The sequence below is a fragment of the Kitasatospora sp. NPDC036934 genome (assembly GCF_055608425.1).
In genome coordinates this window covers 279,866-393,826 of record NZ_JBVJQR010000002.1, presented here as the reverse complement: position 1 = coordinate 393,826, position 113,961 = coordinate 279,866, and the positions used below count along the sequence as shown (strand labels likewise).

The window sequence follows — 113,961 nt, the reverse complement described above, 5'->3', positions numbered from 1 at the left end:
GCCCGCCAACTCCCTTACCTGTTCGGCGGCGACGGTGAGCGCGCCCTCGGCCTGCTCGGTGGAGAGCAGCGCGGTGGTGACGGCGGCGGCGCCGGCGATCCAGCGTTCGCGGCGGCGCCCCTCCTCGTACAGCCGGGAGTTCTCGATGGCCACGCCGGCGGCCGCGGCGAGCGCGTGCACCACCTGTTCGTCCTCGGGTGTGAAGGCGCCGCCGCCCTTCTTCTCGGTGAGGTAGAGGTTGCCGAAGACCTCTTCGCGGACCCGGATCGGCACGCCCAGGAAGGTCCTCATCTGCGGGTGGTGCGGCGGGAACCCGGAGGAGCGCGGGTCGGCCCCGAGGTCGGTCAGCCGCAGCGGTTCGGGGCGGTCGATGAGCGCGCCGAGGATGCCGCGGCCGTCGGGCAGGTCGCCGATCTCGGCGGCGGTGCCGTCGTCGATGCCGACGTGGATGAAGTCGGCCAGGCCGTGCCCGCCGGGGGCGATCACGCCGAGGGCGGCGTACCGGGCGTCGACCAGTTCGGCGGCGCCGGTGGCGATCCGGTGCAGGGTGGCGTGCAGGTCGAGCCCGGCACCGATGGCGACCACCGCCTCCAGCAGCCGCTGCATCCGGTCGGTGACCGCGGCGGCGGACTGCAGGCGTTCCGCGACCTCGGTGACCAGGGTGTCCAGCCCGAGCGAGGCGATCTCGGGCACCCGATGGGGTGTCTGCTCGGGGGCGGCTTCGGGGAGGCCTGGCGTGGGGTCCATGGAGAAAGCCTAGTTTGTACGGTTTTCAGCCGAAGGAGCGATGCCGCCATCAGGGCCCGCCCGCAGCGCCCTCCCGTAGCGCCCGGCATCAGCGCCCGGCGGGCGCCGGGACGGCGTCCGCGAGTCCGTCCGCCTCCCGCTCCCGGCGCCACAGCGCGTGCAGCCGCCCGTCCGGGTCGGCGACCAGCTCGGACCAGCGGCCCCGCTCGGCGACCCGGCCGGCGTCCAGCACCAGCACCTCGTCCACGGTGGTGTCGTCCAGCCCGGCGAGCCGGTGGGTGATCAGCACGGTGGTGCGGCCCGCCGTGGCGGCCAGCAGGTCGGCGGTGAGGGCGTCAGCGGTGGGCAGGTCGAGGTGCTCGGCGGGCTCGTCCAGGACCAGCACCGGGAAGTCGGCGAGCAGCGCCCGGGCCAGGGCGAGCCGCTGGCGCTGGCCGCCGGAGAGCCGGGCACCGTGCTCGCCGACCATGGTGTCCAGGCCCTCGGGCAGGGTGTCCGTCCAGTCCAGCAGGCGGGCGGCGGCGAGGGCGGCGCGCAGGCCGTCCTCGTCGGCGTCGGGGCGGGCGAGGCGCAGGTTCTCCCGCAGCGAGCTGTCGAAGACGTGGGCGTCCTGGGCACAGAGGCCGATCACCCGGCGGACGTCCTCGCCCGCCAGCGCCCGACTGTCCACAGCCTGTGGACGACCGGCGGCGAAGGTGACGGACCCCGCGCCGGGCTCCAGGAAGCGCAGCAGGGCCTGGGCGAGGGTGGTCTTGCCGGAGCCGGAGGGGCCGACCACGGCGATCCGGCGGCCGGGCGCGAGGTCGAGGTCGACCCCGTCGAGCGCGTCCGCGGCCTGCCCGGGGTGCCGTACGGTCAGCCCGCGCACCGCGACGGGCAGCGGCTGCACGGGCAGCTCGGCCGGCTCGGCGGGCTCCGCCACCGGGGCGGGGGCGGTCAGCACCTCGTCCAGCCGGGCCCGGGCGGCGCGGCTGCGCTGGCGGGCCTGGACGGCGAGCGGCATCCCGGTGACGGCCTCGAAGGCGGCCAGCGGGGTCAGCACCACGACGGCCAGGCAGACCGGGGCGAGCGCGCCGTCGCGCACCCCCTGGATGCCGACGGCGGCCGCGCCGGCCACGGTCAGCCCGGTGAGCAGCGCGATCAGCCCGGTGCCGAGCGCGGTGGTGGCGGCCGAGCGGGCGGCCAGGCCGGTGAGCGCGGCGTCGGCGCTGCGGACGGCGGCCAGTCGGCCGGGCAGCGCGCCGGCCACGGTGAGCTCGGCGGTGCCGCTGAGGGCGTCCACCACGGAGGTGGCGAGGCGTCCCCGGGCGGGGGCCTGGCGTCGCTCGGCACCGGCCGACCAGCGGGCGGCGAGCGCGGGCACCAGCACCCCCGCGAGCAGCAGTCCGAGGCCGAGCACCAACCCGGCGGCGGGCAGGAAGACGGCCATCGCGACGGCCGAGGCGACGGAGACCACGGCGGCGACGGCGGCGGGCAGCCGCCAGCGCAGGTGGTGGTCCTGGATCGCGTCGACGTCGGCGACCAGCCGGGAGAGCAGGTCGCCGCGCCGGAAGGCGGGCAGCCCGGCCGGGGCGAGCACGGTCAGCCGACGGTACACGGCGGCCCGCAGGGTGCCGAGGGTGCGCAGCACCGCGTCGTGGGAGACCAGCCGCTCGGCGTAGCGGAAGACGCTGCGGCCGATGCCGAAGGCCCGGACGGAGGTGACGGCCATCATCAGGTAGAGCACCGGGGGCATCTGGGAGGCCCGGGAGATGAGGTAGCCGGAGGTGGCCATCAGGGCGACGGCACTGCCGAGGGCGAGCGCGCCGAGCAACACGGACAGGGCCAGCCGGGGGGTGGCGGCCTCGGCCTCCGGATCCTCGGGCACGGCGGGGGCGGCGGTGGGCTTGCCGCTGTGGGCGAGCGCCGCGACCGGGCCCGGCGTGCCGGCCCCGGCGGAGGCCCCCGCCAGCCTGACCCGTTGCTCCGCGACCGCCAGCAGCGCCGGCCGGTGGGCGACCACCAACACGGTGCGCGCCGGGTCCTCGGCGAGGGTGCGGACGGCGGCCACCACGGCCGCCTCGGAGTCTCCGTCCAGGTTGGCGGTGGGCTCGTCCAGCAGCACCAGCGGCCGGTCGTCGGCGAGCAGCACCCGGGCCAGGGCGAGCCGCTGGCGCTGGCCGGCGGAGAGCCCGGCACCGTCCTCGCCGAGTTCGGCGTCCAGGTCGGTGACGAAGTCGAGCGCGTGGGCGGCCCGGAGCGCCGTCCACAGCCGGTCGTCGGTGGCGTCCGGCCGGTGGAGCCGCAGGTTGTCGCGGATCGTCCCGGCGAACAGGTGGGGGTGCTGGGGCACCCAGGCGATCTGCCGCCGCCAGCTGTCCGGTTCGAGCTCGGCGAGGTCGTGGGTGCGCCCGTCGGCGGCGGTGATCCGCACGCTGCCCGCATCGGGGGCGGTGAGGCCGAGCAGGACGGACAGCAGGGTGGACTTGCCGGCCCCGCTCGGGCCGGTGAGGGCGGTGCTGGAGCCGGGGCGCAGGGTGAGCGCGGAGCCGTCCAGGGCGGGCCGGACGCGGCCGGGGTGGCGTACGGTCAGGCCCTCGGCGGTGATCACTGCGCCGGTGAGGTCGGGGGCCAGGAGCGTCCCCGCGGCGGGCAGCGGGGTCTCCAGCACCTGGAAGATCTCGTCGGCGGCGGTGAGGCCCTCGACGCTGGAGTGGTACAGCGCGCCGACCTGGCGGATCGGGAAGTACACCTCGGGGGCCAGGATCAGGATCAGCAGCCCGGTCTCCAGGTCGAGGGAGCCGTCGACCAGCCGGAAGCCGACGGTGACCGCGACCAGGGCGACGGACAGGGTGGAGAGCAGCTCCAGCGCGAAGGAGGAGATGAAGGCGATCCGCAGGGTGCGCAGGGTGGCCTTGCGGTAGTCGGCGGTGATCCGGGCGATGGTGGCGGCCTGGGTGCGGGCCCGGTTGAACACCTTGAGGGTGGGCAGGCCGGCGACGACGTCCAGGAAGTGGTGGGAGAGCCGGGAGAGGGTGTTCCACTGCCGGTCCATCCGGGCCTGGGTGGCCATCCCGATCAGCACCATGAACAGCGGGATGAGCGGCAGCGTCCCGGCGATGATCGCGGCGGAGGTGAAGTCGGCGCCGACGATCCGCAGCAGCACGATCACCGGGACGACCACGGCGAGGGCGAGTTGCGGCAGGTAGCGGGCGAAGTAGTCGTCGAGGGCGTCGATGCCGCGGGTGGCGAGGGTGGTGAGTTCGCCGGTGCGCCGGCCCGCCAGGTAGGACGGGCCGAGCGCGGTGGCGTGGTCGAGCAGCCGGCGCCGCAGGGTGGACTTCACCCGGGCGACGGACCGGTGCGCGGTGAGTTCGGTGAGCCAGCCGACCAGCCCGCGTCCGACGGCGGTCAGGGCGAGCAGCACCAGCGGGGTGGTCAGTTCGCCGAGTCCGGCGCCGCGCTGGAAGGCGCGGACCACGATCTCGGCGATCAGGCTCGCCTGGGCGACCACCAGGGCCGCGCCCGCCCCGCCGAGCAGGACGGATCCGGCGAGGAAGGCCCGGGTGGTCCGGGCGTGTCCGAGGAGTCGGGGGTCGACCGGCTTCACGGCGTCAGGCCTGGTCGACGGGCGCGGCGGGCTGGTGGCCGGCGGCGGGCCCGGGGATGTGCTGCACCCCGATCCGCTTGCGGAACACCCAGTACGTCCAGCCCTGGTAGAGCAGCACCAGCGGGGTGAACACGGCGGCCACGACGGTCATCAGCTTGAGCGTGTACGGCGAGGAGGCCGCGTTGGTGACGGTCAGGCTCCAGTCCGGGTTGAGCGTGGACGGCATGACGTTCGGGAAGAGCGCCAGGAAGAGCATCGCGACCGCGGCCACGATGGTCGCCCCGGAGAGGACGAACGCCCAGCCCTCGCGGCCGAGTTGGTTGGCCACCAGGGCGCCGGCCAGGGCCAGCACCGCGATCACCAGGGCGGCCAGGCTGCGGCCGTTGCCGCTGTCCGCCTGGGTCCAGACCAGGAAGACGAGGGCCAGGACGGCGGTGGCCAGACCGGCCTGGAGGGCGGCCCGGCGGGCCCGTTCGCGGATCTCGCCGACGGTCTTGAGCGCCGCGAACACCGCGCCGTGGAAGGTGAACAGGGTGAGCGTCACCAGGCCGCCGAGCAGCGCGTACGGGTTGAGCAGGTCGGCGAGGCCGCCGACGTAGTTCTTCCGGGCGTCGATGTCCACGCCGCGGACGATGTTGGCGAAGGCCACGCCCCACAGGAAGGCCGGCAGCAGGGAGGTCCAGAAGATGGCCTCCTCCCAGTTGCGCTGCCAGCGGGCGCCGTCCCGCTTGGCCCGGTACTCGAAGGCCACGCCGCGGACGATCAGGCAGACCAGGATGACCAGCAGCGGGATGTAGAAGCCGCTGAAGAGGGTCGCGTACCAGTCCGGGAAGGCGGCGAAGGTGGCGCCGCCGGCGGTGAGCAGCCAGACCTCGTTGCCGTCCCAGACCGGGCCGATGGTGTTGATCAGAACCCGGCGCTCGGCGGTGTTCCGGGCGAGCGGCTTGGTGAGGATGCCGATCCCGAAGTCGAAGCCCTCCAGGAAGAAGTAGCCGATCCACAGGACCGCGATCAGCACGAACCAGACGTCGTGGAGTTGCATGACCCTTGGTCTCCTTTCCGTGGGTCAGTACCGGTCAGTACTGGTCAGACTGGTCAGTACGCGAAGGCGAGCGGCTTGTCGGCGTCCTCGTCCGCGGACGGGCCGCGCAGCGAGGGGTCCTTGGCCGGGGGCCGCTCGGTCACCACCGGACCGGCCTTGGCGTACTTGACCAGCAGCCGGACCTCGACGACGGCGAGGATCGCGTACAGCGTGGTGAAGGTGGCCAGGGCGCCGATCTGGGTGCCGATGCCCACGTTCGGCGAGACGGCGCTGGCGGTGGTCATCAGGCCGAAGACGGCCCAGGGCTGGCGGCCCATCTCGGTGAAGATCCAGCCGAAGCTGTTGGCGATCAGCGGGAAGCCCATGGTGAGGATGCCGATCCGCCAGCTCCACTTGGTGAGCAGCGGGCCCATCTCCCGCTTCGGGGTGAGCATCAGCCGGGGCACCTCGGTCTCGCCGGTGCGGAAGTCTGGGTGCAGCAGGAACTTGCGGCGGGTGGTCCAGAGGCCGATCAGGGCGGCGACGAAGGAGGTCATCCCGAAGCCGATCATGAAGCGGAAGCCCCAATAGGTCACGAAGACGCTCGGGATGTAGTCCTTGGGGTTGCCGCCGTGGGCGGCGGCCTCGGCGGCCGCGGTGTCGTTGATGCCGGGGACGGACGAGCTGAAGTCGCTGTGGGCGAGGAAGGAGAGTATTCCGGGGATCTCCAGCTCGACCGAGTTGTGTCCCTTGCTGACGTCGCCGACCGCGAAGATCGAGAACGGCGCGGGGGCCTGGGTGTCCCACAGCGCCTCGGCGGCGGCCATCTTCATCGGCTGCTGCTCGAACATGACCTTGCCGAGGGTGTCGCCGCTGAGCGCGGTGCCAGCGCCGAAGATCACCGCGATCACCAGGCCGAGCCGCAGCGAGGTGCGCATCACGGCGGTCTTCTTGGGGTCGGCGGTCTCGGGCCTGCGCTTGGCCTTCCAGAGGTGGAAGGAGGCGATGCCGACCATGAAGGCGGCGCCGGTGAGGAAGGCCGCGGTCAGGGTGTGGAAGACCACGGTCAGGGTGGTGTTCTGGAACAGCACCTTGGCGATGTCGGTGAGCTGCGCCTTGCCGGTGGCCGGGTCGATCGAGTAGCCGACCGGGTGCTGCATCCAGGAGTTGGCGGCCAGGATGAAGTAGGCGGAGAGCACGGTGCCCAGCGAGACCATCCACATGCAGGCACAGTGGATCTTCTTCGGCAGCTTGTCCCAGCCGAAGATCCACAGGCCGATGAAGGTGGACTCGAAGAAGAAGGCGATCAGCGCCTCCATCGCGAGCGGGGCGCCGAAGACGTCACCGACGAAGCGGGAGTAGTCGGACCAGTTCATGCCGAACTGGAATTCCTGCACGATTCCGGTGACGACGCCCATCGCGATGTTGATGAGGAAGAGCTTTCCCCAGAACTTGGTCGCGTGGAAGTACTTCTCCTTGTTCGTACGCACCCAGGCGGTCTCCAGCCCGGCCACGACGGCGGCCAGGCTGATGGTGAGCGGCACGAAGAGGAAGTGGTAGACGGTGGTGACTCCGAATTGCCATCGCGCGATCGTCTCGTGAGCGATTGCCAGTTCCACGTCGCCCTCTCTCCCAACCGGCCCTTCTCAGGGCGTGTTCCGGACAAACTCCATCAATAGCCGTAGACCGTTGCACTACCGCGCAAGCTTGTCCGCTTGTGAACGTGAACACGTTCACAAGCACAGTATCCACCATCCTTACGGGGGAACCGCAGGTGGGGTGGGTTGACGTCCGTGTGCGGTGCGTCACGACGAGCGCGGGCGGTCCGCACAGTCTGCGGACCGGCCGGGGACGGGGCAACGAACGCGCGGGGCGCACGGACCGTCGCAGTTGGCCGAACCGGCGCTTGACAGCGGCACGCCCCGCTCGCGACGGCGAGCGGGGCGTGCTACCGGGGCGCCCGGCGCGGCCCTCGGCTACGGACGGCCGAGGAGCTGGGCGCCCGAGGTGGAGTCGGCCCGGGCGGTGAAGAACTCGGTGAAGCCACCGACGAACTCCTCCACCGTGATCCGTCCGTCCCCGTCCACGTCCAACTGGCGGAACCCGTGGGAAAGTTCGGCCGGATGCACCCGGGGGCCGCCGAACACCGCGCGGTACTCGTCGAACTCCAGGAAGCCACTGCCGTCGGCGTCCGCCGCGGCGAACACCGCCCGCAGCGCGGGCAGCAGCCCCTGCTCCAGGTACGCCTCGTCCCGGTCACAGCCCGCCAGCGTCGCCGCCACGAACTCCTCCCGGCTCACCTCGCCGTTCCCGTCGGCGTCCATCGCCGCGCGCAGCTGCTCCCACCAGCCGTCGAAGGCCTCGTACACCCGCGCCTCGGCGGCCTCGTCCAACTCCAGCTGCCAGCACACGTTGTGCGCCATCGCCCGCAGGTCGTGCACGGTGATGACGCCGTCCCCGGTCTGGTCCAGCACCTCCCGGAAGAACCGGTCCACCCGGGAGCCGCGGGCGTCCCGGCGCGCCGGCCGCAGCCGGCGCGGCGGGGTCCGCCCCTCCTCCGGGGAGCGGTAGCGCATCCGCTCCGGCAGGCGCGGGACCACGGCCCCCGCACCGCGGTGCAGCACCACGGACAGCAGCGCGCCCCGACGGGTACGGACCAGCCCGAGCCGCTCCCGCACCACCGGCGGCAGGTCCGCCACCGTCAGCTCGCGGATCGCCCTGGCGACCACCGCCCGGGTGATCCGCCAGCCGGCGTCCCCGAGGAACCACAACCGGCGGGGCCGGGGCGCCTCGCGCAGGATGTCGTCCAGCAGGTAGCGGGCCGCGTCGTTGAACTCCAGCTTCTCCCGGGCGTACCGGGCAAAGTAGGCCGGCAAGTCGGCCGCGGTCTCCGGCAGTTCCTCCTCCGGCAGCTCGAAAGCGGCGATCGCCTCCCTGAACTCCCGGTACGCCGACTCCAGTTGCACGGCGTCGTAGGCGTCCCCGCCGAGCCGCCGCATGGCGACCACGCACTCGAACAGCGTCAGCAGCACCCACACCCTGGTCGCCGCGGACCGCGCGTCGTACGGCTGCCCGTCCGGCATCGTGCCGCGGATCCGCTTGTGCGACCGGTTCAACCGCGCCACCTCACGGTGCAGCGCGTCCGCGTCCTGGTAGAACAGCCGCCGCCCGCTGCCGATGGTGTGCTCGATCCGCCGCCACGGATGCGCCCGGTACGTCGAGTGCTCGTGCATCCCGGCCCCCACCGCCGGATCCGCCGCCTGGATGATCAGCAGCCGCCAGGCCACCAGGGCGAGCCGCCGCTCGGAGAGGTCGCGCCTGAAGGACACGGCGGCCCGGTCAGCCACGGGGCTCGCCGGTGATCCCGGGGCCGATCACGAAGCCCTTGGCGGGACCCTCGGGGATCACGGCCTCCTTGCCGTACGGGAACCAGGCCGAAGAGGCGTAGGCACGTCGTTCGCGATCAGGGCGGGAGCAGACGGTCACGGTGCCGCCGTGGTCATCGTCGTCGATGAGCACGTACACCGGAATGCCCGCGGAGGCGTACGCACGCGGTTTGAGCTCCTGATCTCGACGGTCATCGGTCTTGGGCCACACAACCTCAGCAACCAGGGGATTCCCGGACGCCAACAGACCCACGCCCTCGGGGTGTTCGATCTTCTTGGTATCGTCCGGCACCGGAGCGAGGTCAGGCTTCATCGCCTTCAACCCGCCGATCACGTACTGGTCTTGCGTGGGCTTGTACCCCCTACCGCACAGGTGCTTCGTCAGCGCCTCACTAACGCCACCTGCGACCTCGGCATGACGGAGGCCCCCGGTGACCGAAACCGTGATGCAGTCCTCATCGATCTCTGCGCGTGCGTACTTCGGGATGGCCAAGGCCTTCCAGACCTCCCACAGGCTCTGATCAGAGTCCACGACGACGACCTCCCGCTGCCTCGGTAAGACCTGGACCATCGCACACGGCCGAGAGGCCGAGTGGGTGAACGGGAGCGGATTCACCCGAACGGGGAGTTTGAGGCCCGGGAACACGAGGACCGCAGGGCGGGCCGGGAGTGGCCTGCCCTGCGGTTCGGGGTACGGCGGATTCGCGGCCTCCTCCCGAGCGGGCGCGAACCGGGTGGGTCAGGAGGTGGGGCGGGCGCCCTTGCGGCGGGAGACGTAGAGGGCGGCGGCGCCGAGGCTGAGGGCGGTGGCGGAGCCGAGGGCGAGGTAGGGGGTGGCCGGGTCGGAGCCGGTCTCGGCGAGTTCGGTGGCCGAGCCGGTGGTGGCGGCGGTCGCGGTGGCGGCTGTCGCGGTGGTGGTCTTGGTGGTGGTCTTGGTGGCGACGGTCTGCTGTGCCGAAGTGGTCGGCGTCGTGGCCGACTTGTCGGTGGTCGAAGCGGTGTCCGTGACCGGGGTGACCGTGCCGGGCTCCTGGGCGCCCTGGTCGGCGGGCTTCTCGGCCGGCTTCTCGGCGGGCTTCTCGGCGGGCTTCTCCGCCCCCGCCTCGGCGTCGGCGAGGGCCTTGTCCGCGGTGTTCTTCGCTGCGAGGGCGGCGTCGACCGCCTTGTTGGCCGTGTTGATCTTCCGGAAGAGGTCGACCCTGGCGTCGTCCGCGGCCGTGCCCGCGGCGGCGGCGGCCTGCTTGGCCTGCTTCTCGGCGGCGATGGCTGCGTTGGCCCTGTCCATCGCCTTCAGCAGGTCCTGCCGGGCCTTCTCACGCTCGGCATCCGACGCCTTGTCGTAGACGGACATGGCCTTGTGGAGATCGTCCTCGGCGGCGGTCCGGGCCTCGGTGGCCTGCTTGGCGGCGGCTTGGGCCTCGCGGAGCTTGGTGAGGTAGGGCTCCGGGTCGAAGGCTTCGAGCTTGGCGGCGATGTCGGCCTGGTCGGCCTTGGCCTTCTGGTACGCCTTGGCCGCGTCGGCTGCGGCCTTCTCCAGGTCGGCGATCGAGCCGGTGTCGTTCCGGGTCTGCGCCGCCGGAGCCGACTCCGCGAAGGCGGGTGCCGCGGAGAGCACGGCTGCGGGCGGGATCACGGCGGCGACGAGGGCGGCCGAGACCAGCGTACGGCGGAGTTTCACAAGGACCCCTTTCGGGTCGAAAAGGAAGGCGGAGACCTTTGTGCGGGCATCTCCTGACGCGCCGACAGCGCTGATCATAGGCACACGGATTCTTGACGCTCCATGCCGACTTCCGGCAGTGAACGGGCCTTCGGAATTGCTTGGTTCGCAGCGGAATTGACGAGTCGACAAAGGTTCAGGAAACCCGGTTGCCAATCGTGGGCAGTTCGACCCGGAAGGTGGCACCGGCGCCGGGGGCGGTGTCCAGGGTGAGGGTGCCGCCGTGGGCGCGGGTGAGGGCGGTGGCGATGGCGAGGCCGAGTCCGCCACCGCCGCCGTTGTCGCGGCTGCGGGAGGCGTCGACCCGGTAGAAGCGGTCGAAGACCCGCTGGGCCTGGTCCCCGGTGAGGCCCGGGCCGGCGTCGGCGACCTCCAGCAGGCAGATGCCGCCGGGCCCGCCGCCGACGCCTATCCGGACCGGGGTGCCGGGCGGGGTGTGCTTGACGGCGTTGCCGACCAGGTTGGTGACCACCTGCCGCAGCCGCGCCTCGTCCCCGAGGACGGGTGCGGCGCCGGGGGCGCCGGTGCCCGCGGGGCCGGTGAGGGCGACCGGGCGGCTCGGGTCGAGCGCGGTGAGGTCGTGCAGGGCGTCGGCGGCGAGGGTGCGCAAGTCCATCGGGGCGAGGTCGAGCGGGCGTTCCTCGTCGAGCCGGGCGAGCACCAGGAGGTCCTCGACCAGGGTGCCCATCCGGACGGCTTCGCTCTCGATCCGGGTCATGGTCCGCTTGACGTCGCCCTCGGTGGGCAGCGCGCCCATCCGGTACAGCTCGGCGAAGCCGCGGATGCCGGCCAGCGGGGTGCGCAGTTCGTGCGAGGCGTCGGCGACGAAGCGCCGCATCCGGGCCTCGGATTCGGCACGGGCGGCGAAGGCCGCCTCGATCTGGGTGAGCATGCCGTTGAGCGCGACGGACAGCCGTCCGACCTCGGTGCCGGGGGAGAGTTCCGGCATCCGGTGCGACAGTTCGCCGGCGGCGATCCGGGCGGCGCCCTCCTCGATCCGCCGCAGCGGCCGCAGTCCGGCCCGGACGGCGAAGAAGCCGAGCGCGGCGATCAGCAGCAGGACGCCGCCGCCGATCGCCAGGAAGGAGGTGCCGAGCCGGCCGGTGGTGGTGTCGACGTCCTCGCGGGAGACGGCGACCATGACGTAGGTCGGGTTGGTGACGGGCGAGGTGAACGCGCCGAGTCCGGGGGTCGGCGTGCGCGGGGCCTGGATCGGCAGCACCAGGACCCGCCAGCTGTGGTGGCCGCGCTGGTCGGGCAGGTCGAAGGGGGTGTCGGGGGCGGTCTGGGTCGGGTCCAGGCCGCCCAGTTGGGGTGCCGGATCGCTGTCCGAGACGGGCTGGCGCAGCGACGTCTGGACCTTGCCGTCCGCGGACAGCCACTGCACCAGGTACTGGCTGGGCAGGCTGATCCGGCGCCCGGCGACGACCGGTTTGCCGGTGCCGGGCGGGTTCACCTGCATCGGCGCCTTGCGCGACAACGGCACGCCGTAGCGCTGGAGTTGCTCGTCCAGTTGCTCGACCAGCTGGGCCCGTACGGCGCCCAGCACGAAGGTGTCGCTGACCGCGAGCCCGGTGGTCACCAGCACGAGCGCCAGGACCAGGAGCCGGGCGCGCAGCGACAGCCGGGAGGTGAAGCGGGTGAACACGTGCCGGGCCGGTCCGGTCAGCCCTGCGGGGGGCGGCGCAGCGCGTAGCCGATGCCGCGCACGGTGTGGATCAGCTTCGGGCCGTGCGCGGGGCCGGAGTCGAGCTTGCGGCGCAGGTAGGAGATGTAGGACTCGACGATGGAGAGGTCGCCGCCGAAGTCGTAGGCCCAGACGTGGTCGAGGATCTGCGCCTTGGAGACCACCCGGCCGACGTTCGCCATCAGGTAGTGGAGCAGCTTGAACTCGGTCGGGGAGAGCGCGACGGGGGTCCCGGCCCGGGTGACCTCGTGGGCGATCGGGTCCAGGCTGAGGTCGGCCACCACCAGGCGGCCGTCCTCGGCGGGCCCGCCGGCCCGGCGCAGGATCGCCCGGATCCGGGCGATCAGCTCCTCCAGGCTGAACGGCTTGGTGACGTAGTCGTCCGCGCCCGCGGCCAGGCCCTGGACCTTGTCGCCGACGCCGTCCTTGGCGGTGAGGAACAGCACCGGCAGGTGGTCGCCGGGGTGTCCGTGCGCGGGGCCGGCGATCTGGCCCCGGCTGGTGCGCTCGCGCAGCTTCTCGACGACGGTGAAGCCGTCGAGGTCGGGCAGCATCACGTCGAGGACCACGAGGTCGGGCCGCTCGACGGCGATCAGGTCCAGCGCCTCGGTGCCGCTGGCGGCGGAGGCCACCCGGAAGCCGGAGAACCGCAGTGAGGCGGCGAGCAGTTCGCGGATGTTCGGCTCGTCGTCGACGACGAGGAGGAACGCCTCGCCCTGGCCCCCGGCCACGGCGGGGCCGCCCGGTGTGGTGACAGTGCCTTGCACGGGGGTTTCGCCTCCCGGTCGGACGATGACGTTCAGCATGAGGCTAGCCCCCGGAGGCTACGCGGCATGGATGAATGTTGGATTAACACCTTAACGGTCGGTTTTTTGCCGACAAGCCCCGAGGGGTGGGGCTCGGTGGTGTGCGCACCGGTGTGCGGGCGGGTGTGCGCCCGGGTGTGCGTTGCGGTGTACGTACGGGTGTGCGGGCCGACGGTACGGGAACGACCAGGCGGCCGGGGGCCACGCTCCCCGACCGCCTCGTCAGCCGTATCTCCCGCCGCTCCGTCGGTTCAGTGGGCGAACTGGCCCGGCCGGTAGTCACCGGCGGGCTGGCGGATCATGACGTTGCCGCGGTTGAACGCGTTGATCAGCGCGATCACGCAGACCAGCGCGGCGAGTTGCTCCTCGTCGTAGTACTTGGCCGCGTTCGCCCAGGCCTCGTCCGTCACCCCGCCCCCGTCGGCCAGCCGACTGCCCTGCTCGGCCAGCTCCAGGGCGGCCCGCTCGGCGTCGGTGAAGACGGTGGCCTCGCGCCAGGCGGCCACCAGGTTCAGCCGGGTCGCCTCCTCCCCGGCGTGCACGGCGTCCTTGAAGTGCATGTCGACGCAGAAGCCGCAACCGTTGATCTGGCTGGCCCGCAGCCGCACCAGCTCCTGGGTGGCGTAGGGCAGCGTCGAGTCCGCGATCGGCTGGTGCGCGGCGATGAGGTGCTTGAAGACCTTGCCCATGACGGGGCTGGCGAAGGCGTTCAGTCGGGCTTCCATCGGGTGCTCCTCCGTTGTCTCGGCTTGGTTCGGTGTCTCGGGTTCGTTCTCGGCTCCGGTCCGCCGTACTGCCCTCTGGGACAGGGCGGCCGGGCCGCCTGTGACAACCCCGGCCGTGACCTGCGTCACCCGCCGTTCCACGGGCGCAGCTTCTCCGGGTTGCGCACCACCCAGATGTGGGTGATCAGCCCCTCGACGATCCGGAAGGCGATCACCGTGTCGGTGACGCCGTCCTGCTCGACGACCAATCCGGGCAGGCCGCTGACGGTGCACTCCCGCAGCGTCCGGCCGGCCGTGAGCCGGGTGGAGCCGGCGTAGGCGCGGGCGATCCACTCACTGCCCGTGAGCGGCTCCAGCAGGGCTCCGGCCAGGCCGCCGCCGTCGGCGATCACGGTGGCGCCGGGGTCGAGGAGGTCCATCAGCGACCTGACGTCCTTCGCCTCCCAGGCCCGCTTGAACTCCCGGACGATCCCGGCCTGCACACCGGTCGGCGTCGCCGGGGCCTGGGCCGTGCGGATCCGGCGGCGGGCCGAGGAGGCCAGCTGGCGGCAGGCCGCCGCCGAACGGCCGACGACCGCGGCCACCTCGGCGAACGGGTACTGGAAGACGTCGTGGAGGATGAACGCCACGCGCTCGGCCGGCGTCATGGACTCCAGGACGACGAGGAAGGCCATGTTGACCGACTCGTCGAGGGTGATCCGGTCCGCCGGGTCCGCCGCCGCGCCGTCGGCCCCGTCCCGGTGCTCGGGCAGCGGCTCGGGGAGCCACTCGCCCACGTAGCGCTCCCGCCGGGCCCTGGCGGAGCCGAGCTGGTTGAGGCAGATCCGGCTGGCGACCGTGGTCAGCCAGCCGCCGGGCGAGGCCACGGCGTCCCGCTGCTCCGGGGGCATCGCGTACCAACGGGTGTAGGTCTCCTGCACGACGTCCTCGGCGTCGGCCAGTGAGCCGAGCATCCGGTAGGCCACATTGGTCAGTTGGCGCCGCTCGCTCATGATCACGCTCAGGTCGTCGTCGTCCATCGTCCGCCTCCCGGGGTCGCCTCCACCCCTTACGACCGGACAGCGGGCCGGAATGTGACATCCGCCCCCGCACCTCACATTCCGGCGGGCCGCGCTGTCGTACCCGGCAGACGGCACCGAACGGTACGGAGGACCCACCCGTGAACGACTTCCAGACCACCGCCGACCTGGTCGGGATCCAGGCCCTGCAGAGCGAGTTCACCGACGCGGTGATGATGCGCGACGGCGCCCGCCTCGCCGAACTGTTCACCCCGGACGGCGTGCTGCGGATGCCCGACGTCCCGATCGAACTGGTCGGCCCGGAGCAGATCCGCACCGGGCTCCAGGCGCTCCAGGACCGCTGGGACTTCTTCGTGCAGAACACCCACCCCGGCTCGATCCGGATCAACGGCGACACCGCGACCGGACGCGCCCACATGCACGAGCTGGTCCGGCTCCTGGACGGCCGCGAGGGCCTCAACTACGCCATCTACCATGACCGTTACCAGCGCACGACGGACGGCTGGCGGTTCGCCGAGCGGGTCTACGAGGTGCGGTACCTCGACACCAGCCCGCTGGGCGGCTCGGCCCCGCGCAGCGCCGGGAGCGCGGCCCCGGCCGACGCCGGGTTCGGCGCCCCGGCGGACGCGGAGCGCCTGGAACGGGCGGTCGCCGCGCTGGCGGCGCGCGGCTTCACCGTCGAACTCCTCGACACCGCCGCCGACGCGCGGGCCCGGGTCCGGGAGCTCGTCCCGGCCGGCGCCACGGTGTTCACCGCGGCCAGCGAGACCCTCCGGCTGTCCGGCATCGACGAGGACCTCAACGACGACGCCGACCACCGCTCCGTCAAGTCCCGGGTGATGGCGATGGACCGGACCACCGAGGCCGACGGCATCCGGCGCCTGCTCGCCGCCCCCGACGTGGCCGTGGGCAGCGTCGCCGCCGTCACCGAGACCGGCTCCCTGGTGATCGCCTCGGCCAGCGGCAGCCAGCTGCCGGGCAGCGCCGGCGGCGCCGGTACGGCGATCTGGGTCGTCGGCGCCCAGAAGGTGGTCCCCGACCTGCCCACCGCGCTGCGTCGGCTGGAGGAGTACGTGCTCCCGCTGGAGGACACCCGCTCCCGGGCCGCCTACGGCCAGCCCAGCGCCGTCAACCAGCTGCTGGTGCTCAACGCGCCGACCCGCTTCTCCCGGGGCGTCGTGCTGCTGCTGCGGGAGGCCGTCGGGTACTGAACGTCGTCCCCTGAGCGCCTGGTACTGAGCGACGGGCACTGACCGTCGGGTACTGAGCGACGGATCACCGAGCGACGGATCACCGAGCGACAGGTGCACGGGACGTCGGACCGGCCGACTTTCCGTGCACCGCGTCGCGCGTCAGTCGGTGCCCTCGGCCTCTTCCGCTTCCGGCTCCTCCGGCCTGGCGTGGAGCACCTCGCGGCCCTGTTCGGCGGCGCGGGCGATCGACTCGGAGACGAAGTCCAGGAAGCGGGCGATGTTCTCCAGCCGGTTGCCCGCCGGGGTGCCCGCGCCGAGGACGCCGACGCCCTGGCGGGTGGTGTCGACGAGCTGGGCGGTGACCTGGGCGCTGACCATCATCGACCGGTACCAGATGTCGTCGTCCACGAAGTAGCGCTCGCGGCGCCGTTCGTCGCGCTCCCGGGTCACCATGCCCTGGCTCTCCAGGAAGGCGATCGCCTTGGAGATGGTCGCCGGGCTGACCTGGAGGCGCTCGACGAGTTCGGCGGCGGTGAGGCTGCCCGCGTCGGTGAGGTAGAGGCAGGCCAGCACCCGGGACGCCATCCGGCCCATGCCGGACTGCATCAGGACGGTGGTGAACACCTCCTCGTACGCGCGCACCGCCTCGACGTCGCGGCCGTGCGGCAGCGGGGTGGGGCCCGACCCCGGCGGAACGGGCTGCCGGCGTCGCTGGGCGCGGTGTCCGGTGGCCCGGTGGGCGAGGTCGGCGCGGTAGGTGGCGGGGCCGCCGTTGCGCATCACCTCGCGGGTGACGGTCGAGGTCGGCCGGTCGAGCCGCCGGGCGATCTCGGCGTAGGCGAGGTCCTCGGCCAGCCCCAGCGCGATCTGCTGGCGTTCCTGCTGGGTGAGTCGTCCGCCCGGCATCGCGGCCTCCTTCGGGGTCCGTGGTCTGTGCGCCCACGATAGCGGCCACCTTCAGGCCATTGCAACGATCGGTCGTTCGGACCACTGCACTCCCGGCCAACTCGTTGCAATGGTTCACCACCACCCAACCGGCGATATGCGCTTATTACACGACCAAGCCACTGCCTAAACAGTGAACGCAACGTAGCTTTTCCTCCGTCAGAAACCAGAGAGGCGTGCTCGCTATGCGCCCGCCGTGACCAGCTTGCGGACCTCCCCGACCGCCTCCGCCAGCGGGACGGACCGGGTCTCGCCGGTGGCCCGGGTGGTGAGCTCCACCAGTCCGTCGGCCAGCCCGCGGGCGCCGACCGTCACCCGGTACGGGATGCCGATCAGCTCGACGTCGCGGAACTTCACACCGGGCCGTTCGTCCCGGTCGTCCAGCAGCACGTCGAGGCGCTCGGCCCGCAGCTGCCGGTAGAGCGTCTCGGCGGCCCCGGCCACGCGCTCGTCCTTCGTCCCGAGGACGACCACCGCCACCTCGAAGGGGGCCACCGCGACGGGCCAGACGATGCCCTTGTCGTCGTGGTGGGTCTCCACGACGGCGGCCAACGCCCGCTCCACGCCGATCCCGTAGCTGCCCATGACCGGGACGACCCGCTCGCCGTCCTGTCCGGACACGGCGACGCCGAGGGTCTCGGTGTACTTGCGGCCCAGCTTGAAGATGTGGCCCACCTCGATGGTGACCGCCACGTCCAGCGGCGCCCCGCAGCGCGGGCAGGGCTCCCCCGCGGCGACCTCCCGCAGGTCGGCCCAGCGCCGCACGGCGACGTCCCGTTCGACGGACACCCCGCGCAGGTGCACCCCGTCCGTGTTGGCGCCGGTGGTCAGGTCGGTGCGGCCGCGCAGTGCCTCGTCGGCGAGCACCGGCAGGTCGGCGGGGACACCGACCGCGCCCAGGCTGCCGGGGGAGGCCCCGAGCGCCGCCCGGATCTCGTCGGTGGTGGCCGGGCGGACGGCGGTCGCGGCGAGGGTGTCGATCAACTTCTGCTCGACCAGACTGTGGTCACCGCGGACCAGGACCAGGGTCAGCTGCCCGTCCACCACGTACACCAGCGTCTTGACCTGCCGCTCGGCCGGCACCCCGTGCAGCCGCGCCAACTCCTCGATGGTGCGCGCCTCCGGGGTGTCGAACCGCTCGGGGGCCGCCGGGCCCGGGCCGTCCGCCACGGCGGGCAGCGCGGACGTCGCCTTCTCACTGTTCGCCGCGTAGTCGCAGCCGGGGCAGCGGACCACCAGGTCCTCGCCGGCCGCCGAGGCGGCCATGAACTCCACCGACTCGCTGCCGCCCATCGTCCCGCTGGAGGCCTGGACGGCGATGGCGGGCAGTCCCAGCCGGGCGAAGATCCGCTCGTACGCGGCCCGGTGCAGCCGGAAGGAACGGTCCAGGCCGGCCTCGTCCACGTCGAAGCTGTACGAGTCCTTCATGGTGAACTCGCGCACCCGCAGCAGCCCGCTCTTGGGGCGGGCCTCGTCCCGGAACTTGGTCTGGAACTGGTACCACATCTGCGGCAGGTCCCGGTACGAGCGCAGCTCCTGCGACAGCACGGTGAAGACCTCCTCGTGCGTCACCCCGAGCGCCAGGTCCGCGCCCTTGCGGTCCTTGAGCCGGAACATCTCCTCGCCGATGGACTCCCAGCGGCCGCTGCGCTGCCAGATCTCCGCCGGGTGCATGGCGGGCAGCAGGAACTCCTGGGAGCCGATCGCGGCCATCTCCTCGCGGATGATGGCCATGATCCTTGCGCGCACCCGCACCGCCAACGGCAGCAACGAGTAGTGCCCGGCCATCAGTTGCCGGATGAACCCCCCGCGCACCAGCAGCCGGTGGCTCACGGCCTCCGCGTCGGCCGGGTCCTCCCGAAGGGTGGGTACGTACAGCTGGGACCAACGCATGGGCCGGGCACCGTCCTCTCGGCGAAGCTGCGGAGCGTCGCGCGGGCCGGTCTCGCGACGGCCCTCGCGACGGGGGACCGCAGTTTAGCGGCGGGGCCGGCGCCGGATCGCCCCATTTTACCCCTGGCCGGGCCCGGCCAGGGAGACCGGGGAGACCGGGGCAGGATGGGCCGATGAGCCGGTAGTCGCCGTGCCCCGGGTGGTTGCGGAGCGGGAAGTCGGCCGGGCCGACTTCCCGCGCAGGGCCGGGCCGGGTCAGGGCAGGAGGTTGGCGGGGTCGTCCAACCACGGACGGTGTTCGCCGGACGCGGTCACGGTCATGCCGAGCCGGGTGAGTTCGGGCTTGCCGCTGCGGACCCACCAGTGGTGCGCCGCCGTCACCTCGTCCCACAGGTTGCGCGGGCCCGACTGCGACACGGCGTGCCGGCCGTCCCGGTCGGCGAAGCGGCAGTGGGCGTACGACTCCCCGTCCCAGATCTCGGCCCGGCCGGTGCCGAGCCGGTCGTAGGCGGCCCACACGCTCCGTCGGAACAGGTTCGGGATCCGCAGGCCGATGGCGAAGGCGGCGTGGGACTGCTCGGCCACATCGGCCGGGTCGATGCCCGAGGACCCGTACCGGACGTCCTCGATCCCGAACTCTCCGCTGTCGGGGCGCTGGTCGCGCACCCACATGAACGACACGTCCTCGACGAACGGGCCGCTCGCCGACTGCCCGTCCTCGGCCACGGTGAGCCGCAGCAACGCGCCGTTGCAGAACGCCGTGCCGTACGGCACCAGGACGATCCCGCCGGGGGCGGTCTGTTCGAGGATCGCCGACGGCAGCCGCTGGACGGCCGCGGTGAAGTGCACCCGGTCGAACGGGGCGCCCTCGGGGTGGCCGAGGGCACCGTCGCCGACCAGGACGGTGGGCCGCAGGCCCGCCGCGTGCAGCCGGTGCCGCGCCCGACTCGCCAGGTCCGGGTCCAGCTCGATGGTGGTCACGTTCTCCGCGCCGAGTCGGCTGGACAGCAACCCCGCCGTCCAGCCGGTGCCGGTGCCGGTGCCGAGTTCCAGGACCCGCATGCCCTCGGCCGCGTCCAGGTGCTGGAGCATCTGCGCGACCACGGTGGGCATGGAGCTGGACGACGACGGGGTGTCGGTCCCCTCGTAGACCTGCGTCACGGCATGGCTGGTAGGAAGTAGCGAATGTGCCCGGCGCTGCGTTCGAGGGTCGCCAATTCGCGTTGCCGAAGGTGAAGTCCACGTCGGACGGAGGCCCGGACATCCTCGTACTCGGCGTTTGCCACACTGGCCAACGCGAGCAGTTCCCCAGCCAGGTCCTCGTCCAAGCCCAGCGCGTTGACGATCTGCTGCACATCGACGACCGTCGGCAGGGCCTTGCCCGTCTCGATCCGAGAGACCTTGCTCTGGCTCATACCGCACCGAACGGCCAGCCGTTCACCGGAAAGACCGGAGGCGCGCCGTAGGTCCTTGAGCGCTGCTGCAAGGTCTCGGCGTTGCTCTCCGGCCCTACCAGGATCGAGGGTCAATCTGCGACGTACTCCGCGAAGGGGACCGAGAGGGACACCGCCAGATCACGCCAGCGCCGGTACTGCCCCAGGTCCGGATCATCCAGGAGTTCCCGCCCGATCTGCGATCCGTCCGGCCGGTATCTCATGTCGACCACCTTGATGTCGTCGAACATCCAGAAGTCCTGGTCCGGGAGACCAGGGTTGTCCCGACCGGTCAGGTCCAGGATCCGAATGTCCTCGCCGGCCTTCACGTTGTAGGCGTAGGCGGCGAACTCGTAGCGCAGGTAGTCGGAGAGCGGTCGGGTCAGGACGTGCACCCGGCCGATCCTTCGGCCGCTCGCACGATAGTTCCGCACGCGAGTGAGCCACGGGTCGTCCTCGGGGATGTGGAGTTCGCCCGTGTCCAGGAACTCCCGGAACTCCTCGTCCTCGCCGGGCATGGCGTAGGAACTCCGCGTCTCCAGGCGGAATGCCTCGTGTTCGAACGAGTTGAAGACGGCGCGCCAGGCGTCACCATCCAAGAGCACGGAAGGCCTCCCTCAACAATTCTTCGGGAATCTCCACCACTGCCTCGCCCGCGGGCGTCTGCCGCTCCACGATGTCACCCTGAACCGCGATCGACCCTCGGTCCGTGGCGTAGACGGTCGGGCAGTCGTCGTTGCGGCAGTCCGGGGAGCCGCCCGCGATCCTCGTAAGCCTCATCGTTTCCCCTCCACGTTTCATTGCGGACTGGTGACTAGGACCCTAGGCAGGCCGCACAAAGCGGCCAAGGATCATTCACGTTCCCGCATGAAGTCGATGCCTTCGGCACCGCATCGTTGACACTCCAGAAGTCGGCCTTTACGCCGGGTTCCGTCACCCGCGCACCCGCGCAGGGCGGCGACGACCGGTAACAGCAACAGTGCGGCGCAGGAAGTCGGCGAGGTCGGCTTCCTGCGCGGTCAGCCGATGGCGCGTTGCATCAGGACGGTGTCGATCCAGCGGCCGTGCTTGTGGCCAACGGCCGTCAGCCGGCCGGCCTCGGTGAAGCCGTAGCGGCGGTGGAGGGTGACCGAGGCGTCGGAGCCGGAGTCGGCGATGACGGCGATCAGTTGGCGAATATGGGTCTTGGTGCAGGCGTCCAGCAGGGCTTCGAGGAGGGCGGTACCGAGGCCTCGGCCGGTGTGGGTGGGGGCGAGGTAGATGGAGTTCTCGGCGGTGTGCCGGTAGGCGGGCTTGGGACGCCAGGGGGCCGCGTACGCGTAGCCGGCGACTTCGCCGTCCACCTCGGCGACCAGGAAGGGCAGGCCCTGGGCGGTGAGGTCGTCCAGCCGCTGTTGCCAGGTGGCCGGGGACGGAGAGGCCTCGTCGAAGGTGACCACGGTGTGACGGACGTAGTGGGTGTAGATCGAGGCGACTGCCCCGAGGTCGGCCGGGGCCGCCGTGCGGATCACTGACTCCATGGCTGTCATGGCGGGGAGTGTAGGCCGGGTTCCCGTACGGGACAGGGGGGTTACGACTTGGGGACGGCGGTGGTGACGGCCTTGGTGCGGGTGAGGATGGCGATGGGGAGGATGGCGAGGGCGGAGAGGCCCTGGAGGACGGCGTACCAGGTAGGGCAGATGCCGGGGATGAGGTCGACGCCGAGGACGGCGATCGGCATCACGGTGGAGAGGGTCCGGATGCGGTCGAGGGCCTTGTAGTCGCCGCCGGCGGCGCGGGCGGTGATGCGGAGGAGCACCGGGGCGAGGGCGGGGAAGAGGATGCCGCGGACCCACATGAACGGGGTGGTCGCGTGCCCGGTGAAGGCCATCACGGCGACGGTCGCGAGGGTGATCACGCCGATCGCGCCGAAGAGCGTGATGCACTTCTTCGCGGCCGAGAACGCCTCGTCGGTACGGGAGTTGCCGAGGTTCGCCGTCTCGGTGATAGCCATTGTTCTGTCCTCCGTGTCGTGGTGAGAACGAATCTACGGAGGCGTCGGGCGGCCCGACACCGGTCTGGCCCCACACCTGGGGTGGGCCCAGACCCACCCCTACCGGCCGTTGCCCGCCCCGTGGCGGGCGTCCAGGCAGCGCGCCCACACGTCGGTGATCAACCAACGGCGGCCTCTTGCGGGGAGCAAGAGGCCGCCGGAACGATTCGCTAGGCGTTGGCGATCAGGTGGTCGAACTCGCCGGACTTCGCGCCCTGGAGGAACGAGGCGAACTCGAGGGGCGTGGTGCGCACGATGACGCCGCCCTCCTCGCCCTCGCCATCACCACCGTCGCCCTCGGCGTCATCGCCACCCTCAAGATGCAACGCCCCGACGACGGTGACTGAACGCGCGAAGGCCCCCGCCCAACCAGGGCGAGGGCCTCGCGGGGTGTCCGACGGTTCCGGGTCAGCCGCCGGACGGCTTTCGGGGCGAACCACCGCCGAAGCCGCCGCCGCCGAAGCCACCAGCACCGGCAGCCCCTTCGACGAGCTGGCTGGCGGCGTACCCGCCGCTGGAATCCGGCGTCCCGACGACGGTCACGCTCTGGCCGGGCTGGAGGTCGGCGACCTTGCCCTCCTTGTTGAGCTGGACCTTGGTCGAATCCCCGGTCGTCACCTTGACCGTGTTGCCGCTGGCGTCGGTCAGGTACACGGTCGTGCCGTCGACGGCCTTGACCGTGCCGCGCGTGAAGCCGCCCTGAGCACCGCCCTGACCCTGACCCTGACCACCTTGCCCCTGGCCACCCTGCCCACCTCGGCGCCCACCGCCGCCCTGCCCGTACCCGCCACCCGCCGCCGGAGCGGCAGCCGAAGCGGGACGGGGAGCGGAGGACTTACCGCCCCCCGTCCCGCCCTGCCCCTGCTGGTACCAGACCCCGCCCGCGAAGGCCCCGGTGGCGATCACCCCGCCAGCGAGGACGAGCGACAGCCAGGGCAGCTTGCGCCGGGGCGGTGCGGCCAGTTCCGCCGAGACATCCCGCGCGTCCGGCGGGGTGGCCAGCAGGGCGACCTGTTCGTCGTGGTCCATCGAAGAAAGTGCTCCTACTCGTGCCGGAGGGCGTCGATCGGCCGCAGTGAGGCGGCCCGGTTGGCGGGGTAGCTGCCGAAGAACAGTCCGATGGCGACGGCGATGCCGAAGGCGCCGAGCACGGACGCCGGGATCACCACCGGTTTGATGCCGACGATGCTGAAGTGCGAGCCGAGGATCCCCGCCGCCACGCCCAACCCCGCGCCGATCACCGACAGCAGCGTCGACTCGGTCAGGAACTGCCCGAGGATGACGGCCCGAGGGGCGCCGAGCGCCTTGCGGATGCCGATCTCCCGGGTCCGCTCCGTCACCGTCACCAGCATGATGTTGGTGATCCCGATCCCGCCGACCAGCAGCGAGATCGCCGCGACCGCGCCCAGCAGCACGGTGAAGGTCTTCGTCGTGCTCTCCCTCGCCGTGAGCAGCGAGGCCTGGTTGGTGATCCGGAAGTCCGCCTTGGTCGGGTCGGCGATCGCGTGCGTCCCGAGCAGCACCCGGGTGATCTCGTTCTGCGCCGCAGTGGTCGTGTCAGCGGACGACGCCTGCACCAGGATCTGGTTGACCGCCCCGAACCCGGTGAACGCGTTCTGCACGGTCGGCAGCGGTGCGATCACCACATCGTCCGGATCGGTGAACCCGCTGCCGCCCTTGGCGGCGAGCACGCCCACCACCGTGAACGGCGTCCCGCCGAGCACGATCTTCTTGCCGACCGGGTCCTCGGTGTCGAACAGCTGCTTGGCCGTCGTGGCGCCGAGCACCGCGACCTTGCGCGAGCCGAGCACGTCGTCGTCGGTGAAGTAGTCGCCGTGCGCGACCTTCTGGTTGGAGGTCTCGAAGTACGCGGGGTACGTACCCACCACCGACCCCGGGCTGTACGAGACGTTCCCGTACAGCGCCGTCGCGCTCGTCGTCACCACCGGTGCGACCGACTTGACCGCGGACGGGTCCGCGTCGCTCGCCAGCGCCTTGGCGTCGGCGACCGTCAGCTTCTTCACCGAGGAGGTGGCCCGCGCGCCGCCGGCCGCCGAACCGGAGCTGACCGTCAGCGAGTTGGTGCCCAGCGAGGTGATCGAGTCCTTGACCGCCCGGGAGGAGCCGTTGCCGACCGCCAGCAGCAGGATCACCGAGGCCACGCCGATCAGCACCCCCAGCATGGTGAGCGCCGAGCGCACCTTGTTGGCGGCCAGGCCGCCGACCGCGAAGCGGATCGTCTGCCAGAGGATCACGCGGGCACCCCCTGCCGGGCCAGGACGGGCGGGGGTCCGTCCACCGGCGCCTGCCGGACGTCGCTGACGATCTGCCCGTCGACCAGCCGCAGCACCCGCTTGGCGTGCAGGGCGACTTCGTCCTCGTGGGTGATCAGCACGACCGTGCGGCCGGTGGCGTTGAGCCCGTCGATCAGGCCCAGCACTTCCTCCGTGGAACGGCTGTCCAGGTTGCCGGTCGGCTCGTCGGCGAGCAGCATGGCGGGCGCCGTGACCAGCGCCCGCGCCACCGCGACGCGCTGCTGCTGGCCGCCGGAGAGCTGGTTGGGCTTGTGCCCGGCCCGCTCGCCCAGCCCCACCAGGGAGAGCGCGGCCATCGCCCGCCGCCGGCGCTCGGCGGCCCGGACACCCGCGTAGGCGAGCGGCAGCTCGACCTGGGCGAGGGCGGTGGTGCGCGGCACCAGGTTGAAGGACTGGAAGACGAAGCCGATCTTGCGGTTGCGGACCAGGGCCAGCTGCTGCTCGTCCAGGTGGCCGACGTCGGTGCCGTCCAGCAGGTATCGGCCGGAGGTGGGGACGTCGAGGCAGCCGAGGATGTTCATCAGGGTGGACTTGCCGGAGCCCGAACTGCCCATCACCGCGACGAAGTCGCCCTGCTCGATGTCCAGGTCGACGCCGGCCGGCTCCCCCGTCCCGGGCAGCGAGGGGCCGCGCAGGGCGTGCACGGTGGCGTCGCCGTGCCCGTACGACTTGGTGAGCCGACTGATCCGGATCACCGGCACGGGGTGCGCGGGGACGCGCTTGTCGATGACGTGCTGCATGCTCAGCCCTTACCGCCCCGGCCGCCGCCACCGCCGCCACCGGCCCCGCCCGGGACGCCGAAGCCGCCGCTGCCGCCCCGGCCGGCGCCACCGCCCAGACCGGGGAAGGAGCCGCTGGGGAAGCCGTTGTTGCCGCTGGTGGTTGGGAGTTCGACCTTGTCGCCCTCGTTGAGCCCGGAGACCACCTGCACCGTGCTGTCGCCCTCGACGCCCACGCCGACGTCGACCCGCTCGGTGGCGCCGCCCTCGTGCACCACCGTGGCGGTCCGCGAGGCGCCGGTGCCGGACAGCGCCGAGGTCGGCAGCGAGAGCGCGTTGTCCGCCTCGCCGGTGATCACCTGGACGGTCGCGCTGAGGCCGGTGCGCAGGGTGCTGGTGTCCCCGTTGAGCTGGAGGGTGGCCGCGTACTGGACGGCGGAGGAGCCGGCCGCGCCGCTGCCGCTGCTCGACGGCAGCGAACTGACCGACAGCACGGTCGCGTTGAGCTTGGTGTCGGACTGGGCGTTCAGCGTGACGGTGGCCGCCTCGCCCTTCTTCAGCTTGAGCGAGTCCAGCTCGGAGAAGTTGGCGGTGACCTGCATCCCGGTCGGGTTGGTGAGCACGATGAAGCCGCTGGGGGAGCCCGAACTCGCGCTCGCACCAGTGGACTTCGAAGACGTGGCGGAGCCGGTGGCGGTGGCGCCCACGGTGTCCCCGACCTTCGCCGAGACCGAGGCGACCGTGCCGTCCACCGAGGCGGTGAGCGTCGTCCCGGCCAGCGCCGCCTGGGCGTTGGTGAGGTTGGTCTGCGCGGTCGCGACCTGCTGCTGGGCCTGTGCCACCGCTGCGTCGTCGACCTTGGTGGTGGTGATGGTGGTGGTCTGCGGGGCGGGCGTACTGCTCCCGCCCGCCCCGCGACCTCCACCGCCCCCGCCGCCGCTGCCGCTGCCGCTGCCACTGTTCGACGGAGGGGTGGTGGCGCCGGGCAGGGGTTCGGTGGTCGTCGTGGTGACCCCGGCCTGCGCCTTGGTGAGGTTGGCATTCGCCGTGATGAGCGCCGACTGGGCGGCGTCCACCTGCTGCTGGGCCGCCGTGGTGTCGACCGTCGCCAGCACCTGGCCCTTCTTGACGGCGTCCCCCACCGCGACCTTGACCGCGGTGAGCCGCCCTCCGGTGGCGAAGTCCTGGGCCGCGTCGGTCGGGGAGGCCAGCGTGCCGGTTCCGGACACGGTGGCCAGGACCGTCCCCTTGGTGACGGTCGCGGTACGGGCGGCCGGCTTGGCCGCGGCCGTGCCGCCGCTGCCGTCGACCGTGGCGTACACCAGGGCCGCACCGCCCAGCAGGGCCACGCCGAGCGCGGAATTGACGAGGACGGCGCCTCGCCGCCGTGGGAGCACCTTCATGGCGGACAGCTTCGCGGGGCGCTCTTGCGCTGCCCTGGGCACCGGCTGGGAGAAGACTGATCGACCGGATCCGGGCATTCCGCCCGAACCTCCCGCCCCGCGCGGGCGGCTTGGTCGGGGCGTGGCCGATCGTTGGCCGAACTCCCAGCAGCCTCCCAGCGATCCCCAGCCATCCGGCAGCGCATCCTCAGACAGCCCTCAGCCGGCCTTCGACCCGCAGCCGCAGACGCAGCCCCCGCCACGGACGACCCCGCTGGGCCCCCGGACAACGCCGCAGGGGCGCGCCCCCGACGGAGCGCGCCCCTGCCGAACAGGAGGAGGGATCAGCCCTCGATCTCCTTGCGGAAGGCCTCCGCCACCGACAGGAAGATCGTGTTGCCCTCGGCCTCGCCGATCGAGACCCGCACGCCCTCCGGGAACGGCCGGACGATCACCCCGGCCGCGGCGCAGGCCGCGGCGAAGTCCGCCGAGCGCTCGCCGAGCCCGAGCCAGACGAAGTTGGCCTGCGAGTCCGGGACGTCCCAGCCCTGGGCGCGCAGCCCGGCGATGACCCGGTCCCGCTCACCGACCAGCGCCTCCACCCGCACCAGCAGCGCCTCCTCGGCGCGCAGCGAGGCGACGGCGGCGTTCTGGGCGAGCTGGCTGACGCCGAACGGGACGGCGGTCTTGCGCAGGGCGGCCGCCACCGGCTCGTGGGCGATCGCGAAGCCGACCCGCAGGCCGGCCAGGCCGTACGCCTTGGAGAAGGTGCGCAGCACGCAGACGTTGGGGCGGTCCCGGTAGAGGTCGATGCCGTCGGGCACCTCGGGGTCGCGGATGAACTCGATGTACGCCTCGTCGACGACGACCAGGACGTCCCCGGGGACGGCGTCCAGGAAGCGCTCCAGCTCGGCGCGGTGGACCACGTTGCCGGTGGGGTTGTTGGGGTTGCAGACGAAGATCAGCCGGGTGGCCGGGGTGACGGCGGCGAGCATCGCGTCCAGGTCGTGGTCGCCGTTGTCCTTGAGCGGGACCGGGACGGGCGTGGCCCCGGCGATCTGGGTGATGATCGGGTAGGCCTCGAAGGAGCGCCAGGCGAAGATCACCTCTTCGCCCGGGCCCGCAGTGGCGAGCACCAGCGACTGGGCGACGCCGACCGAGCCGGTGCCGAGTGCGATGTGCTCGGCGGGCACGCCGAAGCGCTCGGCGAGGACGGCGGTCAGCTCGCTGACGCCCATGTCCGGGTAGCGGTTGAACGAGCCGGCCGCCGCGACCGCCGCCTCCAGGACGCCGGGCAGCGGGTCGTTCGGGTTCTCGTTCGAGGACAGCTTGTAGGCGTCGGCGCCGGCCGGCTTGCCGGGCTTGTAGGTGGGGATGCCGTCCAGACTCGGGCGCAGGCGCGGGCCCTGCGCTGAGGTACCACTGCTCACGGTCGTACTCCTTCGTGTCTCTGCCGGTCGGCCCGCCGTCGCACGGTCGGGATCGCCGCCGTACCCCGGGACCCGGCTCCGCTCCCGGGATCTCGGGGCGGGCCCGGACCACCCCGGTCGGGTGCCTTGCACGATACCGACCGCCCTCACCCGTAGGAGTGAGATGCCCGGACGGGTTACAGGCGCAGATCAGCCATTCTGCCCGGTTCCTTTGGCACATGTCAGAGGTAAGTCGGCTGGTTTCAGGAGGGTATCGAAGGAGCGCACCCCGGCTCACTCTTGGAGAAACGTATCTCCGAAGGCTTCCGATGCGCCGGTCACAGACCCTTGTCAGGAGCCATACGATCGGTCCGCCATGACAGCAGCAGCCAACCAGAGCGGTCGGCGTCCCACCACCTCAAGGCGTCTGGAGCGGGCCGGCATCCGGGATGTGGCAGCAGCCGCCGGAGTGTCGATCACCACCGTCTCCGATGCGCTGAACGGAAAGGGCCGCCTGCCCGACGAGACCCGCAGCCGGGTGCGCGAGGTCGCCGAGCGCCTCGGCTACCGCCCCTCGGCGGCAGCCCGCACCCTGCGCACCGGACGATCCGGCCTGATCGGGCTGACGGTCACGACCTACGGCGAAGAGCCCTTCACCTTCACCGAGTTCGCGTACTTCGCCGAGATGGCCCGAGCCGCCACCAGCGCCGCCCTCGGCCGCGGCTACGCGCTGGTGGTGCTGCCCGCCTCCTCCCGCCACGACGTCTGGGGCAACATCGCCCTGGACGGCACCGTGGTGATCGACCCGCCCGACCAGGACCCCCTGGTCAGCGAGCTGTACCGGTCCGGCGTGCCGGTGGTCAGCGACGGCAAGCCCGGCAACTGCCCGGTCACCGCCTGGGTCGACAACGACCACGAGGCCGCCGTGCTCGGCATCCTCGACCACCTATCCGAGGCCGGCGCCCGCCGGATCGGCCTGCTCACCGGCACCAGCACCGACACCTACACCCGGCTCTCCACCGAGGCCTACCTCGGCTGGTGCGCCAAGGTCGGCCAGGAGCCGGTGTACGAGGCCTACCCGGCCCACGACCCGGCCGCCGGGGCCGTCGCCGCCGACCGGCTGCTCGCCCGCCCGGACCGCCCGGACGCCGTGTACGGGCTGTTCGACCCCAACGGCACCGACCTGCTCGCCGCCGCCCGCCGCTACGGCCTGCGGGTGCCGGACGACCTGCTGCTGGTCTGCTGCAGCGAGAGCGACGTCTACGCGGCCACCGAGCCGCCGATCACCACCCTCTCGTTGAAGCCGCGCAAGATCGGCACCACCGTCGTCAACCTGCTCATCGACGCCATCGAGGGAGTCGACTCCGGGACGGGCGTGGACATCGCCCGGCTCTTCCCGCCGCGCTTCCGCACCGCCGGCACCGGCCCGCCGCCCGGCACCCTGATGCCGACCGAGCTGATCGTCCGGGCCTCCTCCCAGCGACGGAGCCCGCGCACCACCGTCAGCCCGCCCCGGACGCCGGGCGAGGTCTAGCGCAGGGGGCGGGACGGCGGCGAAAGGCCGACGGAACGCCCACGAAAAGCCCACGAAACACCACCGATCCGGGACAAAACGGACCGTGCGCGAGCGCCCGGCTGACGCTCCGGAGGATTGGATACCCACCAGGTGACGACGGCGGGAGAGTGGTCTTCCTATGATGGGCGAATGACACCCGAGGACCGCTTCCCCGGACCTGAGCACCCCCACTCAGGCCCCCGCCACCAGCCGGACCTCGACGTGCTGCCGTACGGCACCTACTACGAACCCGAGCCCACCCCGGGCTACCAGAACGCCCCGTACGAAGCGGAGACCTACAGCGGCTACGGCGGCGCCCGCTACCTGGAGCAGCACTGGCCCGTCGACGGCCAGGAACACGGACACACCGTGCACGCCCAGGCGCCCGGCACCGACCACGGCGCGGTCGACCAGCAGCCGGCGTTCCCGCACCGGAACCAGGGCGGTTACGAGGGCGGCTACGAAGCCCAGGACCGCTCCGGCTACGAACCCCAGGACCACCCCGGCTACGAAGCCCAGGACCGCTCCGGCTACGAAGCCCAGGACCGCTCCGGCTACGAGCCCCAGGACCACCCCGGCTACGAGCCCACCCTGCCCGACCAGCCCTCCCCGGCCCTCCAGCTCGGCGAGCAGCACCCCGGCCGGCCCACCGACCGCGACGACCCGCCGACCATCGAGCTCGGCCCGCCGCTGCCCGACCCCGCCGCGCCGACCTACCCGTACCCGGCCCCCGGCCCCGGCGAGCCGCCCGGCCCGGTCTACGTCGTCGGCGACGTGCACGGCTACCTGGAGGAGCTGCGCACCGAACTGCACCACCAGGGCCTGATCGACGCCGACGGCCACTGGTCGGCCGGCCGGGCCCGGATCTGGTTCCTCGGCGACTTCACCGACCGCGGCCCGGACGGCATCGGCGTCATCGACCTGGTCATGCAGCTCGCCGCCGAGGCCGCCGCGGCCGGCGGCTACTGCCGCGCCCTGATGGGCAATCACGAGCTGCTCTTCCTCGGCGCCGCCAAGTTCGCCGACGAGCCCGTCCAGTCCACCGCCGGCACCGCCTCCTTCCTCGCCGCCTGGCGGCTCAACGGCGGCCAGCAGAACGACCTGGACCGGCTGGAGGCCCACCACATCAGCTGGCTCTCCCGGCTGCCCGCGATGGGCCTGGAGGACGGGCACCTGCTGCTGCACTCCGACACCACCGCGTACCTGGAGTACGGCGAGTCCATCCCCGACGTCAACGACGCGGTGCACAGCCTGCTCGCCGACGGCAGCGTGGACGAGTGGTGGGACTGCTTCCGCCGCTTCACCAAGCGCTTCGCCTTCCGCGGCGACGCCGGGCCGACGGCCGTCCACGAGCTGCTGGACACCTTCGGCGGCTCCCGGATCGTGCACGGGCACAGCCCGATCCCGTACCTCACCGGCGCGGTGCACGCGGACGACGGGCAGCCACCGCACATCCCGGGGCCGTACGTGTACGCGGACGACCTGGCGGTGGCGATGGACGGCGGGGTCACCATGGAGGGCCGGCTGCTGGTCGCCCGGCTGCCGATCTGACCGTTCGACGAGTCCGACCGTTCGACGACCTGATCCGCCGATCCGACTCATCCTCCGATCGTCCGACGATCCGACCCTTCATCTGATTCGACGTCAGTCAATGGCATCACCAGAACAGTTGTTCCCAGCGTGCACGCCCCTGCACGCGCGCGGTCCGGGGCGCGAAATTCCGGAAACCGACTGTCAGCCCGGCCGCCCCCGCCCCTACCATGAGGCACACCACACCCGGCCGCCCGTCCGGCGGCCCGCCTCCGCGCCCGCCCCGGCGCCCTGAGGGTGTCCCGCGTCCCCGATGCGGTCCCGCGTCCTCGCTGTCGGCCGGGGTCCGCATGAACGGGGTCCCCATGTCCAACCCCCCGGCGCTGCTCGCCGAGGACCGCCCGGAGTACGAGCGCCTCCTCGGCGAAGCCCTGCGCGACCGCACCGTCCTCACCGCCCTGCGCACCCCCGGCGCGCTCACCGCCGACCAGCTCCGCGTCCTCGGCCTGCGCGACGCCGACCGCATCAACACCGCGGCCGCCACCGAGTACGCCCACTACACCGCGCTGCGCGAAACCCTGCGCGCCACACCCCCGCCACCGACCGACGTCGAACCGTACGCCCCCGGGCTGCTCAGCCAGCTGCGCTCCGCCAACGGCGGCGCCGGGCTCTTCCCCGTCCTGACCGTGCTCACCCCGATCCTCGCCTGGGCCGCCGCACTCGTCCTGCTGCTGGTCGGCTACCTGCTGCGCGCCACCGACTCCGGGCTCGCCCTCGGCCGCTCGATGGTCACCGCCGGCTGGGTCGCGCTCGCCGCCGGCGCCGCCGCCATGGCCGTCGGCGTCATCGGCCTGCTGCTCACCGCCATACGCGACGGCGCCGCAGCCGTCCCGGCCGGCACCGACCCGGAGCTCGCCGCCGAACTCGCCGCTGCCCGGGGCGAATGGCGCGCCGCCCTGCGCGACCGCGGCCTGCTGCCGTACCTCCACACCCAGCTGCCGGCCGTCCCCGGCCGCCCGGCCCCCGGCTTCACCAGCCCGGACTTCACCGGCCCCGGCTACAGCCCGCCGGCCTTCACCAGCCCCGGGTCCGACAACATCACCGACCCGGAGGGCCGCACCGCCCGCCCCGCCGCCTTCACCCCGCCCGACTTCACCGGGCCCGGCTACACCCCGCCGGACTTCACCGGCCCGGACGACGTCGGCTGAGCCGCACCGGGGCCGCCACCCCGCGGCCGGCCCGTGCCACCGGCCCGGCTCAGAACCCGGTCGGCAGCCGCGGCGTGTACGGCGCCTCCAGGGCCGCGCGTTCGTCCGCGCTCAGCCGGACGTCCAGCGCGGCCACCGCGTCGTCCAGGTGCCCCGGCCGGGTCGCGCCCACGATCGGGGCGGTGACCAGCGGGTTGCCCATCACCCAGGCCAGCGCGACCCGCGCCATCGGCACCCCCTGGCCCGCCGCGACGGCCTGCACGGCGTCCACGACCGGCCGGTCCACGTCCGCGAAGAACCGCCCGGCCACCGGGTCCCCCGCCGAGCGGGCCGTCGACCGCCCGTACGGACGGGCCAGCCGCCCCGAGGCGAGCGGGCACCACACCAGGCTGCTCACGCCCTGGTCGGCGAGCAGCGGGAACATCTCCCGTTCCTCCTCCCGCTGCACCAGGCTGTACTGGTGCTGCATCGACACGAAGAGCGGACCGCTGGCCAGGGCCGCCGCGTGCCGCAGCTTCGCGAACCGCCAGGCCCACATCGAGGACGCCCCGACGTACCGGACCTTCCCCGCCGCCACCACCTCGGCCAGCGCCGCCACCGTCTCCTCCACCGGGGTCGCCGGATCGAAGCGGTGCAGCTGGAAGAGGTCGAGGTGGTCGGTGCCCAGGCGGGCGAGCGACCCGTCGACCTGTTCCAGGATCGCCCGCCGGGACAGCCCCGAACCGCCCGGGCCGTCGTGCATCGGCAGGCCCGCCTTGGTCGCCAGGACGATGTCCTCGCGCCGGGTGTAGCGCCGCACCGCGCGACCGACCAGCTCCTCCGAGACGCCGCCGCCGTACACGTTGGCGGTGTCCCAGAGGGTGATCCCGAGCTCCACGGCCCGCCGGAAGACCGGCCCGGCCGCCTCCTCGTCCAGCGCCCAGGGGTTGTGACCGTGCCCGCCACCGCCGAAGCCCATGCAGCCGAGTGCGATCCGGCTGACCACCAGCTCAGTGCCGCCGAGCTTTCCGTACTCCATCACGTCCTCACCTCCCCCGGCTCAGGCCGGGTACGGGGCAGCGGCCCGGGCGTTCTTCAACGCGGACGCCCACCAGGCCAGTTGGTCGAACATGGCCTTGGCGTAGCCGGCCGCCCGCGGGTCGTCCGGGCGGCCGTCCGTCCAGGCGGTGAAGTAGTTCGGGAAGGCGAGGCCGTCCCGGACGGTCACCGCGTGCAGCTCGCTCAGCACGTTCTCCAGGTGCAGCACCGCGTGCCGGCCGCCGGCCGCGCCGCCGTAGCTCACGAAGGCCACCGGCTTGGCCGTCCACTGGGTGAAGTGCCAGTCGATCGCGGCCTTCAGCGAGGCCGGGTAGCTGTGGTTGTACTCCGGGGTGACGATCAGCACGGCGTCCGCGTGCTCCAGTGCCCCGGTCAGCCCCGCCATCCCGGCCGGGCGGGGGTAGTCGGCGCCGGCGTACTTCGGCGGGGCGGCGGGCAGCGCCAACGGCAGCTCCACATCGGCCAGATCCACCACCTCGACCTCGAACCCTCCGTGGGCGGCGGCCTGTTCGGCCACCCACGAGGACACCACCGGGCCGAACCGGCCCTCCCGGACGCTGCCGACCAGGACCACCAGCCTGTGCGTGCTCTTGTTCTCCATGGCCACCACGATCCGCCCGCCGGACGGCCCCAGCCAGACCGTGCCCAGACTGGCCCCCACAGGGCCACCCTCCACACCCGCCCCACCCGTACGCTCGTCATATGGGCACACCACTGGGGGACTTCATCCGCGCAAAGCGCGACAGCATCCAGCCCGAGACGCTCGGGCTGCCGGACCACGGCCGCCGCCGCTCACCCGGACTGCGCCGCTCCGACCTCGCCCTCCGGGCCGGCATCAGCGTCGAGTACCTGACCCGGCTGGAGCAGGGCCGCGACCGCAACCCCTCCACCGCCGTGGTCAACACCCTCGCCGACGCGCTCAGCCTCGACCCCGCCGAACGCACCCACCTGCGCTACCTCGCCAAGATCACCGGCGGCGCCTGTCCCCACCACGTCCGCCCGGCCCCGCCCAGCCGCGACGTCCGCCCCACCGTGCGGGACACCCTCCGGCTGCTCGAACCGGGCATCGCCGCCGTCACCAACCGGCTCGGCGACGTCCTCGCCCACACCCCCGGCTACGCCGCCGTCCTCGGCGCCGCCGGCCTCCTGGACCACCCCGCCCCCAACCTCACCCGCTACGTCTTCACCGACCCCCGTGCCCGCGCGCTCTTCGCCGACTGGGACGACATCGCCGACGAACAGGCCTTCGACCTCTGGCTCGGCCCCACCGCCGAGAACTCCGAATGGTTCAGCACCGAACTCGCCCCCGTCGCCGGCCCGGAGTTCACCCGTCGCCTCGCCAACCAGCTCGTGCCCCGCCGCGGCCCGCTGCGCCTCCAGCACCCCGTCGGCCCCGAACTCCGCCTCCACCGCGAGACCCTGGAGTTCCCCGCCGACGCCCAGCAGCTCCTCGTCCTGCTCCCCGCCGACGCCGAAACCGCAGCCCACATCGCCGAGTTGACCACCCCGGCACCGGCCCGGCTGCGCGCGATCTCCTGAGCTCCCGCAACCTGGCCACTGGCGGACCGCTACCGGACCGCCACCTCGGCGGCCACCTCGGCCGCGGCGCGGATGAACTCCCGGACGCGTTCGGTGGTGTTGGCCGGGAGCCAGACCGGTCCGCGCCGGATCGGCGGGGCGTCGTGGATGGGGACGTAGGCGAGATCGGGGCGCGGGTAGTAGCGCCGGCAGTGCTCGCCGACCGGGAGCACGCCCCGGCCCATGGCGACCAGGCTGAGCATCTCGGAGAAGGTTCTGCCCGAGGGGCCCTTGGGGACGGCGCGGCCGGACGGCGTGCGGTCGGGGGTGCGGTCCCGTTTGAAGCCGATCGAGGTCACCGCCGGATACTGCACCACCGGGTGGTCCCCGAGCACTTCGAGCGACACCGAGGCCTCGGCGGCCAGCGGGTGCCCGGCCGGCACCGCCAGGGCGCGCCGCTCGGTGAGCAGCACCGGGCCCAGCGACATGCCGTCGAAGGGGTAGGAGGCGACCAGGATGTCGATCGAGCCGTCCTCCAGGCTGGAGCGGGAGTTGGAGAGCTGCACCTCCCGGACGTCCACCCGGCAGTCCGGGTGTCGCTCACCGAACAGCGCGACCGCCCTGAGTAGCACCGGGGCCGTCCACTCGCCGAGGAACGCCACCCGCAGCTCGCCGGTCACCCCGCGACCGGCGTCCACCGCCCGGCGCAGCGCCTCGTCCATCGCGGCCACCAGCGGGGCGAGGTCCTCGGCCAGTTGCCGTCCGACCGAGGTGAGCCGCACGGACCGGCTGGTGCGCTCGAACAGCGGTGCGCCGACCCGGCGTTCCAGCTTCCGCACCACCTGGCTGACCCGGCCGGTGGTCAGGCCCAGCAGCTCGGCCGTCCGGCCGAAGTGCAGTTCCCCGGCGAGCGCGAGGAAGACCTCGGTCTCCAGCCGCTCCAGCATGCCGCCCCCTCAGATCCGCATCGGACCCGCATTGGACCCGCATCGTTTAGTCCCGCTCAACGATCGTACGGTGGTCCGGCATTGATGATCGCTCCGGGGCGGAGGATCGTGGACCTCGTCACCAGCGAACCCACACCACCGGAGCCGATCACCATGCGCGTCGTAGCCCTCGACCACCTGGTCCTCAACGTCGCCGACATCGAGCGGTCGCTCGCCTTCTACACCGGCCTGCTCGGCCTGGAGCCGGTCCGGGTCGACGAGTGGCGGGCCGGCAAGGTCTCCTTCCCGTCCGTCCGGGTCAGCGGCGAGACGATCATCGACCTGTTCCACCGCCCGCGCCACGAGTCCAACGTCGACCACATCTGCCTCGTCGTCGAGCCCCTCGACTGGCAGGACGTCGTCGACTCCGGCGTCTTCACCGTCCTGGACGGCCCCGGCCCCCGCTACGGCGCCCGCGGCACCGCCACCTCCCTCTACGTCCAGGACCCGGACGGCAACACCGTCGAACTCCGCTGGTACCCCCAGGACGCGGCCGGCGCCGCCGGCTGAAAGAGCAGGGTGCCGCCCCGGACCCTCGGGGGAGGACCGGGACGGCACCCACGGGACGGCGGCCTCAGCCCCGGGCCGCGAGGTGCTCGCCCAAGCCGGAGGCGGGCCGCGCGCCGCCGCGTTGCCGTCCGCCGCTGCTGTCTTCGCCCCGCTATGGCGGCCCCACTGGCGGCGCAAGAACGAGTCGGAAGGACAACACCGGGCCGGTAGGTTCTCAGGACGAGCACCAGGGCGGATGCCGCACGGGTCACGGCAGATGGCTGATCGCCGTTCGTCCGGGCTCCCCGCTGCTCGATGATCCGGGGCGGACGGAACCCGTCAAGCCCGCGCCGCTCACCACCATCACCAGGCACAGGCCCGTACGCGCGGCCTCGACCGCACCCGCCCTCCCCTACTCTCGGCAGCTATCGGGGCGCCCGGCCGGAGTGGTCATCGCTTGCCGAAAGCCCGTGCCACGAGAGCGAATCGGATGCGGCACGACCAGCGGAGTGCCTCCAACTTGGCTGGGAATCGCTACCGTTGCCCCATGACAGATCTGCGTCGGGTGCCGGTTGACGAGGTGCTGGAACGGGTCGAGTCCGCGTTGGGGACCCAGCTCGATCGTGCGACGGTTGTCCGCAAGCGTCGATCCGTAGGCGCTCGCACCGGGCGCGGCACATGGGTGCGGATCGAGCGGCGCGGGTTGGACCGGATCGGCGTGCAGGGCGGGGACGGCACGCCCGCGGCCGAGGCACTGGACGGCATCGCGAAACCCGCGTGGCTGGCTGGCCTCGCATGGCGGGATGAGGCCGAGCCGGTGATGTGGCGAGCCGACGAAACCAGGCTCCTACCAGCCGAGCCCGTGGGGTCCGCAGTCGTGGCGGACGACCCCGAGCTACCTCCCGGGTGGTGGGCACAGCTGAACGCGTCTCTCGACGCGCTCGCTCAGCAGCGGACGAACCGGATCGCCACCCCCGACACGGAGACCATCACGCAGGAGCTGGTGACCAGGACGATCCACCAAGTGTTCCCAGTTGTCGATGCGACGGTGAGCGAGTGGTGTCCGGCGCATGCGGATCTGAACTGGGCGAACGTGACGGCGCCGGAGTTCTGCGTCTTCGACTGGGAGGACTGGGGGATGGCCCCGCGCGGCCTGGACGCGGCCACGCTGTGGGGGGCGTCGCTTGCCGTACCGGCGCTGGCCGATCGGGTCCGCGTCGAGCGGAGCGCCGATTTCGCGAGCCGGGACGGCAAGTTGATGACGTTGTTCGTCGCGGCGAAGATCCTCGGGCCGTACGGGCATTCCGAGGACCCGCGCCGCGATGGTGCTCGCGCGCTGGCGGAGCAGGCGGTGAAGGAACTTCAGGGGGACTGACGCAGAAGCTGCCGGTAGGCCTGGACGGTCTCGGCATCGAGCTCCTGGCCCAGGCCGCCGAGCAGTTCCCGCAAGTGCTCGGCGTCGTCGGTGCTGACGGCCACCGCGTCCACTGCGGGCAGCGCGAAGGCGACCCGGAACCCCGCCTGCACCGAAGTGGCAGCTGGAGACCGTAGGAACATCCTCGGGTCCACCTTCTGCCAGACAGGTGCGGTGGTGCTGCCACCGAAGGGGCTCATGCCCCACACCGCTGCCGGCCGCCACGCGGTCACTAGTGCATCAGCGGCATCGAGGACGCTGCTGCTGACCAGGAGCCCGGAGCGGACCATCAGCGTGTCGGGCCGGGACAGGGCGATGCCGACCAGCGAGCGCGGGTCCCAGGTGGAGATCCCCCAGGAGCCACACAGCCCCCTCACCACCGCGTCGACCAGGACCGCACACGCTTGCGACAGGGTCTCGGCATCCGGAGCGGAGTGCTCGGGGTTGTGCAGGAGCACCACGGTCGGCTCAAGGCCAAGATCCACCACAGCCTGCTCAACAGCGCCCCGGAGCCGAGCCGGATCGAGGCTGTGCCCGTCCTCGAAGTACCCGACCTTGGTGGAGATCGAGAACTCCGGGAGCAGGTCGCCGGCGACCGCCGCCAGGGTGCTGTGGGATCGGTGGTGGAGGTAGTTCGCGGCGGTGTCTAGTGCGGTGACGCCGAGGTCCAGGGCGCTGGTCAGGAGGTCGCGTCGGTGACGAGACCGGTGTAGCCCGAGGACAATTCGTCGGTCAGCGGTGCGCACAGCTCCTCCTTGATCAGGATCTCGGCAACCTCGTGGATTTCAGCCCCGGCGACGGCTGCGGCCTGGTCGAGCTGGACCGGGCGGCCGCTGAGCAGTAGCCGCAGGGCGGGCAGGGCCTTGGCGGCGAAGGTCAGCTTCTTCCCGGCCGCCCAGACGTCCACGATGTCCCCGTGTTCCCCGATCCGGGGCGGGAAGTGGGCGGTGCACACCACGCCGTGGAGGGGGCCGAAGATGCCGAGGTAGGGCACGTGGCGTCCGGGAGTGGTCTGCTGGCTGTGGGCGGCGAGGAAGTCCTCCGGCCCGCGCTGGCCGACGAGGCGGGTGGCGGCTTCCACGAGCGCGCCACTGCCGGAACCGGAGCGGTCGAGGTCGAGACGGAAGATCTCCTGTTCGCGGCACCAGTCGCCCAGCCAGGCCATCCAGGAGGCACCGGTGCGCTTGGTGATGCCGAAGGTGACGTGGAGGCTGTGACCGGCCCCGCTTCCGGTGCGGGTGGCCTGGTGCCAGTGGCCGCGCGGGATGTGCATAACGTCGCCGGCCTGAAGCGTGCCGTTGAAAATCACGGTGTCGCTCGGGGTGTTGTTGGGGTCGGCATCCCGGTACATGGGCGCGGTGCGCGTGGTGCCTCGCACCTCCCAGTCCTTCTCCCCGGAGAGCTGGACGACGATCACGTCGTGGTCGTCCCAGTGCAGCGGGAAGCCGGCGGCGTCGTTGGTGGTGAGGTACGCGTTCACCTGCACCCGCTCGTGCGCCCACCACTGCAAAGCGCGGCAGGTGACCTCCATGGTGGGGTCGAAGACGTTGACCTGGTCCATGATGAGCGTCGCGCCGTCGCGGAGCAGGTCACCCAAGCGGTGCATGTTGGCCATCGGGATGGACTGGCCGCGCGGGCTGACGGTGTCGGTGAAGTACACGGCCGGGTGGACTTCCTCGCCCTTCTGGAAGGCGCGGAACTGCGGCCGGTTGAGGCTGCGTCGCATCGCGACGTCGAGCAGCTTGTTGGGGGTGAGGATGCGCGACAGCAGCGCCTCGTCCTCGATCCGGCCGAGGGCGAAGCTGTTGCCGATCGGCTCGCAGCTGTCCCAGCCCAGGGCCGTCTCGATGGCGGTGACCAGACGGTGTTCCACTACGTACCTCCATGGGAGCGTGCTGGAAACGGGGCGGGAGCCGCGAAGCCCCCGCCCCTTGGGGTGACCGGGCCTACTCGATGTCGGTCAGGTTGCCGTCGCCACCGGGCCACGGCGAATCGCCGGACGACCCGGCGTTGTCGGAGCGGAGGCTGTCGTACCGGTCCTGGACAGCGGTCAACTCCTCGACCGCGACCAGCAACCCGCTCGTCTCCGGCGCCGACTTCTTCGTGCTGTTCTCCACGTTGGTGCTCCTTCCTTCATGGCTTCCGCCCAGCTCTGGGCGGAAGATCTGAGGTGAATCGCCCTGCGCTTCGGGCACTTGGGTGTGGAGCTGTGACGGCGCCGACCGTGGGGGTTGAAGCGGTCGGAGCCGCCGATCCACCCGGCCGCGATTCCCTAGCGTGGCCAGGTGGAGCTTGAGGGGGTCAGACGGTCTGCGCGACGGGATCCGGCCGGGCCTGTGCGGCATGGACGAGCACGGAGAGTCGCGCGTCTCCCGTCACCAACTGGTCGGCCGCGATCTCGAACCAGACGACCTTCCCGGCCCCTGCGGGATGCCACCCCCACGAGTGCGACAGCCCCGCGACCAGGATCAGGCCCCGGCCGCCGGTCACGGTGTCCTGTGCCGAGTCCGGGTTCGGGAGCCGGAGGCAGGTATCCGCGACCTCGACCCGCAGGTGGATGCCCGTCCAACGCACCGTCACCTTGCAGCGAGCCTTCGTGTGCTCCATGGCGTTCGCCAACAGCTCGCTCGTGCACAACTCGACATCGCGCAACGCGTCGTCCGACAGCGGCACGCGCCAGAACCGCGCGATCTCGACCACCAGCCGACGGGCCGACGGAACAGCCAACGGGTCCGGCTCCACGTCCCACTCCTGCGGGACCGGGAATGACGCAGTGTCAGGCACGGGAGAGCCCCCTTTCGAGCGCGTTGGCGCGACCGGCGATCACGAAGAGCTGAAGCCCTGTCACGCTCTGATGCTCTCGCCGCATGCCAGGGCGTTCCTACCGCGTTTGCGGGACGTTTGGGACGCTTCGTCGATACGGTTCGTCCCGTCCCCTACGGGCTCAAGAGGTGAACCATGAATCACGCTCTCCGCCGTGCGATGGCGAATGCCAAGATGACCGAAGCGCAGCTCGCAGAGGCATGCGGCGTCGATGGCAAGACCGTCAGCCGATGGATCGCCAACCCCACCCGCATCCCCCACGCCCGACATCGATGGGCGGCCTGCGAGGCGCTGGGAGAGGAGGAAGCCACCTTGTGGCCAACCGCCGTCCGTTCGGCACTCAAGACGGGACCAGACCGCGAGGTCATCCAGGTGTTCCCGTATCGATCAGCTGCGCCCTCCGCGCTCTGGCGGTCACTCATCACCAAGGCGCAACGTGAGCTGACGTTCGCCGGATACACCAACTACTTCCTGTGGTTGGAACAGGCGAACCTGGCCGGCGCGCTCCGCCGGAAGGCCCAGACCGGTTGTCGGATCCGGTTCCTTATCGGCGATCCGGACAGTCCTGTCACCCGGGCCCGCGAGGCCGAGGAGGGCGTCCCGCTCACCCTGTCCACCCGCATCGCCGTGACGCTGAGCGAGCTGCAACGGCTCCGGGACGTCGGGGACATCGAGGGACGATTCGAGACCGGTCACGTCAACCTGTCCGTCTTCCGGTTCGATGACGAGATGATCGTGACGCCGATCCTCGCCCGCAGGGTCGGCCATGACTCGCCGATGATGCACCTGAGGCGAGCGCAGGACGACGGCATGTTCGACCGGTTCGCCGATCACGTCGAAGAGCTCTGGAGCCGCGGGCGCAACATCTGGAAGGGATCGCAACATGGCCAGGCGTGACTACGAGGACGACCCGAACGCACCGAAGCCCAACAGCCTCGTTCCAGCCGCCTCAGTGGTCGTCGTGGACGAGTCAGGCCGCATCCTGCTCCAGCGGCGCGCGGACAACGGGATGTGGGCCCTGCCCGGCGGCAAGATGGAGCTGGGCGAGTCACTCGCGGGATGCGGCATCCGGGAGACCTTTGAAGAGACCGGCATCCACGTGGAGATCACGGGCATCGTGGGGACCTACACCAACCCCGGCCACGTCTTCGCATACGACGACGGCGAAGTGCGCCAGGAGTTCTCCATCTGCCTGCTCGCCCGGCCGGTGAGCGGCGAACTACGGGTGTCCGACGAGTCGTTCGAGGTGGCCTGGTTCGAGCCGGATGACGTGGACGGCCTGGCCATGGTCCCGAGCATCCGCAAGCGGATCGACGACTGGCGATCCGGACGGGGCCCGGCCATCCGGTAGTCGGATGCCGAGCCCTTCCAAGCCCAGTGAGCGGCACGCGGCTGAGCCCTCCCCCAGGATCGAGGAAAGGCTCAGCCGCACACAGGGATCAGTCGGCCAGGGGGAGGTAGACCCGGTTGCCCTGGGCGGCGAACTCGGCGGACTTCTCGGCCATGCCGGCCAGCGCCTCGGCGTCGAAGCCGCTGGTGACGGCCGTGGAGCCGTCGCCGTGCTCGTCGCGGATCTTCTGGGAGATCTTCATCGAGCAGAACTTCGGGCCGCACATCGAGCAGAAGTGGGCCGTCTTGGCGGGTTCGGCGGGGAGAGTCTCGTCGTGGAACTCCCGGGCGGTCTCCGGGTCGAGGGCCAGGTTGAACTGGTCCTCCCAGCGGAACTCGAAGCGGGCGTCGGAGAGGGCGTCGTCCCAGGCCTGGGCGCCGGGGTGGCCCTTGGCGAGGTCCGCGGCGTGGGCGGCGATCTTGTAGGTGATCACGCCGGTCTTGACGTCGTCCCGGTTGGGCAGGCCCAGGTGCTCCTTGGGCGTGACGTAGCAGAGCATGGCGGTGCCCCACCAGGCGATCATGGCGGCGCCGATGCCCGAGGTGATGTGGTCGTAGCCGGGGGCGACGTCGGTGGTGAGCGGGCCGAGGGTGTAGAACGGCGCCTCGTCGCAGATCTCCTTCTGGAGATCCATGTTCTCCTTGATCTTGTTCATCGGGACGTGGCCCGGGCCCTCGATCATCACCTGGACGTCCCGCTCCCGGGCGATCCGGCCGAGCTCGCCGAGGGTCTGCAGTTCGGCGAACTGCGCCTCGTCGTTGGCGTCGGCGATGGAGCCGGGGCGCAGGCCGTCACCGAGCGAGAAGGTGACGTCGTAGCGCGCCAGAATGTCGCAGAGTTCCTCGAAGTTGGTGTAGAGGAAGTTCTCCTGGTGGTGCGCCAGGCACCAGGCGGCCATGATCGAGCCGCCGCGCGAGACGATGCCGGTCTTGCGGCGCGCGGTGAGCGGGACGTACCGCAGCAGCACGCCGGCGTGGACGGTCATGTAGTCGACGCCCTGCTCGCACTGCTCGATGACGGTGTCCCGGTAGACCTCCCAGCTGAGCTCCTCGGCCTTGCCGTCGACCTTCTCCAGGGCCTGGTAGAGCGGCACGGTGCCGATCGGCACGGGGGAGTTGCGCAGGATCCACTCGCGGGTGGTGTGGATGTTGCGGCCGGTGGAGAGGTCCATGACGGTGTCGGCGCCCCAGCGGGTGGCCCAGGTCATCTTCTCCACCTCCTCCTCGATCGAGGAGGTGACGGCGGAGTTGCCGATGTTGGCGTTGATCTTCACCAGGAAGTTGGTGCCGATGATGGCCGGCTCGACCTCGGGGTGGTTCACGTTGACCGGGATGACGGCCCGGCCGCGGGCCACCTCGTCCCGCACGAACTCGGGCTCCAGGCCCTCGCGCAGCGCCACGAACTCCATCTCCGGCGTCACCACGCCCCGCTTGGCGTAAGCGAGTTGGGTGACAGCGGCGTCACCGCGGCCGCGCAGCGGGCGGCGTGGGCGGCCGGGGAAGACGGCGTCCAGGTTGCGCAGGTTTCCGCCGCGCGGGGAGGTGTGCTTGATCCCGTCGTCCTCGGGGCGCGCCTCGCGGCCGTCGTACTCCTCGACGTCCCCGCGCTGGCGGATCCAGGAGTCGCGCAGGGCGGGCAACCCGCGCCGCACGTCGGGCTCGTACGCCGGGTCGGTGTACGGACCGGAGGTGTCGTACAGCGGGACGGTCCGGCCGTTGGTGAGTTGCACCTCGCGGTACGGGACCCGCAGGTCGGGGCGGGATCCGTCGCGGTAGGCCTTGCGCCAGGCCGGGGTGGGGTAACCGGTGCGCTCGCTGCTGGGGGCACTGTGGGCAGGCTGCGGCTGTGCTTCGAACGTGGTCATCTGACCTCTACTCCCTACGCCGGCATTACCCGGTCCAGGTTCCTGCGGTCGACGCAGCCGTCGGTCCGTCCGTCGACGGTCCGGTCAGCGCCCTCTCAGCCCGGTGCTCCGAGCTCCCGCGTCGCAGGCGGTGTTGCCTGCACATGACGCCCAACACGGTAGCGAGCCGATCGCCGCAGGTCCAGACGGTCTCCGAACGGAATCGGCCGGGCGACGGACGGCGGGAACGCCGAGGCCCGGCCCCCGCGGACGGGGTGCCGGGCCTTCGGAAGTGCTCCGCGCGGCGGTCGGAGCGGGGTCAGCTCTTGGCGGCCTTCTTGACCAGGATCACCACGGCGGCGGCGATGCCGACGACCACCAGCAGCTTGATCACGATGCTCAGCAGGGCGCCGACCACGCCGAACACGAAGGCGATGATGTTCCAGGCCAGCACCAGGACCAGCACCGGGATGACGATGTTGCGCACCCAGGAGGGCAGCGACTTCCAGAGCTCAGCCATGTCGGTTCCTCTTCTCCCCTCGGGCCGGCTGCCGTTCGGTGGCCGCATCCCGCTTGCTTCCGATGCTTCGATCGTACGGGGGCGCAGGCGGCGGAACGAGGGCCTGCGGCCCGGAGAGAACCCCTAGATCACCCCTATCCGCACCCCCGGGAAGACCCCCGAGAAACGGCGGGGGGTCGGGTCAGACCGGCCAGCGCTCCCCGCGCCAGGCGGCGTCCCAGAACATCCACTCGTAGCGCGAGGTGGTCCCGAAGTGCTCGACCACCTTGCGCCGTTCGGCCGCCGACAGCTCCTCGCCGAGCCGGTCGGTGAGCGCCAGCACCCGGCGCACCACGGACTGGAAGGCCTCGTCGCCGTAGGTGGCGATCCACTTGGCGTACAGCGGGTCGGGGGAGCCCTGGGCGAGCAGCGCCTCGCCGACCCTGGCGTAGATCCAGTAGCAGGGCAGTACCGCGCCGAGCGCCTCGGCGAACGAACCGCCGTACACGGTGGCCAGCAGGTAGCTGGTGTAGGCCCGGGTGGTGGGCAGCACCGGTTCGGCGGCGGCCTGCTCGGCGGTGCCGCCGAAGGCGGTCAGGAACTCGGCGTGCATCCCCTGCTCGGCGGCCAGCGCACCGACCGCGTCGTCGGCGAAGGCCCGGACGTCGGCCTCGCCGGGGGCCTTGGCGGCGCAGACGGCGAGCGCGCGGGCGTAGTCGCGCAGGTAGTGGGAGTCCTGGACGACGAAGTGTCGGAACGCCTCGCGCGGCAGGGTGCCGTCGGTGAGGCCGCCGATGAAGGGGTGGGCGAGGATCTCGGCGTAGATCGGCTCGATCGACGCCCAGAGCTCGTCGGTGAGGCTGCGGGTCATACGACCGACCCTACGACGGGCGGACGGGGTCAGTCCTCCGGCGGGGAGAACACCACCAGGACCCGCAGTTCCTCGGTGATGTGGTGGAAGCGGTGCGGGGTGCCGGCCGGGACGTACACCACGGTGCCGCGCGCGACGGTCGTGGTCTCGACGCCGACGGTCAGCTCGGCCCGGCCGCTGATCACCTGGTAGATCTCGTCCTGGTCGTGGGCGGTCTGGGTGTCGGTGTCGCCGGGGGAGAGCGCGTACAGGCCGGCGGACATCCGGGGTTCGCGCAGGAACCGCAGGTACGCGCCGTCGTTGGCCGCCCGCTCCGCGTCCAGTTCGTCCAGCCGGAACACCTTCACCGCTGCCGTCCTCCTCCGTCACCCGCCCTTCGGCGGTCCGCCCGGGCCGTCCCGTCCACCTCCCGGACCAGGGGCATTCAACACCAGCTCCTCCTACGGGAGCTTCCCCCGGGCCGGGGCGCCTGTCAGGCTTGGGCGCCATGAAGGGTTTCGTCATCAAAACACTGATCAACGCGGCGGCCATCTGGGTCGCCGCCTGGATCGTCAGCGGCATCCAACTCGCCCAGGGCAAGGCCGACTGGCAGCACAAGGCGCTGACGGTGCTCGGCGTCGCCGTCGTCTTCGGGCTCATCAACTGGCTGATCAAGCCGGTGGTGAAGCTGTTCTCGTTCCCGTTGTTCATCCTCACGCTGGGCCTGATCACCTTTGTGATCAACGCCCTGATGCTGCTGCTGACGTCCTGGGCGTCGACCAAGCTGGAGCTGGACTTCCACGTGGTCAACTTCGGTTCCGCGCTCGTCGGTTCGCTGATCATCAGCCTGGTCGCCTGGGGTCTGCACCTGGCCCTGGACGACGACTGACCCCGTCGTGCGCGGTGTCGCTCGCGGACGCGAGAGGGGCCCGTGCCCGGGTGTTCCCCCGGGTGCGGGCCCCTTCGTCGTATCCCGGGACTCACCCCCGGGGACTCACCCCGGGGACTCGGCGCCTCACCCCGCGTCGCATCCCCGGAGGATGTCCGCGAGCTGGGCGTCGAGCTCCCGGCCGGTGCGTTCCTGCCCCATCGGCACCAGCCGGTCGGTGCGTGCCAGGAAGGCGATCAGCGGGGGCGCGGGGGCACGCAGCAGCGCGTCCCCGTTGGGGGAGTGCAGCTCGATGGAGACCTCCGAGAGCTCCCCGTCGACCGGGTGGATGCGCACGTCGCCCTCGCCGGCCGGGCCGCTGAGGCCGTCGAGCAGCAGCTCACGCGCGAACACCCAGGTGACCGGGGCGTCGCCGGGGAGGTGGAAGGTGCACCGGAGCGCGTACGGATCGCCGGGCTCGTACGCCAGGTCCACCACGAGGCTGAAGGACAGCTCGGGCGAGACCACGAGGTTCATCACCAGGTGCCCCTGGACTGTGCTGTGCTGCATGGCGCCAGTACCTCTCTTCTGCCCGGCCTCGGTGTGTGGGGATGAGGGTTCCGCCGGCGGCCGGACATGGTTTCGACGGTTTCGGGCAGGCAATCCACGTTCGATCCTCATCGTCCATGTTTGGGCAGGTCGTGGACAAGGCGTGCTTTTTCACATGGTGAACGAGTGACCTCACCGGGCCCGGCACGGAGCGTGCGGAGACGAACGGGCGGATCCAGCGGCCGAACGGCGGGCCTCGGAGCACCCACGGCGGGCCCATTCCCCCCATCCCGGGCGTTTCGACCCCGGCCCGGCGCGGGACACTCCCGCACAACGCGCCAGCCCCGGAGGTCGCCATGAGCCCCGACAACCGAACCCCGCCGCCGCGCCCGGTGGTCAAGCGGACCGCGCGGGCGATCCTGCTGGAGCTGGACCCGGACGATCCGCACGGCCCGGCCTCGATCGTGCTGATCCGGCGGGTCCGGCCCGGGGCGCCGCACCCGTACTGGATCACCCCGGGCGGCGGGGTCGAACCCGAGGACCGCACGGTGGTCGAGGCGCTGCACCGCGAGGTGGACGAGGAACTCGGCGGCAAGGTCGTGGACGTGGTGCCCGCCTTCGTCGACACCATCAGCCACACGCACCACGACGACGGCACCCTGCTCCACCCGCACGGGGTGAAGGTGCAGCACTTCTTCGTCTGCCGGCTGGCCTCGATGGACCTCAGCCGGCGGCACGGGCCCGAGGTGACGGACCCGAACGGCGAGTACGAGGTGGTCCGGCTGCCGTTCACCCGTGAGGGCGTGACCTCGGTGAACGTCGTCCCGCCCCGGCTGCGGGCGTACCTCGCGGCCAACATCGAGGGCATCCGCGCGCTCCTCGCTCCCGACCTCGGCTGACCACCGGGCCGCCGACCCGGCCGCCGCCCTGCCCCGCCCCGCCCCGGCCCGGCCCGGCCGCTATCCCGCCGCCAGTTCGCCGACCAGGTCGTGCCGGATCCGCTCGGCCGGCAGGCCCGCCCGCAGCAGCACCCCGACTCCGCGCCGGACCATCGCGGGCGGGCCGCTGAGCACCGCCTCCCGGCCGGCCCACGGCCCGAACCGGCCCACCACCTCTGGCAGTTCACCGGTCAGCACGCCCTCGGCCGGTCCGGTGCCGGACAGCACCGGCCGTACTGTCAGCCAGGGCAGCCGCCCGGCCAGCTGGCGCAGCGCGTCCAGCTCGTACAGCTCGGCGGCGCTCCGGGCCCCGTAGAACACCTCGACGCTGCCCCCGGACGCACCGTGCTCGGCCGCCTCCTCGACCAGGGCGCGGATCGGCGCGATGCCGGTGCCGCCGCCGAGGCAGAGCAGGTCGGCGCCGGCGGTGTGGTCGACGGTCATCGAGCCGGCCGCCGGGCCCAGCCGCAGGACGTCCCCGGGGGCGGCCCGGTGCACCAGCGCGTTGCTCACCCAGCCCGCCTGGACGGCCTTGACGTGGAAGGTCAGCAGCCCGTCCGGGCGCGGTGCGGAGGCGAAGGAGTAGGGCCGCCAGACCCGAGGCCACCAGGGTGTCTCCAGGCTGCAGTACTGACCGGCCCGGAACGGGTAGGCCTGGTCCGGGCGGACGGTGAGCACCGCGACGTCCCGGGTGCGGTGCTCGTGCCGGACCACCTCGCCCTGCCACCAGGGCGGCGAGGTACGGGCTGCCTCCTCGGCGGCCTCGATCATGAGGGTGGAGATCAGCCGGTAGGCGCGGCGCCAGGCCAGTTCGGTCTCGGCGTCCCAGCGGCTGCCCGCGTACCGGGCCAGCGCCTGCACCAGGCACTCCCCCACCGGGGCGTAGTGGCCGGTCAGGGTGCCGTAGCGGCGGTGGCCGCGGCCGAGCGCGCTCAGCCGGGTGCGCAGCGCCGCTGGGTCCTCGGCACCGCGGGCGGCGGCCAGCAGGGCGCGGAACAGCCGGTCGCGCTGGACGTCCATGGCGGCGGGGAAGAGCGAGCGGACCTCGGGGTGGTGCAGGAAGAGCAGGGCGTAGAAGTGCGCGGTGGCTCGGTCGGCGACCGGCTCGACCACTGCGAGGCTGGCCCGGATCAGCTCGATGTCCCGTGCGGTGAGCGGTAGTTCGACGCCGGAGGCGGCGGCGATCGGAACCACGCCGCCCGGCATGCCGGGCGCCGACGGCCCGGCGGACGGCCCGGCGGACGGTGGCGTGGCCCAGGCGTCGCTCCAACTGTCGCCGGGGCCGGCCCAGTTGAGACTGGGGGCAGCGGTGAGCAGCGGCTGGAAGGAGGGGGCGGTGCCGGTGGTCGAGGGCGGCTCCGGGTAGCTGGGCGCGGGGACGGCCGGCGGCTCGGTGGGCGGGGGCGGCACGACCGGTGGCGCGACCGGCGGCAGGTGCACCGCCGTGGGCGGCAGGTCGGGCGGGTCCGCCGGCACCGGCGGCACCTCCGGCAGGCCCGGGACGGAGGCGGCCTCCGCCGAGCCGTGCCCGGTGCGGATCAGGAGTGTTCTGCGGGACTTCACCGCAACGTTTCGAGTACCCAAGAGAATCGTTTCGCCTCCGGCCGGCCTGCGCCACCACCTGGCTTGTCTCTGCTGACGCCTAGGCAGCGTGGCACGCCCGAACTGCTCATCCGACAAATCATGTGAAGCCCGCACGCCCGGCCCGGGAACGCGCTACTCTCGCTCGATCGGCGGTCGCCCTGAGTGCCGAGCAGCACACCCAGGGCGACCCCGCCCTGCTCGGAGCGGTCCAGCTCCGGCCCGCTCAGAGCTGCCGCAGCAGCATCCCCGGCTGTTCGACACAGTCGGCCACGAACCGCAGGAAACCGCCCGCCGTCCCGCCGTCGCAGACCCGGTGGTCGAAGGTGAACGACAACTGGGTCACCTCGCGGACCGCCAACTGCCCGCCGTGCACCCAGGGTTTGGCCACGATCCGGCCGACCCCGAGCATCGCCGCCTCGGGGTGGTTGAGGATCGGGGTGGAGCCGTCCACGCCGAACACCCCGTAGTTGTTCAACGTGAAGGTGCCGCCGGTCAGTTCGGCAGGAGTGAGCGACCCACTGCGCGCCGACTCGGTCAACCGGGCCAGCTCCTCACCGAGTTGCTCGGTGCTGCGGGTGTGGGCGTCCCGGACCACCGGGACGACCAGTCCGCGCTCCCCCTGGGCCGCGAAGCCCAGGTGCACCGCCGAGTGCCGGACGATGCCCGAACCGTCCTCGGTCACACTGGAGTTGAGCTCGGGGAAGCGCGCCAGCGCCACCGTGCAGATCCGGGCCAGCAGCGCCAGCACGCTCACCTTCGGCCCCGGCGTGGCATTCAACTGCCTTCGCAGCGACATCAGTTCGGTGGCGTCTGCGTCCACCCAGCAGGTCGCGGCGGGAATCTCCCGGTGGCTGCGGCTGAGCTTCTCGGCCACCGCCTTGCGCAGCCCGCGCAGCGGGACGACGTCGCCCCCCGGAGCCGCGACGGCCGGAGCGGCCACCACCGGAGCGGCCACCTTGGCCGCTACCGCCCGTTCGACGTCCGCCCGCATGATCAGCCCGTCCGGCCCGCTGCCGGTGAGCGCGGCCAGGTCGACCCCCTGCTCCCGGGCCAACCGCCGCACCAGCGGCGAGATCACCGGCACCACGACCGGAGCGGTCAGCGCAACCGGAGCGACCGGAACGGTCGGAGCGACGGGGGCAACCGGAGCGGTCGGCGCGACCGCGACCGCCGCCGGGGCGGCGGCCCCCACCCGGCGCCGCCGTCCACCCCTGCTCTCGGCCACCCCGTACCCGACCAGCGGCCGCTCGACCTCCGCCGACAGCGCGGCCGGAGCCTCCGGAGCGCCCTCCGGGGAACCGTCCGAACCCGCCGAGGCCACCGCGACCGTCACCAACGGCGCGCCCACGGCGATCTCCTCGCCCTCCGCGCCGTACCGCGCGGTGACCACCCCGCCGTACGGGCAGGGCACCTCCACCACGGCCTTGGCCGTCTCCACCTCCACCACCGGCTGGTCGACCGCGATCACCTCACCGACCTCGACCATCCAGCGCACCACCTCCGCCCCGGTGAGTCCCTCACCGAGGTCGGGCAGCCGGAACTCCCGTACGACGGGCATCATCCTCAGTCCTCCCACTGCAGCCGGGCGACCGCGTCCAGGATCCGGTCCACTCCGGGCAGGTGGTGGTGCTCCAGCATCGGCGGCGGGTACGGGATGTCGAAGCCGGTGACCCGCAGCACGGGCGCGGCCAGGTGGTGGAAGCAGCGCTCGGTGATCCGGGCGGCGATCTCCGCGCCGGTGCCGCCGAAACCGCTCGCCTCGTGCACCACCACGGCGCGCCCGATCGAGCGCACCACCCGGGTGACGGTCTCGTCGTCGAAGGGCACCAGGGTGCGCAGGTCGAGCACCGCGAGCTCCCAGCCCTCGGCCCGCGCCGCCTCGGCCGCCTCCAGGCAGACCGGCAGCGAGGGGCCGTAGGTGATCAGCACGGCGGAGGTGCCGCTGCGCCGCAGTGCGGCCTTCCCGATCGGCTCGACCGGCGCGGTCGGGTCGAGGTCGGCCTTGCCCCAGTAGAGCCGCTTGGGCTCCAGGAAGACCACCGGGTCGTCGGAGGCGATCGAGGCGCGCAGCAGCCCGTAGGCGTCGGCGACCGTCCCGGGGGTGACCACGTGCAGGCCGGGGGTGCTGGCGTAGTACGCCTCGGAGGCGTCGCTGTGGTGCTCGACGCCGCCGATGCCGCCGCCGTACGGGATGCGCACGGTGATCGGCAGCGGGAGCCGGCCGGCCGTGCGGTTGCGCATCTTGGCGACGTGCGAGAACAGCTGCTCCAGCGCCGGGTAGGCGAAGGCGTCGAACTGCATCTCGACCACCGGGCGCAGCCCGTACATCGCCATGCCGATCGCGGTGCCGAGGATGCCGGCCTCGGCGAGCGGGGTGTCCAGGCAGCGGTCGGCGCCGAACTCGGCGGTGAGCCCGTCGGTGATCCGGAAGACGCCGCCGAGCGCGCCGACGTCCTCACCGAGCACATGGACCGTCGGGTCCTCCCGCAGGGCGTCCCGCAGCGCGGAGTTGAGCGCCTGCGCCATGCTCAGGGTGCGGGTGGGGGTTGAGGTCGACATCAGTGCTGCACCTCGGCTTCGGCGGCCAGCTCGGCTGCCAACTGGGCTGCCTGTTCCTGCAGTTGCGGGGTCGGCTCGGCGTAGACATGGGCGAACAGGGCCATCGGGTCGAGCTCCGGGTCGGCATGGAACTCGGCCCGCATCCGGGCCGCCAGCGCCTCGGCCTCGTCGGCCGCCTGCTGGACCAACTCGTCGTCCAGGATGTCGAGTGCGCGCAGGGCGCGGTCCATCAGCAGGATCGGGTCGTGCTCCCGCCAGGCCTCCACCTCGGACTCGGTGCGGTAGCGGGTGGCGTCGTCGGCATTGGTGTGCGCCTCGATCCGGTAGGTCAGCGCCTCGACCAGGGTCGGGCCGTCGCCGGCGCGGGCGCGCTCCACCGCCTCGCTGAGCACCGAGTGCAGGGCGGGCGCGTCATTGCCGTCCACCAGCCGGCCCGGCATGCCGTAGCCGACCGCCTTGTGGGCGAGGCTGGGCGCTACGGACTGCGCGCTGAGCGGGACGGAGATCGCGTAGCCGTTGTTCTGCACCAGGAAGACCACCGGCGCCCGCAGCACGGCGGCGAAGTTCAGCGCCTCGTGGAAGTCACCCTCGCTGGTGCCACCGTCACCGAGCAGGGCCAGCGCGACCGCCGGCTCGCCGCGCAGCCGGGCGGCGTGGGCCAGTCCGACGGCGTGCGGGGCCTGGGTGCCGAGCGGGGTGCAGAGCGGGGCGGTCCGGCTGGCGCGGGGGTCGTAGCCGGTGTGGGCGTTGCCGCGCAGCAGGGTCAGCGCCTCCAGCGGGTCGACCCCGCGGGAGACCACCGCGAGGGTGTCGCGGTAGCTGGGGAACAGCCAGTCGCGCTCGCCGAGCACCAGGGCGGCGGCGACCTGGCAGGCCTCCTGCCCGGTGGACGCCGGGTAGACGGCGAGGCGGCCCTGCTTGGTCAGAGTGGTGGCCTGCTGGTTGTAGCGGCGGCCGACGACGAGTCGCCGGTAGAGCTCGCGCAGCAGCGCCGGGTCGTACTTCTCCAGCGCGGGGGTGCCGAGCACCCGGACGGGGGAGACGTCCGGGAGGAGCGGGGCCGGATCGGTGCGCGGGGCGGTGGCCCCGGGCATCCAGCCGGGCACTCCGGTGTGGTGTCTGTGGTCGAGAACGGTCATCTCGGGGCACCTCCATGGGTGGCGGGGGCTCCCTACCGATTGTTCGGTCGTCTGTTCACTTTGACCAGAAGCGTGACAAGGTGGTGGACATTCGGCCAGAGTGGCGGTCGACTGGTGGCAGTGTGTCCAATCGTCGAGGGTGGGGGGTCATGTCGGCTGAACAGATGTCCAGACTCGACCGGGTCGACCGGTCGATCCTTCGGCTGCTGCAGCAGGACGGCCGCGCCTCGATCCGCTCGGTGGCCGAGCGGGTGCACGTGTCCCGGGCCAATGCGTACGCCCGGATCTCCAGGATGGTCGAGGACGGCATCATCCGCGGCTTCACCGCCCGGGTGGACCACGAACGGGCAGGTCAGGGCGCGTCCGCGTACATCACCCTGAAGATCGTGCAGAACTCCTGGCGCACCGTGCGGGAGCAGCTGCTGGCGCTGCCCGGGGTCGCCCACATCGCCCTGGTCGGCGGGGACTTCGATGTCCTGCTGCTGGTGCACACCGCCGACAACCACGCCCTGCGGGAGCTGGTGCTCAACCGCATCCAGTCCATCCCGCAGGTGCTCGGCACCCAGACCATGCTGGTGTTCGAGGAGACCGACCAGGTGCCGCCCGATTAGGTGCCCTTCGCCTCCGGGGAGCTCAGGGCACCCTGCCGCACGCCGCCCGGCGACCGCCTACCGCGCCCGCAGCCCGTCGAAGGCCAGGTGCACCACGGCGTCCGCGACCCCGTCGGCCGCCTTCAGCCCCGGCCGGTACCACTCCACGATCGAGTTGATCATCCCGAACAGCAGCCGGGTGGCCAGCCGCGGCTCCACGTCCCCGCGCAGCGAGCCGTCCGCGACGGCCGCCCGCACCAGCTCCGCCACCTGGTGGTCGAAGTCCCGGCGCCGCTCCAGCGCCCACAGCTCGGTGGCCGTGTTGCCGCGCACCCGCAGCAGCAGGGTCACGTACGGCAGCTCCGCCAGCAGCACCTCCGCGGTGCGCCGCACCACGTGCTCCAGCCGCTCCACCGCCGGGCCGGTCACCGCCGCCGGCTCGGCCAGGATCGCGAACAGCCCGTCCAGCGCCCGCCCGACGGCCAGCCGCAGCAGTTCCTCCTTGCCGCGGACGTGGTGGTAGATCGAGGACTTGGAGATCCCGGCCGCCCGGGAGAGGTCCTCCATCGAGGTGCCGTCGTATCCGCGCTCGTTGAACACGTCGACGGTCACCGCGAGCAGTGACTCGACGGTGTAGGCGGTGCGCGTGGTGTGATCGGCCATCCTCCGAGTATCCCCGGCCGCCCCGCGCGGCACGCGATCGGGTCCAGCTGGTCCACACCAGCCGGAGAGGGGACCCCCTAGACTCGGCGGACGATCGTCCACGTCCAGCAGCCTGGGGTTCGCAGCTGATGAACGCAATACCGGCAGTCTCCTCCGACGTGCCCGACCAGCGCAGCGGGCAGCCGGAGGGCTCCCCGCGCACCTGGCAGGAGCGCGCCCAGGCACTGGTGGTGCGGTTCGGCCCGGCCGTGTGGTGCTACGCGGTGCTCAAGCTGATCGGCTTCACCGTCTTCATGAAGCTGCTCTCCTTCGCCGGCGACTACGCCAAGAAGCCGGCCCGGTTCGGCGGCGGCGCCAACCCCTGGGACGTGCTGGCCAGCTGGGACGGCTGGTGGTACCAGCAGGTCGCCCAGTTCGGTTACCACCCGGCGCTGGTGCCGATCCCGGGCGGCCAGCCGGGCTTCAACATCGAGCAGAACTCGGCCGCCTTCTTCCCGCTCTACCCGGGCCTGATGCGGCTGACCTCGGACGCCACCGGCCTCGGCCTCTACGGCGCCGGGATGCTGGTCTCGGTGCTGGCCTCGCTGTTCGCCGCCGCCGGGATCTACGCCGTGGTGGAGAAGCTGTCCGGTCCCCGCGCGGGCGTGATCGCGGCCGGGCTCTGGGCGATCGCGCCCGGCTCGGGCGCGGAGTGGGCGGTCTACTCGGACTCGCTGTTCGTCGCGCTGGCGGCCTGGGCCTGCTACCTGGTGATGACCAAGCAGTGGGTGGCGGCCGGGGTGGTGACCCTGGTCGCCGGGCTCAACCGGCCGACCGCGGCGGCGCTGATCGGCGCGGTCGGCCTGGCCGCGCTGGTCGAGCTGTACCGGCGGGAGAGCGGGGTGCTGCGCCCGCTGGCGGCGATGCTGCTGGCCCCGGTCGGCCTGCTGGGCTACGTGGCCTGGGTGGGCTCGCGGACCGGCGAGTGGGGCGGCTACTTCCGGCTGCAGCACGACGCCTGGCTGCACTACTTCGACGGCGGCCAGGGCACCTGGCAGGCGATCCGCGGGGTGCTGCTGGGCCGCAGCGACTACCCCTTCGCGTTCCCCGTGCCGGACCTCCTGGCCACCCTGATCGTGTTCAGCCTGCCGGTGCTGATCGTGCTGCTGGTGCGGCTGCGCCCGCCGCTGGTGCTGACCGCCTACACGCTGGCCACGATCGTCTCGGTGCTCGGCAGCCTGGGCATCTTCGGCAACGTGTCGCGCTACCTGCTGCCGGCCTTCCCGCTGTTCATCGCACTCGCGGTGGGGATGCGCAAGCTCAGCTGGCCGGTGCTGGCGACGGTGCTGGGGACGGGCGCGATCGCCTCGGGCTGGTACGCCGGGTACGTGATCTTCGAGCTCGGGGTGCCGTAGACCCGGCCCGCCGAAGGCCTCCGGGGGCGCGTCCGACCAGGACGCGCCCCCGTTCCTTTCCCGCCCCAGCGCCCCGTCCCCTTCCCGCCCCCGCCCCATCCGCTTCCCGCCCCCGGCGCCCCGGCCGCAATCCGTTCCCGGCACCCTCTTGAACCGACCGATCGTTCGGTTACCCTGTGACGTGTCCCGTCCTCCCCTCTGAGGAGCGCACAGATGTCCGCAGCGGTCACCCACCCCTTCGTCGGCGAGCTGGTCGAGCGCCACCAGGCCACCCTGGACGCCGCGCTCGCCGCCGCCGCGAAGCGCGACTACTGGTCCCCGTACCCCGAGTTCCCGAAGGCCTACGGCGAGAGCGGCCCGGCGGACGGCAAGGCCGCCTTCGACGCGCTGCTCGGCAAGCCCTTCGCCCTCGACGGCCACCCCGGCGACGGCGACCAGGTCGGCGGCGAGGCCTCCCCGTACGGCATCGAGCTGGGCATCACCTACCCGCACGCCGCCCCGGACGCGCTGATCGCCGCGCTGAGCGCCGCCCGGCCCGGCTGGGCCGCCGCCTCGCCGCTGCACCGCGCCGCCGTCTGCCTGGAGATCCTGCACCGGATCAACGCCCGCTCGCACGAGTTCGCCCAGGCCGTCATGCACACCACCGGCCAGGCCTACGGCATGGCCTTCCAGGCCGGCGGCCCGCACGCCCAGGACCGCGGCCTGGAGGCCGTCGCCTACGCGTACGCCGAGCAGACCCGGCTGCCCGAGCAGGCCGGCTGGACCAAGCCCCAGGGCAAGCGCGAGCCGCTGGTCATGACCAAGCAGTTCACCGTCGTCCCGCGCGGCCTCGCCCTGCTGATCGGCTGCAACACCTTCCCCACCTGGAACGGCTACCCGGGCCTGTTCGCCTCGCTGGCCACCGGCAACCCGGTGCTGGTCAAGCCGCACCCGCGGGCCGTGCTGCCGCTCGCGCTGACCGTCGCGATCGCCCGCGAGGTGCTCGCCGAGGCCGGCTTCGACGCCAACCTGGTCTGCCTGGCCGCCGAGCACGAGGGCGGCACCGTCGCCCAGTCGCTCGCCGTCCGGCCCGAGATCAAGATGATCGACTACACCGGCTCCACCGCCTTCGGCGACTGGCTGGAGGAGCACGCCAAGCAGGCCCAGGTCTACACCGAGAAGGCCGGCGTGAACGCGGTGGTGATCGACTCCACCGACGACTACAAGGGCATGCTGGGCAACCTGGCCTTCGCGCTCTCCCTCTACACCGGCCAGATGTGCACCACCCCGCAGAACCTGCTGATCCCGCGCGGCGGCATCGGCACCGACCAGGGCGACAAGTCCTTCGACCAGGTGGTCACCGATCTCGCCGCCGCCATCGAGGGCCTGCTCTCCGACGACGCCCGGGCCGCCGCCATCCTCGGCGCCGTGGTCAACCCGGGCGTGCTGCAGCGCTCGGCCGCCGCGGCCGGCGGCGAGTACGGCGAACTCGCCCTCGCCCCGCGCGCGGTGGTCTCGCCGGACTTCCCCGGCGCGACCCTGCGCACCCCGGCGCTGGTCAAGCTGGACGCCGACAAGCCGGACGACCGCTCGGTCTTCCGCAGCGAGTGCTTCGGCCCGGTCACCTTCGCCGTCGCCGTCGAGTCCACCCCCGCCGCCGTGGAACTGCTGCGCACCACGGTCCGCGAGAAGGGCGCCATGACGGCCTCCGGCTACACCACCTCCCCCGCGGTGGAGGCCCTGCTGGTCGAGGCCGCGCTGGACTCGGGCGTCTCGCTGTCGCTCAACCTCACCGGCGGCGTCTACCCCAACCAGACCGCCGCCTTCTCCGACCTGCACGGCACCGGCGCCAACCCGGCCGCCAACTCGGCCTACTGCGACGGCGCCTTCGTCGCCAACCGGTTCCGCACCGTGGAGATCCGCCGCCACGGCTGAGCCGGCCCGCCCCCTCGAACCCCCCGTGTCCCCCGGCGGCCGACGGCCACCGGGGGACCGGCGGTTCACAGCTCCAGCCGCGCCCGCGATGATGGAGGCTGGGAGAGCGCCGGAAACGGCGTCCAACCGCCCTCCGAACAACGGGAGCTGATACATGGCCGTGAAGCCGACGACCGAAACCGACGTCATCATCGTCGGCGCCGGACCGACCGGACTGCTGCTGGCCGGCGACCTCGCCGCCGCCGGGGTCGGCGTCACCGTCCTGGAGAAGCGCACCAACGAGTCGAACCTCACCCGTGCCTTCGCCGTGCACGCCCGCACCCTGGAACTGCTGGACGCCCGGGGCATCGCCGAGGAAGTCATCGCCACCGGCCGCCCGCTCAGCGGGCTGAGGATGCTGAACAAGGTCGGCATCGACCTCAGCACCCTGCCCAGCCGCTTCCCGTTCGTCCTGATCACCCCGCAGTACCACGTCGAACGGGCGCTCCAGGAACGGGCCGTACGGGCCGGCGCCACCATCCTGCGCGGCGCCGAGGTCACCGGACTGCGCCAGGACGCCGAGGGCGTCACTCTGGAGACCGGCGACGGCCGGACGCACCGGGCCCGCTACGCCGTCGGCACCGACGGCGTCCGCTCCGCCGTCCGCGAACTGCTCGGCATCCCCTTCCCCGGCGAGTCCGTGGTCGACTCGGTGCTGCTGGCCGACGTCCGGCTGGAGCGGGAGCCCGCCGACGCGATCGCCGTGGGCGCCAACAAGAGCGGCTTCTCCTTCATCGCCCCGTTCGGCGACGGCTGGTACCGGGTCATCGCCTGGGACCGCAACGAGCAGCACCCGGACGGCACCACCCCCACCCCCGAGCAGCTCACCGCGATCGTCCGGGCCACCCAGGGCGAGGACTTCGGCCTGCACGACGTGCGGTGGAGCTCGACCTTCCACAGCGACGAGCGGCAGGCCCCCAACTACCGCTCCGGCCGGGTCTTCCTGGCCGGCGACGCCGCCCACTGCCACTCCCCGGCCGGCGGCCAGGGCATGAACACCGGCCTCCAGGACGCCGCCAACCTCTCCTGGAAGCTCGCCGCCGCCCTCCGCGGCGGCGCCGGCGACGCGCTGCTGGACACCTACCAGAGCGAGCGGCACCCGGTCGGCAAGGCGGTGCTGCGCACCTCCGGCGCGCTGATCCGGATCGCCCTCGCCGAGTCCGCCCCCACCCGCGCCCTGCGCGGAGCGCTCACCGCGATCGGCGGCCACCTGGACCTGCTCACCGAGCGCGGCGCCCGGATGGTCTCCGGCATCGAGATCTCCTACCCGGCCCCCAAGGGCGCCCACCCGCAGGTCGGCAAGCGCGTACCGGACCTCCGGCTGACCGCCCTCAGCAAGCCCGCCGAGGGCGCCCCGGTCGGACCCGAGCGGCTCTACGAGGCGCTGCGCGCCGGGAAGTTCGTCCTGGTCAGCAATGACGAGCTGGCCGCCACCGGGCCCTGGGCGGACCACCTGGTCTGCGCCGCCCCGGCCGACCCGCACGGCAAGCTCGCCGACACCGTCCTGCTGATCCGCCCGGACGGCTACGTCGCCTGGGGCGCCGTCGACCCGGGCCAGGGCGAACTGCGCGAGGCCCTCACCAGCTGGCTGGGCGCCCCCACCGAGGCCTGACCGGCCCGCTCGTCCCCGCGTTCCGCCAGGGGCGCGGGGACGGCCCGCCCGCCGACCAGTCGTCGTTCGGTCGTCCGTGAGGGCGTTTCTTCGAACTCCCGTCTGCGGGGCGACGCCGACGCTTCGTTCGGTCGTCCGTCAACCGCGCGCCTTCACGTAGTGCCGCGCCGCCTTCGCCCGGTTCCCGCAGACCGCCATCCTGCACCACCGCCGGCGCCCGTTCTGCGAGGCGTCGAAGAAATGCAGAATGCACGCCTCGTGTGCGCACTGCTTGACCCGGTGGGCGCCCTGCCCGAGCAGCCCGAGGAAGTCGTCCGCCGCCAGCCAGGGCGCCAGCCACTCCGGCCGGTCGGCCTCGACCCGCTCCTCGGCCCCGCCCGGCCCGGCCGTCCGCCGGATCCGCCCGTGCGCCAGCACCGCGTCCAGCCCGCTCCGCCCGGCCGCGCCCAACTCGCCTTTCTCGCGAGCCTCCTGGGCGGCCAACAGGATCGCCTCGCGGGCCTGCCGGATCGCCGTCAGCCCGGACTCGTCGGCCGTGCAGCGCCCGCTCAGCCCGTTGCTGGAGAGCCAGATCCCGTACTGCTCGACATCGGTGAGCGCGTCGTTGACGGGTGTGCCGGCCCAGCGGGTGTTGAGCAGGTCGAGCGCCAGCGGCTCGCCGATCAGCGGCCGGTGGTCCCTCGGGTCCGGCGTCACGTCAGTCATGGCCCTCCCTCGGCTCGGTCCGATTCTACGGCCGGTCCCGGCGCGGCGAATCGGTATGGACCGTCGCCGGAATTCCGGCCATTCACTGTATGGAATCCCCCGCTTTCCACGCCTCCACAGTTGACTGTTTTTTAGCAACCAATTGCCCATCCATGATCCACAGCACCGATCCGTTCTGACATGTTCTAGCCAGCGTTCCCGAACCCCTCGGAACGCCTTGCCCCTTGCCGGCTCCCCACAGCCGGCCGGAGGAGGATCCGTGCGCCCCCGTTCCCTCGCCCTCGCCGCGGCGATAGCCGTCCTGCCGCTGACCGCCGTCTCGCTCGGCGTCTCCACCGCGCAGGCCGCCACCCCCCACGCGGCCCCGCGCGTCGCCCTGCCGAACACCGTGAACCCCGCGGTGGCCCACGCGGAGAAGAAGGGTGACGTCCCGGCCGAGCAGCAGATCTCGGTGGCCGTCAGCCTCAAGCTGCGCAACGCCGACCAGCTGGACCGCTTCCTCACCGCGGTCACCACGCCCGGCACGCCGGAGTTCGGCAAGTACCTGACGCCGGAGCAGTTCAGCGCGCAGTTCGCGCCCACCCAGCAGGCCGTCGACCAGGTCAAGGCCTACCTGACCGCCCAGGGCCTGACCGTGGGCGACATCAGCGCCAACCGCCAGGTGGTCAACGCCCACGGCACCGCCGCGCAGATCTCGCAGGCCTTCGGCACCCACGAGAGCGCCTACGTCGACCCGCAGCAGCAGCGCACCTTCTTCGCCAACGACGACGCCGCCTCGATCCCCGCCGAACTGGCCTCCGTGGTCCAGGGCCTGAGCGGCCTGGACAACCACGCGGTGCGCAAGGGCCGGATCGCCACGCCGAACTCGGTGACGCCGAACGCCGCCACCGCCACCCCCAACGGCATGTCCCCGGCCCAGTACCGGGGCGCCTACAACCTGGACAAGACCGGCGCCGACGGCACCGGCACCACGGTCGCCCTCTGGGAGTTCGACGGCTACAAGTCCTCGGACCTGACCACCTACGACTCGCAGTACGGCCTGACCGGCCCGGCCGTCTCCACCGTCGCGGTGGACGGCGCGAACTACGACTCCTCGCCCGGCCAGGGCGAGGGCGAGGTCGAGCTGGACAGCGAGATCGTCCGCGGCGCGGCCCCCAAGGCCACCCAGCTGCTCTACGAGGCCCCCAACAGCGACCAGGGCGAGATCGACATGGCCAACAAGATCGTGGCCGACAACAAGGCCTCGGTCATCTCGATCTCCTGGGGCACCTGCGAGCCGGACACCACCGCCGCCTCGATGACCGCCGTCGACAACGCCTTCAAGCAGGCCGCCGCCCAGGGCATCTCGGTGTTCTCGGCCTCCGGGGACGACGGCTCGCGCGACTGCACCCGCTCGGCCAGCGGTTCGGGCGTCACCTCGGTCGACTTCCCGGCCTCCAGCCCGCACCAGACCGGCGTCGGCGGCACCAACCTCCAGGTCACCGGCAGCAACGGCTACTCCTCGGAGAGCGCCTGGAGCACCGCCGGCGGCGGCGTCTCCACCGTGTTCGCCAAGCCCAGCTGGCAGACCGGCACCGGCGTCAACGGCACCATGCGCACCGTCCCGGACGTCGCCTCCAACGCCGACCCGCAGAGCGGCTTCGCGATCTACACCGGCGGTGGCTGGAACGTCTACGGCGGCACCAGCGCGGCCGCGCCGCTGTGGGCCGGCTACGCAGCCCAGTTCAACCAGAAGGCCAAGGCCGCCGGGCAGCCCGCCCTCGGCGAGGCGAGCCCGAAGCTGTACGCGGTCGCGAACAGCTCCGGCTACGGCAGCGCCTTCCACGACGTGACCAGCGGCGCCAACCAGGACTTCGCCACCAAGACCGGCTACGACCAGGTCACCGGCTGGGGCAGCCCGGTCGCCGACGCCCTCACCACCGCCCTGCTCGGCGGCAGCACCGGCGGAAGCACCGGCGGCACCACCCCGCCGCCCGCCGGCGGCTGCACCGCCGCCCAGCTGATCGGCAACGGCGGCTTCGAGAGCGGCACCGCCGCCCCCTGGACGGCCTCCGGCAGCGTGCTGGACAACAGCTCCTCCGAGCCGGCCCACTCGGGCAGCTGGAAGGCCTGGCTGGACGGCTACGGCACCACCCACACCGACACCCTGTCGCAGACCGTCACGGTCCCGGCCGGCTGCGCCTCCGCGACCCTCACCTTCGCGCTGCACATCGACACCGCGGAGACCGGCGCCACCGCTTACGACAAGCTGACCCTGAAGGCCGGCAACACCACGCTGAAGACCTGGTCCAACGCGGACGCGGCCGCCGGCTACGTGCAGCAGACCCTGGACCTGACCTCCTTCGCCGGCCAGACCGTGACCCTCACGTTCACCGGCACCGAGGACGGCTCCAACCAGACCAGCTTCGTGATCGACGACGTCGCGCTGAACGTCAAGTGATCACCGTCCGGTAGCACCACCCAGTCCCCCGCCGGGGCGGCGCCGACACGGCCCGCCCCGGCGGTGTCCGTTCCACCCGGTTCGCCCCCCTTCCGGGGCTCGCGTTCCGGCCGTGTTTCCGCACTGTTTCAAGATCGCTAACCATCCGGTTCACCTGCCGTGACCACTGTCATACGCGCGACTGATGACGTACCCTCTCGACCGTGCATAGGGTTCCCCAAAGCTCGGTGAAGCTGCTGGCGGCGCGCCCCGGCGCCGGTCCGGCGCCACCGCACTCACCTGGCGGGGAGGGTCACCGCATGGCCGCACAGCAACCTCAGGACGCCGCGCGGTTGCGGCTGGTCGGATCGCGTACGGAGCGTCTCGACCCGCCCGCCCCGGCGCCCCCCACGAACCCCGCCCCGCCGACCCCCGCGCCGTCCGCCGGCCGCCCCGCACCGGCCGGCGGCTTCGCAGACGCCCTGCACCTGGCGATCGAGGCCAGCGGCCTCAGTCTGGACCGGATCCGCGCCGCCCTGGCCCAACGCGGCGTCAGGGTCAGCGTCACGACGCTGAGTTACTGGCGCCGCGGCCGCAGCCAGCCCGAGCGGGCCAGCTCGCTGCGCGCCGTCCACCTGCTGGAGGAGCTGCTCGGCCTGCCGCACAGCTCGCTCTCCTCGCTGCTCGGCCCGCCCCGCCCGCGCGGCCGCTGGGCCGCCGCCGCCAACACCCTCCACCTCGGACTGGAGGACGTCTGGCCGGGCGAGCAGGAGATCGCCTCGATCTTCGCCGAGCTGGACGCCCCGCCGGCCGGGGAGCTGGAGCGGCTCAGCATCCACGACTCGTACTACGTGGACGCCGAGCGGCGCGCCAACCTGCTGCGGATGCGCCAGGTGGTGCGCGCGACCGTCGGCGGCGTCGGCCGCTGCCTGGTCGTGCACAAGGCCGACGAGGAGGCCACCGGCTGCCCGGAGATCACCTCGGTGCGGCACGGCCGGCTCGGCCGGGTCCGCCGCCGCCCGGAGGTCGGGCTGACCGTCGCCGAGCTGATGCTGGACCGCCCGCTCGGGCACGGCGACAGCACGGTCTTCGAGTACGAGGTGGAGATCCCGCCGGGCGGCCCGACCATGGAGTACAGCCGCCGCTTCGCCACCACGGTGCGCGAGTACGTGCTCCAGGTGCACTTCGACCCGGCGGCCGTCCCGGTGCACTGCGAGCGCTACGACCGCGAGCCCGGCGCCGACGTCGACCACCGCCGCGAGCAGCTGTGGATCGGCGCCTCCGCGAGCGCCCACGTCCTGGCCCCGGACCAGCAGCCGGGCCACATCGGCATCCGCTGGGAATGGCCGTAGCGCCACCCCCTCCCCGAGCCCCAGGAGCCCCGTCGGACCACCGGTCCGGCGGGGCTCCCGCGTTCCCCAGACCCCTTCCCCCGCCCACTTCACCTAACCCCTTCGTGCCCACATACCGGTTGACGCTCCATCATCTAACCTCTAATCTCATTAACACCGGTTAGGCAAGAGCCTCGCCGGAAGCCCCAGCCCCGGGAGTGACCAGGCATGTCCAGCACCACCGCGCTCCGCACCCTGCAGACCGGCCACGTGGGCCTGAACGTCACCGACCTGAGCCGCTCGACCGACTTCTACCGCGCCGTCCTCGGTCTCCAGATCACCCACCAGGGCACCGACCCCGAGCGCCGCTTCGCCATGCTCGGCCGCGACGGCCGCCTGGTGCTCACCCTCTGGCAGCAGAGCGCCGGCACCTTCTCCACCGCCACCCCCGGCCTGCACCACCTCTCCTTCGAGGTGGAGACCCTCGACGAGGTCCGCGCCACCGAGGAGCTGCTGCGCGGGCTGGGCGCCGAGTTCGCCTACGACGGTGTCGTCCCGCACGCCGAGGGCTCCACCTCCGGCGGCATCTTCTTCAGCGACCCGGACGGCATCCGCCTGGAGGTCTACACCCGCACCGGAGTCGACGAGACCGCCGCCCAAGCCCCCCACGCCTCCGCCCCCACCTGCGGATTCTTCTAAGGCCACACCATGACCAGCACCGCCACCCCCTACCACCCCGGCGAGCGGACCGCCCAGGCCCGCGCCGGAGCGACCGACCGCGCCGACCACGCCGGCCGCTCGATCCGCGACACCGTCCCGGCGGTGGCCGCCCGCTTCCTCACCGAGCGGCGGATGCTGGTGGTCGGCGCCGCCGACCCGGACGGCCGGGTCTGGGCCACCCAGCTGTCCGGCCCGGCCGGCTTCCTGCGGGCCCCCGACGAACGCACCATGACGGTCGCCACCCGCCCGGCCGAGGCCGATCCGCTGGCCGAGGCGCTGGCCCGCCCGGCGCAGCTGGGCACCATCGCCCTGGACCCGGCCGGTCGGCGCCGGATGCGGCTCAACGGCCGCTCGGCCCCGGACGGCCGGGGCGGGCTGGTGGTCCACGCCGAGGAGGTGGTGTCCAACTGCCCCAAGTACATCCAGCGCCGCACCCCGCTGGACCGCCCGGCCGCCGGCGCGCCCCGCACGGTCGCCTCGGGACCGGTGCTCTCCACCGCGCAGCGGCTGGCCGCGGGCACCGCCGACACCTTCTTCATCGCCACCACCGGCCCGGACGGCCGGGTGGACGCCTCGCACCGCGGCGGCTTCCCCGGCTTCCTGGAGGCGGTGGCACCGGACCGGCTGCGCTGGCCCGAGTACCGGGGCAACAGCATGTTCCTGACTCTCGGGAACCTGGAGCTGGACCCGCGGGCCGGGCTGCTGCTGCCCGACTGGGAGACCGGCGGGGCGCTGCTGGTCACCGGCGAGGCCCGCACCGACTGGTCCGAGGAGGCCCGGCAGTCCGCCCCCGGCGCCGAGCGGATGGTCGAACTGGCCGTCACCGGCGTCCGCGAGCTAGCCGACGCCACCCCGCTGACCTGGACCGCTCCCGAGTACTCGCCCGCCAACCCGCGCTGACGTCGACTCAGCGTCCGTACCGACCCGACCGGGCGGTCCTGGGGGCGCCCCCGGCCGAATGACGGGAGAGGCCCCTCACCCGTCCGGCTCAATCCACCGCGCCGCACCCCGCCCGCTTTGGGACTTTGGTCCCCATAACACGCGGTCGGCCCGGGAAGGCCGTTCCTGTCCCGCCGTCAGGCGTCGACCAGGAAGGACCGCAGGAAAAGAGGCGGAGCATGACCCTCACCGACCCACTGATGGAGTTCGACGAGGTCGACCCGGACGAGGACTGCATATGCGGGGGCTGCAACGCCCGCCGCCGCGCCCGGCTGCACGCCGCGCCGGTCCACGAGGGCGGCCATGCCGCGGCCCGCTCCGTCCGCCGCCGGGCCGCCGTCCTGATGGCCGCCGTGGGCACCGCGATCGGCGGCGGCACCGCCGCCGCGGCCCCCGCGCCCGGCCCCACCCCGGGCGGCAGCAACACCAGCCAGCCGCCGCGGACCCCCCAGGGCGAGGTCAGCGGCCTCTACGGCGGCGACGCCCCCGGCGCACGCTCCTTCGCCGCCCCCCGGCTCGCCGCCCAGCCCGTCACCCGGGCCCGGATCGTCCAGCGCGCCCAGGCCTGGGTCGACCAGGCCGTGCCGTACAGCATGGGCCGCTACTGGTCGGACGGCTACCGCCAGGACTGCTCCGGCTTCGTCTCGATGGCCTGGGGCCTCGGCAGCAACCAGACCACCTGGACCCTGCCGAACTTCGCCGAACGGATCAACCGGAACGACCTCCAGCCCGGCGACGTGCTGATCTACAACAACGCGGCCAACCCCCAGGCCGGTTCGCACGTGACGATCTTCGCCGGCTGGACGGACTCCTCCCGCACCAGGTACCTCGCCTACGAGCAGACCTCCCCCGGCACCAAGAAGCGCGCCACCCCGTACGCCTACTGGAACAACTCCGGCTCCTACGTCCCCTACCGCTACACCGGCCTGTCCGGCGGCAGCAGCGACGGCGCCCCCTCCGGCAACGCCTTCCCCGGCGCGGACAAGTTCGGCCCCGGCGCCGACAACGCGTACGTCACCAGGCTCGGCCAGATGCTGGTCCAGCGCGGCGGCGCCCGCTTCTACACCACCGGCCCCGGCCCCCGGTGGGGCGAAGCCGACCGCAAGGCCACCCAGGCCTTCCAACTCGCCCAGGGCTGGCGCGGCAGCGAGGCCGACGGCCTCCCGGGCAAGGACACCTGGGACTTCCTGGTCAACAACAAGGGCCGCGACATCGGCGCCGGCGCCCCCCTGCCGCCCCCGCCGCCCACCGGCCCCCCGGCCTTCCCCGGCACCCGGTACTTCGCCCCCGGCCAGAGCAACGACCACGTCCGCCAACTCGGCGAACAGCTGGTCCGCAAGGGCTTCGGCGGCTCCTACACCACCGGCCCCGGCCCCCGGTGGGGCGAAGCCGACCGCAAGGCCACCCAGGCCTTCCAACTCGCCCAGGGCTGGCGCGGCAGCGAGGCCGACGGCTACCCGGGCCCCGACACCTGGCGCGCCCTCTTCTCCTGAGGGCGCTGAGGTGCGGCACCGGTGCCGCGCCTCAGCGCCGCCCCGACATCCAGTGGAACAGCCCCATCGCCACGCTCGTCGCCAGGTTGAAGCTGGACACCCCCGGCTGCATCGGCACCGCCACCAACCGGTCGGCCCGCGCCTTGAGCTCCGCCGACACCCCGTGCCGCTCCGTCCCGAAGGCCAGCAGCGCGTCGTCCGGAAACGGCAGGTCCCGGATGTCCGTCCCCTCCGGATCCAACACGTACAGCGGGCCGGCCGGCAGCTCCGGCAGACCCACCCGCTCCACCGCGGTCGCGAAGTGCAGCCCCGCACTCCCGCGCAGCACCGTCGGGTGCCAGGGATCCAGCTCACCCGTGGTCACCACCCCGGTCGCCCCGAACCCGGCCGCCAGCCGGATCACCGCCCCGACGTTCCCCAGGTTCCGCGGGTTCTCCAGCACCACCACCGGCGCCCGCCGCGGCCGCTCCGCCAGCACCGCCCGGTTGGCCGCCACCGACGGCCGCACCGCCAAGGCGACCACCCCGGTCGGATGCAGCCGGGGCGCCAGCACCCGCAGCCGCGACTCCTCGACCTCCACCGCCAACGCCTCCACCGCCGCCACCACATCCGGCGCCAGCTCACCGGCCAGGGCCAGCAACGCCCCCCGGTCCGCCGTCAGCACCCGCCGCACCTCGCCCCCGAACCGCAACGCGTGCTTCAGCGGATGGAACCCGTCCAACAGCACCACCCCCGGCTCCCGCTCGGCCACCCGCCACACCCGCACCAGCTCGTCATCCATGCCGGTCACTCTCCCACCCCAACCCACCTCACCCCCTCCCCGTCCCGCACCCACCCACGCCCACCTCCCCTCACCCACCCAGGCGAGAGGAACGCACTGCGGAAGGGGTAGGTGCCACCCACCCACGCCCACCCCCCACCTCCCCCCTCACCCCACCCACCCAGGCGAAAGGGACGCGCTGCGGAAGGGGGCGGTGGAGGGGGTGGGTGCGGAGAGGGGCGTGACGGGTGATTTTCAGACCGCCAACGACGAGCACCCCGCGCGATGAGGGTCGGCGGTCCGAAAATCACCCAGCCCCCGGAGCACCCACCCCCGGAACCGCCCCCGGAACCACCCACCCTCCCGAAAGCCCACCCACACAACAGCCCCCCGCAGCACCCCCCTACCGCTCCTCCGAACTCCCCCGCAAAGCCCTCTCCAGATCCCGCAAAGCCACCCCCACCAACCGAGTCCCCGCCCTCACCACATCCCCCTGCACCCCCGCCCCCACCAACCCCTCCTCCAACCGCGCCTGCGCCCCCCGCACCGCCCCGAACTCCACCGGCCGCCCCGTCAACAGCGCCCCCGCCGCCAGCGCCGTCGCCAGCCGCAGCTCCTCCGCGTACTCCGCCGCCCCCGGCACCGGCTCGGCGTCGGCGGCCGGCAGGTGCGCCTCCAGCAGCACCGCCGCCCGCCCCAGGTGCCCGACCGCCGCCCGCGCCCGGTCGATCTGGCGCCTGGTCACCCCGGTCAGTCCCGACTCGTGCCGCCCCGGTTCGGCGTCCGCCCGCTGCATGGCCTGGAGCAGCTCCGACCGCGCCTCCCGCGAGTCCAGCAGCGCGGACCGCACCGTACGCCCCCGCGGCGCCCCCGGCTGCTCGTAGCAGGCGACCACCGCCGCCGCGTACCGCCCCGCCGCCGCCAGCCACTCGGCGAGCCGCTCCCCGAGCCGGGCGGTCTGCCAGGTGGGGAACAGCGCGTACGTCAGCAGCGCCAGCGACCCACCGAGCAGGGTGAGCCCGACCCGTTCGAAGGCCGTCTGCAACGGGTTCCCGGCCTGCAGCCCGAGCAGGAACACCACGTACGTCGAGATCCCGACCGTCGTCAGCGCGTACCCGGTCCGGAACGCCAGGTACGCCCCGCCGATGCACAGGACGGCCAGCGCGGCGAGCACCCATTCCCCCGGGTGGGCGAGCTGCACCACCAGCGTCGAGACCGCGACCCCGACGACCGTCCCGGCCAGCCGGGCGACCCCCCGGCTGTAGGTCTGGGCGAAGTCCGGCCGCATCACCATCGCGGCGGTCATCGGCGCCCAGTACCCGTGGTGGAACCCGGCCAGCCGGGCCAGCAGGTAGGCGACGGTGACCACTCCGGACAGCCGTACGGCGTGCTGGAAGATCGCCGAGCGCGGCCGCAGCTGCCGACGGACGGCCCGCAGCGCGACCGGCAGCATCCGCGGGATCGACGGCTTGTGCAGGGCCCCGCCCGCGCCGACCACGGGCGTGGTGATGGTGTCCTCGTCGTTGCGGTCCAGGGTGTCCGCGGCCTTGCGCAGCAGCCCGCCGAGGCGTCGGGCGGAGCGCCGGGCCGCGCCCTGCAGCGGCGTCCCCTCATCCGGCCGGACCAGGGTCAGGGTGGGGGCCGAGCGGGGGAGCCGGACGGGGTCGCCGCTGCGGACGGCCCGGGCGAGGGCGTCCATCACCTCGGCGGCGGCCGCCAGCACCTCGCGGGCCCGGTCGCGTTCCGGTCCCTCCTCGGGGGCGCCGACCTTGGGGTCGGCGAGCGCGGCGAGGGTGGGCCGGATGCGTTCGGCGATGCCGCGCAGGCCGCGCAGTTCGGGCGGCCGGTGGCGGTCCTGCCAGGGGGTCACGGCGGAGGCGTGCCGTGCGGTCATGAACGGTTCCGGGTCCACGTGCGCGGTCGGGTCCTGCCTCAACCGGCGCGCGTAGTCGGCGAGTTCGGCGTAGGTGTCGGCGAGGGCGTCCCGCTGGGCGGTCCAACTGCCGATCGGCCAGACGGTGATGACGGCGGCCTGGGCGACCCCGCCGAGCGCGGCGACCAGCCCGTGGCCGACCGCGGCGGTGGCGCTGACCGGGAGTTGGACCACGATCAGCATCACCGAGAGGGTGTTGGCGGTGACCACTCCGGCGGTCGGTCCGATCGCCCAGGCGAGCCCCGCACCGAAGGCCCACACCGCGAGCAGCACCGGGAACAGCCCGTACACCCCGGCGGCCAGGTAGCCGAGGAAGGTGCTGGCCCCGAGGCCGACCCCGGCCGCGACGGCCAGGCTGGCGCGGGGCCGGAAGCTCCGCTGGAAGGTGGCCGAGCCGGCGATGAACGCGCCCATCGCGGCCGAGGTGGCGAGGGCGACCCCGCCGAGGGCGAGCGTGGGGAAGAGCACCAGCGCCACGGCGACGGCCCCGCGCAGGGCCCGTTTGGGGTCGGTGAGTGCCCGGTCGAGGGTGAGCCCGGTCCGCGCGGTGTCACGAAGGGCGGCGAACCAGGACATACCGACATCCTAGGGTCTGCCCGGCGAACAGACCCTAGGCGCCGGGCGCCCCCACCAGCCGTTGCCGGAGCCGCCCGAGCCGCGCCGCCGCCCACAGCAGGGCGCCGGTCGGCAGGAACACCGCGTCCGCCGCGACCATCGCCAGCGAGAACACCGGCAGCCCGAGCACCACCGCGATGCCCAGGTGTTCGACCATCAGCACCGCCAGCAGCACGTTCTTGACCCGCCGGTCGAGCAGCGTGAACGGGAAGGCGACCTGCAGGATCACCGTGCCGTAGGAGATCAGGAAGACCGGCAGCAGCGCCGAGCCGAGCAGCCCGGACAGCCCCGGCCAGGGGGTGAAGTAGTCCAGGTGCAGCGGGTAGTACAGCGCCGTGCCGTCCTGCCAGCGCGAGCCCTGCACCTTGTACCAGCCCGCCGTGGCGTAGACCAGCACCACCTCGGTGACGATCACCAGCATCGCGCAGTTGTGCACCATGTTCGCCAGCGCGTCGAGCACCGCCCGCGGCTCGCCCTCCGGTCGCAGCCGGCCGAGCGTCCACCACAGCCCGGCCACCGCCCAGAGCCCCCAGAACAGCGGCGCCCAGCCCAGGTACGGGAAGGCCGGGCTGCTCCAGGTCAGGCTGCCCCCGGAGAAGTCGCCGGCCTGACAGACCGCCAGCACCGCGCCGAGCAGCACCCAGAGCACCACCCCGCCCCGCCTGGTCCGGGCCCGGCGCGCGTCCAGCGACCAGACCTCGGCGCACCGGGTGAAGACCAGGTAGACGGCCATCAGGTGGACGATGTTGTCCCCGCCGTCGCCGAGGAAGACGTCGCGGTTCTGCAGCGAGAGCACGGTGACCAGGAACAGCACGCTGCTCACCCTGGTCCGCCAGCCCAGCAGCACCGCCAGGGCGGCCAGCACGGCCAGGTGGTAGACCAGCTCGAACCAGAGCCGCCCGTCGAACCAGGGCAGCACGGTGAACGCCCCGTCGTCGGCCAGCAACCGCCGGGCGAGGTCCATCGACCAGGGCGAGTGGTCGCCGTACAGCACCCGCCGGTTGGGCCACTCGCGCAGCAGGTAGGCGAGCCAGACCAGCCCGAAGCCGATCCGCACCACCGCGGCCTGGTGCCGTCCGAGCGCCCGCCCGGTGAACGCCTCCACCGCCCGCCCGAAGGCCGCCACCGGACCCACCGGACCCACCGGCCCGGGAACGTCCGTCCTGGCACCGTCCTGCCGCGGCACTCGCACCGGCAGCCGCTGCCCGACCGCCCCGACCGGCTCCGCCGACTCCGACCGCTCCGAAGCCCCGTTCACCCCAACCCCCGGTAGTCCTCGTCCCCGACCGGCCACCACGGCAGCTCCCGCACCCTGGGCGCGGGCGGCGCGGCCTCACCGCTCCAGGTCGGCGGCGGGACGGTGGCCGAGGTCACCCGGAACTGGATCTCCAGCACGCGCTCGCCGTCCGCCTCCCGGCCGATCCGCTGCAGCGCGATCCGCTTGAGGTACTGCTCGGCGAGCTTGCCGCGCGGGTTGGTGAGCTTCTCGTCCTGCGGGTCGTGCGAGCCGTCGTAGAAGTCCCAGGCGCGGCGCAGCAGGTTCTGGTCGACGTGGCTGGGCGCCGGGTTGTCCCGTATCGCGGCGAGGTCCCGGGCGGTGAGCCCGGTCCAGTCGTGGGTCCGGGTGGCGCCGCCGTCGGCGACGGTGCGCACCCGGGCGTCCACGCTGACGTTCTGCTGCAGCGGGTTGGGCGCGAACAGCTTCCAGTTCTGCTCGAACTCCGGGTAGACCAGCCCGTCGACCTCGTCCCGGTACTGCCGGGACACCGTGTTGTCCGGCGCGACGTGCAGGAACACCGCGGCGAGGAACAGCCCGGTGCCGCTCACCAGCACCGCGGCGGCCAGGCCGAGGACGAGCTGCGCGGGCCCGGACCACGCCCTCCCGGGGGCGGCCCGGTCGGTGGTCCCCGTCATGGCCTCCCCGCCCGATCGGCGCGCCGCCGGCCGGTACCGGCGCGTCGCGCGCCCATCCTGCCCTACCCGTCACCGGGCGGGCGCCGCGGCCTACAGGACGAAGGCGGCCTGCCCGCCGCTGCCGACCATCGGACGGCCCGCGCTCTCCCAGGCGTACATCCCGCCGTCCACGTTCACCGCGTCCCGGCCCTGCTGCACCAGGTACTGGACGACCTGCGCGGAGCGGCCGCCGACCCGGCAGAGCACGTACAGCTTCGCGTCCGGCAGCTCGTCGATCCGGGCGATCACCTCGCCGATCGGGATGTGCAGCGCGCCGTCCACGTGGCCGGCGTCCCATTCGTCCTGCTCGCGCACGTCCAGCAGGGTGGCATCGGCGGGTACGGAGGCGGCGTCGGTGGTGGGGATCTGCGCGAACATCGTGTGGCTCTCCTGGGCTCGGTTCGGATCGGTGCCATTCTCGCCCACCGGCACGGTCGGGTGGGCCCCGAGCAGCCGCTCCAGCTCGGCCTGCTGCGCGGCGGCCTTCGCGAGCAGTTCCTCGGCGAGCTGCTCCAGCAGGCGGTCCGGGTCCTGCGGGGCGAGGGCGAGCAGCTGGCCCATCGGGGTCTGCTCCAGCCGGACCTGCTCGGTGGCGGTCTCGGTGATCTTGGCGGTCAGCCACTCCAGCCGGCGGCGCAGCCAGCCCAGCCGGTCGGGGGAGTCGAGGGCGGGTGCGGCCTCCGGTGCGGTGGACCACTCGGCGGCCAGGTCGGCCAGCGCGGCGGTGTCCCCGTACGCGTAGGCCTCGTTGACCCGGATCAGGAAGTCCGCCCGACGCTGCTGCTCGTCCCGGTCGGTGGTCAGGTCCGGGTGGGCGCGGCGGACCAGCTCGCGGTAGATCCGCTGGGCCTCCTTCCCGGGCCGCACCCGGGCCGGCGCGGCGGGCGGCGGCGGGGCGACCTCGTCCGCGTCCCGACCGGACTCCTCCCGCACCGACCGCACCGAGTCGAACAGCGCGTCCAGGTCGGGCAGCTCGTCGACCTGCTGCCGCGCCTCGGCGGCCCGCCGCCGGTCCTCCGGGTCGCCGGTCCGGGCCGCGACGGCCTCGGCGACCAGCGCGTCGAGCTCGTCCAGCCGGGCGTAGAGCGGGCCGAGCAGCTGGTGGTGGATCAGCGCGAAGTTGTCGATCTCGACCCGCAGCGTCTGGACGTCCACGTCCATGCTGAGCCAGGCCAGTTCGGCGGCGGCGACCCGCTCCTCCAGCTCCTGCTGCTCCGGGTCCGTCCAGCGAACGGGGCTCTGCGCGGTCACGATCTCGCCTCTGTCTCGTCCGGCCGGCTGCGTCCTGCGGGGCCGCCGCGCGGGCGGCCCGGCCTGCCACCCTACCGCCGCGTTCCGCGCCCCCGTCCGGGTGAAGCAGGCGTATGAACCGGCGCGCGGTGCACGACACGCAACCGATCCTGACGAATCTCCCCGTTTCGGTGTCGAGCCCGGCCCGGTCCGTGCTTCGCTGGTATCCGCACAGCGTGCCCTCCTCCGGAGAATCGGCCGCCTCCAGGCGTGGCGGCCAGGCGGGAGCAGACCGAATCCATGGTGGCCGAGTCCAACTCCACACCGCTTCCGGCGGGCGCCGAAACCGCGCCGGGCGACCATCCGACCGGCGTCGCCGCCCTGGTCAGGCTCGCCCTCGTCCTGGTCGACCGGACCGGCCGGATCACCCAGTGGAGCCGGGCCGCCGAGGAACTGTTCGGGCACCGCGCCGAGGCCGTCACCGACCGCCCGGCCACGGGCCTGCTGCCCGCCCTGGAGTCCCGGGTGCTCGGCCGCTGCGCGGTGCGCCGGCGCTGCGACGCCCTCGACACCCTGGCCGGGCTGACCGCCGCCGGCCGCCCCTGGGCCGGCCGGCTGACCGTGACCGACCGCGAGGAGCACCAGCGCGACGTGCTCTGGTGGGCCTACCCGCTACCCGGCCCGGTCGGCGGGCTGCTCGCCCTCGCCGCCGACGCCCGCCCGCTGCGCGCCACCGGGCCCCGGCTGGCGCTCGGCGAGCGCCTGCTGCCGTTCGCCGCCGCGCCCGGCGCCCGGGGTGGCTTCCACGGGCTGACGGCCGCGCTCACCGCACCCGCCGCCGAGCTTCCCGAGCCGCTGGCCCGGCTGCTGCCCGCCGCCCACCGGGGTCCGCTGCGGGAGGCGGTGGCCGTGGGCGGGCTGCCCGCCCTGCGGCTGGACGCGACCACCGCTCTGCCGGTGCTGCCCGCCGATCCGCAGCACGGCACCGCCCACGCGGCCGCCGGCCTGGGCCGCCGCTACCCGACCCCGCAGCAGCGCGCCGCCCGGCTCGGGCCGCCACCGCAGGCCGACCAGTCCACGCCCGGCCGCCGTCCCCCGGGCCCACTGCCCGCCCAGCGGGAAGCGGCCCAGCGGGAAGCAGCCCAGCGCGAGCCCGCGCCCCGCGAACCGGCCGAGCACGGCGCCACCAGAACCGGCCGCCCGCCCGTCCAGTCGCCCACCGGAGGAGGAGCCACCATCGAGCAGCAGGACGCCGTCGAGCCGTCCGCCCACGGCCTCCCGCCCCGCCCCGCCGGCCACGCCCCACCGGCCGAGGGCCTGCCGAGCGGCCGACTGGGCCCGTTCCTCACCAACGGCCAGGCCGGTGAGCAGCTGGCCCTGCTGAACGAGGTCGGCGGCAAGGTCGGCACCACCCTGGACCTCGGCTTCACCGCCCACGAGCTGTGCCAGGTGCTGGTCCCCCGGGTCGCCGACTTCGCCTGCGTGGACCTCGTGGACGGCCTGATCTCGGACTCCGAGCTGCCGGTCTCCCGCCCCGACGACGACACGCTGCTGCGCCGGGTCGCGCTGGTCTTCAACCAGACCGGCGGCGCCTGGGACCACGTGCTCTCCGAGGGCTCGCTGGTCAGCATGCCGCGCCGGACCCCGCCCGGGCTAGCCCTGCAGCTCAACCAGCCGGTGCTGGTGCCGGTGGTCAGTGCCGACGTCGCGGTGGACTACGCGATCGCGCTCGGCGGCGCCCGGCTGGCCCCGGTCGTCTCCGGCCGCTCGATGCTGGTGGTACCGCTGTCCGCCCGGGGCACCGTACTGGGCATCCTCAAACTGCTCCGGCTGCCGGACCGCGCCCCCTTCGACGAGAGCGACGCCGCCACCCTCAAGGAGCTGGCGGTACGGGCCGCCCTGTCGCTGGACAACGCCCGGCTGCACCGCGCCGAGGCGCGGGTCGCCACCACCCTGCAGCGCTCGATGATCCCGACCCGCCCGCCGCAGATCCCCGGCGTGCAGATCGCCCACCGCTACCTGCCCGGCGACCCGAAGGCCGAGGTCGGCGGCGACTGGTTCGACGCGATCCAGCTGCCCGGCAGCCGGGTCGCCCTGGTGGTCGGCGACGTCATGGGCCACGGCATCCACTCGGCCGCCGCGATGGGCCGCTTCCGCACCGCGATGCAGACCCTGGCCGCCCTGGACCTGCCGCCCGGACAGCTGCTGCGGCACCTGGACAACCTGGCCCAGAAGCTCGGCGACGACCACCTCGCCACCTGCCTGTACGCGGTCTACGACCCGATCAACCGGACCTGCGAGCTGGCCAGCGCCGGCCATGTCCCGCCGGTCCTGGTGCACCCGGACGGCACCGGCGAACTGCTGGAGATCCCGGCCGGCGCGCCGATCGGCGTCGGCGGGGTGCCGTTCGTCGCCAAGACCATCGACGTCTCGGACGGCTCGATGCTGGTGCTGTGCACCGACGGTCTGGTCGAGGTCCGGGGCGGGGACATAGGGGCGGGCCTGGCGGCGCTGTGCGGCAACCTGATCGACCCGCAGCAGAGCCCCGAGCAGGCCTGCGACGAGGTGCTGCGGCGGCTGCACTCGGACGACCGCAAGGACGACGTCGCCCTGTTGGTGGCCCGCTTCGACGGGGTCGCCCCGTCCGAGGTGGCGACCTGGGACCTCACCGTGGACCAGCGCGAGGTCCGCCGGGCCCGTTCGCTGGTCCGCGAGCAGCTGGCGTCCTGGCACCTGGAGGCGCTCAGCGACACCACCGAGCTGCTGGTCAGCGAGCTGGTCACGAACGCCGTCCGGGTCGCCCGGGACCGGGTGCAGCTCCAGCTGATCCGGGTGGACAAGCTGCTGGTCGAGGTCAGCGACGACAACCACAACCTGCCGTCGCTGGAGCCGGCCGAGCAGCTCGGCGAGACCGGCCGCGGCCTCACCCTGGTGACCAAGCTCGCCGAACACTGGGGCACCGCCCGCAAGGCGGTGGGGAAGGTCGTCTGGTTCGAGCTGCCCCTCCCGCACGCCTGACGGCCGCGCACGGGCGGACTGCGGAGCAGTCGCCCGTACGCGGCCGACCGGCCGGGTGGAACGTCCCTCAGGGAATGACCGCGCCCGCCGGGCGGCGCCGGGCCTCCGCCGCGACCTCCCGGGAGGTGGTGGTGGCCACCGAGGTGGCGGCGCCGACCCCGGCCAGCACCCGCGGCCAGAAGTCCCCGAAGACCTCGACCGCGACGGCGATCAGCAGCGCGGTGATCACCGCGACCACGTGCTCCAGGCCGGCCAGGTTCGGCAGCACGACCGCCTCGCCGACCATCAGCACCACGACCAGGGTGGCGGTGAACCAGGACCGGGTGCGGAACGCGATGCAGATCGCCAGCGCCACCACCGCGGCCGACGGCCCGGTGTCCCGCACGTAGGCGACCCACTTCGGGAAGCCGAACAGGTGGCCCGGCCCGATCGCCACGCCGACCCGGGCGAACAGCGTGCCCGTCAGGGTGCACGCGTAGGCGACCACCAGGGTCATCCGCCGGCCGAGCACGACCTCGGCGATCGCGAAGACCACGAACACCTGGGCCAGCGCCCCCCAGACCGGCAGGTCCAGGGCCGGCACGTACAACGACAGCGGGGTCCGCAGCAGCGAGACCTCCAGCGGCAGCGAGGCCCGCACCACCCCGATGTGGCTCACGAAGCGTTCACCGCCCGGCAGGTGCTGGACGATGCTGAACAGCAGGATCAGAAACGTCGCCACCGTGGCCAGCGGGAACGCGGCGAACTTCTTGCGCGCCACCGCACCCCGGACCGTCAGGTACAACGTTCCCCACTCGGCGACAGCGGCCTTTCTGGCAAGCGCCAGCGGCCCCTTTCGCACGCCCCCCGCGTGGGTCCTGTGAATCACAACCGTTTCTCCCGAATCCCCGAACTTGTCAGCTACTCCAACATTAGAAGCCTGTTAACAAATCCACATCGGCATGGATGGGGAGTTACGTCATCCTCAGGAGGGAGACGAATCCCCCCTCCGGACCCCCCTTACGACCGATGGCGCTCTACGCCCCCGGAGCCCCGGCCCCCCTCCGCCCCCCGACGGAGGGCTACCCCTGCCCGTCCCGTGCCGCCACCGGCGCCCGGGGTGCCACCACGGCGGGCCTGGCGTGCCGGCGACGGAACAGTGCGGGCAGGCTCGGCGCGACGATGAATCCCTCGGCGCGGGCGCTGGCGATGCCGATCCGGGGGATCTCGCTGCTCTTCTCGAAGAGCAGGTAGCGCGGCTCCCAGATCGGCCGGTACTTGGCGTTCGCGCGGTACAGCGACTCGATCTGCCACCAGCGGGAGAAGAACCCGAGGACCGAGCGCCACAGCCGCAGCACCGGTCCGGCGCCCAGACGCGAACCGCGCTCGAAGACCGAGCGGAACATCGCGAAGTTCAGCGAGACCCGCTTCAGCCCGACCTCCTCGGCGCGCTGCAGCAGCTCGATCACCATGAACTCCATCAGGCCGTTCTCGGTGTCCCGGGCCCGGCGCATCAGGTCCAGCGACAGCCCGTCCGGGCCCCACGGCACGAAGCTCAGCAGCGCCCGGAGCTCGCCGTCACCGTCGCTGCACTCCAGCATCACGCAGCGGCCGTCGCCCGGGTCGCCGAGCCGGCCCAGCGCCATCGAGAAGCCGCGCTCGGTCGCCCCGTCGCGCCACTCGTCGGCCTTGGCCACCAGCGCGGCCATCTCCTCCTCGGAGATGGACTCGTGGCGGCGGATCCGCACCGTGTACCCGGCCCGCTTGACCCGGTTGTAGGCCTGCCGGACCACCCGCATCGCGCGGCCGTCCAGCGAGAACTCGTCCAGCTCGACGATCGCCTCGTCGCCCAGCTCCAGCGCGTCCAGCCCGTGCCGGGCGTAGATCACCCCGGCCTCCTCGGAGGCGCCCATCACGGCCGGCGCCCAGGCGTGCTCGCGGGCCTCGGACAGCCAGGCCTCGATCGCGCCCGGCCAGGCCTCCGGGTCCCCGATCGGATCGCCCGAGGCCAGTGACACCCCGCCGATCACCCGGTAGGTCACCGCCGCCTTGCCACTGGGCGAGAAGACCACCGCCTTGTCCCGACGCAGCGCGAAGTACCCCAGCGAGTCCCGCTCGCCCTGCTTGTCCAGCAGGCCGCGCAGCTTCGCCTCGTCCTCGGGGTTGAGCAGCTCCTTGCCGCGGGGGCTGCGGAAGGCCACGTACAGCACCAGCAGGAACAGCACCGCGCCCATCGCGTTGATCGCCGCGTTCACCCAGGTCGGGGCGGCGATCACGGAACGCAGGTGCTCCGTCGGGGTGATGGTGATCATCCGGCCGACCGAGTAGCGGAAGAGGTCCCACCAGCCGGCGCCGTCCAGCTCGTTGGTCAGCCAGACCAGCAGCGCACCCACCGCGCCGCCGAAGAACAGCCCGCCGACGAACGTGGCCGCCGCGGTCTTCGGGTTGGAGCGGTCGCCCTTGGAGGTGAACTCCTTGCGCCCGATCAGCAGCGACAGCACGAACAGGCAGGTCAGGACGGTGGAGAAGTAGTTGAGCGGGTGCTTGTTGAAGCGCTCGCCGGGCAGCACCATGGCGGCCAGGTACAGCAGGGCGAAGACACTGCCGAGCGCCGCGTTGAAGATCCACGCGGCCCGCTTGCGCCGCCGCATCGCCACCGCGAGGAAGATCGACAGCACCGCGGCCGCCAGGCCGGAGGTCATCAGGTACGGGGTGAAGTACTCGCCCTCGTTGTGCTCGGAGACCTGGTTGCGCCAGGGCACCAGCAGCACGGTGGTCACGTTCAGCAGCGCCAGCAGCCGGAGGTACCAGACGGAGGCGGTGGCGGCCCTCGGGCGCCAGCGGGCGAGCGGTCCGGCGGACGGTGACCCGGCGGAGGTGGCGGACGGCTCCGACTTCACAGTGGACGACACAGCTCAATTCCAAACGATCAGATGGTGGGGCGCATCCGCACACGGCCCGGCGCCGGACGCCCGCACGGTCCGACGGACTGACCGGCCACCCCCGCCCACCGGCCGCCCGCAGCGAGCGGCAGGCCGGAAAAGGGCAGCCAACTCCATGGTTCCGCACCATTCCTGAGAATTGCGTGAACCGGGTAGCGGATTCACACCCCCGCCGAACGGCGGGGGTTCGTACCCGTCATGGGTTCGGCGGCCCGCCCTCCCTGCCCCTACTCTCAAAGCGACCCCCGCGGACCGACCGAACCCGGCCGCCCGAACCGAGGAGGCACCCATCACCACCACTCGCGTGCTGATCGTCGACGACGAGATCCTGGTCCGTTCGGGCCTAGGCCTGATCGTCGGTTCCGCCCCAGACCTGGAGGTGGTCGGCGACTGCTCCGGCGGACAGGCCGAGGAGCACGTCCAGCGCCTGCGCCCGCACGTGGTGCTGCTCGACATCCGGATGCCCGACCTCGACGGCATCTCGGTGCTGCGCCGCCTGCGCGCCCTGCCGGATCCGCCGGCCGTGGCGATGCTCACCACTTTCGACACCGACGAGTACATCGGCACCGCGCTGCGGGCCGGAGCGACCGGTTTCCTGCTCAAGGACACCGCCCCCGAGCAGCTGGTGCACGCCGTCCGGGTGCTCGCGGCGGGCGGCAACATCCTCTCCCCGACCGTCACCCGCACCGTCATCGGCGGCTACGTGGACGGCGGCGGCCCGGACGCCGAGGCCACCGCGCTGGCCCGCACCCTGACCGGCCGGGAGCTGGACGTGCTCGCGCTGCTCGGCGAGGGCCTGTCCAACGCCGAGATCGCCGACCGGCTCTTCCTGGGCACCGGCACGGTCAAGGACCACATCAGCGCGATCCTCGGCAAGCTCGGCGCCGCCAACCGGGTGCAGGCCGCCGTGCTCGCCCACCGGGCCGGCCTGGTGCGGCCCAAGCCCGGCGACGGGGCATGACGACCGCCGACCAGTTGCCGTCCCGACGGCTGCCGGCCTGGTGCACCGCCCCCTGGCTGATGCTGCTGCTGCCCGTCCTCTACTCCCTGCTGGACGCCGCGCTGGTGGCCCGGGACGCCACCTGGTGGCAGATGGCGCTCTCCACGCTGGCCGCCGTCGCGCTGCTCTGGCGCCGCCGCTTCCCGGTGACGGTGCTGCTGCTCACCATGCCCGGCTCCTGGGTCGAGCAGATTTGGCTGGCCCCGATCACCGCCGTCTACACGGTGGCCACCGAGCGCCCCGGCCCCCGGGTGCTGGTCCCCTGCGCGACCCTGTTCACCCTCGTCTCCTTCTTCCACTGGCCGTTGCCGACCCCGATCATCGATCTCAGCCGGAGCACCGCCCTGGACGCCATCCAGGCCGTGATGCTGTCCGCCGGCCCAGCCGCCACCGGCCTGCTCTCCCGCACCCGGCGGGAGCTGGCCGCCCGGCTGGACGAGCTGACCCGCGGCCAGGAGCGGGAGAGCCGGCTGCTCGCCGAACGGGTGCTGATCAGCGAGCGAGGCCGGCTGGCCCGGGAGATGCACGACGTGGTCTCGCACCAGGTCAGCCTGATCAGCATCCAGGCCGGGGCGCTCCAGGTGAGCACCGCCGACCCGGCCGCCGCGACGGTCGCCCGCACCATCCGCGAACTGTCCGTCCGGACCCTGGAGGAGCTGCGGCAGATGGTCGGGGTGCTGCGCGGCACCGGCCGCCCGCTCCCGGACGCCCCGCTCGCCCCGCAGCCCCGGCTGGCCGACCTGCCCCGGCTGATCGAGGAGAGCGGACTGTCGGCCGACACCGAACTCAACCCCGGTGACCGTCCGTGGCCGGAGGCGGTCGAACGGGCCGCCTACCGCACCGTCCAGGAGGCGCTCACCAACATCACCAAGTACGCCCCGGCGGCGACGGTGCACGTGAAGGTCCGGGCGAAGGGCCGCCGGCTGCGGGTCGAGGTCCGCAACGAGGCGCCCCCGGTCCACCCGGCCGAGACCCTGCCGGGCGGCGGCCACGGCCTGGTCGGCCTGCGCGAGCGCGCCCAGCTGCTGGGCGGCACCCTGACCGCCGGCCCCACCCAGGACGGCGGCTTCGAGGTCCGCGCCGAACTCCCCGCCTCCCGTTCCTGACCCGGCCCGGCCGGGCCGGAGCGGGGTCCGGAGCGGGTCCGGGGCAACGAGAAAGCCCCCCAGATCCGAAGATCTGGGGGGCTTCGCTGTGCGCGAGGGGGGAGTTGAACCCCCACGCCCTTTCGGGCACTGGAACCTGAATCCAGCGCGTCTGCCTATTCCGCCACCCGCGCATGGGTGTTGTCTTCACTGCCGTCCGTTCCGCGGATCCGCTCGGTACCATGTGGCCCTTCGCGCTTCCCCGGTCCGGCTCCCTTCCGGGCGGCCCTTCCGACGTGGAAAACAGTAGCACGACCTGGGGGGCGGCTCCGAATCCGTTTCCCGGGGGGACCGACCACCTCCGAACAGGCGGGCGACGAACGCACGAGCGAAGGGCGGCGGACGGCTCCGACGGGCACACCTGGCGTGCCGCACCCGAAATGCGTCACCCTGTGTGTCCGAGCCCACCCCCCGGCACCACGCGGTCCGGGAACCGTACGGAAGGGCCCGGCGTGGATACGATCAGTACGGAAGTACCGCAAGTAGGCACGACCGACTCCCCGGAGGACCACTCCTCGGAGGAGGCAGGTCGGCAGGCAGGCGAACGAACCCTGGAAGGGGGTGCCCCATGGGGATGATGAAGAAGTTCGAGCAGCGGCTGGAGGGTCTCGTCAACGGCACCTTCGCCAAGGTGTTCAAGTCCGAGGTCCAGCCCGTGGAGATCGCCGGCGCTCTGCAGCGCGAGTGCGACAACAACGCGAGCATCTGGAACCGCGACCGCACCGTCGTGCCGAACGACTTCATCGTCGAGCTCAGCCCGCACGACCACGAGCGGCTCAGCCCCTACTCGGGGCAGCTCGGCACCGAGCTGGCCGGCATGGTCCGCGAGTACGCCGAGGCCCAGCGGTACACCTTCATGGGCCCGCTCCAGGTGAACCTGGAGAAGGCCGACGACCTGGACACCGGCCTGTACCGGGTGCGCAGCCGCACCCTGGCGGCCGAGGAGCCCCAGCAGTACGCCCCGCAGCAGCCCGGCTACGACCGCCAGCCGGCCGCACCGGCCCCCGGCGCACCGTGGCAGCAGGGCGGCGCCGGGCAGTACGGCGCGCCCCCGCCGCCACCCGCACCCCCCGCGATGCCCCCTGGCCCGCCGGTCGGCGGCAACGTCCGGAACCTCCCGGGCGCCGGCCACGGCGCCTCGGTCCGCCGCTGGATCGAGGTGAACGGCTCCCGCCACCAGATCACCGGCGCGGCCTGCGTGCTCGGGCGCTCCACCGAGGCGGACGTGCGGATCGACGACCCCGGGGTCTCCCGCAAGCACGCCGAGATCCGCCCCGGCACCCCTGCGATGGTCCTCGACCTGGGTTCCACCAACGGCATCGTGGTGGACGGACAGCACACCCAGCGCGCTACGCTCCGCGACGGCTCCCGAATCGTCGTGGGCTCCACCACCATCGTCTACCGGCAGGTCGAAGGGTAGTGTCCGAGTTGTTCGCGCGCCTCGCTCACCGACTGGCGGGACGGTCATGTCAGAGCTGACCCTCACGGTCATGCGGCTGGGCTTCCTGGCCGTGTTGTGGCTGTTCGTCATCGTCGCGATCCAGGTGATCCGCAGCGACCTGTTCGGTACCAAGGTGAACCCCCGCAGCTCCCGTCGCGGTGCCAACGCCGGCGCCGCGTCCGGCGGTGCCGCGGCGGCGACCGCCACGGCACCCGGACGTCCCGCGGCACCCGCCCCCGGCAACGCCGGAGCGGGCCAGACCCAGGGCGGCGGTCGCCGCCGCGGCGGCCCGACCCAGCTCGTGGTCGTCCAGGGCTCGCTGGCCGGGACCACGGTCGCGCTGCAGGGCCAGACCATCACGCTCGGCCGCGCGCACGACTCGACCATCGTGCTGGACGACGACTACGCGTCCTCCCGGCATGCCAGGATCTATCCGGATCAGACTGGGCAGTGGACGGTCGAGGATCTAGGCTCCACCAACGGCACCTATCTGGACCGGCAGCGCCTGACCGCGCCCACTCCGCTCCAGCCGGGCACGCCGATCCGTATCGGCAGGACCGTCATCGAACTGCGGAAGTAGTAGCGCATGAGGGACAGCATCCCGTCCATGACCCAGAGGGGGGCACAGGTCGCATGACCCTGGTGCTGCGCTTCGCCGCCGGCTCCCACAAGGGACTGATCCGGGAGGGGAACGAGGACTCCGGCTACGCCGGGCCGCGGCTGCTGGCCGTGGCCGACGGCATGGGCGGCGCCGCGGCCGGCGAGGTCGCGTCCTCCGAGGTGCTCGGCTCGATCGTCCGGTTGGACGAGGACGTGCCGGGCGCCGACCTGCTGACCCTGCTGGGCGACGCCGTCCAGGGCGCCAACGACCGGCTCCGGCAGATGGTCGAGGAGGACCCGCAGCTGGAGGGCATGGGCTGCACCCTGACGGCCATGCTCTGGACCGGCCAGCGGATGGGCCTGGTGCACGTCGGCGACTCCCGCGCCTACCTGCTGCGCGACGGCTCGCTGGTGCAGATCACCCAGGACCACACCTGGGTGCAGCGCCTGGTCGACGAGGGCCGGATCACGCCCGAGGAGGCCGAGACCCACCCCCAGCGCTCGCTGCTGATGCGGGCCCTGGACGGCCGCGGCCAGGTCGAGCCCGACCTGTCGATCCGCGAGGTCCGCGCCGGCGACCGCTACCTGATCTGCTCCGACGGCCTCTCCGGCCCGGTCAGCCACCAGACCCTCCAGGACACCCTGGGCAGCTACTACTCGCCCGAGCAGACCGTGCAGGAGCTGATCCAGCTCGCCCTGCGCGGCGGCGGTCCGGACAACATCACCTGCATCGTGGCGGACGTCATCGACGTCGGCGCCACGGACACCGCCAGCGGCCAGTTCAACGACGTCCCGGTGGTGGTCGGCGCGGTCGCCGAGACCCCGCCGTCCTCGGCCGCCGCCGACCACTCGATCGCGGACACCCCGGCCGGCCGCGCCGCCGGGCTGGGCCGCGGCCCGCAGGGCACCTTCGGCCCGGCGGAGGGCTACGAGGGCGGCTACGGCGCCGCCCAGGGCGGCTTCGGCCCCGCCGAGGGCTACGAGGGCGAGGGCGAGGGCGGCTACGGCTACCCCGCCGAGCCCTCGGTGTACGGCGCCGAGGAGTTCGACGGGGAGCAGCCCCCGAAGCGCAAGCGCCGGGGCCTGACCGTCTCGCTGGCCGTCCTGGTCACCCTCGGCCTGCTCGGCGGCGCCGGGTACTTCGGCTACCAGTGGACCCAGGACCAGTACTACATCGGCGAGGACGGCGACCACGTCGCCATCTACCAGGGCGTCAACCAGAACCTGGCCGGGCTGAGCCTGTCCTCGGTGCACGAGTCGCACAGCGACGCCCCGCTGAAGTGGCTGCCCCAGGACCAGCGCGCCCAGGTGAACCGGACCATCTCGGTCGGCAGCCTGCAGGACGCCGAGAAGACCATGACCGGCCTGGTGGACTGGGCCAAGCTGTGCCAGAAGGCCGCCACCGTCCCCACCGGGAACGGCGCCGCCCCGCAGGGCACCCAGGCCGCCAAGGCCTCGTTCGTGGCCGCCACCCCGACCACCCCGGGCGAGCGGGAGAAGCCCCGCAACCCGGCCTCGGCGGCGCCGACCGCCTCGCCGACCCCGACCGCCCCGGCCACCTCCGCCCCGCCCCAGAACGCCACCCCGCCGGCGGCCGCCCCGACCGAGCAGGCCCAGCCCCCGCTGAGTGACGACGAGCGCAGCCGGGCCGAGTCCTGCCCGAAACCGTGACGTCCGTGATCCGACATAGGCCCGCCCGGAGCGGGCCGGCCGGCCGTCAGGGAGCGGTCACCACGTGAGCAGCTACAACCTGAGCGGCGACACCGGCCGCGCCGGCGGTCGCCGCCGGGCGTCGGCCGAGCGCGTCATGCCGCGGCGGCGCGGCAACACCACCATCTCGCTCCAGGGCGCACCGAACCGGCGCAACACCGAGCTGGCCCTACTGGTCTTCGCGGTCCTGCTGCCGATCCTGGCGTACGCCAACGTGGGCCTGGCGATGGACGGCCGGATCCCGGCCGGGATGCTCGGCTACGGCCTGGGCATGGGCGCGCTGGCGCTGGTCGCGCACCTGCTGGTGCGCCGCTTCGCGCCGTACGCGGACCCGCTGATGCTGCCGATCGCCACCCTGCTGAACGGGCTGGGCGTGGTGATGATCTGGCGGCTGGACAAGGCGGGGCACCTGCTCAGCGGCAACTTCCCGGCGGCCCGCAACCAGCTGGTCTGGTCCGCTCTCGGGGTCACCCTGTTCATCGGGGTGATGGTCTTCCTGAAGGACCACCGGGTGCTCCAGCGCTACACCTACATCTCGATGGTGGTGGCGCTGGTGCTGCTCGCCGCGCCAGCCTTCTTCCCGGCCCGGGCGGAGGACTTCGGCGCGAAGATCTGGATCCGGCTGGGCGGCTTCTCGATCCAGCCCGGCGAGTTCGCCAAGATCATCCTGACCGTGTTCTTCGCCGGCTACCTGATGGTCAAGCGGGACGCCCTGGCACTGGCCAGCCGCCGCTTCATGGGCCTCTACCTGCCGCGCGGCCGCGATCTCGGCCCGATCATCGTGATCTGGCTGCTGAGCCTGCTGATCCTGGTCTTCGAGAACGACCTCGGCACGTCCTTCCTGTTCTTCGGCCTGTTCGTGGTGATGCTCTACGTCGCCACCGAGCGGACCAGCTGGATCCTGTTCGGCCTGCTGATGTCGGTCGGCGGCGCGGTCGCGGTCGCCACCACCACCAGCCACGTCAAGGTCCGGATCGACGCCTGGCTGGACCCGATGGCCGCCTTCTCGCCGAACCCGCCCAAGGGTGCGACCGAGCAGATCGGCCAGTCGCTGATGGCGCTGGGCTCCGGCGGGGTGACCGGCTCCGGCCTCGGCCAGGGCCGTTCCTGGCTGATCAACTTCGCCGCCAAGAGCGACTTCATCCTGGGCTCCTTCGGCGAGGAGCTCGGGCTCACCGGCCTGATGGCGATCTTCCTGCTGTACGCCCTGCTGGTGCAGCGCGGCCTGCGCACCGCGCTGGCCGCCCGCGACCCCTTCGGCAAGCTGTTCGCCGTCGGGCTCTCGTCGGCGATGGCGCTGCAGGTCTTCGTGGTGGCCGGCGGGGTCACCGGGCTGATCCCGCTGACCGGGATGACCATGCCGTTCCTCGCGCAGGGCGGTTCGTCCGTGGTCGCCAACTGGGCGCTGGTCGCGATCCTGCTGAAGATCAGCGACAGCGCACGCCGACCCGGGGTCGAACCGGCCCCGGCCACCGAGGGCCAGGGAGGACCCGCCCGATGAACAAGCCGATCCGACGGGTCTCGATCTTCTGCCTCGTGCTGATCCTGGCCCTGATGGCCCGCACCAACTGGGTGCAGGGCGTCCAGGCCGACTCCTGGGCCTCCAACAAGAACAACAAGCGCCAGCTGTACGACCGCTACGCCCACCCGCGCGGCAACATCATCGTCAGCGGCCAGCCGGTGACGAACTCGGACTTCGTGAACGGCCTGCGCTACAAGTACAAGCGCTCCTGGGTCGACGGCCCGATGTACGCCCCGGTGACCGGCTACTCCTCCCAGGCGTACGGCTCCACCCAGTTGGAGAACCTGGAGGACGGCATCCTCTCGGGCACCGACGACCGGCTGTTCTTCCGCAACACCCTGGACATGCTGACCGGCGAGCAGAAGCGCGGCGGCGACGTCCTCACCACCATCAACGCCAAGGCGCAGAAGGCCGCCTTCGACGGCCTCGGCTCCAAGAAGGGCGCGGTGGTCGCGCTCGACCCGAAGACCGGCGCGATCCTGGCGCTGGTCTCCACCCCGTCCTACGACCCGGGCAGCTTCGCCGGCGGCGACTCGTCCGACTCCAAGGCCTGGACGGACCTCAACGCGGACCCGAACAAGCCGATGCTCAACCGGGCGCTGAAGGAGACCTATCCGCCCGGCTCGACCTTCAAGCTGGTCACCGCCACCGCCGCGTTCGAGAACGGCAAGTACCAGAGCATCGACGACGTCACGGACACCCCGGACCCGTACATCCTGCCCGGCACCAAGTTCGAGCTGAGGAACGAGAGCCCCAACGAGCGCTGCGGGAACGCCACCGTCAAGGCCGGGATGGACCAGTCCTGCAACACGGTCTTCGCCAAGATGGGCGCGGACCTCGGCAAGGACAAGATGCGCGCGCAGGCCGAGAAGTTCGGCTTCAACAGCACGATCGACACGCCCGTCCGCTCCGAGAAGAGCATCTTCCCGGACAGCCCCGGCCTGGACGGCACCGCCCAGGACTCGATCGGCCAGCACGACACCCGCGCCACCCCGCTCCAGATGGCCATGGTCTCCGCGGCGATCGCCAACAACGGCAGCCTGATGCAGCCGTACCTGGTCGACCAGGAGCGCTCGGCCTCGCTGACCACCATCTCCAAGCACACCGAGAAGCAGTTCTCCCAGCCGATGAGCCCGGCCACCGCGCAGAAGATGCAGGACCTGATGGTCTCGGTGGTCGAGAACGGCACCGGTACCAACGCCAAGATCCCCGGCCTCCAGGTCGGCGGCAAGACCGGCACCGCCCAGCACGGCGAGGACAACGCCGGTCTGCCGTTCGCCTGGTTCACCTCCTGGGCCAAGACCCCGGACGGCCAGTCGGTCGCGGTCGCGGTGGTGGTCGAGGACGGTTCCCAGAACCGCGACGGCATCAGCGGCGGCCGCCTGGCGGCCCCGATCGCCAAGGCGGTGATGCAGGCCGCGCTCGGCAAGTAAGGGGCGTGGGTGAGGTGAATGTCACGATCGGCACCCCGGTTCGGATACCGGTCTGATATCGGCCGACGGCTGACTCCGGTCCGGTGCGGTGCGACCGGTAGCGTATCCGCCAGCAGCGGGTGTGCCCGTTGCCGCCCGCGAGACGGCGCACGGCCCGGCCGGAGAACCGGTCACGGCCCGCGCGGCGTCACCCAGAGCGTGCGGGGACACCTACGTCACAACCTCACCGGCGGGTGAGGGAGAGGGTCGGAACTATGGATGAGCCTCGTCGCCTCGGCGGCAGGTACGAGCTCGGCGGCGTCCTCGGACGCGGCGGCATGGCCGAGGTGTACCTCGGCCATGACACCCGGCTCGGCCGTTCCGTCGCAGTGAAGACGCTCCGGGCCGACATGGCCCGGGATCCGTCGTTCCAGGCCCGCTTCCGTCGTGAGGCACAGTCGGCGGCGTCCCTGAACCACCCCGCGATCGTCGCCGTGTACGACACCGGCGAGGACTACATCGACGGGATCTCCATCCCGTACATCGTGATGGAGTACGTCGAGGGTTCGACCCTGCGCGAGCTGCTGCACTCCGGCCGCCGGCTGCTGCCCGAGCGGGCGCTGGAGATGACCATCGGCATCCTCCAGGCCCTGGAGTACTCGCACCGGGCCGGCATCGTGCACCGCGACATCAAGCCGGCCAACGTGATGCTGACCCGGCAGGGCAACGTCAAGGTCATGGACTTCGGCATCGCCCGGGCGATGGGCGACGCCGGGATGACCATGACCCAGACCTCGGCCGTGATCGGCACCGCCCAGTACCTCTCCCCCGAGCAGGCCAAGGGCGAGCAGGTCGACGCCCGCTCCGACCTCTACTCCACCGGCTGCCTGCTCTACGAGCTGCTGACCGTCCGCCCGCCGTTCGTCGGCGACTCCCCCGTCGCGGTCGCCTACCAGCACGTCCGGGAGGAGCCGCAGCCGCCGTCGGTCTTCGACCCCGAGGTGCGGCCCGAGATCGACGCGATCGTGCTCAAGGCGCTCGCCAAGGACCGCGACTACCGGTACCAGAGCGCCGACGAGATGCGCGACGACATCGAGCGCTTCCTCGACGGCCTCCCGGTCGCCGCCGCCCAGCAGGCCGCCGCCTACGGCATGGGCGCCGCCGGGTACGGCTACGACCAGAACGGCTACCCGCAGCAGCACGACCCGTACGGCCAGACCAACGTGCTGCCGCAGCAGCCCGGCGGCCCGACCACCATGCTGCCGCAGGCCGCCGGCTACCAGAACGACGGCTACGGCCAGACCTCCGCCGGTGGCGCGGGCGGCCACGACGGTTACGACGACGGCTACGGCCAGGGCGGCGGCCGACGCGCCGACGACCGGCAGAAGAAGAGCAACACCTCCTGGATCGTGCTGGCGGTGGCCGCCGTGCTGGTCCTGGTCGGCACCTTCTTCGTGGCCCAGGCGATGTTCAGCGACAAGGGCACCAAGGACGCCGCGAAGGTCACGGCACCGAACCTGGTCGGCAAGAGCCTGGCGGACGCCAAGACCGCCGCGGCCGCGGCCGGCTCCAAGCTCGTGGTCACCGAGGGCGACAAGATCGCCTGCCCGGACACCAACATCAAGAAGGACCAGGTCTGCACCCAGACCCCGACGGCGGGCACCTCGGTCTCCGAGGACGCCCGCATCACCGTCCAGGTCTCGTCCGGTCCGGCCAAGACCCAGATGCCGACCCTGACCGGCAAGACCAAGGACCAGGCGATGCAGGCCCTGACGGCGGCCGGGTTCACCAACGTCTCCACGCCCGACTACAAGGACGACGACACCGCCCCGCAGGACACCGTCCTCGCCCAGGACCCGGCGGCCGGCACCCCCGCCGATCCCAGCGCCCCGGTCAAGCTGACGATCTCCCAGGGCAAGACCAAGGTGAGCGTCCCGAGCGTGACCGGCGCCCAGAAGGACGACGCGACGAACACCCTGCAGGCCGCCGGCTTCCAGGTCGACACCTCGAAGACCACGCCGACCACCGACCCGACCAAGGTCAACACCGTCGCCTCGCAGTCGGTCGCGCCGAACACCAAGGTCCCGGCCAACACGAAGATCTCGCTGACGATCTTCAAGGCGCAGGACAAGCCCCAGGTCCCGCCGATGCAGAACCAGAAGCTGTCGGACGCCATCGCCGCGCTGTCCAAGGTCGGCCTGCTGTACACCGTGGTCGCCGGCCCGCAGGACCCGAACGCGATCGTCGTCCAGAGCATCCCCGGCGCCGGCACCCAGCTGGAGCCGAACACCCAGGTGCAGCTGATGACCCGGCCGGCCGATCCGGCCAAAGGGGGCGACTCCAACACCACACCCCCCGGCAAAGGGGGCAACAACTAAGCCCTTCTTCCCCTGGTTCTGAGCCGGGGAGCAAGGACGGTGGAAGGCCCGAGGGCCCGTCGCGGTGATCGCGACGGGCCCTCGGGCCTTCCACCGGGGGTGCTGCGGGTCAGCGCAGCTCCGGCGGCGGGGTCCGCTTGGCGTCCATGCCGTCCACCCGCACCAGGCTCCCCCAGACGGCCATCCGGTACCGCGAGGTGTACACCGGCGTGCAGGTGGTCAGGGTGATGTAGCGGCCGGGGGCGGTGTAACCGGAGCCGACCGGGACGGGCGCGACGATGCCGGTGTCGTACTTGGACGTCTCCGGCAGGGTGTTGTCGACCTTGTAGACGTACCACTTGTCCTTGGTCTCGACCACGATCGCGGCGCCGCTGTGGACGGCGTCCAGGTCGTGGAACTTGGCGCCGTGGCCGTCCCGGTGGGCGGCCAGCGCGAAGTTGCCCTCCTGGTCCCACGGCATCGCGGCCTTGTAGGGCTGCTCGTACACGCCCGCCACGCCCTCGTCCAGGACGTCGGTGGAGGTACCCATCCGGATCAGCACCTGGAAGTCCCGGCCCATCGCCGGGACGTGCAGGAAGCCCACGTCGTCCCCGATCGCGGGCGGCGCGACGGCTCCGCCCGGCCCGGCGGCGGCACCCGTGGGGCCGGGGGCCGGACCGGCCGCCCAGGAGCCGCGCAGCTTGTCCGAGGCGTCCGCCGCGGAGCGGTCCGCCTGCACGTTGGTCCACCACAGCGAGTAGGCCACGAACAGGCCGAGCACCAGGCCCAGGGTGATCAGCAGCTCGCCGAAGACGCCGAGCGCGGCCAGCGCCCGGCTCCGGCCCTTCCGCACCGCCCGTTCGGGCGGGGGGAAGGCCTCCTCCTCCGGATCGGCCGACCGCGCGGTCCCGTCGTCCTGCATCTGCGCTGCTCCCCCTCCGAAACCGGGCCTCCGGGCGGCTACCCGCCCGCGATCGCGGCCGGCTTTCCCTGACTGCGCGGTCGCTCCTCGGTCATCTTGCCAAAGAGGATGAGGCGGTACTTGGAGGTGAACTCGGGGGTGCAGGTGGTCAGCGTGATGTACCGGCCGGGGCCGGTGTACCCGGAGCCGTTCGGCACCGGCTTGATCACGCTCACGTTGCTGGGCGGGGTCTGCGGGATGCCCCCGGTGATCTCGTAGGTGTAGTACCCGGCGGCGGTCTCGACGACGATCTTGTCGCCCTTGCCGAGCTCGTTGATGTAGCGGAACGGCTCGCCGTGGGTGTTGCGGTGGGCGGCCAGCGCGAAGTTGCCCGCCTGGTCGCCCGGCATCCCGGTGCCGGGGTAGTGGCCGACCAGGCCCTTGTCGAGCACCGCCGCCTTGTCGGTGCCCTCGGCGATCGGGAACTTCAGCCCCAGCTTGGGCAGGTAGATGATGGCGAAGCCCTTGCCGGGGGCGAACGCCTCCGGCTTGTTCGGATCCGCGGCGGGCTGGCCCGCGCCGGGCGGCTGGGCGTCGAACTGCTGCTCCAGCTGGTCCCGGGCGCTGTTGGCGGCGGCGTCGGCCTGCACGTTGGTCCACCACAGCTGGTACGCGACGAACAGCAGCATCACCAGGCCGAAGGTGATGCACGCCTCGCCGACGAAGCGGGCGGCCACCACCACGGCGGACTCCTTCGGGCGGGCGCCACCGGCGCCCCGACCCTTCGCCCGGCGCCGGCCGCCGCCCGCACGGACCGAGGTCCGGCCCTGGGCGGCCCGGCGGCGCTCGGCCCGGCCGCCGGTGGCCGGGACGGCCTCGGCGGGCGGCTCGCCGCCGTCGGCGGGCAGCCGCAGCTGGAGGGTCTGGTCAGGGAGCCACGGGTACTCGGGCCCGCCCTCGACGGGCTGCTCGGCCTGCTCGTACACGCCCCAGCCGTCCTCGGGCGCCCCCTGGACCGGCTGCTCCTGCGGGTACGGCCCGCCGGGCTGCGGGGCACCGTACTGCGGAGCGCCGTACTGCTGGGCGGCGGGCTGCCGGGTGGCGTACTGCGGGCCGCCCTGCTGCTGGACGCCGTCGTACGGCTGCGGGCCGCCGTACGGGCCGGCCTCCGGCTGGTAACGCCCCTCCGGGCGCACCGCGGTCACGCCGCTCAGCCCCGGCCGATCACCGGGGCGAGCCCGGCCGACCGGTCCACGGCCTGCGGGAAGCCGCACTCCGCCAGCCAGTTGGCGAGCATCCGGTGCCCGCCCTCCGTCAGTACCGACTCGGGGTGGAACTGCACGCCCTCGACGAGCAGTTCACGGTGTCGCAGGCCCATGATCACGCCGCTCGCGGTCCGGGCGGTGACCACCAGCTCGTCCGGCACGGTGGCCGGGTCGACGGCCAGCGAGTGGTAGCGGGTCGCGGTCAGCGGCGAGGGCAGGCCCTCGAACACCCCGCCGTCCTCGTGCTCGACCGGCGAGGTCTTGCCGTGCAGCAGCTCCGGCGCCCGGCCGACCACCGCGCCGTAGGCGACCGCGATCGACTGCAGGCCCAGGCAGACGCCGAACACCGGCAGCCCGATCCCGGCGCAGTGGTGCACCATCTCGACGCAGACCCCGGCCTCCTCGGGCGATCCGGGCCCGGGGGAGAGCAGCACCCCGTCGAAGCCCTCCTCCCCCGCCCGGCGGACGGCGTGCTCGACGGTCACCTCGTCGTTGCGCACCACCTCGCAGGTGGCACCGAGCTGGTACAGGTACTGGACCAGGTTGAAGACGAAGCTGTCGTAGTTGTCCACGACCAGGATGCGGGGCGGGGTCGACTGGGTGGTCATGCGCGCGTGGTCTCCGTGGGATGCGGTGCTGGGGGGAAGTTCCGGGCCCGCCGGTCAGCCGGCCGAGGCGCCGTCGCCGCCGTCCACTGTGACGTCGCCGAAGGGGAGCAGCGGTTCCGCCCACGGGAAGACGTAGGTGAAGAGGAGGTAGACGATCCCCAGGATCAGGAGCAGCGAGATGACGGCCCGGACCAGGGTGTTCCCCGGCAGGTGACGCCAGATCCAGCCGTACATGGTGCTCCCTCGAGGTAGCGGACTGGGGTCAAGAGTAGACCCGGGATCAACGGCCGTGAGGCCGGTCCGCCCTTGCCGCTACTGCTGCCCGCCCGCCGAGCGCAGTTCGGTGGTGCCGGAGTATCCGGGCAGGGTCAGGTCCCCGCTCTCCTGGACCTTCCAGCCCAGGCCGTACGCCTGGACGTACTGCAGGTAGTTGCGGATCGTCGGGTCCGCGTCGACGGCCGACCGCAGGGCGTCCGTCTTCCCCACCGCCTTGACCACGTACGGCGGGGAGTAGACCCGGCCCTGGAGCAGCAGGGTGTTGCCGACGCAGCGCACGGCGCTGGTGGAGACCAGCCGCTGGTCCATCACCTGTACGCCCGCCGCGCCGCCCCGCCACAGCGCGTTGACCACGGCCTGGATGTCCTGCTGGTGGATGACCAGGTCGTTGACGCCGGGCTCGGGGACGCCGGGGATGCGCGCGGTGGCGTTCGGCGGGGCGTCGTTGAGGGTGACGGTCAGTCCGCCGCCCTGCAGCGGCTCCAGGGCCGCGCCGAGCCGCAGACCGTCCAGTTGGGCCGCGTCGGCGGGGTCGTGGCCCTGCTGCTCGGTGAGCTGCTGCGCGCGGGCCTGGAGGTCCGCCAGCTGGGCCTGCGCCTGCTGGTTCTGCGAGCTGCGCTGGCGGATCACGTCGCCGAGGCTCAGCAGTGAGTTGTCGGTCCGGAGGTCGGTGCCGCGGGCGGTCTGGGCGCTGACGTAGAAGAGCAGACCGGCGAGCGCGAACACGGCGCAGGTCAGGGCACGGCCGACAATTCGGGTGCCGGAGCGGCGGGTAACGGCCTTCCCGGGGGGAATCGACAAATTAGTCACCGTACCCTTATCTCCTTGAGACCCGCCGAGCCACTACGCTAACGGACGCCGGTGGCAGCCGGGGGAGCGGTCCCAGAGCGCTCTCCACGTCCGTCCGTCGGCTCTCAACCCGCTGCACCTCTGCGCGGTCTCACAGCGCATCGACAGGAGAGCTCCTCGTGCCGAAGTCTCGACTCCGCAAGAAGTCCGACTACACCCCGCCGACCACGGCCGTGGTGAAGATCAGCTCGGGCCGTAGTTGGGTCGCGCCGCTGATGCTGGCACTGTTCCTCATCGGCCTGGTCTGGATCGTCACGTACTACGTGACGAGCGGCAGCTACCCGGTCGAGAGCTGGCGGAACTGGAACATCCTGGTCGGCTTCGGCTTCATCGCGGCCGGGTTCGGCGTCTCCACCCAGTGGAAGTGACGCCACCCGCGTCCTGAGGCTCGATTTCGGGCCACATCCGCCGCTCCGGATCGCGGGTCCCGGAGCGGCGGTTCGGCGTGCCCGGATCCGGGTCGCGGCACAGTCGGCCGCCCGCGATCAGACAGTACGACCATCACACCGTCAGGCTTATCCACATGGTTATCCACACTGGGGATAAGTCCCCCCGGCCTGTGGATAACTTTCCCGGCTCGGGCCGTCCACAGCTGTGCACAACCTCCCCGAAGAGCGGGAACCGCACAGCAGGACACGCGTAGAACAACAGTCCACAGTCAGGTCGGCGCACAGCCTGTGCACAACCCCGCACCCGCTGTGGACAAACGTCCGGGGTCGTCAGGCACCGTAGAGGGCCATCCCGGCCAGCAGCAGTCCCGCCTCCAGGGCCAGCGCCCCGACCAGCGTCAGCGCCTGGACCACGCCACGGCGCTCGCGCGGGGCGTACATCAGGCCGAAAGCGACCAGGACGCCGATCACCAGCCCGCCGATGTGCGCCCGCCAGTCGATGCTCGGCCCGACGCCTCCCGGGCCGCCCCTCGCCCCGGAGAAGGTGACCACCAGGTTGAAGACCAGGAAGGCCACCGCCGGGGCCAGCGGGCCGCGGTCCCGCAACTGCATCAGGATCGTGGCGCCGATCAGGCCGAAGACCGCCCCCGAGGCGCCGAACGAGTTCACCCAGTCGCCGGCCACCAGGAAGGTGAAGGTGCTCCCGCCCAGGCCGGCCAGCAGGTAGAGGGCCAGGAAGCGCAACCGGCCGAGCGCCTCCTCCAGCGGCGGGCCGAGCCAGAGCAGCACCAGCATGTTCAGCCCGATGTGCCACCACTGGAGGTGCAGGAAGGTTGCGGTCAGCAGCCGGTACCACTGCCCCGGGCCGTCCGCGACCCCGTACGGGCCGCCGGCGTGCGCCCGCCCGGCGCTCACCAGGGCCCAGACCTCGCCCAGGCGCGGGACGAGCACATAGGCGGCCAGCACCCAGACGACCAGGTTGATCCCGACCAGCACCCGGGTCACCAGCCCGCCGTCCAGGCTCGGTGCCCCGCCGAACCGGGTGGTCGCCCGCCGCGCCCCGGCGTGCCCCTCGCCGACGCACTCGGGGCACTGGAAGCCCACCGAGGCGGCCACCATGCACTGGGGACAGATCGGCCGCTCGCACCGGGTGCAGGAGATCCCGGTGGTCGTCCGCGGGTGCCGGTAGCAGCCGGGCGGCTCGGCCTCCAGGGCGCGGTCCGTGGACGGTCGCGGCTCGTCCGGGAGCATCAGCGGCTTCCCCTTCCCTGACCGGTCACCGAAGCCGCCAGCCTACTGCGGCGCCCCGCCCCGACGGCCGGCCTCCCGCCCCCCGCCCTCCCCCGCGAGCCCCGCGTACGGCCCATCTCGGCGTGCCGCTGGACAAATCGGCATGCATGATCAGCATTCAGGTGGATATGTGCATATAGGACGCCACCCAGGAGGAGAGACTCGTGAGCTTTTCGGACTCGGCCCGTGACACCGCCACCAGGACCCGGGACACCGCCGCACAGTTCGCGGACGGCGCCAAACAGCGCCTCGGGCCCGCCCTGGACGCCCTCGGCCCCAAGGCCGTCCAGGCCGCCCACCACCTCCGTGTCCACTACGACAAGCACCTCGCCCCGCAGTTCGGCCACGCCTTCGCCAGCCTGCCGCCGGAGGCCCAGGAGAACGCCCTGAAGGCCCTCCACCGGGCCCAGGAGGCCGCTCTGGCGGCCCGTCTCTCCGCCGCCCGCGCGGCCGACCAGGCCCGCACGACGGTCGGCCCCAGGGTCGCTCTGGCGGTCGAGGAGGCCCGCGCGGCGGTCTCCCCGGTCGCGCACGAGGCCCAGTCCCGCGGCGCCGCCGCGCTGACCGCCCTCCACGGCAACGTCAGCTCGTCCGAGATCAGCGAACTGGCCGCCCGGAACGCGAAGCGGCGGCAGCGGTGCGGCGGCCGGTCCACCGGCCTCGTGGTGGTCGGGGTGCTGGCCGTCGGCGGCGGCCTGGTCGCCTGGCAGTGGTGGCGCCGGCACAGCAACCCGGAGTGGCTGGTCGAGCCGCCGGCCCCGCAGTCGCCCCAGCCGACCGGCGCGACCGCCGCTCCGGTGAACGGCGTCACCCCCGAGGACGCGGCCGGATCCGCGGAGCCGTCCGACGACGACCGCCCGCAGGCCTAGCGCGGGCCCGGAAACGCCGAACGGCGGCCGACCTGGAGAACAGGTCGACCGCCGTTCAGGCGCTGTGGAGCATAGGAGACTCGAACTCCTGACATCTGCCTTGCAAAGGCAGCGCTCTACCAACTGAGCTAATGCCCCTCGACGGCACGGCGCGTGCCGACGGGCACTAGCGTACCGGGTTCCGGCGTGATTCCGAGAGCCGTCCCCCTGGGGGAACCGGCCGGGCCGATCGAAAGAACGGGCCGACCGGTTCGGGAGGCGCGGTCAGCGCCTCCGAAGACCGTCGATCGTGCGATCGCCCGGGGCTCAGCGACCGGCCGGAACCGGGTCGGTGGCCTCGGTCCACAGGTCCTGCTCGGCGCGGTCCGCCTGGACCTGACGGTAGACAAAGAAGCCGCCGAGGGCGACCAGGGCGACCAGGAGGAGCTTCTTCACCGCGGGACCTCGTCCTTCTTGCGTTGGCGGACTCAAGAGCCGGTGCTCCGGCCGGGCTGACCGGGCCGACGAGTCCAGATGTGTTTCGAGCGCGAACGGGCTGCCGGGTGCCAGACTGCCCTTGCGGCCGATGATACACACCGGTGTCCCAATCGTGACCAGCCACCGGTGCCGTCAACCCGGCGGTCCGGTCCGAGGATTGACGCCGCACCTCCTGTCGTACGGATCGTCCGCACGCGGTCCGCCCGCGATGCCCTCGTCTGAGCCGGTTCGCCGGGGAACGCCGAAGGGCCCGGAGTGATCACTCCGGGCCCTTCGGGGCGGTGGGCCTAACAGGACTTGAACCTGTGGCCTCTTCCTTATCAGGGAAGCGCTCTAACCGTCTGAGCTATAGGCCCTCGCTGCACACCAGAGCGTACCGGAAGCCGCCCGATCCGCGAAAACGCCGAAGGGCCCGGAGTGATCACTCCGGGCCCTTCGCGGTGGTGGGCCTAACAGGACTTGAACCTGTGGCCTCTTCCTTATCAGGGAAGCGCTCTAACCGTCTGAGCTATAGGCCCTTGCCGCACTGAAAGATTAGCGGACCGACCGCCGATCCCCCAAATCCGTTCCGGCCGGGGTCGCGGCGATGACCTCGGCGGCCGGGCGCACCAGCCACTCCTCGCGGGTCGGCGGCAGGCCCGATCCGCCCTCCTCGGTGCTGCGGACGGCCAGGACCTGGTTGACGCCGATCCGGTTCTGCTCGAAGGCCAGCGCGGAGGCGGCCATGTACAGCCGCCAGACCCGGGCCCGGCCGAGGCCCACCAGCCGGACCGCCTCCGTCCAGTGCGCCTCGAGGTTGGCCACCCACTCGCGCAGGGTCAGCCCATAGTGCTCGCGCAGCGCCTCGACGTCCCGGACCTCGAAGCCGGCCTCCTCCAGCCGCGCCACGGTGGACCCGACCGGGGAGAGCTCGCCGTCGGGGAAGACGTAGCGGTCGATGAACGGGCTGGTGCGGTGCGGCTCGCCCGGGTAGTCGGGGCGGCGGGCGATCTGGTGGTTGAGCAGCCGGCCGCCGGGCGCCAGCAGCCGGTACAGGCCGTCGGCGTAGACCCGGTACTGCTCCTCGCCGACGTGCTCGGCCATGCCGACGCTGGAGATCGCGTCGAAGGGGCCGTCGGTGATCTCCCGGTAGTCCTGGAGGCGGACCTCGACCCGGTCGGCCAGGCCGGCCTCCTCGATCCGGGCCCGGGCCAGCGCGACCTGTTCCTTGGAGATCGAGACGCCCACCGCGGTGACCCCGTAGTGCTCGGCCGCGTGGAGCAGCAGCGAGCCCCAGCCGCAGCCGACGTCCAGCAGCCGCATCCCGGGCCGCAGGCCGAGCTTGCGGCAGATCAGGTCGAGCTTGGCCTCCTGGGCGGCCTCCAGGCTCTTCGCCTCGGGCGTCCAGTAGGCGCACGAGTAGACCATCGAGGAGCCCAGCACGAGGCCGTAGAAGTCGTTCCCGACGTCGTAGTGGTGGCTGATGGCCGCACGGTCCCGGCCGCGGCTGTGCAGCCGCCCCTGGGCCCGTCGGACCTCCTCCGGGGGCGGGGTGGGCTCCGGGCCCACCGCCCCGGCCCGGAGGACGGCGGCGAGCACCCGGCGGCCGCCGGCGCCGAGGACCTCGCGCGGCCCGAGGGCCATGGTGCGGATCTCCGGCAGCTCGGCGAAGCGGGCGACCGCGGAGAGCGTCTCGTACAGGTCGGTGCCGGGGGCGAGGTCCAGGTCCCCCGCGACGTAGGCCCGGGCCAGGCCCAGCTCGTTCGGCTGCCAGACCAGTCGGCGCAGCGCCCTGCGGTTGCGCAGGACCACGGTGGGCGCTCCGGGCGGCCCGGCGACGCTGCCGTCCCAGGCCTGCACCCGCAACGGGATCGGGATGCCCAACAGCCCTTCCAGGGCCTCGACCAGTTGACCTGCGAGCTTCGCCACCGCGCGCCTCCGTCCAGCCGTCCTGCGGAACCTCTCCTGACCCGGTCGACCGACCGGGACGGCCTGCGGCACTCCCAGGGGTGGGAACGGGCGGCGTCCAGCTAATCCCACCGCGAGCGGCCCGTTTCCGGGCGGCACGCCGCGGGCTGCCGGTGTCACCCGAATGCCGACGGGCCCCGCAGGCTGCAACAGCCTGCGGGGCCCGTAGATTCCGTCTGCGGACGGTGAACTGACCGGGGGTCAGGATCCGGCCGGGATCAGTCCTCCTCGGCCAGGGTCAGCTCGACGCCGCCGGTGAAGCCGGCCGCCGCGTTGTAGATGAACGCGGAGAGCGTGGACAGCGCGGTCAGCAGGACGACGTCGACCACGGCGATCAGCGTGGTGAACATCATGACCTGGCCGAAGCCGATGTAGTCCATCAGGTTGAGCTGGCTGCTGGCGTTGTCCGCGCCGCCGCCGGTGACGTCCTTGAGCGTCTTGGTCAGCGAGTCGAAGACGCCGAGCGAGTCCAGCGTCATCCACAGCACGGCCGAGGCCACGATGATGATGATGCCGACGGCCAGCGACAGCAGGAAGCTGACCTTCATCACCGACCACGGGTCGACCTTGGTCACCCGCAGCCGGGCCTTGCGGGTCCGGCCGAGGCCGCCGCCGACGGTCGCGGGCCCGCCGGCGGGGCGGCGCGGCGCGCCGGGCACCGGGGTGCCACCGGCCGGGGTGTTGCCGCCGGTCCGGGTGCCCCGGGGCGGGGTCGGCTGGCCCTTGGCGTACGTGGTCGGCTGCGAGAAGCCGCTCTGTCCGGCAGCCGGACTACCGGACGGGGGCGGGGTCTGGCCCCCGTAGGTCGCACCGGCCTGACCCGCTCCGCCGACCGGCGGCATCAGCGAGGTGGACGCGGCCGAGTGCTCGGTCGGCGGCTGCCCCGGCACGCCGTACGACCCCCCGCCCTGCGCGCCCGGACGGCCGCCGGAGGGTCCTCCCGCAGCACCCGTGGCTCCACTCACCTGGTCCTCCCGCACTTCCCACCAGGGCGGCGCCCTGATCCGTCACTCGTCATCCAGCGCCCGGCGGGATTGCCCGGTACTGGTCGGCGTCCGGTGCCGCCGCGTCCTCTCTCTGGACGCGACGGCACCGGTCTGCGGTTCGGTTCAGACCTCGGCGTCGCCGCCGACCGCCGTCCCCGTACCCTCGGCCGTCTCGGTGGACTCGGTGCCAGCGACCTCGTCCTCCGCCGTCTCCTCGTCCTCGGCCTCCGCGTTGCGGGCCATGCCCACGACCGCGTCGCGCTTTCCGAGGTTGATCAGTTGGACGCCCATGGTGTCACGTCCGGTTTCACGAACCTCGGAAACCCTCGTGCGGATCACCCCACCCGAGAGGGTGATCGCCATGATCTCGTCGGTGTCGTCGACCACCAGCGCGCCGACCAGCGAGCCCCGGCCCTCGACGATCTTCGCCGCCTTGGTGCCGTAGCCGCCACGTCCCTGGACACGGTACTCGTCCACGGCCGTTCGCTTGGCGTACCCGCCGTCAGTGGCGGTGAACACGTAGGTACCCGGACGGACCACGTTCATCGAGAGCAGCTCGTCGTCCTCGCGGAACGCCATGCCCTTGACGCCGGAGGTGGCACGGCCGGTGGGGCGCAGCGCGTCGTCGGTCGCGGTGAAGCGGATCGACTGGGCCTTCTTGGAGACCAGCAGCAGGTCGTCCTCGGAGGAGACCAGCTCGGCGCCGATCAGCTCGTCGTCCTGGCCCTCCTCGTCCTGGCGCAGGTTGATCGCGATCAGGCCGCCGGAGCGCGGGGAGTCGTAGTCCTTCAGCGCGGACTTCTTCACCAGGCCGGCCCGGGTGGCGAGGACCAGGTACGGCTTGTCCTCGTAGGTGCGGACGGCCATCACCTGGGCGATGTGCTCCCCCGGCTGGAAGGCCAGCAGGTTGGCCACGTGCTGGCCGCGGGCGTCGCGCCCGGCGTCCGGGAGCTCGTAGCCCTTGGCGCGGTAGACCCGGCCCTTGTTGGTGAAGAACAGGATCCAGTTGTGGGTCGTCGTCACGAAGAAGTGGTCGACGATGTCGTCCTGCTTCAGCTGGGCACCGCGCACGCCCTTGCCGCCGCGCTTCTGCGAGCGGTAGAGGTCGGAGCGGGTCCGCTTGACGTAGCCGCCACGGGTGATCGTGACGACGATGTCCTCCTCGGCGATGAGGTCCTCGATGGAGAGGTCGCCGTCCGAGGGGATGAGGGTCGAGCGGCGCTCGTCGCCGTACTTCTCGACGATCGCGGCGAGCTCCTCGGAGATGATCTCGCGCTGACGGGTCGGCGAGGCCAGGATCGCGTTGTACTCGTCGATCTTGCGCTGCAGCTCGTCGTGCTCGTCCATGATCCGCTGGCGCTCCAGGGCGGCCAGTCGGCGCAGCTGCATCTCCAGGATCGCGTTGGCCTGGAGTTCGTCGATGTCCAGCAGGCCCATCAGGCCGGTGCGGGCGGCGTCGGCGCTGGCCGAGGCCCGGATCAGCGCGATGACCTCGTCGATCAGGTCCAGGGCCTTCAGCAGCGCGCGCAGGATGTGGGCGCGCTCCTCGGCCTTGCGCAGCCGGAAGGTGGTGCGCCGGACGATGACCTCGACCTGGTGGTTGACCCAGTGCCGGATGAAGGCGTCCAGCGACAGGGTGCGCGGCACGCCGTCGACCAGGGCCAGCATGTTGGCGCCGAAGTTGGTCTGCAGCTCGGTGTGCTTGTACAGGTTGTTGAGCACGACCTTGGCGACCGCGTCGCGCTTGAGCACGACCACCAGGCGCTGGCCGGTGCGGGACGAGGACTCGTCCCGGACGTCGGCGATGCCGGCGATCTTGCCGTCCTTGACCAGGTCGGCGATCTTCAGCGCGAGGTTGTCCGGGTTGACCTGGTACGGCAGCTCGGTGATCACCAGGCACTGGCGGCCCTGGATCTCCTCGACCTCGACCACGGCGCGCATGGTGACCGAGCCGCGACCGGTGCGGTAGTAGTCGTCGATCCCGCGGCGGCCGACGATCAGCGCGCCGGTGGGGAAGTCCGGGCCCTTGATCCGCTCGATCAGCGCCTCCAGCAGCTCCTCGGCGGAGGCCTCGGGGTTCTCCAGGTACCAGAGCGCGCCGGAGGCGACCTCGCGGAGGTTGTGCGGCGGGATGTTGGTGGCCATGCCGACCGCGATGCCGGTGGCACCGTTGACCAGCAGGTTGGGGATGCGCGCGGGCAGGACGGTCGGCTCCTGCGAGCGGCCGTCGTAGTTGGGCGCGAAGTCGACGGTCTCCTCGTCGATGTCGCGCATCATCTCCATGGCCAGCGGCATCATCTTGCACTCGGTGTAGCGCATGGCCGCGGCCGGGTCGTTGCCCGGGGAGCCGAAGTTGCCGTTGCCGTCCACCAGCGGCATCCGCATCGACCACGGCTGGGCCAGCCGGACCACGGTGTCGTAGATCGAGGTGTCACCGTGCGGGTGGTAGTTGCCCATGACGTCGCCGACGACGCGGGCGCACTTGTAGTAGCCCTTCTCGGGCCGGTACCCGCCGTCGTACATCGCGTAGAGCACGCGGCGGTGCACCGGCTTGAGGCCGTCGCGGACCTCGGGGAGCGCCCGGCTGACGATCACGCTCATCGCGTAGTCGAGGTAGGAGCGCTGCATCTCGGTCTCGAGCTCGACCGGCTCGATCCGCATGGTCGCCTGGGCGGTGGCCTCGGCGGGCTCGGGGGTCTCGGGCTGGTCGCCTTCGGGACGGTTGTCGTCGACCACTGGTGGTCAGTTTCCTTTCACGCGGACTGGTACGTGCGGGGCCTGGTTCGCAGGCGTCACACGTCCAGGAAGCGGACGTCCTTGGCGTTGCGCTGGATGAAGGAGCGGCGGGCCTCGACGTCCTCGCCCATCAGCACGGAGAACAGCTCGTCGGCGCGGGCGGCGTCCTCCAGGGTGACCTGGAGCAGCAGCCGGTGCTCGGCGTCCATGGTGGTGACCCGGAGCTCCTCGGCGTTCATCTCGCCGAGACCCTTGAAGCGCTGGATCGCGTCGTCCTTGGGGAGCCGGCGCCCGGCCTCGACGCCGGCGGCGATCAGCGCGTCGCGCTCGCGATCGGAGTAGGCGTACTCGAAGTCGTCCTTGCCCCACTTGATCTTGTACAGCGGGGGCATGGCGAGGTAGACGTACCCGGACTCGACCAGCGGCCGCATGAAGCGGAACAGCAGGGTCAGCAGCAGGGTGCGGATGTGCTGACCGTCGACGTCGGCGTCGGCCATCAGGACGATCTTGTGGTACCGCAGCTTGGACTCGTCGTAGTCCTCCTGGATGCCGCAGCCGAAGGCCGAGATCAGCGCCTGGACCTCGGTGTTCTGCAGCACCTTGTCGATCCGGGCCTTCTCGACGTTCAGGATCTTGCCGCGGATCGGCAGGATGGCCTGGGTGCGCGGGTCCCGGCCCTGCTTGGCCGAGCCGCCTGCGGAGTCACCCTCGACGATGAAGATCTCGCACTCGGACGGGTCCTTGGACTGGCAGTCCGAGAGCTTGCCCGGCAGCGACGCGGACTCCAGCAGGCCCTTGCGGCGGGTGAGGTCGCGGGCCTTGCGGGCGGCGACGCGCGCGGTGGCGGCCTGGATGGACTTGCGGATGATGTCCGCGGCCTCGTTCGGGTTGCGGTCCAGCCAGTCGTTGAGCTGCTCGTGGACGACCTTCTGGACGAAGGTCTTGGCCTCGGTGTTGCCGAGCTTGTCCTTGGTCTGGCCCTCGAACTGCGGCTCGCCGAGCTTGACCGAGATGATCGCGGTCAGACCCTCGCGGATGTCCTCACCGGAGAGGTTGTCGTCCTTCTCGCGGAGCAGCTTCTTGTCCCGCGCGTAGCGGTTGACCAGGCCGGTCAGCGCGGCGCGGAAGCCCTCCTCGTGGGTGCCGCCGCCGTGGGTGTGGATGGTGTTGGCGAAGCTGTAGACCCCCTCGGTGTACGAGGAGTTCCACTGCATCGCGACCTCCACCGAGATCGCCTTGTCCTTGTCCTCCGCCTCGAAGTCGATCACCGAGGGGTGGATGACCTCGCCCTTGCGGGAGTTGAGGTGGGCGACGAAGTCGGCGATGCCGCCGTCGTACTTGTACGTGACGGTGAGCGGCTTGCCCTCCTCGTCCACGTGCTCGGGGCGCTCGTCGGTCAGCGAGATCGACAGGCCCTTGTTGAGGAACGCCATCTCCTGGAAGCGCCGGGAGAGCGTCTCGAACGAGTAGACGGTGGTCTCGAAGATGTCGGCGTCGGCCCAGAAGGTCACCGTGGTGCCGGTGCGGTCGGTCTCCGCGCCCTTGACCAGGGCGGCGGTCGGCGCGCCCATCTTGTAGTCCTGGGTCCAGATGTTGCCGTCCTTGTGGATCTCCACCGAGAGCCGGGTGGACAGCGCGTTCACCACCGAGACGCCGACGCCGTGCAGACCGCCGGAGACGGCGTAGCCGCCACCGCCGAACTTGCCGCCCGCGTGCAGGACGGTGAGCACGACCTCGACGGCCGGCTTGTCCTGACCGGGGACGATGTCCACCGGGATGCCTCGGCCGTTGTCGACGACGCGGATCGCGCCGTCGGCCATGATCGTGACGTCGATGGTGTCGGCGTACCCGGCCATCGCCTCGTCGACGGAGTTGTCCACGACCTCCTGCACCAGGTGGTGCAGGCCGCGCTCACCGGTGGAGCCGATGTACATGCCGGGGCGCTTGCGGACGGCGTCGAGGCCTTCCAGCACCTGGATGTTGCTACCGGTGTAGGAAGCCTGGTCGGTCTGGTCTGGGGTCTGGCTGGGGTTGCCGGAATCGGCCACGAAGCGCCCTCTCTGGCACAGCACGGGCCGCATTCCCGCCCCGTTCGGGCGAGCGTGCGACCACGGCGTTTCGACTCGGTTGCCACTAGCAACAGTGTTTGGCTTTCAGTCTACCGGTACGACTGACAGAGATGGGCGTTTGGCAGCCCTTGAAGGCAGATATGCCGCCCTGAATCCCCTCGGCACGAGTCCCGATACTCGCCCGGGGGGCCTGAGGCGCCTGGAAGGGCCGTCAGGGGTTCCGGAAGATCGTGGTCCGATCCCGGCCGGAACCGGCCGGCGCCGGCCGGACTCAGCCCCAGGTGTCGCCCGGGCCCTTGCTGCCGGGCGCGCGCAGCCGGCCGTAGCCGCGGGCCGGCGCGGCCGGGCCGAGCACCTTGATGGTGCGGACCGTGCCGTGGCCCAGCTCGTGATTCAGACGGGCCACCAACTGCCGTGCCAGCCAGCGCAGTTGAGTGGCCCAGGCGGTGGAGTCGCACTGCACGGTGAGCACCGCCTCGGCCTCGTCGTAGGAGGAGGGGTGGCAGTGCGCGGCGATGTCCGGGCCGACGATCTGCGGCCAACGGCCCATCACGCCGCCGACCGCGGCCGAGGACTCCCAGCCGCGCTCGGTCAGCAGCCGGTTCAGCGCCGCGCCCAGCGGCACCGGGTCGCGGCCGTCCGAGCGGGCGCCGCTGCGCAGCCCGTGCCGCTTCGCCTCGCGCTTCTGCTGGACCTGCTCCCCGCGCTGGCGGGCCTGGGCGCGGGCGGCCCGCAGGGCGGACCGGGCGAGGTCGGCACCGGTCGGCTCGGCGCCGCCGGGGCCGGGGGAGGTCTCCGCCGATTCGCTCACGGCGATCTCCTTTCCCCAGCCTGTGGACAACCCGATGAGCCGTCCAGCCTACGGGAGCGCGCACACGCCGGACGTCGGCACCTGCCGTGCCGCGCTGTTCCGTGATGTGGGTGTGGTGCCGGGGGGATCAGGCGTCGATCCGGCGGACGGCGCCGTCGGCGACCGCGAACCGGGCGCCGGCCAGCGCCTTGGGCACGTCCTCGGCCACCGCCGCCGTCACCAGCACCTGCTCGCCGTCGGCCACCAGCTCCGCCAGCCGGTCCCGGCGGGCGGCGTCCAGCTCGGCGAACACGTCGTCCAGGATCAGGACCGGCTCGCCGCCGTCGGCGCGCAGCAGCTCGTACGAGGCCAGCCGCAGCGCCAGCGCGAACGACCAGGACTCCCCGTGGCTGGCGTAGCCCTTGGCGGGCAGCGGGCCGAGCTTGAGCCCCAGCTCGTCGCGGTGCGGCCCGACCAGGGTGATCCCGCGCTCGACCTCCTGCTTGCGGACCGCCAGCAGCGCCGCCAGCAGCTGCTCCTCGGCCTGTTCCCGGCTGGTCGGCAGCTCGCCCTCGAAGGAGCTGCGGTACTCCAGCGCGGTCTCACCGCCGCCCGGGGCCACCCGGCCGTACGCGGCCGTCACCAACGGCTGCAGGGCCGCCACCAGTTGGATCCGGAAGGCCGTCAACTCGGCTCCGGCGCGGGCCAGATGGCCGTCCCAGACTTCCAGGGTGGAGAGGTCGGCGTCCTTGCCGCCGCCGGCCCGGCGGGCCATCGCGGCGGTCTTCAGCAGGGCGTTGCGCTGCTTGAGCACTCGCTCGTAGTCCTGCCGGACCCCAGCCAGCCGGGGTGCGCGGGCGGTCAGCAGCTCGTCCAGGAAGCGCCGGCGCTCGCCCGGGTCGCCCTTGACCAGGGTGAGGTCCTCGGGGGCGAACAGCACCGTGCGCAGCAGGCCCAGCACGTCGCGCGGGCGGACGTTGTCGGAGCGGTTGATCCGGGCCCGGTTGGCCTTGCCCGCCGTGAGCTCCAGCTCGACCAGGGTGGAGCGGCCGCGGTCCACCACCGAGGTGCGGATGACCGCCCGTTCGGCGCCCAGCCGGATCAGCGGGGCGTCGGTCGCGACGCGGTGACTGCCCAGGGTGGCGACGTAGCCGATCGCCTCGACCAGGTTGGTCTTGCCCTGGCCGTTGGGCCCGACGAAGGCCGTCACGCCCGGGTCGAGGGGAACCTCGGCCCGGGCGTACGACCGGAAGTCGGCGAGCAACAGGTGCGCGACGTGCATGGCGGTGGACTGCGCTCGCCTTCTCCGGAGGGGCCTGCGGTTACTTGGACTCGACCGCGTGGCCGCCGAACTGGTTGCGCAGCGCGGCGATCATCTTCATCTGCGGGGAGTCGTCCTGGCGGGAGGCGAAGCGGGCGAACAGCGAGGCGGTGATCGCCGGCAGCGGCACCGCGTGGTCGATCGCGGCCTCGACGGTCCAGCGGCCCTCGCCGGAGTCGGCGGCCCAGCCGCGCAGCTTGTCCAGGTGCTCGTCGTCGTCCAGGGCGCGGACGGCCAGGTCCAGCAGCCAGGAGCGGATGACGGTGCCCTCCTGCCAGCTGCGGAAGACCTCGCGCACGTCGGTGACCTCGGGGGCGGCCTCCAGCAGCTCCCAGCCCTCGGCGAAGGCCTGCATCATCGCGTACTCGATGCCGTTGTGGACCATCTTGGCGAAGTGACCGGCGCCCACCGCGCCCGCGTGCACCGAGCCGAAGTCGCCCTCGGGCTTGAGCGCGTCGAACACCGGCTGGACCAGGGCGACGTGCTCGGCGTCGCCGCCGTACATCAGCGCGTAGCCGTTCTCCAGGCCCCAGACGCCGCCGGAGACGCCGCAGTCGACGAAGCCGATGCCCTTGGCCGCCAGCGCCTCGGCGTGCTTGATGTCGTCAGTCCAGCGGGAGTTGCCGCCGTCGACCACGACGTCACCGGGGGAGAGCAGTTCGGCGAGCTCGTCGACGGTCGCCTGGGTCGCGGCGCCGGCCGGAACCATCACCCAGATCACGCGCGGGCCCTGGAGCTTGGTGACGAGCTCCTGCAGGCTCTCGACGTCGGAGATCTCCGGGTTGCGGTCGAATCCGATGACGGTGTGGCCGGCGCGGCGGATCCGCTCGCGCATGTTGCCGCCCATCTTGCCGAGACCGATGAGGCCGAGCTCCATGACCAAATCCTTACTGTGGGGACGTGCCTGGCGGCGGCGCCGTTGCCGCACTCCCCGAGCCTACGCTTCCGGCGGATCCGGACTCCGCGCCGCCGGGCCGACCGGGGGAGAGCGGGGAGACAGCAGGGGGAGAGCGTCGGGGGAGACGTCCACAGGCTGTGCACAGCGGGTGTGCACAGCCTGTGGACGACCGACCTGGCCGGGCGGTCAGCCGGAGAGGCGGACCGGCATGATCAGGTACTGGTACGCCTTGTCCTCCTCGGCGTCCACCGAGACCTTGCCGCTGAGCAGGGCCGGCTTGGTCGGGGTGGTGAAGCTCAGCTGGGCGAAGGGGGAGTCGATGGCCTTGAGACCCTCCTCCAGGTAGCCCGGGTTGAAGGCGATCGAGATGTCGTCGCCCTCGAGGTCGGCCTCGATCCGCTCGGTAGCCTGGGCGTCGTCGCCCGAACCGGCCTCCAGGGTCAGCACGCCCTGCTCGAAGTTGAGCCGGACCGGGGTGTTGCGCTCGGCGACCAGCGAGACGCGCTTGAGCGCCTCCAGGAAGGGCTGGGTCTGGATCGCGGCGACCGCGCTGAACTCGGTCGGGAAGAGGCTGCGGAACTTGGGGAACTCGCCCTCCAGCAGCCGGGTGGTGGTGCGGCGGCCGGCGCCCTCGAAGCCGATCAGGCCCTCGCCCGCGCCGCCCGACGAGAGCGCGATGGAGACGTTGTCGCCGCTGCCCAGGGACTTGGCGATGTCCTGGAGGGTCTTGGCCGGGACCAGCGCGACCGCGGAGATGTCCGACTGCTCGGGCTTCCACAGCAGGTCGCGGACGGCGAAGCGGTAGCGGTCGGTGGCGGCCAGGGTGATCCGGTCGCCCTCGATCTCGACCCGGACACCGGTGAGGACCGGCAGGGTGTCGTCACGGCCGGCCGCGACGGCGGCCTGGCTGACCGCGGAGGCGAAGACGTCACCGGAGACGGTGCCGGTGGCGGTCGGCATCTGGGGCAGGGCCGGGTACTCGTCCACGGGGAGGGTGGGGAGGGTGAAGCGGGAGCTGCCGCAGACCACGCTGACCCGCTGGCCGTCGGTGGAGATCTCCACAGGCCTGTTGGGGAGGTTCCGCGAGATGTCGTTGAGCAGGCGACCGGAGACCAGGACGGTGCCGGCCTCCTCGATGTCCGCCTCCAGCTCGACCCGGGCCGAGACCTCGTAGTCGAAGCCGGACAGCGCCAGGCTGCCCTCCTGCGCGGTCAGCAGCAGGCCGGCCAGCACCGGCACCGGCGGCCGTGCCGGGAGGCTGCGAGCAGCCCAGGCCACCGCCTCCGCGAGGACGTCACGCTCCACCCGGAACTTCACCGGTAACCGCCTCCTGGATCGAGCGCTCCCGCTCGCACTCTGGTTCGTCTGATCTTGATCGTCGGTCCGCCTGTCCGCCGAGCTCTACCACTCCGCTTCCAGTCGCAAAGGACAGTCTGACGTACTCCGCCGACAGACGGGGCAGACGGGCGGAAGCGACCCGAACAGGCGTCGGGTCCGACGGCCGGTCGCGTTGTCCACAGATTTCGGGCCCACCCACTTTGAAAGCAGGTTCACGGTCTAACTGTGTAGCGGTAGTAGTAGGGCCTGTGGAAACCGTGGATAACCCCGTTTCCGCAGGTCAGCGCCCGAATTTTGTCCACAGTGGGTGTGGACGGCGGCTGTGGACGGGCGAGCCGCGCTGTGGACAGCCGAGCGTTACCCACAGGGCACGCAGGGTATCCACAGGTTATCCCCAGGGCTGTCCCCAGATCCGGGCCCGGTTATCCACGGGCGCCGGTCAACTTTTCGTGACGCCTTTCACACCAGGGTATGAACAGCGTCACAAGGTTGTCGAACTGTGGACTCCGCTGTGGACAACCTGGGGATAACCGCCCCGGGCCTGGGGACAACCGGTGGATAACCCGGACGGCCCACTGGCGGCCCGTCAATTGTCCACACCCTGTGGATAACCGTTGTGCACAAGTCCACAGGCATCTGACCTGCGCGGAAGAGCGTAGCGGCGACGGGCCTGTGGACGAATTCTGGATAACTCCGGGCTCCCCGGCCTGTGGACTGTGCAGAAGGGGCCCGGCCTGTGGACAACGGCCTTGCGCGCCCCCGGTTTTCGAATCACCGGTCAGTTGTTCGGCGCGGGCTGTGGACTGGTGGCACGTCCGTCAGGCGGATTCCTGCCCAGCCGGAGCGCGACGCACACCTGTGGAAACGGCGAAAGGGCGTCAGGATCGCTCCTGACGCCCTTCGGGGGCTCGCGGGGGCACGGGGCCAACTCGTGCCGGGCGGCTAGCTCTTGATGCGGTTGGTGAGTTCGGTGACCTGGTTGTAGATGGAGCGCCGCTCGGCCATCAGCGAGCGGATCTTGCGGTCCGCGTGCATCACCGTGGTGTGGTCGCGGCCGCCGAACTGCGCGCCGATCTTCGGCAGCGAGAGGTCGGTGAGCTCCCGGCACAGGTACATCGCGATCTGCCGGGCCGTCACCAGCACCCGGCTGCGCGAGGAGCCGCAGAGGTCGTCCACGCCCAGGCCGAAGTACGCGGCGGTCTGCTGCATGATGACCTGCGCGGTGATCTCCGGACCGGCGTCCTCGTCCCCGCCCGGGATCAGGTCCTTGAGGACGATCCCGGCCAACTCCAGGTCCACCGGGGCCCGGTTGAGGTTGGCGAAGGCGGTGACCCGGATCAGCGCGCCCTCCAACTCCCGGATGTTGCGGGTGATCCGGGACGCGATGAACTCCAACACGTCTGCGGGGGCGTTGAGTTGTTCCTGGATCGCCTTCTTGCGCAGGATCGCGATCCGGGTCTCCAGCTCCGGCGGGGTGACGTCGGTGATCAGTCCCCACTCGAAGCGGTTGCGCAGCCGGTCCTCCAGCGTGGTCAGCAGCTTGGGCGGCCGGTCCGAGGACAGGACGATCTGCTTGTTCGCGTTGTGGAGGGTGTTGAAGGTGTGGAAGAACTCCTCCTGGGTGGACTCCTTGCTCGCCAGGAACTGGATGTCGTCCACGAGCAGGATGTCCATGTCCCGGTAGCGGCGGCGGAAGGTGTCCGCCTTGCCGTCCCGGATCGAGTTGATGAACTCGTTGGTGAACTCCTCGGAGGACACGTAGCGCACCCGGGTGCCCGGGAAGAGGCTGCGCGAGTAGTGCCCGATGGCGTGCAGCAGGTGGGTCTTGCCCAGCCCGGACTCGCCGTAGATGAAGAGCGGGTTGTACGCCTTGGCCGGGGCTTCGGCGACCGCCACCGCCGCCGCGTGGGCGAAGCGGTTGCTGGCGCCGATGACGAAGGTGTCGAACAGGTACTTGGGGTTCAGCCGGGCGGCCGGCTCGTCCTTGCGCGAGCCGCCGGCCGGGGGAGCGCCGGGCGGGGCGGGTACCCCGGGGACGCCGGGGCGCTCGGCGGACCGCTCGGCGGCGGGCTTCTCGGCCGGGCGGCCGCCGGAGGGCCGGGATCCGTGCCCGCGGCGGCCGGCGCCGGTGCGGGGCTGCTCGCCCGGGCCGGGGCCGTACGCGCCGCCGAAGAGGTCGCCCTGGGTCGTCGAGGGCGGGCCGGGGAGGTGCCGCGGCGCCTGGCGGGGAGCGGGCTCCTCGGCCTCCGGGTACGGCGCCTGGTGCTCCTGGTAGCCGGGCCAGGGCTGGGCCGGCTGGCCGCCGTAGGGCGCGGGGCGCTGCTCGTAGCCGCCGGTGTCGTAGCGGGGGCGCTCGTAGTCCTGCTCGTACGGCTGGCGGTAGCCCTGGTCGCCGTAGTCGGAGTCGTCCTCGGCCGGGCCCGGGTACGGCTCGGTGGGGGCCGGGTACGGCTCGGCGGGGGCCTGGGGGGCGGGCGCTGGGGTGGTCGGCGCGGCGTTGGCGTCCACCATCACGGCGATCCGGACCGGCCGGTTGAGTTCGCGGCTGAGCGCGTCGGTCAGCTGGGGCAGCAGCCGACCCTCCAGCACCTGCTTGGCCCGCTCGTTCGGGGTCGCCAGCAGGGCGGTGTCGTGCATCATCCACATGGGCTGGGTGCGCTGCACCCACTGTTTGTCCATCTCCCCGATATCGGGGTCGCTGACCAGCCGCTCGACGACCCTCGCCCAGACCGGGACTAGGTCGCTGTTGACATCAGCCACTGGTGCACGCTTTCCAAGAACAAACCAGACAAGTCCTGCAACGGTAGTCAGCGAACAGGGACGGATCAAGTCGTTGTCCACAGGCTGTGGGTAAACGCCCTCCGGAGGGCTGGTTTGACCCTCGTGCCCCGTCCCGCGTACCGTAACCAGGTCGAGTTGTCGATGGCCGCTGCCGCATGTCCGCGGGTCCACCCGCTCCATAAGGCGCGCAGCACGGGCGCCGTGGATTGCCCAAGACCCCAGCCGAACTGGGGCGATGGGCCGGATTTCCGAATCATGGGGAGATCACGCGGACGCACGGTGACGGCCAAGCGACCCCCCGTCATCCTACGATTCACCTCAGGAGCCCCCGAGTGAGCAAGCGCACCTTCCAGCCGAACAACCGTCGTCGCGCGAAGACCCACGGCTTCCGGCTGCGTATGCGTACCCGCGCCGGCCGCGCCATCCTGGCTGCCCGCCGTGGCAAGGGCCGCGCCAGCCTGTCCGCCTGATCCGCACCAGAGTCTGTTGTGCTGCCCTCCGAGAATCGGTTGCGGCGGCGCCAGGACTTCGCGACCGCGGTGAAACGCGGTCGCCGGGCCGGCCGGCCCCTTCTGGTCGTCCATCTCAGCAGAGATGACGAGCAGCAGGGGCAGACCGACCGGACCAGCGACATCCGCCCGCACGTCGCCGAGGGGACTCCTTCGGCGCGTGCGGGTTTCGTCGTGAGCAAGGCCGTTGGCCCGGCGGTCGTCCGCAACCTGGTGAAGCGCCGGTTGCGCCATCTTCTCCGTGATCGTCTGTCCAGGCTGCCCGCCGGTAGCCTGATAGTGGTGCGTGCGCTGCCCCAGGCCGCGACCGCCTCGTACCAGGACCTCGAACGTGATCTGGACGCGGCGCTCAAGCGGTTGCTGAGGGTCGAGCCCGCCGCGACGGCGCCGACGGGAGCAGGGCGATGAAGTACCTGCTGATGGGTCTGATCAGGGTCTACCAGTGGACCATCAGCCCACTGCTCGGTCCGGTCTGCCGTTACTACCCCTCCTGCTCGCACTACGGCTACGAGGCCGTGAAGGTGCACGGGGCGGTGAAGGGCGGCGGGCTGACCGTCTGGCGCATCCTGCGTTGCAACCCCTGGTCGCCTGGCGGGGTGGACCACGTTCCGCCTCGCAAGCACCCGGTGTGGCACCGCCGGCTGCGTGATCTGCTGAGCCCCAAGAGCGGGACCGCCGAGCCGGAGCCGGTGGCGAAGCCCGATGTCCAAGGAGTCTGACCGGTGACCTTCGGTTTTCTGAGTCCCCTCTACACGGCGGTGTCCTGGATCATCGTCCAGTTCCACTCGCTGTACAGCAACATCTTCGACCCGGACGGTGGCTGGGCCTGGGGTCTCGCCATCGCCTCCATGGTGGTCGTCATCCGGATCTGCCTGATCCCGCTCTTCGTGAAGCAGATCAAGGCGACCCGGGCCATGCAGGCGATCCAGCCGAAGATGAAGGCCATCCAGGAGCGCTACAAGAACGACCGGCAGCGCCAGTCCGAAGAGATGATGAAGCTGTACAAGGATGCGGGTACCAACCCGTTCTCCAGCTGCCTTCCCATCATCGTCCAGGCGCCGTTCTTCACCGCCCTCTACGGTGTGCTGTCCAACGTCGCCAAGGGCCACGACATCGGCGTGATCCACGGCGCCCTGCTGGTGAGCGCCGGCAAGGCGCACATCTTCGGCGCCCCGCTCTCCGCGACCTTCGTCAGCAGCCCCGAGACCAGCGTCAAGATCGTCACTGCGGTGATGATCATCATGATGTCGCTGTCGCAGTTCGTCACCCAGCGCCAGCTGATGACCAAGAACGTCGACCTCACGGTCAAGACGCCGTTCATGCAGCAGCAGAAGATGCTGATGTACGTCTTCCCGGTCATGTTCGCCGTGATGGGCATCAACTTCCCGGTCGGTGTCCTGGTCTACTGGCTGACCACCAACGTCTGGT

Annotated in this window: 100 protein-coding genes and 4 tRNA genes (2 of these 104 only partly in view); 35 read left to right on the top strand and 69 right to left on the bottom strand. The window is 72.2% G+C overall.

The genetic code is table 11. The features are described 5' to 3' along the window. From ACZ7BZ_RS04530 to sigJ, 11 genes are all read right to left on the bottom strand, one after another. Positions 1-747, bottom strand: the 5' portion of a protein-coding gene (locus tag ACZ7BZ_RS04530; RefSeq protein ID WP_470357061.1) for a sensor histidine kinase. The gene continues 1,062 nt to the left of window position 1, outside the view; 747 of the gene's 1,809 nt are visible here — the first part of the coding sequence; it begins with the start codon at positions 745-747; its stop codon lies off the left edge, out of view. An 88-nt stretch (positions 748-835) separates the two neighbouring features. Next, the gene (gene cydD / locus ACZ7BZ_RS04525; protein ID WP_470357060.1) at positions 836-4,336 is read right to left on the bottom strand and encodes a thiol reductant ABC exporter subunit CydD; all 3,501 of its coding nucleotides are present in this window, start codon (positions 4,334-4,336) and stop codon (positions 836-838) included. 4 nt (positions 4,337-4,340) lie between these two features. Further along, positions 4,341-5,378 (bottom strand): cytochrome d ubiquinol oxidase subunit II, encoded by a 1,038-nt coding sequence (cydB, locus tag ACZ7BZ_RS04520; RefSeq protein ID WP_470357059.1) that lies wholly within the window; start codon positions 5,376-5,378, stop codon positions 4,341-4,343. Positions 5,379-5,431: 53 nt separating this feature from the next. Then, positions 5,432-6,976 carry a cytochrome ubiquinol oxidase subunit I gene (locus ACZ7BZ_RS04515; protein ID WP_470357058.1) on the bottom strand — a complete coding sequence of 515 codons (1,545 nt, stop codon included), beginning with the start codon at positions 6,974-6,976 and terminating at the stop codon, positions 5,432-5,434. A gap of 357 nt (positions 6,977-7,333) precedes the next feature. Next, positions 7,334-8,686: an oxygenase MpaB family protein gene (locus ACZ7BZ_RS04510; RefSeq protein WP_470357057.1), complete on the bottom strand. Its 1,353-nt coding sequence runs from the start codon at positions 8,684-8,686 to the stop codon at positions 7,334-7,336. Positions 8,687-8,696: 10 nt separating this feature from the next. Next, positions 8,697-9,275 (bottom strand): Uma2 family endonuclease, encoded by a 579-nt coding sequence (locus ACZ7BZ_RS04505; RefSeq protein WP_470357056.1) that lies wholly within the window; start codon positions 9,273-9,275, stop codon positions 8,697-8,699. Positions 9,276-9,482: 207 nt separating this feature from the next. Next, the gene (locus ACZ7BZ_RS04500; RefSeq protein WP_470357055.1) at positions 9,483-10,421 is read right to left on the bottom strand and encodes an LAETG motif-containing sortase-dependent surface protein; all 939 of its coding nucleotides are present in this window, start codon (positions 10,419-10,421) and stop codon (positions 9,483-9,485) included. 175 nt (positions 10,422-10,596) lie between these two features. Further along, positions 10,597-12,108: a sensor histidine kinase gene (locus ACZ7BZ_RS04495; RefSeq protein WP_470357054.1), complete on the bottom strand. Its 1,512-nt coding sequence runs from the start codon at positions 12,106-12,108 to the stop codon at positions 10,597-10,599. 17 nt (positions 12,109-12,125) lie between these two features. After that, complete coding sequence (locus ACZ7BZ_RS04490) at positions 12,126-12,914, bottom strand: response regulator transcription factor (protein ID WP_470357053.1); 789 nt, start codon at positions 12,912-12,914, stop codon at positions 12,126-12,128. A 290-nt stretch (positions 12,915-13,204) separates the two neighbouring features. Next, on the bottom strand, positions 13,205-13,678 hold the full coding sequence (locus ACZ7BZ_RS04485; RefSeq protein WP_470357052.1) for a carboxymuconolactone decarboxylase family protein: 474 nt from the start codon (positions 13,676-13,678) through the stop codon (positions 13,205-13,207). A 125-nt stretch (positions 13,679-13,803) separates the two neighbouring features. Next, positions 13,804-14,697 carry an RNA polymerase sigma factor SigJ gene (sigJ, locus tag ACZ7BZ_RS04480; RefSeq protein ID WP_470357051.1) on the bottom strand — a complete coding sequence of 298 codons (894 nt, stop codon included), beginning with the start codon at positions 14,695-14,697 and terminating at the stop codon, positions 13,804-13,806. A 140-nt stretch (positions 14,698-14,837) separates the two neighbouring features. On the opposite strand from sigJ, the gene ACZ7BZ_RS04475 reads away from it, so the two are divergent. After that, positions 14,838-15,908 (top strand): LUD domain-containing protein, encoded by a 1,071-nt coding sequence (locus tag ACZ7BZ_RS04475; RefSeq protein ID WP_470357050.1) that lies wholly within the window; start codon positions 14,838-14,840, stop codon positions 15,906-15,908. 141 nt (positions 15,909-16,049) lie between these two features. Here ACZ7BZ_RS04475 and ACZ7BZ_RS04470 read toward each other — a convergent pair whose 3' ends face one another. From ACZ7BZ_RS04470 to hisC, 13 genes are all read right to left on the bottom strand, one after another. Then, on the bottom strand, positions 16,050-16,796 hold the full coding sequence (locus tag ACZ7BZ_RS04470; RefSeq protein ID WP_470357049.1) for a GbsR/MarR family transcriptional regulator: 747 nt from the start codon (positions 16,794-16,796) through the stop codon (positions 16,050-16,052). Positions 16,797-17,018: 222 nt separating this feature from the next. Beyond that, positions 17,019-18,728, bottom strand: a complete 1,710-nt coding sequence (locus tag ACZ7BZ_RS04465) for a proline--tRNA ligase (protein WP_470357048.1) — start codon at positions 18,726-18,728, stop codon at positions 17,019-17,021. A gap of 255 nt (positions 18,729-18,983) precedes the next feature. Next, positions 18,984-19,889, bottom strand: coding sequence for a protein-L-isoaspartate O-methyltransferase family protein (locus tag ACZ7BZ_RS04460; RefSeq protein ID WP_470357047.1), 906 nt, complete (start codon positions 19,887-19,889; stop codon positions 18,984-18,986). Continuing rightward, a complete protein-coding gene (locus ACZ7BZ_RS04455) occupies positions 19,886-20,257 on the bottom strand; it encodes a helix-turn-helix domain-containing protein (protein WP_470357046.1) in 372 nt (123 codons plus the stop codon). The genes ACZ7BZ_RS04460 and ACZ7BZ_RS04455 overlap by 4 nt, the downstream gene beginning before the upstream one ends. Beyond that, positions 20,254-20,766 carry a DUF6879 family protein gene (locus ACZ7BZ_RS04450; RefSeq protein WP_470357045.1) on the bottom strand — a complete coding sequence of 171 codons (513 nt, stop codon included), beginning with the start codon at positions 20,764-20,766 and terminating at the stop codon, positions 20,254-20,256. Before ACZ7BZ_RS04450 ends, ACZ7BZ_RS04455 begins: the two co-directional genes overlap by 4 nt. 414 nt (positions 20,767-21,180) lie before the next feature. Further along, entirely contained in the window at positions 21,181-21,690 is a 510-nt protein-coding gene (locus tag ACZ7BZ_RS04445) for a GNAT family N-acetyltransferase (protein WP_470357044.1), read from the bottom strand. Between the two features lie 41 nt (positions 21,691-21,731). Further along, entirely contained in the window at positions 21,732-22,154 is a 423-nt protein-coding gene (locus tag ACZ7BZ_RS04440; protein WP_470357043.1) for a hypothetical protein, read from the bottom strand. A gap of 209 nt (positions 22,155-22,363) precedes the next feature. Further along, the gene (locus ACZ7BZ_RS04435) at positions 22,364-22,519 is read right to left on the bottom strand and encodes a hypothetical protein (protein WP_470357042.1); all 156 of its coding nucleotides are present in this window, start codon (positions 22,517-22,519) and stop codon (positions 22,364-22,366) included. A gap of 82 nt (positions 22,520-22,601) precedes the next feature. Then, a complete protein-coding gene (locus tag ACZ7BZ_RS04430) occupies positions 22,602-23,222 on the bottom strand; it encodes a hypothetical protein (RefSeq protein ID WP_470357041.1) in 621 nt (206 codons plus the stop codon). Between the two features lie 14 nt (positions 23,223-23,236). Then, positions 23,237-24,448, bottom strand: coding sequence for an ABC transporter permease (locus tag ACZ7BZ_RS04425; protein WP_470357040.1), 1,212 nt, complete (start codon positions 24,446-24,448; stop codon positions 23,237-23,239). Then, positions 24,445-25,248: an ABC transporter ATP-binding protein gene (locus ACZ7BZ_RS04420; protein WP_380452508.1), complete on the bottom strand. Its 804-nt coding sequence runs from the start codon at positions 25,246-25,248 to the stop codon at positions 24,445-24,447. The genes ACZ7BZ_RS04425 and ACZ7BZ_RS04420 overlap by 4 nt, the downstream gene beginning before the upstream one ends. Before the next feature lie 2 nt (positions 25,249-25,250). Continuing rightward, the gene (locus ACZ7BZ_RS04415) at positions 25,251-26,630 is read right to left on the bottom strand and encodes an efflux RND transporter periplasmic adaptor subunit (RefSeq protein WP_470357039.1); all 1,380 of its coding nucleotides are present in this window, start codon (positions 26,628-26,630) and stop codon (positions 25,251-25,253) included. Positions 26,631-26,953: 323 nt separating this feature from the next. Continuing rightward, positions 26,954-28,039 (bottom strand): histidinol-phosphate transaminase, encoded by a 1,086-nt coding sequence (gene hisC / locus ACZ7BZ_RS04410; RefSeq protein WP_470357038.1) that lies wholly within the window; start codon positions 28,037-28,039, stop codon positions 26,954-26,956. A 355-nt stretch (positions 28,040-28,394) separates the two neighbouring features. On the opposite strand from hisC, the gene ACZ7BZ_RS04405 reads away from it, so the two are divergent. The 3 genes from ACZ7BZ_RS04405 (at position 28,395) to ACZ7BZ_RS04395 (ending at position 32,311) form a co-directional block, all read left to right on the top strand. After that, positions 28,395-29,552, top strand: a complete 1,158-nt coding sequence (locus ACZ7BZ_RS04405) for a LacI family DNA-binding transcriptional regulator (protein WP_380452502.1) — start codon at positions 28,395-28,397, stop codon at positions 29,550-29,552. Positions 29,553-29,723: 171 nt separating this feature from the next. Beyond that, the gene (locus ACZ7BZ_RS04400) at positions 29,724-31,124 is read left to right on the top strand and encodes a metallophosphoesterase (protein WP_470357037.1); all 1,401 of its coding nucleotides are present in this window, start codon (positions 29,724-29,726) and stop codon (positions 31,122-31,124) included. Positions 31,125-31,468: 344 nt separating this feature from the next. Further along, positions 31,469-32,311, top strand: a complete 843-nt coding sequence (locus ACZ7BZ_RS04395) for a hypothetical protein (RefSeq protein ID WP_470357036.1) — start codon at positions 31,469-31,471, stop codon at positions 32,309-32,311. 49 nt (positions 32,312-32,360) lie between these two features. On the opposite strand, the gene ACZ7BZ_RS04390 is transcribed toward ACZ7BZ_RS04395, so the two are convergent. Further along, the gene (locus tag ACZ7BZ_RS04390; protein ID WP_470357173.1) at positions 32,361-33,329 is read right to left on the bottom strand and encodes an aldo/keto reductase; all 969 of its coding nucleotides are present in this window, start codon (positions 33,327-33,329) and stop codon (positions 32,361-32,363) included. Positions 33,330-33,350: 21 nt separating this feature from the next. After that, positions 33,351-33,950 (bottom strand): NADPH-dependent FMN reductase, encoded by a 600-nt coding sequence (locus tag ACZ7BZ_RS04385; protein ID WP_470357172.1) that lies wholly within the window; start codon positions 33,948-33,950, stop codon positions 33,351-33,353. 101 nt (positions 33,951-34,051) lie between these two features. On the opposite strand from ACZ7BZ_RS04385, the gene ACZ7BZ_RS04380 reads away from it, so the two are divergent. Beyond that, positions 34,052-34,888, top strand: a complete 837-nt coding sequence (locus tag ACZ7BZ_RS04380) for a helix-turn-helix domain-containing protein (protein ID WP_470357035.1) — start codon at positions 34,052-34,054, stop codon at positions 34,886-34,888. Positions 34,889-34,917: 29 nt separating this feature from the next. Here ACZ7BZ_RS04380 and ACZ7BZ_RS04375 read toward each other — a convergent pair whose 3' ends face one another. Next, positions 34,918-35,814, bottom strand: coding sequence for a LysR family transcriptional regulator (locus tag ACZ7BZ_RS04375; protein WP_470357034.1), 897 nt, complete (start codon positions 35,812-35,814; stop codon positions 34,918-34,920). A gap of 153 nt (positions 35,815-35,967) precedes the next feature. Here ACZ7BZ_RS04375 and ACZ7BZ_RS04370 point away from each other — a divergent pair, with 153 nt between their 5' ends. Beyond that, positions 35,968-36,363, top strand: coding sequence for a VOC family protein (locus tag ACZ7BZ_RS04370; RefSeq protein WP_470357171.1), 396 nt, complete (start codon positions 35,968-35,970; stop codon positions 36,361-36,363). A gap of 526 nt (positions 36,364-36,889) precedes the next feature. Next, positions 36,890-37,717 (top strand): hypothetical protein, encoded by an 828-nt coding sequence (locus ACZ7BZ_RS04365; RefSeq protein ID WP_470357033.1) that lies wholly within the window; start codon positions 36,890-36,892, stop codon positions 37,715-37,717. Here the strand turns inward: ACZ7BZ_RS04365 and ACZ7BZ_RS04360 are convergent. The 4 genes from ACZ7BZ_RS04360 to ACZ7BZ_RS04345 all read right to left on the bottom strand — a co-directional run bounded on the left by ACZ7BZ_RS04360 (position 37,705) and on the right by ACZ7BZ_RS04345 (position 40,498). Then, positions 37,705-38,502: an aldo/keto reductase gene (locus ACZ7BZ_RS04360; RefSeq protein WP_470357032.1), complete on the bottom strand. Its 798-nt coding sequence runs from the start codon at positions 38,500-38,502 to the stop codon at positions 37,705-37,707. The genes ACZ7BZ_RS04365 and ACZ7BZ_RS04360 overlap by 13 nt on opposite strands. After that, positions 38,436-39,629 carry a JmjC domain-containing protein gene (locus tag ACZ7BZ_RS04355; RefSeq protein ID WP_470357031.1) on the bottom strand — a complete coding sequence of 398 codons (1,194 nt, stop codon included), beginning with the start codon at positions 39,627-39,629 and terminating at the stop codon, positions 38,436-38,438. Before ACZ7BZ_RS04355 ends, ACZ7BZ_RS04360 begins: the two co-directional genes overlap by 67 nt. Positions 39,630-39,702: 73 nt before the next feature. Then, positions 39,703-39,873 carry a hypothetical protein gene (locus tag ACZ7BZ_RS04350; protein WP_470357030.1) on the bottom strand — a complete coding sequence of 57 codons (171 nt, stop codon included), beginning with the start codon at positions 39,871-39,873 and terminating at the stop codon, positions 39,703-39,705. Between the two features lie 184 nt (positions 39,874-40,057). Further along, positions 40,058-40,498 carry an ATP-binding protein gene (locus ACZ7BZ_RS04345; RefSeq protein ID WP_470357029.1) on the bottom strand — a complete coding sequence of 147 codons (441 nt, stop codon included), beginning with the start codon at positions 40,496-40,498 and terminating at the stop codon, positions 40,058-40,060. A 216-nt stretch (positions 40,499-40,714) separates the two neighbouring features. On the opposite strand from ACZ7BZ_RS04345, the gene ACZ7BZ_RS04340 reads away from it, so the two are divergent. Then, on the top strand, positions 40,715-41,476 hold the full coding sequence (locus ACZ7BZ_RS04340) for a DUF5919 domain-containing protein (protein ID WP_470357028.1): 762 nt from the start codon (positions 40,715-40,717) through the stop codon (positions 41,474-41,476). Then, positions 41,463-41,930, top strand: a complete 468-nt coding sequence (locus ACZ7BZ_RS04335) for an NUDIX hydrolase (protein WP_470357027.1) — start codon at positions 41,463-41,465, stop codon at positions 41,928-41,930. The genes ACZ7BZ_RS04340 and ACZ7BZ_RS04335 overlap by 14 nt, the downstream gene beginning before the upstream one ends. 88 nt (positions 41,931-42,018) lie before the next feature. Here the strand turns inward: ACZ7BZ_RS04335 and thiC are convergent, their stop codons facing one another. The 4 genes from thiC to ACZ7BZ_RS04315 all read right to left on the bottom strand — a co-directional run bounded on the left by thiC (position 42,019) and on the right by ACZ7BZ_RS04315 (position 45,529). Beyond that, on the bottom strand, positions 42,019-43,833 hold the full coding sequence (gene thiC / locus ACZ7BZ_RS04330; protein WP_470357026.1) for a phosphomethylpyrimidine synthase ThiC: 1,815 nt from the start codon (positions 43,831-43,833) through the stop codon (positions 42,019-42,021). Positions 43,834-44,131: 298 nt separating this feature from the next. Next, on the bottom strand, positions 44,132-44,332 hold the full coding sequence (locus ACZ7BZ_RS04325; protein WP_188305823.1) for a DUF5326 family protein: 201 nt from the start codon (positions 44,330-44,332) through the stop codon (positions 44,132-44,134). A 181-nt stretch (positions 44,333-44,513) separates the two neighbouring features. Beyond that, positions 44,514-45,182, bottom strand: a complete 669-nt coding sequence (tenA, locus tag ACZ7BZ_RS04320) for a thiaminase II (protein ID WP_470357025.1) — start codon at positions 45,180-45,182, stop codon at positions 44,514-44,516. Between the two features lie 29 nt (positions 45,183-45,211). Continuing rightward, a complete protein-coding gene (locus ACZ7BZ_RS04315; protein WP_470357024.1) occupies positions 45,212-45,529 on the bottom strand; it encodes a cupin domain-containing protein in 318 nt (105 codons plus the stop codon). 140 nt (positions 45,530-45,669) lie between these two features. On the opposite strand from ACZ7BZ_RS04315, the gene ACZ7BZ_RS04310 reads away from it, so the two are divergent. After that, positions 45,670-46,050 carry a phage holin family protein gene (locus ACZ7BZ_RS04310; RefSeq protein WP_380452477.1) on the top strand — a complete coding sequence of 127 codons (381 nt, stop codon included), beginning with the start codon at positions 45,670-45,672 and terminating at the stop codon, positions 46,048-46,050. 126 nt (positions 46,051-46,176) lie between these two features. Here ACZ7BZ_RS04310 and ACZ7BZ_RS04305 read toward each other — a convergent pair whose 3' ends face one another. After that, complete coding sequence (locus tag ACZ7BZ_RS04305) at positions 46,177-46,599, bottom strand: SsgA family sporulation/cell division regulator (RefSeq protein WP_470357023.1); 423 nt, start codon at positions 46,597-46,599, stop codon at positions 46,177-46,179. Between the two features lie 335 nt (positions 46,600-46,934). Between ACZ7BZ_RS04305 and ACZ7BZ_RS04300 the strand changes: the two genes are divergently transcribed. Then, the gene (locus ACZ7BZ_RS04300) at positions 46,935-47,477 is read left to right on the top strand and encodes an NUDIX domain-containing protein (RefSeq protein ID WP_465739922.1); all 543 of its coding nucleotides are present in this window, start codon (positions 46,935-46,937) and stop codon (positions 47,475-47,477) included. A 60-nt stretch (positions 47,478-47,537) separates the two neighbouring features. On the opposite strand, the gene ACZ7BZ_RS04295 is transcribed toward ACZ7BZ_RS04300, so the two are convergent. From ACZ7BZ_RS04295 to pdhA, 4 genes are all read right to left on the bottom strand, one after another. Continuing rightward, on the bottom strand, positions 47,538-49,079 hold the full coding sequence (locus ACZ7BZ_RS04295; RefSeq protein ID WP_470357022.1) for a globin domain-containing protein: 1,542 nt from the start codon (positions 49,077-49,079) through the stop codon (positions 47,538-47,540). Positions 49,080-49,323: 244 nt separating this feature from the next. Then, positions 49,324-50,658 carry a dihydrolipoamide acetyltransferase family protein gene (locus ACZ7BZ_RS04290; RefSeq protein WP_470357170.1) on the bottom strand — a complete coding sequence of 445 codons (1,335 nt, stop codon included), beginning with the start codon at positions 50,656-50,658 and terminating at the stop codon, positions 49,324-49,326. 5 nt (positions 50,659-50,663) lie between these two features. Next, positions 50,664-51,659 (bottom strand): alpha-ketoacid dehydrogenase subunit beta, encoded by a 996-nt coding sequence (locus tag ACZ7BZ_RS04285; RefSeq protein ID WP_470357021.1) that lies wholly within the window; start codon positions 51,657-51,659, stop codon positions 50,664-50,666. After that, on the bottom strand, positions 51,659-52,798 hold the full coding sequence (gene pdhA / locus ACZ7BZ_RS04280; RefSeq protein ID WP_470357020.1) for a pyruvate dehydrogenase (acetyl-transferring) E1 component subunit alpha: 1,140 nt from the start codon (positions 52,796-52,798) through the stop codon (positions 51,659-51,661). Before pdhA ends, ACZ7BZ_RS04285 begins: the two co-directional genes overlap by 1 nt. Positions 52,799-52,947: 149 nt before the next feature. Between pdhA and ACZ7BZ_RS04275 the strand changes: the two genes are divergently transcribed. After that, positions 52,948-53,409, top strand: a complete 462-nt coding sequence (locus ACZ7BZ_RS04275) for an Lrp/AsnC family transcriptional regulator (RefSeq protein ID WP_380452466.1) — start codon at positions 52,948-52,950, stop codon at positions 53,407-53,409. A 57-nt stretch (positions 53,410-53,466) separates the two neighbouring features. Here ACZ7BZ_RS04275 and ACZ7BZ_RS04270 read toward each other — a convergent pair whose 3' ends face one another. Then, complete coding sequence (locus tag ACZ7BZ_RS04270) at positions 53,467-54,051, bottom strand: TetR/AcrR family transcriptional regulator (RefSeq protein ID WP_465739916.1); 585 nt, start codon at positions 54,049-54,051, stop codon at positions 53,467-53,469. A 128-nt stretch (positions 54,052-54,179) separates the two neighbouring features. Between ACZ7BZ_RS04270 and ACZ7BZ_RS04265 the strand changes: the two genes are divergently transcribed. The 3 genes from ACZ7BZ_RS04265 to ACZ7BZ_RS04255 all read left to right on the top strand — a co-directional run bounded on the left by ACZ7BZ_RS04265 (position 54,180) and on the right by ACZ7BZ_RS04255 (position 59,010). Next, positions 54,180-55,445, top strand: coding sequence for a hypothetical protein (locus tag ACZ7BZ_RS04265; protein ID WP_380452463.1), 1,266 nt, complete (start codon positions 54,180-54,182; stop codon positions 55,443-55,445). A 213-nt stretch (positions 55,446-55,658) separates the two neighbouring features. Next, positions 55,659-57,359, top strand: a complete 1,701-nt coding sequence (gene paaN, locus ACZ7BZ_RS04260) for a phenylacetic acid degradation protein PaaN (RefSeq protein ID WP_470357019.1) — start codon at positions 55,659-55,661, stop codon at positions 57,357-57,359. Between the two features lie 154 nt (positions 57,360-57,513). Further along, positions 57,514-59,010, top strand: a complete 1,497-nt coding sequence (locus ACZ7BZ_RS04255; protein ID WP_470357018.1) for an FAD-dependent monooxygenase — start codon at positions 57,514-57,516, stop codon at positions 59,008-59,010. A gap of 138 nt (positions 59,011-59,148) precedes the next feature. Here the strand turns inward: ACZ7BZ_RS04255 and ACZ7BZ_RS04250 are convergent, their stop codons facing one another. Continuing rightward, positions 59,149-59,715: a CGNR zinc finger domain-containing protein gene (locus ACZ7BZ_RS04250; protein WP_470357017.1), complete on the bottom strand. Its 567-nt coding sequence runs from the start codon at positions 59,713-59,715 to the stop codon at positions 59,149-59,151. 259 nt (positions 59,716-59,974) lie between these two features. On the opposite strand from ACZ7BZ_RS04250, the gene ACZ7BZ_RS04245 reads away from it, so the two are divergent. From ACZ7BZ_RS04245 to ACZ7BZ_RS04225, 5 genes are all read left to right on the top strand, one after another. Then, positions 59,975-62,155 carry a S53 family peptidase gene (locus ACZ7BZ_RS04245; RefSeq protein WP_470357016.1) on the top strand — a complete coding sequence of 727 codons (2,181 nt, stop codon included), beginning with the start codon at positions 59,975-59,977 and terminating at the stop codon, positions 62,153-62,155. 299 nt (positions 62,156-62,454) lie between these two features. Beyond that, positions 62,455-63,486 (top strand): XRE family transcriptional regulator, encoded by a 1,032-nt coding sequence (locus tag ACZ7BZ_RS04240; RefSeq protein WP_470357015.1) that lies wholly within the window; start codon positions 62,455-62,457, stop codon positions 63,484-63,486. 207 nt (positions 63,487-63,693) lie between these two features. Next, entirely contained in the window at positions 63,694-64,164 is a 471-nt protein-coding gene (locus ACZ7BZ_RS04235) for a VOC family protein (RefSeq protein ID WP_470357014.1), read from the top strand. 9 nt (positions 64,165-64,173) lie between these two features. Next, positions 64,174-65,085 carry a pyridoxamine 5'-phosphate oxidase family protein gene (locus tag ACZ7BZ_RS04230; protein WP_470357013.1) on the top strand — a complete coding sequence of 304 codons (912 nt, stop codon included), beginning with the start codon at positions 64,174-64,176 and terminating at the stop codon, positions 65,083-65,085. 218 nt (positions 65,086-65,303) lie between these two features. Next, complete coding sequence (locus tag ACZ7BZ_RS04225) at positions 65,304-66,617, top strand: peptidoglycan-binding protein (protein ID WP_470357012.1); 1,314 nt, start codon at positions 65,304-65,306, stop codon at positions 66,615-66,617. A gap of 31 nt (positions 66,618-66,648) precedes the next feature. Here the strand turns inward: ACZ7BZ_RS04225 and ACZ7BZ_RS04220 are convergent, their stop codons facing one another. From ACZ7BZ_RS04220 to ACZ7BZ_RS04200, 5 genes are all read right to left on the bottom strand, one after another. After that, entirely contained in the window at positions 66,649-67,398 is a 750-nt protein-coding gene (locus tag ACZ7BZ_RS04220; RefSeq protein ID WP_470357011.1) for a TrmH family RNA methyltransferase, read from the bottom strand. Between the two features lie 382 nt (positions 67,399-67,780). Continuing rightward, positions 67,781-69,886 carry an FUSC family protein gene (locus ACZ7BZ_RS04215; RefSeq protein WP_470357010.1) on the bottom strand — a complete coding sequence of 702 codons (2,106 nt, stop codon included), beginning with the start codon at positions 69,884-69,886 and terminating at the stop codon, positions 67,781-67,783. 34 nt (positions 69,887-69,920) lie between these two features. Further along, the gene (locus ACZ7BZ_RS04210) at positions 69,921-71,069 is read right to left on the bottom strand and encodes an HTTM domain-containing protein (protein ID WP_470357009.1); all 1,149 of its coding nucleotides are present in this window, start codon (positions 71,067-71,069) and stop codon (positions 69,921-69,923) included. Positions 71,070-71,179: 110 nt separating this feature from the next. Then, a complete protein-coding gene (locus ACZ7BZ_RS04205) occupies positions 71,180-71,839 on the bottom strand; it encodes a DUF5819 family protein (RefSeq protein ID WP_470357008.1) in 660 nt (219 codons plus the stop codon). Positions 71,840-71,929: 90 nt separating this feature from the next. After that, positions 71,930-73,129, bottom strand: coding sequence for a rhodanese-like domain-containing protein (locus tag ACZ7BZ_RS04200; protein WP_380462258.1), 1,200 nt, complete (start codon positions 73,127-73,129; stop codon positions 71,930-71,932). Positions 73,130-73,408: 279 nt separating this feature from the next. Here ACZ7BZ_RS04200 and ACZ7BZ_RS04195 point away from each other — a divergent pair, with 279 nt between their 5' ends. Further along, the gene (locus ACZ7BZ_RS04195) at positions 73,409-76,126 is read left to right on the top strand and encodes an ATP-binding SpoIIE family protein phosphatase (protein ID WP_470357007.1); all 2,718 of its coding nucleotides are present in this window, start codon (positions 73,409-73,411) and stop codon (positions 76,124-76,126) included. A 67-nt stretch (positions 76,127-76,193) separates the two neighbouring features. Here ACZ7BZ_RS04195 and ACZ7BZ_RS04190 read toward each other — a convergent pair whose 3' ends face one another. Next, positions 76,194-76,886 carry a hypothetical protein gene (locus ACZ7BZ_RS04190; RefSeq protein WP_470357006.1) on the bottom strand — a complete coding sequence of 231 codons (693 nt, stop codon included), beginning with the start codon at positions 76,884-76,886 and terminating at the stop codon, positions 76,194-76,196. A gap of 301 nt (positions 76,887-77,187) precedes the next feature. Continuing rightward, positions 77,188-79,017, bottom strand: a complete 1,830-nt coding sequence (locus tag ACZ7BZ_RS04185) for a phosphatidylglycerol lysyltransferase domain-containing protein (RefSeq protein ID WP_470357005.1) — start codon at positions 79,015-79,017, stop codon at positions 77,188-77,190. Positions 79,018-79,357: 340 nt separating this feature from the next. Between ACZ7BZ_RS04185 and ACZ7BZ_RS04180 the strand changes: the two genes are divergently transcribed. Both ACZ7BZ_RS04180 and ACZ7BZ_RS04175 read left to right on the top strand, forming a co-directional pair. Then, positions 79,358-80,008, top strand: a complete 651-nt coding sequence (locus ACZ7BZ_RS04180; protein ID WP_229928260.1) for a response regulator — start codon at positions 79,358-79,360, stop codon at positions 80,006-80,008. Beyond that, positions 80,005-81,153: a sensor histidine kinase gene (locus ACZ7BZ_RS04175; RefSeq protein WP_470357004.1), complete on the top strand. Its 1,149-nt coding sequence runs from the start codon at positions 80,005-80,007 to the stop codon at positions 81,151-81,153. The genes ACZ7BZ_RS04180 and ACZ7BZ_RS04175 overlap by 4 nt, the downstream gene beginning before the upstream one ends. Before the next feature lie 89 nt (positions 81,154-81,242). On the opposite strand, the gene ACZ7BZ_RS04170 is transcribed toward ACZ7BZ_RS04175, so the two are convergent. Next, positions 81,243-81,326 (bottom strand) — tRNA-Leu (locus ACZ7BZ_RS04170). A 434-nt stretch (positions 81,327-81,760) separates the two neighbouring features. On the opposite strand from ACZ7BZ_RS04170, the gene ACZ7BZ_RS04165 reads away from it, so the two are divergent. The 6 genes from ACZ7BZ_RS04165 (at position 81,761) to pknB (ending at position 90,255) form a co-directional block, all read left to right on the top strand. Next, complete coding sequence (locus ACZ7BZ_RS04165; RefSeq protein WP_470357003.1) at positions 81,761-82,612, top strand: FhaA domain-containing protein; 852 nt, start codon at positions 81,761-81,763, stop codon at positions 82,610-82,612. A 46-nt stretch (positions 82,613-82,658) separates the two neighbouring features. Further along, complete coding sequence (locus ACZ7BZ_RS04160; RefSeq protein WP_470357002.1) at positions 82,659-83,213, top strand: FHA domain-containing protein FhaB/FipA; 555 nt, start codon at positions 82,659-82,661, stop codon at positions 83,211-83,213. A gap of 53 nt (positions 83,214-83,266) precedes the next feature. Next, positions 83,267-84,904, top strand: coding sequence for a PP2C family protein-serine/threonine phosphatase (locus tag ACZ7BZ_RS04155; RefSeq protein WP_470357001.1), 1,638 nt, complete (start codon positions 83,267-83,269; stop codon positions 84,902-84,904). Between the two features lie 136 nt (positions 84,905-85,040). Next, positions 85,041-86,444, top strand: a complete 1,404-nt coding sequence (locus tag ACZ7BZ_RS04150; protein WP_380462268.1) for an FtsW/RodA/SpoVE family cell cycle protein — start codon at positions 85,041-85,043, stop codon at positions 86,442-86,444. Then, complete coding sequence (locus ACZ7BZ_RS04145) at positions 86,441-87,898, top strand: peptidoglycan D,D-transpeptidase FtsI family protein (RefSeq protein WP_470357000.1); 1,458 nt, start codon at positions 86,441-86,443, stop codon at positions 87,896-87,898. Before ACZ7BZ_RS04150 ends, ACZ7BZ_RS04145 begins: the two co-directional genes overlap by 4 nt. A gap of 254 nt (positions 87,899-88,152) precedes the next feature. Further along, entirely contained in the window at positions 88,153-90,255 is a 2,103-nt protein-coding gene (gene pknB / locus ACZ7BZ_RS04140; RefSeq protein ID WP_470356999.1) for a Stk1 family PASTA domain-containing Ser/Thr kinase, read from the top strand. Positions 90,256-90,364: 109 nt separating this feature from the next. On the opposite strand, the gene ACZ7BZ_RS04135 is transcribed toward pknB, so the two are convergent. The 5 genes from ACZ7BZ_RS04135 to ACZ7BZ_RS04115 all read right to left on the bottom strand — a co-directional run bounded on the left by ACZ7BZ_RS04135 (position 90,365) and on the right by ACZ7BZ_RS04115 (position 94,079). Next, positions 90,365-91,156, bottom strand: coding sequence for a class E sortase (locus ACZ7BZ_RS04135; RefSeq protein ID WP_470356998.1), 792 nt, complete (start codon positions 91,154-91,156; stop codon positions 90,365-90,367). A 38-nt stretch (positions 91,157-91,194) separates the two neighbouring features. Beyond that, positions 91,195-92,340 carry a class E sortase gene (locus ACZ7BZ_RS04130; RefSeq protein WP_470356997.1) on the bottom strand — a complete coding sequence of 382 codons (1,146 nt, stop codon included), beginning with the start codon at positions 92,338-92,340 and terminating at the stop codon, positions 91,195-91,197. A gap of 5 nt (positions 92,341-92,345) precedes the next feature. Then, positions 92,346-93,008 carry an aminodeoxychorismate/anthranilate synthase component II gene (locus tag ACZ7BZ_RS04125; RefSeq protein ID WP_380461668.1) on the bottom strand — a complete coding sequence of 221 codons (663 nt, stop codon included), beginning with the start codon at positions 93,006-93,008 and terminating at the stop codon, positions 92,346-92,348. A 54-nt stretch (positions 93,009-93,062) separates the two neighbouring features. Next, a complete protein-coding gene (locus ACZ7BZ_RS04120) occupies positions 93,063-93,242 on the bottom strand; it encodes a hypothetical protein (RefSeq protein ID WP_030278236.1) in 180 nt (59 codons plus the stop codon). A gap of 78 nt (positions 93,243-93,320) precedes the next feature. Next, a complete protein-coding gene (locus ACZ7BZ_RS04115) occupies positions 93,321-94,079 on the bottom strand; it encodes a DUF881 domain-containing protein (RefSeq protein WP_470357169.1) in 759 nt (252 codons plus the stop codon). 173 nt (positions 94,080-94,252) lie between these two features. On the opposite strand from ACZ7BZ_RS04115, the gene crgA reads away from it, so the two are divergent. Continuing rightward, a complete protein-coding gene (crgA, locus tag ACZ7BZ_RS04110) occupies positions 94,253-94,501 on the top strand; it encodes a cell division protein CrgA (RefSeq protein WP_188303014.1) in 249 nt (82 codons plus the stop codon). 351 nt (positions 94,502-94,852) lie between these two features. Here the strand turns inward: crgA and ACZ7BZ_RS04105 are convergent, their stop codons facing one another. Further along, complete coding sequence (locus ACZ7BZ_RS04105) at positions 94,853-95,773, bottom strand: rhomboid family intramembrane serine protease (RefSeq protein WP_470356996.1); 921 nt, start codon at positions 95,771-95,773, stop codon at positions 94,853-94,855. Positions 95,774-95,976: 203 nt separating this feature from the next. Between ACZ7BZ_RS04105 and ACZ7BZ_RS04100 the strand changes: the two genes are divergently transcribed. Further along, positions 95,977-96,681 carry a DUF5324 family protein gene (locus ACZ7BZ_RS04100; RefSeq protein ID WP_470356995.1) on the top strand — a complete coding sequence of 235 codons (705 nt, stop codon included), beginning with the start codon at positions 95,977-95,979 and terminating at the stop codon, positions 96,679-96,681. Between the two features lie 65 nt (positions 96,682-96,746). Here ACZ7BZ_RS04100 and ACZ7BZ_RS04095 read toward each other — a convergent pair. The 13 genes from ACZ7BZ_RS04095 to dnaA form a co-directional block, all read right to left on the bottom strand. Beyond that, a tRNA-Ala gene (locus ACZ7BZ_RS04095) sits at positions 96,747-96,819 on the bottom strand. Between the two features lie 168 nt (positions 96,820-96,987). Next, a complete protein-coding gene (locus tag ACZ7BZ_RS04090; RefSeq protein ID WP_014137031.1) occupies positions 96,988-97,116 on the bottom strand; it encodes a DLW-39 family protein in 129 nt (42 codons plus the stop codon). A 324-nt stretch (positions 97,117-97,440) separates the two neighbouring features. Continuing rightward, positions 97,441-97,514: transfer RNA gene (locus ACZ7BZ_RS04085), tRNA-Ile, on the bottom strand. 85 nt (positions 97,515-97,599) lie between these two features. Beyond that, positions 97,600-97,676, bottom strand: a tRNA-Ile gene (locus tag ACZ7BZ_RS04080). Between the two features lie 16 nt (positions 97,677-97,692). Beyond that, on the bottom strand, positions 97,693-99,066 hold the full coding sequence (locus tag ACZ7BZ_RS04075) for a class I SAM-dependent methyltransferase (protein ID WP_470356994.1): 1,374 nt from the start codon (positions 99,064-99,066) through the stop codon (positions 97,693-97,695). Positions 99,067-99,323: 257 nt separating this feature from the next. Continuing rightward, complete coding sequence (locus tag ACZ7BZ_RS04070; protein ID WP_380461664.1) at positions 99,324-100,070, bottom strand: DUF3566 domain-containing protein; 747 nt, start codon at positions 100,068-100,070, stop codon at positions 99,324-99,326. Positions 100,071-100,214: 144 nt separating this feature from the next. Further along, entirely contained in the window at positions 100,215-102,752 is a 2,538-nt protein-coding gene (gene gyrA, locus ACZ7BZ_RS04065) for a DNA gyrase subunit A (RefSeq protein ID WP_380461672.1), read from the bottom strand. Positions 102,753-102,883: 131 nt separating this feature from the next. Next, the gene (gyrB, locus tag ACZ7BZ_RS04060) at positions 102,884-104,899 is read right to left on the bottom strand and encodes a DNA topoisomerase (ATP-hydrolyzing) subunit B (RefSeq protein ID WP_380461663.1); all 2,016 of its coding nucleotides are present in this window, start codon (positions 104,897-104,899) and stop codon (positions 102,884-102,886) included. Positions 104,900-105,167: 268 nt separating this feature from the next. Next, entirely contained in the window at positions 105,168-105,707 is a 540-nt protein-coding gene (locus ACZ7BZ_RS04055) for a DciA family protein (protein WP_470356993.1), read from the bottom strand. Positions 105,708-105,834: 127 nt separating this feature from the next. Then, complete coding sequence (recF, locus tag ACZ7BZ_RS04050; protein WP_470356992.1) at positions 105,835-106,968, bottom strand: DNA replication/repair protein RecF; 1,134 nt, start codon at positions 106,966-106,968, stop codon at positions 105,835-105,837. Between the two features lie 40 nt (positions 106,969-107,008). Continuing rightward, complete coding sequence (gene gnd / locus ACZ7BZ_RS04045; protein ID WP_465739876.1) at positions 107,009-107,884, bottom strand: phosphogluconate dehydrogenase (NAD(+)-dependent, decarboxylating); 876 nt, start codon at positions 107,882-107,884, stop codon at positions 107,009-107,011. A gap of 207 nt (positions 107,885-108,091) precedes the next feature. After that, on the bottom strand, positions 108,092-109,222 hold the full coding sequence (dnaN, locus tag ACZ7BZ_RS04040; RefSeq protein WP_470356991.1) for a DNA polymerase III subunit beta: 1,131 nt from the start codon (positions 109,220-109,222) through the stop codon (positions 108,092-108,094). 963 nt (positions 109,223-110,185) lie between these two features. After that, positions 110,186-112,003: a chromosomal replication initiator protein DnaA gene (dnaA, locus tag ACZ7BZ_RS04035; protein WP_470356990.1), complete on the bottom strand. Its 1,818-nt coding sequence runs from the start codon at positions 112,001-112,003 to the stop codon at positions 110,186-110,188. Positions 112,004-112,356: 353 nt separating this feature from the next. Between dnaA and rpmH the strand changes: the two genes are divergently transcribed. The 4 genes in view from rpmH to yidC are tightly spaced (at most 18 nt apart) and all read left to right on the top strand, a layout consistent with a single transcriptional unit that may run on beyond the window. Further along, positions 112,357-112,494 carry a 50S ribosomal protein L34 gene (gene rpmH / locus ACZ7BZ_RS04030; RefSeq protein ID WP_030059672.1) on the top strand — a complete coding sequence of 46 codons (138 nt, stop codon included), beginning with the start codon at positions 112,357-112,359 and terminating at the stop codon, positions 112,492-112,494. 18 nt (positions 112,495-112,512) lie between these two features. Beyond that, on the top strand, positions 112,513-112,941 hold the full coding sequence (gene rnpA, locus ACZ7BZ_RS04025) for a ribonuclease P protein component (protein ID WP_380461657.1): 429 nt from the start codon (positions 112,513-112,515) through the stop codon (positions 112,939-112,941). Next, on the top strand, positions 112,938-113,252 hold the full coding sequence (yidD, locus tag ACZ7BZ_RS04020) for a membrane protein insertion efficiency factor YidD (RefSeq protein WP_188307180.1): 315 nt from the start codon (positions 112,938-112,940) through the stop codon (positions 113,250-113,252). The genes rnpA and yidD overlap by 4 nt, the downstream gene beginning before the upstream one ends. A 3-nt stretch (positions 113,253-113,255) precedes the next feature. Further along, positions 113,256-113,961, top strand: partial view of a membrane protein insertase YidC gene (gene yidC / locus ACZ7BZ_RS04015; RefSeq protein ID WP_470356989.1) — the 5' portion only. It continues 437 nt past the right edge of the window; 706 of the gene's 1,143 nt are visible here — the first part of the coding sequence; the start codon lies at positions 113,256-113,258; its stop codon lies beyond the right edge, outside the window.

What these genes read in the sequence shown, in the direction of transcription:
- cydB (WP_470357059.1), bottom strand. Translation starts at nt 5,378, where the DNA reads ATGCAACTCCACGACGTCTGGTTCGTGCTGATCGCGGTCCTGTGGATC.
- ACZ7BZ_RS04485 (WP_470357052.1), bottom strand. Translation starts at nt 13,678, where the DNA reads ATGGAAGCCCGACTGAACGCCTTCGCCAGCCCCGTCATGGGCAAGGTC.
- sigJ (WP_470357051.1), bottom strand. Translation starts at nt 14,697, where the DNA reads ATGGACGACGACGACCTGAGCGTGATCATGAGCGAGCGGCGCCAACTG.
- ACZ7BZ_RS04470 (WP_470357049.1), bottom strand. Translation starts at nt 16,796, where the DNA reads ATGCCGGGCGGACGACTCACCCAGCAGGAACGCCAGCAGATCGCGCTG.
- ACZ7BZ_RS04465 (WP_470357048.1), bottom strand. Translation starts at nt 18,728, where the DNA reads ATGCGTTGGTCCCAGCTGTACGTACCCACCCTTCGGGAGGACCCGGCC.
- ACZ7BZ_RS04445 (WP_470357044.1), bottom strand. Translation starts at nt 21,690, where the DNA reads ATGACAGCCATGGAGTCAGTGATCCGCACGGCGGCCCCGGCCGACCTC.
- ACZ7BZ_RS04440 (WP_470357043.1), bottom strand. Translation starts at nt 22,154, where the DNA reads ATGGCTATCACCGAGACGGCGAACCTCGGCAACTCCCGTACCGACGAG.
- ACZ7BZ_RS04430 (WP_470357041.1), bottom strand. Translation starts at nt 23,222, where the DNA reads ATGGACCACGACGAACAGGTCGCCCTGCTGGCCACCCCGCCGGACGCG.
- ACZ7BZ_RS04420 (WP_380452508.1), bottom strand. Translation starts at nt 25,248, where the DNA reads ATGCAGCACGTCATCGACAAGCGCGTCCCCGCGCACCCCGTGCCGGTG.
- ACZ7BZ_RS04415 (WP_470357039.1), bottom strand. Translation starts at nt 26,630, where the DNA reads ATGAAGGTGCTCCCACGGCGGCGAGGCGCCGTCCTCGTCAATTCCGCG.
- ACZ7BZ_RS04405 (WP_380452502.1), top strand. Translation starts at nt 28,395, where the DNA reads ATGACAGCAGCAGCCAACCAGAGCGGTCGGCGTCCCACCACCTCAAGG.
- ACZ7BZ_RS04400 (WP_470357037.1), top strand. Translation starts at nt 29,724, where the DNA reads ATGACACCCGAGGACCGCTTCCCCGGACCTGAGCACCCCCACTCAGGC.
- ACZ7BZ_RS04395 (WP_470357036.1), top strand. Translation starts at nt 31,469, where the DNA reads ATGTCCAACCCCCCGGCGCTGCTCGCCGAGGACCGCCCGGAGTACGAG.
- ACZ7BZ_RS04390 (WP_470357173.1), bottom strand. Translation starts at nt 33,329, where the DNA reads ATGGAGTACGGAAAGCTCGGCGGCACTGAGCTGGTGGTCAGCCGGATC.
- ACZ7BZ_RS04385 (WP_470357172.1), bottom strand. Translation starts at nt 33,950, where the DNA reads ATGGAGAACAAGAGCACGCACAGGCTGGTGGTCCTGGTCGGCAGCGTC.
- ACZ7BZ_RS04380 (WP_470357035.1), top strand. Translation starts at nt 34,052, where the DNA reads ATGGGCACACCACTGGGGGACTTCATCCGCGCAAAGCGCGACAGCATC.
- ACZ7BZ_RS04375 (WP_470357034.1), bottom strand. Translation starts at nt 35,814, where the DNA reads ATGCTGGAGCGGCTGGAGACCGAGGTCTTCCTCGCGCTCGCCGGGGAA.
- ACZ7BZ_RS04370 (WP_470357171.1), top strand. Translation starts at nt 35,968, where the DNA reads ATGCGCGTCGTAGCCCTCGACCACCTGGTCCTCAACGTCGCCGACATC.
- ACZ7BZ_RS04365 (WP_470357033.1), top strand. Translation starts at nt 36,890, where the DNA reads ATGACAGATCTGCGTCGGGTGCCGGTTGACGAGGTGCTGGAACGGGTC.
- ACZ7BZ_RS04340 (WP_470357028.1), top strand. Translation starts at nt 40,715, where the DNA reads ATGAATCACGCTCTCCGCCGTGCGATGGCGAATGCCAAGATGACCGAA.
- ACZ7BZ_RS04335 (WP_470357027.1), top strand. Translation starts at nt 41,463, where the DNA reads ATGGCCAGGCGTGACTACGAGGACGACCCGAACGCACCGAAGCCCAAC.
- thiC (WP_470357026.1), bottom strand. Translation starts at nt 43,833, where the DNA reads ATGACCACGTTCGAAGCACAGCCGCAGCCTGCCCACAGTGCCCCCAGC.
- ACZ7BZ_RS04325 (WP_188305823.1), bottom strand. Translation starts at nt 44,332, where the DNA reads ATGGCTGAGCTCTGGAAGTCGCTGCCCTCCTGGGTGCGCAACATCGTC.
- tenA (WP_470357025.1), bottom strand. Translation starts at nt 45,182, where the DNA reads ATGACCCGCAGCCTCACCGACGAGCTCTGGGCGTCGATCGAGCCGATC.
- ACZ7BZ_RS04310 (WP_380452477.1), top strand. Translation starts at nt 45,670, where the DNA reads ATGAAGGGTTTCGTCATCAAAACACTGATCAACGCGGCGGCCATCTGG.
- ACZ7BZ_RS04305 (WP_470357023.1), bottom strand. Translation starts at nt 46,599, where the DNA reads ATGCAGCACAGCACAGTCCAGGGGCACCTGGTGATGAACCTCGTGGTC.
- ACZ7BZ_RS04300 (WP_465739922.1), top strand. Translation starts at nt 46,935, where the DNA reads ATGAGCCCCGACAACCGAACCCCGCCGCCGCGCCCGGTGGTCAAGCGG.
- ACZ7BZ_RS04290 (WP_470357170.1), bottom strand. Translation starts at nt 50,658, where the DNA reads ATGCCCGTCGTACGGGAGTTCCGGCTGCCCGACCTCGGTGAGGGACTC.
- ACZ7BZ_RS04285 (WP_470357021.1), bottom strand. Translation starts at nt 51,659, where the DNA reads ATGTCGACCTCAACCCCCACCCGCACCCTGAGCATGGCGCAGGCGCTC.
- pdhA (WP_470357020.1), bottom strand. Translation starts at nt 52,798, where the DNA reads ATGACCGTTCTCGACCACAGACACCACACCGGAGTGCCCGGCTGGATG.
- ACZ7BZ_RS04275 (WP_380452466.1), top strand. Translation starts at nt 52,948, where the DNA reads ATGTCGGCTGAACAGATGTCCAGACTCGACCGGGTCGACCGGTCGATC.
- ACZ7BZ_RS04270 (WP_465739916.1), bottom strand. Translation starts at nt 54,051, where the DNA reads ATGGCCGATCACACCACGCGCACCGCCTACACCGTCGAGTCACTGCTC.
- ACZ7BZ_RS04265 (WP_380452463.1), top strand. Translation starts at nt 54,180, where the DNA reads ATGAACGCAATACCGGCAGTCTCCTCCGACGTGCCCGACCAGCGCAGC.
- paaN (WP_470357019.1), top strand. Translation starts at nt 55,659, where the DNA reads ATGTCCGCAGCGGTCACCCACCCCTTCGTCGGCGAGCTGGTCGAGCGC.
- ACZ7BZ_RS04255 (WP_470357018.1), top strand. Translation starts at nt 57,514, where the DNA reads ATGGCCGTGAAGCCGACGACCGAAACCGACGTCATCATCGTCGGCGCC.
- ACZ7BZ_RS04250 (WP_470357017.1), bottom strand. Translation starts at nt 59,715, where the DNA reads ATGACTGACGTGACGCCGGACCCGAGGGACCACCGGCCGCTGATCGGC.
- ACZ7BZ_RS04240 (WP_470357015.1), top strand. Translation starts at nt 62,455, where the DNA reads ATGGCCGCACAGCAACCTCAGGACGCCGCGCGGTTGCGGCTGGTCGGA.
- ACZ7BZ_RS04235 (WP_470357014.1), top strand. Translation starts at nt 63,694, where the DNA reads ATGTCCAGCACCACCGCGCTCCGCACCCTGCAGACCGGCCACGTGGGC.
- ACZ7BZ_RS04230 (WP_470357013.1), top strand. Translation starts at nt 64,174, where the DNA reads ATGACCAGCACCGCCACCCCCTACCACCCCGGCGAGCGGACCGCCCAG.
- ACZ7BZ_RS04225 (WP_470357012.1), top strand. Translation starts at nt 65,304, where the DNA reads ATGACCCTCACCGACCCACTGATGGAGTTCGACGAGGTCGACCCGGAC.
- ACZ7BZ_RS04220 (WP_470357011.1), bottom strand. Translation starts at nt 67,398, where the DNA reads ATGGATGACGAGCTGGTGCGGGTGTGGCGGGTGGCCGAGCGGGAGCCG.
- ACZ7BZ_RS04215 (WP_470357010.1), bottom strand. Translation starts at nt 69,886, where the DNA reads ATGTCCTGGTTCGCCGCCCTTCGTGACACCGCGCGGACCGGGCTCACC.
- ACZ7BZ_RS04205 (WP_470357008.1), bottom strand. Translation starts at nt 71,839, where the DNA reads ATGACGGGGACCACCGACCGGGCCGCCCCCGGGAGGGCGTGGTCCGGG.
- ACZ7BZ_RS04195 (WP_470357007.1), top strand. Translation starts at nt 73,409, where the DNA reads ATGGTGGCCGAGTCCAACTCCACACCGCTTCCGGCGGGCGCCGAAACC.
- ACZ7BZ_RS04175 (WP_470357004.1), top strand. Translation starts at nt 80,005, where the DNA reads ATGACGACCGCCGACCAGTTGCCGTCCCGACGGCTGCCGGCCTGGTGC.
- ACZ7BZ_RS04165 (WP_470357003.1), top strand. Translation starts at nt 81,761, where the DNA reads ATGGGGATGATGAAGAAGTTCGAGCAGCGGCTGGAGGGTCTCGTCAAC.
- ACZ7BZ_RS04160 (WP_470357002.1), top strand. Translation starts at nt 82,659, where the DNA reads ATGTCAGAGCTGACCCTCACGGTCATGCGGCTGGGCTTCCTGGCCGTG.
- ACZ7BZ_RS04155 (WP_470357001.1), top strand. Translation starts at nt 83,267, where the DNA reads ATGACCCTGGTGCTGCGCTTCGCCGCCGGCTCCCACAAGGGACTGATC.
- ACZ7BZ_RS04150 (WP_380462268.1), top strand. Translation starts at nt 85,041, where the DNA reads ATGCCGCGGCGGCGCGGCAACACCACCATCTCGCTCCAGGGCGCACCG.
- ACZ7BZ_RS04145 (WP_470357000.1), top strand. Translation starts at nt 86,441, where the DNA reads ATGAACAAGCCGATCCGACGGGTCTCGATCTTCTGCCTCGTGCTGATC.
- pknB (WP_470356999.1), top strand. Translation starts at nt 88,153, where the DNA reads ATGGATGAGCCTCGTCGCCTCGGCGGCAGGTACGAGCTCGGCGGCGTC.
- ACZ7BZ_RS04135 (WP_470356998.1), bottom strand. Translation starts at nt 91,156, where the DNA reads ATGCAGGACGACGGGACCGCGCGGTCGGCCGATCCGGAGGAGGAGGCC.
- ACZ7BZ_RS04125 (WP_380461668.1), bottom strand. Translation starts at nt 93,008, where the DNA reads ATGACCACCCAGTCGACCCCGCCCCGCATCCTGGTCGTGGACAACTAC.
- ACZ7BZ_RS04120 (WP_030278236.1), bottom strand. Translation starts at nt 93,242, where the DNA reads ATGTACGGCTGGATCTGGCGTCACCTGCCGGGGAACACCCTGGTCCGG.
- ACZ7BZ_RS04105 (WP_470356996.1), bottom strand. Translation starts at nt 95,773, where the DNA reads ATGCTCCCGGACGAGCCGCGACCGTCCACGGACCGCGCCCTGGAGGCC.
- gyrA (WP_380461672.1), bottom strand. Translation starts at nt 102,752, where the DNA reads ATGCGGATCGAGCCGGTCGAGCTCGAGACCGAGATGCAGCGCTCCTAC.
- recF (WP_470356992.1), bottom strand. Translation starts at nt 106,968, where the DNA reads ATGCACGTCGCGCACCTGTTGCTCGCCGACTTCCGGTCGTACGCCCGG.
- gnd (WP_465739876.1), bottom strand. Translation starts at nt 107,884, where the DNA reads ATGGAGCTCGGCCTCATCGGTCTCGGCAAGATGGGCGGCAACATGCGC.
- yidD (WP_188307180.1), top strand. Translation starts at nt 112,938, where the DNA reads ATGAAGTACCTGCTGATGGGTCTGATCAGGGTCTACCAGTGGACCATC.